Annotated in this window: 100 protein-coding genes and 2 tRNA genes (2 of these 102 only partly in view); 62 read left to right on the top strand and 40 right to left on the bottom strand. The window is 33.1% G+C overall.

The features are described from left to right. The 6 genes from Q0912_RS04705 to Q0912_RS04680 all read left to right on the top strand — a co-directional run. Nucleotides 1-2,548: the 3' portion of a TonB-dependent receptor gene (locus tag Q0912_RS04705; protein ID WP_299112563.1), read on the top strand. 278 nt of this gene lie to the left of the window's left edge; 2,548 of the gene's 2,826 nt are visible here — the last part of the coding sequence; the start codon falls outside the window, past its left edge; it ends in the stop codon at nucleotides 2,546-2,548. An 11-nt stretch (nucleotides 2,549-2,559) separates the two neighbouring features. After that, nucleotides 2,560-4,152 carry a G-D-S-L family lipolytic protein gene (locus tag Q0912_RS04700; RefSeq protein WP_299112560.1) on the top strand — a complete coding sequence of 531 codons (1,593 nt, stop codon included), beginning with the start codon at nucleotides 2,560-2,562 and terminating at the stop codon, nucleotides 4,150-4,152. A 158-nt stretch (nucleotides 4,153-4,310) separates the two neighbouring features. Then, on the top strand, nucleotides 4,311-5,819 hold the full coding sequence (gene atpD, locus Q0912_RS04695) for a F0F1 ATP synthase subunit beta (RefSeq protein WP_299112558.1): 1,509 nt from the start codon (nucleotides 4,311-4,313) through the stop codon (nucleotides 5,817-5,819). Nucleotides 5,820-5,836: 17 nt separating this feature from the next. Beyond that, entirely contained in the window at nucleotides 5,837-6,130 is a 294-nt protein-coding gene (locus tag Q0912_RS04690) for a F0F1 ATP synthase subunit epsilon (RefSeq protein ID WP_218545371.1), read from the top strand. A gap of 102 nt (nucleotides 6,131-6,232) precedes the next feature. After that, nucleotides 6,233-6,314, top strand: a tRNA-Leu gene (locus Q0912_RS04685). Between the two features lie 371 nt (nucleotides 6,315-6,685). Continuing rightward, complete coding sequence (locus Q0912_RS04680; protein ID WP_299112547.1) at nucleotides 6,686-9,124, top strand: FtsX-like permease family protein; 2,439 nt, start codon at nucleotides 6,686-6,688, stop codon at nucleotides 9,122-9,124. 181 nt (nucleotides 9,125-9,305) lie between these two features. Here the strand turns inward: Q0912_RS04680 and Q0912_RS04675 are convergent, their stop codons facing one another. The 4 genes from Q0912_RS04675 to Q0912_RS04660 form a co-directional block, all read right to left on the bottom strand. Beyond that, nucleotides 9,306-9,998: a CPBP family intramembrane glutamic endopeptidase gene (locus tag Q0912_RS04675; protein WP_299112545.1), complete on the bottom strand. Its 693-nt coding sequence runs from the start codon at nucleotides 9,996-9,998 to the stop codon at nucleotides 9,306-9,308. A gap of 71 nt (nucleotides 9,999-10,069) precedes the next feature. Then, nucleotides 10,070-10,909, bottom strand: coding sequence for a hypothetical protein (locus Q0912_RS04670; RefSeq protein WP_299112543.1), 840 nt, complete (start codon nucleotides 10,907-10,909; stop codon nucleotides 10,070-10,072). 115 nt (nucleotides 10,910-11,024) lie between these two features. Further along, nucleotides 11,025-11,681, bottom strand: a complete 657-nt coding sequence (locus Q0912_RS04665) for a hypothetical protein (protein ID WP_299112542.1) — start codon at nucleotides 11,679-11,681, stop codon at nucleotides 11,025-11,027. A gap of 400 nt (nucleotides 11,682-12,081) precedes the next feature. Beyond that, nucleotides 12,082-13,137, bottom strand: coding sequence for an AraC family transcriptional regulator (locus Q0912_RS04660; RefSeq protein ID WP_299112540.1), 1,056 nt, complete (start codon nucleotides 13,135-13,137; stop codon nucleotides 12,082-12,084). A gap of 197 nt (nucleotides 13,138-13,334) precedes the next feature. Here Q0912_RS04660 and Q0912_RS04655 point away from each other — a divergent pair, with 197 nt between their 5' ends. From Q0912_RS04655 to Q0912_RS04645, 3 genes are all read left to right on the top strand, one after another. Further along, entirely contained in the window at nucleotides 13,335-13,925 is a 591-nt protein-coding gene (locus tag Q0912_RS04655) for a HupE/UreJ family protein (protein WP_299112539.1), read from the top strand. Nucleotides 13,926-14,017: 92 nt separating this feature from the next. Continuing rightward, the gene (locus Q0912_RS04650) at nucleotides 14,018-14,449 is read left to right on the top strand and encodes a dCMP deaminase family protein (RefSeq protein ID WP_299112537.1); all 432 of its coding nucleotides are present in this window, start codon (nucleotides 14,018-14,020) and stop codon (nucleotides 14,447-14,449) included. Beyond that, nucleotides 14,449-16,056: a S41 family peptidase gene (locus tag Q0912_RS04645; RefSeq protein WP_299112535.1), complete on the top strand. Its 1,608-nt coding sequence runs from the start codon at nucleotides 14,449-14,451 to the stop codon at nucleotides 16,054-16,056. The genes Q0912_RS04650 and Q0912_RS04645 overlap by 1 nt, the downstream gene beginning before the upstream one ends. On the opposite strand, the gene Q0912_RS04640 is transcribed toward Q0912_RS04645, so the two are convergent. From Q0912_RS04640 to Q0912_RS04630, 3 genes are read right to left on the bottom strand one after another with little or no spacing between them, the layout of a single operon-like run. Beyond that, nucleotides 16,046-16,657 carry an FAD-dependent oxidoreductase gene (locus Q0912_RS04640; RefSeq protein WP_299112532.1) on the bottom strand — a complete coding sequence of 204 codons (612 nt, stop codon included), beginning with the start codon at nucleotides 16,655-16,657 and terminating at the stop codon, nucleotides 16,046-16,048. The genes Q0912_RS04645 and Q0912_RS04640 overlap by 11 nt on opposite strands. Beyond that, on the bottom strand, nucleotides 16,654-16,857 hold the full coding sequence (locus Q0912_RS04635; RefSeq protein ID WP_299112530.1) for a hypothetical protein: 204 nt from the start codon (nucleotides 16,855-16,857) through the stop codon (nucleotides 16,654-16,656). The genes Q0912_RS04640 and Q0912_RS04635 overlap by 4 nt, the downstream gene beginning before the upstream one ends. An 11-nt stretch (nucleotides 16,858-16,868) precedes the next feature. Continuing rightward, nucleotides 16,869-17,450: a MarC family protein gene (locus Q0912_RS04630; protein WP_299112528.1), complete on the bottom strand. Its 582-nt coding sequence runs from the start codon at nucleotides 17,448-17,450 to the stop codon at nucleotides 16,869-16,871. Between the two features lie 90 nt (nucleotides 17,451-17,540). Between Q0912_RS04630 and Q0912_RS04625 the strand changes: the two genes are divergently transcribed. Next, complete coding sequence (locus tag Q0912_RS04625) at nucleotides 17,541-18,113, top strand: DUF3109 family protein (protein WP_299112526.1); 573 nt, start codon at nucleotides 17,541-17,543, stop codon at nucleotides 18,111-18,113. Nucleotides 18,114-18,116: 3 nt separating this feature from the next. Here Q0912_RS04625 and Q0912_RS04620 read toward each other — a convergent pair whose 3' ends face one another. Together Q0912_RS04620 and Q0912_RS04615 are read right to left on the bottom strand one after the other, a co-directional pair. Beyond that, complete coding sequence (locus Q0912_RS04620) at nucleotides 18,117-20,045, bottom strand: tetratricopeptide repeat protein (RefSeq protein ID WP_299112524.1); 1,929 nt, start codon at nucleotides 20,043-20,045, stop codon at nucleotides 18,117-18,119. A 17-nt stretch (nucleotides 20,046-20,062) separates the two neighbouring features. Further along, nucleotides 20,063-20,797 (bottom strand): LytTR family DNA-binding domain-containing protein, encoded by a 735-nt coding sequence (locus Q0912_RS04615; RefSeq protein ID WP_299112522.1) that lies wholly within the window; start codon nucleotides 20,795-20,797, stop codon nucleotides 20,063-20,065. Nucleotides 20,798-21,614: 817 nt separating this feature from the next. On the opposite strand from Q0912_RS04615, the gene Q0912_RS04610 reads away from it, so the two are divergent. Together Q0912_RS04610 and Q0912_RS04605 are read left to right on the top strand one after the other, a co-directional pair. After that, nucleotides 21,615-22,904 carry a ribonucleotide-diphosphate reductase subunit beta gene (locus tag Q0912_RS04610; protein WP_299112520.1) on the top strand — a complete coding sequence of 430 codons (1,290 nt, stop codon included), beginning with the start codon at nucleotides 21,615-21,617 and terminating at the stop codon, nucleotides 22,902-22,904. 3 nt (nucleotides 22,905-22,907) lie between these two features. Further along, nucleotides 22,908-24,707 carry a ribonucleoside-diphosphate reductase subunit alpha gene (locus tag Q0912_RS04605; RefSeq protein WP_299112518.1) on the top strand — a complete coding sequence of 600 codons (1,800 nt, stop codon included), beginning with the start codon at nucleotides 22,908-22,910 and terminating at the stop codon, nucleotides 24,705-24,707. Nucleotides 24,708-24,773: 66 nt separating this feature from the next. Here the strand turns inward: Q0912_RS04605 and Q0912_RS04600 are convergent, their stop codons facing one another. From Q0912_RS04600 to Q0912_RS04585, 4 genes are all read right to left on the bottom strand, one after another. Further along, the gene (locus tag Q0912_RS04600; RefSeq protein WP_299112516.1) at nucleotides 24,774-25,493 is read right to left on the bottom strand and encodes a DUF6503 family protein; all 720 of its coding nucleotides are present in this window, start codon (nucleotides 25,491-25,493) and stop codon (nucleotides 24,774-24,776) included. 112 nt (nucleotides 25,494-25,605) lie between these two features. Continuing rightward, complete coding sequence (locus Q0912_RS04595) at nucleotides 25,606-26,457, bottom strand: OmpA family protein (protein ID WP_299112514.1); 852 nt, start codon at nucleotides 26,455-26,457, stop codon at nucleotides 25,606-25,608. 157 nt (nucleotides 26,458-26,614) lie between these two features. Then, nucleotides 26,615-27,058, bottom strand: coding sequence for a translesion error-prone DNA polymerase V autoproteolytic subunit (gene umuD, locus Q0912_RS04590; protein WP_299112512.1), 444 nt, complete (start codon nucleotides 27,056-27,058; stop codon nucleotides 26,615-26,617). 89 nt (nucleotides 27,059-27,147) lie between these two features. Then, nucleotides 27,148-28,404 (bottom strand): Y-family DNA polymerase, encoded by a 1,257-nt coding sequence (locus Q0912_RS04585; protein WP_299112509.1) that lies wholly within the window; start codon nucleotides 28,402-28,404, stop codon nucleotides 27,148-27,150. A 48-nt stretch (nucleotides 28,405-28,452) separates the two neighbouring features. Here Q0912_RS04585 and Q0912_RS04580 point away from each other — a divergent pair, with 48 nt between their 5' ends. Genes Q0912_RS04580 through bioA form a run of 4 tightly spaced genes read left to right on the top strand, consistent with a single transcriptional unit; the run spans nucleotide 28,453 to nucleotide 31,846 of the window. Continuing rightward, on the top strand, nucleotides 28,453-29,598 hold the full coding sequence (locus tag Q0912_RS04580; protein ID WP_299112506.1) for a pyridoxal phosphate-dependent aminotransferase family protein: 1,146 nt from the start codon (nucleotides 28,453-28,455) through the stop codon (nucleotides 29,596-29,598). Then, nucleotides 29,599-29,979 (top strand): DUF2007 domain-containing protein, encoded by a 381-nt coding sequence (locus tag Q0912_RS04575; protein ID WP_299112503.1) that lies wholly within the window; start codon nucleotides 29,599-29,601, stop codon nucleotides 29,977-29,979. After that, nucleotides 29,976-30,584 (top strand): dethiobiotin synthase, encoded by a 609-nt coding sequence (gene bioD / locus Q0912_RS04570; RefSeq protein ID WP_299112500.1) that lies wholly within the window; start codon nucleotides 29,976-29,978, stop codon nucleotides 30,582-30,584. Before Q0912_RS04575 ends, bioD begins: the two co-directional genes overlap by 4 nt. After that, nucleotides 30,581-31,846, top strand: a complete 1,266-nt coding sequence (gene bioA / locus Q0912_RS04565) for an adenosylmethionine--8-amino-7-oxononanoate transaminase (protein WP_299112498.1) — start codon at nucleotides 30,581-30,583, stop codon at nucleotides 31,844-31,846. Before bioD ends, bioA begins: the two co-directional genes overlap by 4 nt. Here the strand turns inward: bioA and Q0912_RS04560 are convergent. Further along, entirely contained in the window at nucleotides 31,832-32,272 is a 441-nt protein-coding gene (locus Q0912_RS04560) for a cytochrome c oxidase assembly factor Coa1 family protein (RefSeq protein ID WP_299112496.1), read from the bottom strand. The genes bioA and Q0912_RS04560 overlap by 15 nt on opposite strands. Before the next feature lie 126 nt (nucleotides 32,273-32,398). Between Q0912_RS04560 and Q0912_RS04555 the strand changes: the two genes are divergently transcribed. From Q0912_RS04555 to Q0912_RS04525, 7 genes are all read left to right on the top strand, one after another. Next, nucleotides 32,399-33,538 carry a beta-ketoacyl synthase N-terminal-like domain-containing protein gene (locus tag Q0912_RS04555; RefSeq protein WP_299112494.1) on the top strand — a complete coding sequence of 380 codons (1,140 nt, stop codon included), beginning with the start codon at nucleotides 32,399-32,401 and terminating at the stop codon, nucleotides 33,536-33,538. Between the two features lie 57 nt (nucleotides 33,539-33,595). Next, entirely contained in the window at nucleotides 33,596-34,240 is a 645-nt protein-coding gene (locus Q0912_RS04550; protein WP_299112491.1) for a hypothetical protein, read from the top strand. 33 nt (nucleotides 34,241-34,273) lie between these two features. After that, on the top strand, nucleotides 34,274-35,701 hold the full coding sequence (locus tag Q0912_RS04545; RefSeq protein WP_299112488.1) for a flotillin family protein: 1,428 nt from the start codon (nucleotides 34,274-34,276) through the stop codon (nucleotides 35,699-35,701). 62 nt (nucleotides 35,702-35,763) lie between these two features. After that, on the top strand, nucleotides 35,764-36,858 hold the full coding sequence (gene bioB / locus Q0912_RS04540; RefSeq protein ID WP_299112485.1) for a biotin synthase BioB: 1,095 nt from the start codon (nucleotides 35,764-35,766) through the stop codon (nucleotides 36,856-36,858). A 66-nt stretch (nucleotides 36,859-36,924) separates the two neighbouring features. After that, nucleotides 36,925-37,785, top strand: coding sequence for a cupin-like domain-containing protein (locus tag Q0912_RS04535; RefSeq protein WP_299112483.1), 861 nt, complete (start codon nucleotides 36,925-36,927; stop codon nucleotides 37,783-37,785). Between the two features lie 73 nt (nucleotides 37,786-37,858). Beyond that, entirely contained in the window at nucleotides 37,859-38,350 is a 492-nt protein-coding gene (locus Q0912_RS04530; protein WP_299112481.1) for a DUF6646 family protein, read from the top strand. 208 nt (nucleotides 38,351-38,558) lie between these two features. Further along, on the top strand, nucleotides 38,559-40,736 hold the full coding sequence (locus Q0912_RS04525; RefSeq protein WP_299112479.1) for a T9SS type A sorting domain-containing protein: 2,178 nt from the start codon (nucleotides 38,559-38,561) through the stop codon (nucleotides 40,734-40,736). A 57-nt stretch (nucleotides 40,737-40,793) separates the two neighbouring features. On the opposite strand, the gene Q0912_RS04520 is transcribed toward Q0912_RS04525, so the two are convergent. Further along, nucleotides 40,794-41,267: a regulatory protein RecX gene (locus tag Q0912_RS04520; RefSeq protein ID WP_299112476.1), complete on the bottom strand. Its 474-nt coding sequence runs from the start codon at nucleotides 41,265-41,267 to the stop codon at nucleotides 40,794-40,796. Nucleotides 41,268-41,372: 105 nt separating this feature from the next. Between Q0912_RS04520 and Q0912_RS04515 the strand changes: the two genes are divergently transcribed. Next, nucleotides 41,373-45,131 (top strand): hypothetical protein, encoded by a 3,759-nt coding sequence (locus Q0912_RS04515; RefSeq protein WP_299112474.1) that lies wholly within the window; start codon nucleotides 41,373-41,375, stop codon nucleotides 45,129-45,131. A 19-nt stretch (nucleotides 45,132-45,150) separates the two neighbouring features. On the opposite strand, the gene Q0912_RS04510 is transcribed toward Q0912_RS04515, so the two are convergent. The 4 genes from Q0912_RS04510 to gdhA all read right to left on the bottom strand — a co-directional run bounded on the left by Q0912_RS04510 (nucleotide 45,151) and on the right by gdhA (nucleotide 52,177). After that, nucleotides 45,151-47,580: a TonB-dependent receptor gene (locus Q0912_RS04510; RefSeq protein WP_299112472.1), complete on the bottom strand. Its 2,430-nt coding sequence runs from the start codon at nucleotides 47,578-47,580 to the stop codon at nucleotides 45,151-45,153. Nucleotides 47,581-47,613: 33 nt separating this feature from the next. Continuing rightward, nucleotides 47,614-48,333 carry a DNA repair protein RecO gene (gene recO, locus Q0912_RS04505; protein ID WP_299112470.1) on the bottom strand — a complete coding sequence of 240 codons (720 nt, stop codon included), beginning with the start codon at nucleotides 48,331-48,333 and terminating at the stop codon, nucleotides 47,614-47,616. Nucleotides 48,334-48,335: 2 nt separating this feature from the next. Further along, nucleotides 48,336-50,714: an ABC transporter substrate-binding protein gene (locus Q0912_RS04500; protein ID WP_299112467.1), complete on the bottom strand. Its 2,379-nt coding sequence runs from the start codon at nucleotides 50,712-50,714 to the stop codon at nucleotides 48,336-48,338. A 119-nt stretch (nucleotides 50,715-50,833) separates the two neighbouring features. Continuing rightward, nucleotides 50,834-52,177, bottom strand: coding sequence for an NADP-specific glutamate dehydrogenase (gene gdhA / locus Q0912_RS04495; RefSeq protein ID WP_299112466.1), 1,344 nt, complete (start codon nucleotides 52,175-52,177; stop codon nucleotides 50,834-50,836). Between the two features lie 275 nt (nucleotides 52,178-52,452). Here gdhA and Q0912_RS04490 point away from each other — a divergent pair, with 275 nt between their 5' ends. The 8 genes from Q0912_RS04490 (at nucleotide 52,453) to Q0912_RS04455 (ending at nucleotide 62,354) form a co-directional block, all read left to right on the top strand. Beyond that, entirely contained in the window at nucleotides 52,453-53,208 is a 756-nt protein-coding gene (locus Q0912_RS04490) for a glutamate dehydrogenase (protein ID WP_299112465.1), read from the top strand. A 284-nt stretch (nucleotides 53,209-53,492) separates the two neighbouring features. Beyond that, nucleotides 53,493-54,200: a UMP kinase gene (gene pyrH, locus Q0912_RS04485; protein ID WP_299112463.1), complete on the top strand. Its 708-nt coding sequence runs from the start codon at nucleotides 53,493-53,495 to the stop codon at nucleotides 54,198-54,200. 42 nt (nucleotides 54,201-54,242) lie between these two features. Beyond that, nucleotides 54,243-54,797: a ribosome recycling factor gene (gene frr, locus Q0912_RS04480; RefSeq protein WP_299112639.1), complete on the top strand. Its 555-nt coding sequence runs from the start codon at nucleotides 54,243-54,245 to the stop codon at nucleotides 54,795-54,797. A gap of 68 nt (nucleotides 54,798-54,865) precedes the next feature. Next, entirely contained in the window at nucleotides 54,866-56,146 is a 1,281-nt protein-coding gene (locus Q0912_RS04475) for a hypothetical protein (protein WP_299112462.1), read from the top strand. 166 nt (nucleotides 56,147-56,312) lie between these two features. Further along, nucleotides 56,313-58,721, top strand: a complete 2,409-nt coding sequence (locus Q0912_RS04470) for an efflux RND transporter permease subunit (protein WP_299112460.1) — start codon at nucleotides 56,313-56,315, stop codon at nucleotides 58,719-58,721. A gap of 32 nt (nucleotides 58,722-58,753) precedes the next feature. Continuing rightward, nucleotides 58,754-60,187, top strand: coding sequence for an asparagine--tRNA ligase (asnS, locus tag Q0912_RS04465; RefSeq protein WP_299112459.1), 1,434 nt, complete (start codon nucleotides 58,754-58,756; stop codon nucleotides 60,185-60,187). Nucleotides 60,188-60,265: 78 nt separating this feature from the next. Next, entirely contained in the window at nucleotides 60,266-61,729 is a 1,464-nt protein-coding gene (rpoN, locus tag Q0912_RS04460) for an RNA polymerase factor sigma-54 (RefSeq protein WP_299112457.1), read from the top strand. Between the two features lie 16 nt (nucleotides 61,730-61,745). Then, nucleotides 61,746-62,354 carry a hypothetical protein gene (locus tag Q0912_RS04455; RefSeq protein WP_299112456.1) on the top strand — a complete coding sequence of 203 codons (609 nt, stop codon included), beginning with the start codon at nucleotides 61,746-61,748 and terminating at the stop codon, nucleotides 62,352-62,354. Here the strand turns inward: Q0912_RS04455 and Q0912_RS04450 are convergent. The 8 genes from Q0912_RS04450 to Q0912_RS04415 all read right to left on the bottom strand — a co-directional run bounded on the left by Q0912_RS04450 (nucleotide 62,349) and on the right by Q0912_RS04415 (nucleotide 67,518). Continuing rightward, entirely contained in the window at nucleotides 62,349-63,047 is a 699-nt protein-coding gene (locus tag Q0912_RS04450; protein WP_299112454.1) for a porin family protein, read from the bottom strand. The two genes, Q0912_RS04455 and Q0912_RS04450, sit on opposite strands and share 6 nt — an antisense overlap. A gap of 98 nt (nucleotides 63,048-63,145) precedes the next feature. Further along, on the bottom strand, nucleotides 63,146-63,610 hold the full coding sequence (locus Q0912_RS04445) for a biopolymer transporter ExbD (protein WP_299112453.1): 465 nt from the start codon (nucleotides 63,608-63,610) through the stop codon (nucleotides 63,146-63,148). 11 nt (nucleotides 63,611-63,621) lie between these two features. Continuing rightward, on the bottom strand, nucleotides 63,622-64,257 hold the full coding sequence (locus Q0912_RS04440; RefSeq protein ID WP_299112451.1) for a biopolymer transporter ExbD: 636 nt from the start codon (nucleotides 64,255-64,257) through the stop codon (nucleotides 63,622-63,624). Nucleotides 64,258-64,263: 6 nt separating this feature from the next. Further along, entirely contained in the window at nucleotides 64,264-64,710 is a 447-nt protein-coding gene (locus Q0912_RS04435) for a hypothetical protein (protein ID WP_299112449.1), read from the bottom strand. A gap of 9 nt (nucleotides 64,711-64,719) precedes the next feature. Next, nucleotides 64,720-65,484, bottom strand: a complete 765-nt coding sequence (locus Q0912_RS04430) for a MotA/TolQ/ExbB proton channel family protein (protein ID WP_299112447.1) — start codon at nucleotides 65,482-65,484, stop codon at nucleotides 64,720-64,722. A 75-nt stretch (nucleotides 65,485-65,559) separates the two neighbouring features. Beyond that, nucleotides 65,560-65,647 (bottom strand) — tRNA-Ser (locus Q0912_RS04425). A 74-nt stretch (nucleotides 65,648-65,721) separates the two neighbouring features. Next, a complete protein-coding gene (locus Q0912_RS04420; RefSeq protein WP_299112445.1) occupies nucleotides 65,722-66,747 on the bottom strand; it encodes an asparaginase in 1,026 nt (341 codons plus the stop codon). Between the two features lie 3 nt (nucleotides 66,748-66,750). Further along, nucleotides 66,751-67,518, bottom strand: a complete 768-nt coding sequence (locus Q0912_RS04415) for a TatD family hydrolase (protein ID WP_299112444.1) — start codon at nucleotides 67,516-67,518, stop codon at nucleotides 66,751-66,753. 48 nt (nucleotides 67,519-67,566) lie between these two features. Between Q0912_RS04415 and Q0912_RS04410 the strand changes: the two genes are divergently transcribed. Further along, entirely contained in the window at nucleotides 67,567-68,034 is a 468-nt protein-coding gene (locus Q0912_RS04410; protein WP_299112442.1) for a retropepsin-like aspartic protease, read from the top strand. Between the two features lie 31 nt (nucleotides 68,035-68,065). Next, a complete protein-coding gene (locus Q0912_RS04405; RefSeq protein WP_299112440.1) occupies nucleotides 68,066-68,692 on the top strand; it encodes a response regulator transcription factor in 627 nt (208 codons plus the stop codon). A gap of 499 nt (nucleotides 68,693-69,191) precedes the next feature. On the opposite strand, the gene odhB is transcribed toward Q0912_RS04405, so the two are convergent. Both odhB and Q0912_RS04395 read right to left on the bottom strand, forming a co-directional pair. After that, entirely contained in the window at nucleotides 69,192-70,409 is a 1,218-nt protein-coding gene (gene odhB / locus Q0912_RS04400; protein WP_299112439.1) for a 2-oxoglutarate dehydrogenase complex dihydrolipoyllysine-residue succinyltransferase, read from the bottom strand. 43 nt (nucleotides 70,410-70,452) lie between these two features. After that, nucleotides 70,453-73,209: a 2-oxoglutarate dehydrogenase E1 component gene (locus tag Q0912_RS04395; protein ID WP_299112437.1), complete on the bottom strand. Its 2,757-nt coding sequence runs from the start codon at nucleotides 73,207-73,209 to the stop codon at nucleotides 70,453-70,455. Between the two features lie 111 nt (nucleotides 73,210-73,320). On the opposite strand from Q0912_RS04395, the gene Q0912_RS04390 reads away from it, so the two are divergent. After that, nucleotides 73,321-73,866: an alpha-ketoglutarate decarboxylase gene (locus Q0912_RS04390; RefSeq protein ID WP_299112435.1), complete on the top strand. Its 546-nt coding sequence runs from the start codon at nucleotides 73,321-73,323 to the stop codon at nucleotides 73,864-73,866. A gap of 2 nt (nucleotides 73,867-73,868) precedes the next feature. On the opposite strand, the gene Q0912_RS04385 is transcribed toward Q0912_RS04390, so the two are convergent. After that, the gene (locus Q0912_RS04385; RefSeq protein ID WP_299112433.1) at nucleotides 73,869-74,300 is read right to left on the bottom strand and encodes an Rrf2 family transcriptional regulator; all 432 of its coding nucleotides are present in this window, start codon (nucleotides 74,298-74,300) and stop codon (nucleotides 73,869-73,871) included. Nucleotides 74,301-74,419: 119 nt separating this feature from the next. Between Q0912_RS04385 and Q0912_RS04380 the strand changes: the two genes are divergently transcribed. The 12 genes from Q0912_RS04380 to Q0912_RS04325 all read left to right on the top strand — a co-directional run bounded on the left by Q0912_RS04380 (nucleotide 74,420) and on the right by Q0912_RS04325 (nucleotide 85,268). After that, complete coding sequence (locus tag Q0912_RS04380) at nucleotides 74,420-74,899, top strand: cytochrome c (RefSeq protein ID WP_299112431.1); 480 nt, start codon at nucleotides 74,420-74,422, stop codon at nucleotides 74,897-74,899. 25 nt (nucleotides 74,900-74,924) lie between these two features. Further along, complete coding sequence (locus Q0912_RS04375; protein WP_299112429.1) at nucleotides 74,925-75,509, top strand: fasciclin domain-containing protein; 585 nt, start codon at nucleotides 74,925-74,927, stop codon at nucleotides 75,507-75,509. 28 nt (nucleotides 75,510-75,537) lie between these two features. Next, nucleotides 75,538-77,487, top strand: a complete 1,950-nt coding sequence (gene nosZ, locus Q0912_RS04370; protein WP_299112427.1) for a Sec-dependent nitrous-oxide reductase — start codon at nucleotides 75,538-75,540, stop codon at nucleotides 77,485-77,487. A gap of 89 nt (nucleotides 77,488-77,576) precedes the next feature. After that, nucleotides 77,577-78,194: a hypothetical protein gene (locus Q0912_RS04365; RefSeq protein WP_299112425.1), complete on the top strand. Its 618-nt coding sequence runs from the start codon at nucleotides 77,577-77,579 to the stop codon at nucleotides 78,192-78,194. Then, complete coding sequence (locus Q0912_RS04360) at nucleotides 78,191-78,619, top strand: nitrous oxide reductase accessory protein NosL (protein WP_299112423.1); 429 nt, start codon at nucleotides 78,191-78,193, stop codon at nucleotides 78,617-78,619. The genes Q0912_RS04365 and Q0912_RS04360 overlap by 4 nt, the downstream gene beginning before the upstream one ends. A gap of 9 nt (nucleotides 78,620-78,628) precedes the next feature. Continuing rightward, on the top strand, nucleotides 78,629-79,870 hold the full coding sequence (locus tag Q0912_RS04355; protein WP_299112421.1) for a nitrous oxide reductase family maturation protein NosD: 1,242 nt from the start codon (nucleotides 78,629-78,631) through the stop codon (nucleotides 79,868-79,870). Next, nucleotides 79,864-80,571: an ABC transporter ATP-binding protein gene (locus tag Q0912_RS04350; RefSeq protein ID WP_299112419.1), complete on the top strand. Its 708-nt coding sequence runs from the start codon at nucleotides 79,864-79,866 to the stop codon at nucleotides 80,569-80,571. The genes Q0912_RS04355 and Q0912_RS04350 overlap by 7 nt, the downstream gene beginning before the upstream one ends. Next, nucleotides 80,564-81,346 carry an ABC transporter permease gene (locus Q0912_RS04345; RefSeq protein WP_299112417.1) on the top strand — a complete coding sequence of 261 codons (783 nt, stop codon included), beginning with the start codon at nucleotides 80,564-80,566 and terminating at the stop codon, nucleotides 81,344-81,346. The genes Q0912_RS04350 and Q0912_RS04345 overlap by 8 nt, the downstream gene beginning before the upstream one ends. Before the next feature lie 2 nt (nucleotides 81,347-81,348). Beyond that, nucleotides 81,349-81,777, top strand: coding sequence for a hypothetical protein (locus Q0912_RS04340; protein ID WP_299112414.1), 429 nt, complete (start codon nucleotides 81,349-81,351; stop codon nucleotides 81,775-81,777). Nucleotides 81,778-81,831: 54 nt separating this feature from the next. Further along, the gene (locus Q0912_RS04335) at nucleotides 81,832-82,230 is read left to right on the top strand and encodes a hypothetical protein (protein WP_299112413.1); all 399 of its coding nucleotides are present in this window, start codon (nucleotides 81,832-81,834) and stop codon (nucleotides 82,228-82,230) included. Nucleotides 82,231-82,328: 98 nt separating this feature from the next. After that, complete coding sequence (locus tag Q0912_RS04330; RefSeq protein ID WP_299112411.1) at nucleotides 82,329-83,174, top strand: hypothetical protein; 846 nt, start codon at nucleotides 82,329-82,331, stop codon at nucleotides 83,172-83,174. Between the two features lie 105 nt (nucleotides 83,175-83,279). After that, the gene (locus tag Q0912_RS04325) at nucleotides 83,280-85,268 is read left to right on the top strand and encodes a TonB-dependent receptor (protein ID WP_299112409.1); all 1,989 of its coding nucleotides are present in this window, start codon (nucleotides 83,280-83,282) and stop codon (nucleotides 85,266-85,268) included. Nucleotides 85,269-85,270: 2 nt separating this feature from the next. Here Q0912_RS04325 and Q0912_RS04320 read toward each other — a convergent pair whose 3' ends face one another. Then, the gene (locus Q0912_RS04320; RefSeq protein ID WP_299112407.1) at nucleotides 85,271-85,621 is read right to left on the bottom strand and encodes a hypothetical protein; all 351 of its coding nucleotides are present in this window, start codon (nucleotides 85,619-85,621) and stop codon (nucleotides 85,271-85,273) included. Further along, a complete protein-coding gene (locus Q0912_RS04315; RefSeq protein ID WP_299112405.1) occupies nucleotides 85,621-86,595 on the bottom strand; it encodes a polyprenyl synthetase family protein in 975 nt (324 codons plus the stop codon). Before Q0912_RS04315 ends, Q0912_RS04320 begins: the two co-directional genes overlap by 1 nt. 152 nt (nucleotides 86,596-86,747) lie before the next feature. On the opposite strand from Q0912_RS04315, the gene Q0912_RS04310 reads away from it, so the two are divergent. From Q0912_RS04310 to Q0912_RS04275, 8 genes are all read left to right on the top strand, one after another. Continuing rightward, complete coding sequence (locus Q0912_RS04310; RefSeq protein ID WP_299112403.1) at nucleotides 86,748-87,353, top strand: TetR/AcrR family transcriptional regulator; 606 nt, start codon at nucleotides 86,748-86,750, stop codon at nucleotides 87,351-87,353. A gap of 7 nt (nucleotides 87,354-87,360) precedes the next feature. Beyond that, nucleotides 87,361-88,767, top strand: a complete 1,407-nt coding sequence (locus Q0912_RS04305; RefSeq protein WP_299112401.1) for a TolC family protein — start codon at nucleotides 87,361-87,363, stop codon at nucleotides 88,765-88,767. A 10-nt stretch (nucleotides 88,768-88,777) separates the two neighbouring features. Next, nucleotides 88,778-89,947: an efflux RND transporter periplasmic adaptor subunit gene (locus Q0912_RS04300; protein ID WP_299112399.1), complete on the top strand. Its 1,170-nt coding sequence runs from the start codon at nucleotides 88,778-88,780 to the stop codon at nucleotides 89,945-89,947. A 6-nt stretch (nucleotides 89,948-89,953) separates the two neighbouring features. Next, on the top strand, nucleotides 89,954-93,499 hold the full coding sequence (locus tag Q0912_RS04295) for an efflux RND transporter permease subunit (protein WP_299112397.1): 3,546 nt from the start codon (nucleotides 89,954-89,956) through the stop codon (nucleotides 93,497-93,499). Between the two features lie 105 nt (nucleotides 93,500-93,604). Continuing rightward, nucleotides 93,605-95,359 (top strand): aspartate--tRNA ligase, encoded by a 1,755-nt coding sequence (gene aspS, locus Q0912_RS04290; protein ID WP_299112395.1) that lies wholly within the window; start codon nucleotides 93,605-93,607, stop codon nucleotides 95,357-95,359. Nucleotides 95,360-95,404: 45 nt separating this feature from the next. Then, nucleotides 95,405-97,186 (top strand): chloride channel protein, encoded by a 1,782-nt coding sequence (locus Q0912_RS04285; protein WP_299112393.1) that lies wholly within the window; start codon nucleotides 95,405-95,407, stop codon nucleotides 97,184-97,186. 33 nt (nucleotides 97,187-97,219) lie between these two features. Next, nucleotides 97,220-97,465, top strand: a complete 246-nt coding sequence (locus Q0912_RS04280) for a hypothetical protein (RefSeq protein ID WP_299112391.1) — start codon at nucleotides 97,220-97,222, stop codon at nucleotides 97,463-97,465. Nucleotides 97,466-97,566: 101 nt separating this feature from the next. Next, nucleotides 97,567-97,758 (top strand): cold shock domain-containing protein, encoded by a 192-nt coding sequence (locus Q0912_RS04275; protein ID WP_008269621.1) that lies wholly within the window; start codon nucleotides 97,567-97,569, stop codon nucleotides 97,756-97,758. A 47-nt stretch (nucleotides 97,759-97,805) separates the two neighbouring features. Here the strand turns inward: Q0912_RS04275 and Q0912_RS04270 are convergent, their stop codons facing one another. Then, nucleotides 97,806-98,258, bottom strand: a complete 453-nt coding sequence (locus Q0912_RS04270) for a hypothetical protein (protein ID WP_299112389.1) — start codon at nucleotides 98,256-98,258, stop codon at nucleotides 97,806-97,808. Between the two features lie 5 nt (nucleotides 98,259-98,263). Next, nucleotides 98,264-98,713, bottom strand: coding sequence for a nucleoside deaminase (locus Q0912_RS04265; protein WP_299112387.1), 450 nt, complete (start codon nucleotides 98,711-98,713; stop codon nucleotides 98,264-98,266). A 79-nt stretch (nucleotides 98,714-98,792) separates the two neighbouring features. Here Q0912_RS04265 and Q0912_RS04260 point away from each other — a divergent pair, with 79 nt between their 5' ends. Then, nucleotides 98,793-99,779 carry an energy transducer TonB gene (locus Q0912_RS04260; protein WP_299112386.1) on the top strand — a complete coding sequence of 329 codons (987 nt, stop codon included), beginning with the start codon at nucleotides 98,793-98,795 and terminating at the stop codon, nucleotides 99,777-99,779. A 22-nt stretch (nucleotides 99,780-99,801) separates the two neighbouring features. Beyond that, nucleotides 99,802-101,574: a 1-deoxy-D-xylulose-5-phosphate synthase gene (gene dxs / locus Q0912_RS04255; RefSeq protein ID WP_299112638.1), complete on the top strand. Its 1,773-nt coding sequence runs from the start codon at nucleotides 99,802-99,804 to the stop codon at nucleotides 101,572-101,574. Here the strand turns inward: dxs and Q0912_RS04250 are convergent. Both Q0912_RS04250 and Q0912_RS04245 read right to left on the bottom strand, forming a co-directional pair. Continuing rightward, the gene (locus Q0912_RS04250) at nucleotides 101,548-101,718 is read right to left on the bottom strand and encodes a hypothetical protein (RefSeq protein WP_299112384.1); all 171 of its coding nucleotides are present in this window, start codon (nucleotides 101,716-101,718) and stop codon (nucleotides 101,548-101,550) included. The two genes, dxs and Q0912_RS04250, sit on opposite strands and share 27 nt — an antisense overlap. An 86-nt stretch (nucleotides 101,719-101,804) precedes the next feature. After that, nucleotides 101,805-103,145, bottom strand: a complete 1,341-nt coding sequence (locus Q0912_RS04245) for a deoxyguanosinetriphosphate triphosphohydrolase (RefSeq protein ID WP_299112383.1) — start codon at nucleotides 103,143-103,145, stop codon at nucleotides 101,805-101,807. Between the two features lie 227 nt (nucleotides 103,146-103,372). Here Q0912_RS04245 and Q0912_RS04240 point away from each other — a divergent pair, with 227 nt between their 5' ends. Together Q0912_RS04240 and Q0912_RS04235 are read left to right on the top strand one after the other, a co-directional pair. Continuing rightward, the gene (locus tag Q0912_RS04240) at nucleotides 103,373-106,195 is read left to right on the top strand and encodes a TonB-dependent receptor (RefSeq protein ID WP_299112382.1); all 2,823 of its coding nucleotides are present in this window, start codon (nucleotides 103,373-103,375) and stop codon (nucleotides 106,193-106,195) included. Nucleotides 106,196-106,231: 36 nt separating this feature from the next. After that, entirely contained in the window at nucleotides 106,232-107,404 is a 1,173-nt protein-coding gene (locus Q0912_RS04235) for a multidrug transporter (protein ID WP_299112381.1), read from the top strand. Between the two features lie 89 nt (nucleotides 107,405-107,493). Here the strand turns inward: Q0912_RS04235 and Q0912_RS04230 are convergent, their stop codons facing one another. Beyond that, nucleotides 107,494-107,859, bottom strand: coding sequence for a nicotinic acid mononucleotide adenyltransferase (locus Q0912_RS04230; RefSeq protein ID WP_299112380.1), 366 nt, complete (start codon nucleotides 107,857-107,859; stop codon nucleotides 107,494-107,496). 376 nt (nucleotides 107,860-108,235) lie between these two features. On the opposite strand from Q0912_RS04230, the gene Q0912_RS04225 reads away from it, so the two are divergent. Further along, complete coding sequence (locus Q0912_RS04225; protein ID WP_299112378.1) at nucleotides 108,236-109,441, top strand: porin; 1,206 nt, start codon at nucleotides 108,236-108,238, stop codon at nucleotides 109,439-109,441. Between the two features lie 69 nt (nucleotides 109,442-109,510). Next, nucleotides 109,511-111,817 (top strand): inorganic phosphate transporter, encoded by a 2,307-nt coding sequence (locus Q0912_RS04220; RefSeq protein WP_299112377.1) that lies wholly within the window; start codon nucleotides 109,511-109,513, stop codon nucleotides 111,815-111,817. A gap of 58 nt (nucleotides 111,818-111,875) precedes the next feature. On the opposite strand, the gene chrA is transcribed toward Q0912_RS04220, so the two are convergent. Then, nucleotides 111,876-113,003 (bottom strand): chromate efflux transporter, encoded by a 1,128-nt coding sequence (chrA, locus tag Q0912_RS04215; RefSeq protein ID WP_299112637.1) that lies wholly within the window; start codon nucleotides 113,001-113,003, stop codon nucleotides 111,876-111,878. A 74-nt stretch (nucleotides 113,004-113,077) separates the two neighbouring features. Next, a complete protein-coding gene (locus tag Q0912_RS04210; protein ID WP_299112376.1) occupies nucleotides 113,078-114,217 on the bottom strand; it encodes a cystathionine gamma-synthase in 1,140 nt (379 codons plus the stop codon). Between the two features lie 148 nt (nucleotides 114,218-114,365). Here Q0912_RS04210 and Q0912_RS04205 point away from each other — a divergent pair, with 148 nt between their 5' ends. Next, complete coding sequence (locus Q0912_RS04205) at nucleotides 114,366-115,085, top strand: DUF3298 and DUF4163 domain-containing protein (RefSeq protein ID WP_299112375.1); 720 nt, start codon at nucleotides 114,366-114,368, stop codon at nucleotides 115,083-115,085. Here the strand turns inward: Q0912_RS04205 and Q0912_RS04200 are convergent. Beyond that, a protein-coding gene (locus Q0912_RS04200) for a sodium:proton antiporter (protein ID WP_299112374.1) crosses the window boundary here: on the bottom strand, nucleotides 115,082-115,343 show its 3' portion. The gene runs 986 nt beyond the window's last position; the window shows 262 of its 1,248 coding nt (coding positions 987-1,248); its start codon lies beyond the right edge, outside the window; the stop codon is at nucleotides 115,082-115,084. The two genes, Q0912_RS04205 and Q0912_RS04200, sit on opposite strands and share 4 nt — an antisense overlap.

The following is a 115,343-nucleotide window of genomic DNA, read 5'->3' as shown; positions in this document are numbered from 1 at the left end:
GATAGAAGGTAACGAACTTGATGAAGTCGTTATCTCAGCATCGCGTACACCAGAACGTATTTTTGAATCTCCGGTTACGGTAGAGCGATTTGGTCTCAAGTCAATTAAAAATACGGCATCAGCTGATTTTTATGGTGGTCTGGAAAATTTAAAAGGCGTAGATATCAATACCAATAGTTTAACTTTTAAATCTATAAACACCAGAGGTTTTGCCACATTTGCTAATACACGTTTTATGCAATTAGTAGATGGTATGGATAATTCTGCACCTGCCTTAAACTTTCCTCTAGGAAATTTATTAGGTATGGTTGAAACTGATGTACAAAGCGTTGAACTTCTACCTGGCGCGTCTTCTGCACTCTATGGTGCTAATGCATTTAATGGTATATTATTTATGACAAGTAAAAATCCTTTTGATCACCAAGGTATTAGAGGGTATATAAAGCAAGGTATAACATCTCAAGAAGCAGCAGGAAATAATGATTATACTGATATAGGTATAAGTATGGCTCATAAATTCAACGATAAATTTGCTGCCAAAGTTAACTTTGGATATTTAAAAGGAACAGATTGGTTTGCGACAAACTATGACGATAAAGACACCCCAGGCGGCACTCGTGAGTCTAACATAAATTATGATGGTGTTAATGTATATGGAGATAATGTAACCACAAATATTAGAGATGCATCAGGCGGATTGGGTATTATTCCTGATGTTAATGTTAGTAGAACTGGCTACAGAGAGGTAGATTTAACAGATTATGATGCAGAAAGTATTAAAGCAGATTGGGGCTTATATTACCGCCCTTGGGGAGATGATTTTGAAATTCAATATGTTGGTAAAGTAGGCACTGGATCTACTATATACCAAGGCGCCCAACGTTATAGAATTGATGGATTCTCATTACAGCAACATAAAATTGAGGTTAGAAATGACGATTTTTTCGTTAGAGGTTATGTCACTTCAGATAAAGCCGGAGATACTTATGTAATGGATGTTGCTGGTCCAAACTTATTACAGGCTTGGAAATCACACCAAGATTGGTTTGGTGATTATATACAAACTTTTGCGGCCTTAACTTTGTCACAACCAACATTATCTGATGAACAAAAACATGCACAAGCAAGAATAGTTGCAGAGGACGGAAGACCAGAGTTAGGCTCAGATGAATTCAATCGTCTTTTTGATCAAGTTACATCAGATACTAATTTCTTAACAGGCTCTGCTTTTAGAGATAACTCTAAAATATATCATGGAGATGCTAACTATAATTTTAAAGACAAAGTTGATTTTGCAGAAATACAAGTAGGTGGCTCATACAGAACATATAGGTTAAACTCTTTCGGAACTATTTACGCTGATGCAGATGGTGCTATTACCTATTCTGAATTAGGTATATATACGCAACTACAACGATCAATTGACTTAAATGAAAATTTAGAGCTAAAATTAACAGGATCTATTAGATATGATAAATCTGAATTGTTTGATGGATTCTTTTCACCAAGAATTTCAGCTGGTTTAACAGTTAACGAAAATCATAATTTTAGAGCTTCTTTTCAGACTGGTTTTAGAAACCCTGACACGCAATCATTATACATTGGTTTAGAAACTGCCTTAGGTACTCTAATTGGTGGTGCAACCGATATTGGAGACCGATACTCAAGAAACTACGGTGTAAGCCAATTTGCGCAGGATAACCTTGGTCAACCTGCTAGTATTTCTCAAACAGGAGCTGCTGCATATACAAATTCTTTATTTGCTTCTATTTCTGATGACTTAGGGTCACACGATCCTGCATCTAATGGTCGTAATTTTATTGGCAATTCAAGTTTTGCAGACCCAGAACAAGTGAGTTCTTTTGAGGTTGGGTATCGTGGAAAAGTCGCAGATTTTATAATTGATGCTTCTGCATATTATAGTTCATATAGTGATTTCCTAGCTAATGAAACTGTAGTTGCACCACTTTATGGAGATGTCGCTAATTTTGATTTAACAGGCTATGACCCAAATAATCCAGCAACAATTGCTGGTCTGAACGGAGACACACAACAAATCTTAGCAGCTTTAAGCAATGGTGATTTTGTTGGCTACCAAACCTATACAAATACCGAAGAAACTGTTAACTCATACGGAGCAGCTATAGGAGTATCAACAAAAGTGTTTGATGGTTTTGATTTAAGTGCTAATTACACCTGGTCTAGGTTAGATTTTGATGTTGCTGGAAACCCAGATTTTAGAACAAACTTTAATACACCTGAACATAAAGTCAAGTTAGGATTTGGTAAAACAGAATTGTTGAAAAACTTAGGTTTTAATGTAGCATGGCGTTGGAGTGACAATTACTTCTGGGAGGCTTCATTTGGTGATGGAGAAATACCAGCATTTAACGTACTAGATGCTCAGGTTAACTTTAGAATACCAAGTTTAAAATCGACTATTAAAGCCGGAGCTACAAACTTGTTAGCAGATGAATATTTTACAGCTTTCGGAACTGGATTTATAGGCTCTCAATATTATGTGTCGTTAACTATTAACAACCTTTAAAAAATTAAGCAATGAAAAATATAAAGTATATAATTTTATCAATGCTCGCATTAAATTTTTTAGCATGTGAGAACGAAGAATTAGATGAACTAAGAAATAAAGACAATGAGGAGGAAATTTCTCCTTTAGAAGAATTCACAGCTGGTACGGCAGATTTCTCAAATTATGTAGCAGTGGGAGCTTCATTTACTGCTGGTTTTACAGATGGTGCTTTATTTATAGCTGGTCAAGAAAACTCATTCCCAAATATATTATCTCAACAATTTGCTAATGGTAATGGTGGTACTTTTACGCAACCATTAATGAGTGATAATACTGGCGGACTTCTTTTGCCTAGTCCGTTAAGCAATTTGCCTTATCGTTTTATTTTTAATGGAGATGGACCTCAACGTTTAGATGCATTTCTCATGGACTTAGGTGCACCTGTTCCTCCAATAACTACTGACGGGACAGTAAACTTAGGAATGTCATTTAATAATGTTGGTGTTCCTGGAGCAAAAAGCTTCCATGTAGTTACTCCTGGCTACGGAGCATTCAACCCATATTATGGCAGAATGGCAACAGGTGTTGGTTCTTCAATGTTACAGGATGCTGTAAATCAAATACCAACGTTCTTTACACTTTCAGAAATGGGAGGAAATGATGTATTGAGTTATGCAACTTCTGGAGGAATAGGAGTAGATCAGACTGGAAATCCAGACGCATCTAGTTATGGTAGTAATGACATTACAGATCCAGCACTTCTTGCTGGTGTTGTTTCGCAAATGGTAGACGCTTTAACGTTATCTGGTGCTAAAGGAGCCATTACTAATGTACCATACATTACTGATTTAGCACATTTTACTACCATTGGTTTTGACTTTTTAGATCCAGAAGATGAAGATGTAGGTCCGCTACTTATACCTCAAATACCTGCTCTAAATGCACAATTATACGGACCTTTAGATAATATATTTACAGCATTAGGTGAACCTGACAGAGTAAACCTATTATCTGATACTGAAGCAAATCCATTATTAATTCTTGATGAGGATGCAACAGACAGGTCTGCTGAGATTACAACTGCACTGACTCCTGTCTTAGGTGCACCAACAGCAACTGCTTTTGGTGCTATCTTCGGAAAGGCTCGACAAGCTACAAGTGGTGATTTAATTGTTTTAGCTGCGTCAGCAGCTATAGCTCAACCTGTAGCGGGTGCACCTGCGCCTGTTAATGTAAACGGCATAAGTTTCCCTTTGCAAGATCAATGGGTACTTATTCCTTCAGAACAAATGGCTATAAGAAATGCAACAGACGCATACAACATAGCTATAGCTAATATAGCTGACAATAATCCTGATGTCGCTCTTGTAGATTTAAATGCAGTACTAACTCAAGCCTCAACAACTGGAGTTGAGTTTGATAACTATGTGTTAAATACTGATTTAGTAACTGGTGGTTTAATTAGCTTAGATGGTATTCATTTGACATCTAGAGGTTATGCCTTAATGGCCAATAAATTTTTAGAAGCCATTGATACAAATTTTGGTTCTAATTTTGTTGCTTCAGGAAATGTTGCTAAGGCTAATGACTATCCATTTGTTTTTTCGCCAACACTTCAATAGCTTATATAACATTTTATAATAACAAAACACGCTTTTAAAAAGCGTGTTTTTTTTATTTAAAAAAGCATTACTTTTTTTAAATAAAACTCTATCTTTGCAGCGCGAAAAACGAGCTGTTTTTCATATTTAAATTATTGCAAAACAAAAACATATAAGTAATGTCAAAAGTTACAGGTAAAGTTGCACAAATCGTAGGTCCGGTTATCGATGTAGAATTCGCTGCTGGTTCAGAACTTCCAAAGATTTATGATTCATTAGAAATTAACAACCAAGATGGTTCAAAATTAGTATTAGAAGTACAATCTCACATTGGTGAGGGTACTGTACGTACTATTGCTATGGATTCTTCTGATGGTTTAAGTAGAGGGACAGAAGTTCACGCAACTGGTGCTCCAATCCAAATGCCAATTGGAGAAGATGTTTACGGGCGTCTTTTTAATGTAATTGGTGATGCTATTGATGGATTAGGTGATTTACCTAAAGCTGGTGAAGCTGGTTTACCTATTCACAGACAAGCGCCTAAGTTTGAAGAATTATCAACATCTACAGAAGTTTTATTTACAGGTATTAAAGTAATTGACCTTATTGAGCCTTATGCAAAAGGTGGTAAGATTGGATTATTTGGTGGTGCTGGTGTAGGTAAAACAGTACTAATTCAGGAGTTGATTAACAATATTGCAAAAGGACATGGTGGACTTTCTGTATTCGCAGGTGTAGGTGAAAGAACACGTGAAGGAAACGATTTACTTCGTGAGATGTTAGAGTCTGGTATTATCAAATATGGTGATGACTTTATGCACTCTATGGAAGAAGGCGGATGGGATCTTCAAAAAGTAGATAAATCTGCTATGAAAGATTCTAAGGCTACTTTCGTATTCGGGCAAATGAATGAGCCTCCTGGAGCACGTGCGCGTGTAGCACTATCTGGTTTAACTATAGCAGAATATTTCCGTGATGGTGCTGGTGATGGACAAGGTAAAGATGTATTATTCTTCGTAGATAATATCTTCCGTTTTACACAAGCTGGTTCTGAGGTATCTGCATTACTTGGTCGTATGCCATCTGCGGTAGGTTACCAACCTACATTAGCAACAGAAATGGGTGCCATGCAAGAACGTATTACATCAACTAAAAAAGGATCTATTACTTCTGTACAGGCAGTATATGTACCTGCAGATGATTTAACAGATCCTGCACCTGCAACAACCTTTGCCCACTTAGATGCAACAACGGTATTGTCTCGTAAGATTGCAGAGCTTGGTATCTACCCGGCGGTAGATCCATTAGATTCTACATCAAGAATTTTAACTGCTGATATTTTAGGTGACGATCATTATAACTGTGCACAACGTGTAAAAGAGTTATTACAACGCTATAAAGAATTACAAGATATTATTGCCATCCTTGGTATGGAAGAATTATCTGAAGAAGATAAACTGGCAGTTGGACGTGCTCGTCGTGTACAACGTTTCTTATCGCAACCATTCCACGTAGCTGAGCAATTTACAGGTATACCAGGTGTATTAGTAGATATTAAAGAAACTATTAAAGGGTTTAATATGATTATGGATGGTGAATTAGATCATTTACCTGAAGCAGCGTTTAACCTTAAAGGTTCTATTGAAGAAGCTATTGAAGCTGGTGAAAAAATGCTTGCTGAAGCTTAATTTAAAAATTCAGGATTATGTATTTAGAAATTGTATCACCAGAAGCTACTTTATTTAGTTCAGAAGTTGACTCTGTGGTTGTACCTGGAGTAAATGGTGAGTTTGAGATGCTAAAAGATCACGCTCCTATTGTTTCAATTTTAAAAGAAGGTACAATTAGGGTTAATACACATACGCAAAGCCATCTAGTTTTTGACGAGTTACATGCAGCTGTAATTCCTCATAATGATGACAAAAAAGTACTAACTGTAAAGATTAATTCTGGCACCATTGAAATGAAAGATAATAAGCTAATTATTTTAGCTGATTAGCATTTATTTTAAGGAAGATTAAAGACAAAGGAAGTCGTCTGAAAGTAGTTTTTAGACGACTTCTTAGAAAATAATAGTAATAAAACTAATTTAACTATCAGAGCTCAAGTGGCGGAATTGGTAGACGCGCTGGATTCAAAATCCAGTTTCTTCGGAAGTGTGGGTTCGATTCCCACCTTGAGTACTCAAAAAGAGACAAATCAAAAAATATGATTTGTCTCTTTTTTTGTTCCTTCTTCAACTCTCTCTATTGACATTAGCATATCTTAAAGAATATAGGGTTGATACCCTTGGTTAGAACACTGTGATTATAGAATTAGAATTTTTCCTGAAAAAACAAACCCTTCTGTTTTTGACTGTACATTTTCGAACATAATGTGTATCAAAATCGGACACTTTTAATTTAAACGAAAAACACAAATATCTGTTTTTTAGATGTTTACAACTTTGGCATCATCTTAACTATATACTAAGTGTCATAAAAAATAAAAAAGAGCGTAACAATTCAAAAGAGAAAGTATTCAATCAAAAAACAAACAATAATTAATAAAAATTATGCTTAAAAATTATTTGAAAGTAGCGCTTAGAAACCTCTGGAAGCATAAACTTTTTTCTTTTATCAATATAATTAGCCTGGCAATTGGTTTTAGCGCATCCTTTGTCATAGGGCTCATGGTATATTATGATCTTACATTTGATAAGTTTCATACAGATAGTGAGCTTATTTATAGAGTGACTACGACTACTATTTCTAATGATTCTGAAGGAACTAATCGTGGAATTGCAATACCATATATAAACGAAGCAAAAAATAATATTGGCGGTATAGAATTTGCAAGCGGGATACATATTGCCAACCTTCAAAAAGTAGAAGAACCTATAACAACAAAATCTTTTAAAAACCCTGAAGATGCTGTTTTTATTGACCCAGAATACTTTCAAATATTTAAATATGACTGGCTAGCAGGAGCACCTGAAATATCATTAAATGAGCCTAACCAAGTAGTACTAACTAATAAAAGAGCTCAAAAATACTTCCCTAGGTTAAAACCAAGTGAAGTGATTGGTAAAATATTAGTGTATAACGATTCTATACAAACTAAAGTTTCTGGTATTGTAGCAAATTTTGAGGAACGATCTGATTTAATTTTTGAAGAGTTTTTATCCCTTGAAACCTCAAAAAAAACATCAAGTCGCAGTAGTGTTTTTGATCCTCTATGGGGCAATACACGTTCAGGAAATCAATTGTTTATTAAAGTTTCTAGTACTGCTGTTGTTTCTGCTATTAAAGAAAAAATGGATGCACTGGCAATTGAGCACAGATCTGATTTTGACAAAAAGTATAATAGGTATAAGCATTTTAATCTAGAACCTCTAAGTAATATACATTTCAACACAGATGTAGGGATTTTCAACTCTAGTAAAAGAGTAGCAGATAAATCTGTTATGACTGGTCTTGGTCTTACAGCATTATTCTTACTCATATTAGGAGTAATTAATTTTATAAATTTAAATACAGCCCAAGCTAATCAACGTGCTAAAGAGATTGGAATTCGTAAAACACTAGGGAGTTCTAAAAAACAACTCGTATTACAATTTATGGGAGAAACCTTATTACTAACTATAATTTCTGCATTTGTCTCTGTATTGTTAGCATATTGGTTATTTCAAGTATTTTCAGATTTTATACCAAAGGAGTTAGAGTTTTCGCTATTTAAAGATCCGTTAATTATTAGTTTTTCACTTATTTTAATACTAATAGTAACATTCTTTTCAGGAATATATCCTGCTCTGGTTTTAACACGGTATAAACCCATTTCAATTCTTAAAAATCAAGTGATTAGTAAAACAGGTAAACCAGCATTACGTCGTTTTTTAACGGTTTTTCAGTTCTCTATTGCACAAGTTTTTGTCATTTCTACCATTTTAGTTGTTAAGCAAATTAATTTTATGATTAATAAAAACATAGGTTTTAAAACGGATTCTATTGCTAATGTACAGACACCATGGTTTAATAATACAGAGGATAAACAGGTAAGATTTGAACAGGAACTTAGAAAACTTCCTGAAATATCTAAACTCGCCAGAGGAGGAGATACTCCTGCTTCATCTAGTTCGAGTGATAGAGCTGTAAATTATATTAACGATGATGGTACAGAAATTCAAACGAAAATACAGTTACTTAGGGGAACTAAGGATTATATTAACCTTTATGATATTGAACTTTTGGCAGGTAGACATGTATTAAATGATACAATAATTGAATTTGTGATTAATGAAACCTATCTTAAGATATTGGGTCTTAAGCATCCTAATGAAGCTCTTGGGAAGCAAATAAATATGGGTAAATCTTATCCTATAGTAGGTGTCGTAAAAGATTTTAACCAACGTTCTTTAAAATACCCAATTAAGCCACTTGCGCTAGTTGGTAATTGGGGAGAAACAATGTTTGATGTAATGCATTTTTCTTTTACAAATAATGAACAAATTAGTATGCTAAAGACAATTTCAAAAATCGAAACCGTTTTTAAATCAATTTATCCTGATGCCGATTTTAAGATAACTTTTATGTATGATACTGTTGAAAGGTTCTATGACCAAGAAAAGAGCTTATCTAAGTTGCTTAATTGGGCTATGGGTTTATCTGTATTAATTAGCTGTTTAGGCCTATTAGGTTTGGTAATTTATACAACCGAGCGAAGAACTAAGGAAGTAAGCATTCGTAAAGTTCTGGGAGCAACTTTAGTTCAACTTAATGGGTTGCTCTGTAAAGAGTTTATAATACTCGTAGGAATAGCGTTTATCATTGCTGCTCCAATAGCATATTATGGGTTAACAAATTGGTTAAACAACTTTTCATTTAAAACCAATTTAAGCTGGTGGGTTTTTGTTTTGAGTGGTTTCGGAATGGCAATTATCGCTGTTGCAACAATGAGCGTTAGAACAATTTCTACAGCTTTAAAAAACCCTGTTGACTCATTACGTTCAGAATAAAATATCATAAACCTAAATTGAATTCGTCCAAGATTATAATCAAAAAGCTGTGATTGAAAATTATTTCATTTTTGTTTTCAATATTTAGGTGATTCGTATTAAGATATATTTTCTTGTAATGTTCAATTGAGTTATCCCTCATGAAAACCATCTACTTTTTTAGAACACTTTAAAAAAGCTATTAAACACCATTAAAATAAAAAGCAATAAAGAAAACTGTGTTTAATAATCCATGTGAAATTACACAAGGCCATATGTTCTTATAAACACCATATATGGTTCCTGAAATTAGCCCACTTATTGCTGTTGATAATACTCCTCCTGTACCTTGATACCAATGAAACAAGCCAAAAAATATAGCTTGGATTATTATTGCAATGATTAAGCCTACTTTATCATGATTAACAAGTCGCTTAAAACGGTCAATTAAATAGACTCTAAATATTAATTCTTCAAAAAAAGCTCCAATTACCCAAGACATAACAATCCAAAATATCAATGCAGGTAGATTTCCTTGCACATGCTCAAAAAAAGAGTAATCGCCCATGTTGAACCCAAGGCTATTTATGATGGTTCCTGGAAGGAAAATTTGAAGGAAAATTATTAAAATTAAAAACCCTGTAAAGATAAACCAGTTTTTAGGTTTTGAATAACCCAAATCATATAATGTTTGTCCTTGCTTCTTTAAAAAGTAAAGTACAAAAAAACCAACTAAAAGTATCCGCAGCGGAATAGGCGAATCATGAGGTAATCCTAGTTTTGGATATAGCCAATTTTGGACTATAACTGGTACTGTTACTGAAATAATGGTTAGTATAATTATTTCAATAAGTATAGTCTTTATAAATGGCTGAAACTTTTTGTTTCCTATCATAATACTTAGATTAAATTCTACCACAACTTAATTATAGTAATTTAAAGAGCATCTATGAGTACATCTTATTTTTAGTTCTTTAATCCTGTAATTTGTTTAACTTCCTTAGTGTCTAAATTTATAGTGTGCAGGCAAAATTGACCTGAAATGCTCGAGGAGTATGTTATTTCTTTATTATTTGGGCTAATCGTAGGCATTAGATCATTGGCTTGATCAGATGTTATTTTTTTTAGGTCAGATCCATCTAGTTTTATGGTATAAATATTAGAAACATCTTTTTCCTTAGCCTCAAAAGCTATAAACTTATTATCAAACGAAAAGGATATATTGCTACCAATCATATCTGTTATTTTTTGGGGTTCACCATCATCATTAATAACCCATAATCCCTTTTTGTTTTCATCATAAACTGCTAAAACTGTAAACGTTCCATCTCTACTTGATTTCAGGAAATAATCTTTAAACTGTTTGTATTCAATTGGTGTGTTGTTGTGTTCTGTTTTACGATAAAATTTAAATCCATTTTTGCTTTTATTGCCCCACTCAATTCCATTTTTATTCCAAGAAATGACAAACTGAGAACCTTCCATTTTCTCAATGAATTTTACTTCATCCATGTTTAAGTCATGAATAGCCAACTTTAACTTTCCCATATTTTCTCCTGTAGAATAGGTGATGAAATTATCAGTCTCAGACCATCTAGGCTCAATCGCCCAGTTGCCATCAGTCTTTGTTAATTGCTTAACTTTCTTGCCATCTTTATCAATAACAAATATTTCTGGCTCTTTTTCTATCCTGTATGAATAAAATAAAATTTGACTGCCGTCATTAGAATATTGTGGCGAAAAATCACTCTGTGCAATTATAAAATTTGCGATTAGTGACACAATGATTGTTAATACTTTTCTCATGGTTTTTATATTTATTGAGTTACATTGTTAGTGTTTTTAGAATCTAATTATGAACAGCAGATAGATACACTTAATCGTTAGGCTCTACAAAATGCAATGCTATAGTAAACTATTATCACAATTCTATAAAATGTAGTTTTTTAGAATCCGTATGTTCAATTTTTTTAGATTTGACAAGACAGATTTCTAAACTAGGCTTTACAACATCAACTTTTTTAAGCTTGAAGTCACCAACATAAATAATATTGTCTGGCACTACTCTACCACCATTGAGTGATATTCTTTTAACCTTATGAAGCTCATCTTGGATTTTAACCTCCTGGTTATCTTCAAACTTTAATGAAGCATTAGCAACCCTTAGACTTGTTGGCTCTAATACTTTTAACTTTAATGTGTCTTTTTTTAGGTTTACGACTCCATTTATTAAAGCAAATATTTCAGGTCTAACGACATCAAAATCAATAATGGTATCTATTTTTTTAGTTGTTAATTTCCCACCTATGCTTAAAGTATTGCTTCCTTGTAGAGATTTATTAGTGATATTATATTCTATTCGTTGGTAGTTCTCTCCAATTTTAAAATATATATTCACTGATTCGGTTCTGAGTGATTCCTTATCAATTACAAAGAAGGCTTCTTCATAAATAGAGCCATTATCAAATTGAGAAATATCCGAATAATATATTTTTTCTTTCTCAATAAATGTCTTCGTAAGCATCGTTCCAACTTTTTTACCTTCGGGATTATACATATTAAAACTATCACGGCTCATTTCTAAATTTGCTTTATCTATATCATACCAAGAAGTTTTAACAAGTTTAGCTTTTGATCGACAGGATATAAATAGTGATAACATTAAAACAGCTGTAAAAAATAAATTGAAATAGTTTTTTTTTGTTTTTAAAGACATAAGGAGTAATGATTGAGAGTTAATGTTGTGATATATCTATTCTATCGAAAATCTGCTTGTACATAACAACTAATATTTTAATCGATAGTTATTTTGAAATCTTTATCTAGAAATCCTAAAATAAATTGAAGCAGTTTAGAAATTATATACTTACGAATTTATACTTATCAAAAGTTAAAATATGTTAAGCTCGATAAGCTAATAGTAAACCAACCTGTTTGTTTACCAAATTTGTAATACGAAAAGAGTTTGTAGGTAAATGCTACAAATGCATATTAGTTTTTTTACTTCCATCATGTAAACTGTACCTAAACTTTGATGGAGTTAAATTATATTTTTTCTTGAATGCGTTGTTAAAGCTTACCTTATTATTAAAACCAGAGTTATACATAATCTCCTTGATTAATTTCCTGTTTGCTTTATCTTCTTCCATAATCCGAACTGCCTTTTTAAGTCTTAGTTCATTAACGTATCTATGGAAACTTAATCCAAAATTTCTATTAATAACATCTGAAACCAATCGCTTATTTTGATTTAGTTTATTTGCTAAATCATTAAGACTAAGTTCAGAATCCAAAAAAAGTTGTTCATTTTCCATTAATTGGTTAATAGAATTTGCTATTTCTTCAAATAATACTTTGTCTTCGTGAGTTTTTAAGTAACTTTTCTTAACTAACAAATTAGGCGTTTTAAAGAAAAATCTAAAACTGTTGATCAATAAGATCAAGAAAAGAAACGTAAAGGGAATCTTAGCACTTAGGTATGAGGCTACACTACCATTCCTTAATATATAAACACCCAGATACATAATATTTATAAGTCCAAAAATTAAAACTAATTGTTTAAGCCAGGTGCTAACAAGGGGGGATCTAGTAATTACTTTATCCTTATTGAGCTTAAACAATGTGATAACTATGAAAATCAAAATATAGAGATTCCATAAAACAACTTTATTTTCCAGATTAATAAACAGATATATGGCTAGAGATAAGGAATTAATAAGAACCAACCTTTTTACTTTGTTTTTGAAGTTATATCTCAAACCTAATACTTCGCATGTCATTAAATACAAGATTGGACCGTAAGCAGATAAGATTAATATAAGGACAAATAATGTTTCAAAATTGAAGAAGTTTTTAAGGTTGAGAAGCAAGAAGTGTAATCCTAATAAAATAAAAAAGACGCTAGACAATACTAATAGATTATCTCTCTTAGACTTAAGTATTAAAAATAAACCATGTGCAATTGCTAATACACTAATTACAAGCTCAAGCCCGTTCTTAAACGAAAAAAACTGATTTGATAAAGTTGGATCCATTCTGATATTCTAGCGTCTTAATATTCATAAATTACAGATAGAATTATCTTATATATTTGTTAAATTTTCCTCAACTCAATAACGCATGGTCACTAACATGAAGATATTTCTACTTATTCATAAAAAGCTTAAAGATTTTCTTAAGACTTTTTTATGAATTTTAATTGTAAATTTGAGTCATCCCAAATGAATTAATTATGTTAGATAACTTTTGGTTTAATGTACAGTATGGCATTAACCATGTTTTAGATCCTAACGGTTATGACCATGTTCTCTTTTTAATGGTATTAGCCGTTCCTTATGTATTTAAAGATTGGAAACGTGTACTACTTTTGGTCTCCATGTTTACTTTAGGACATACCTTATCCTTAGTTTTGGCAGCTTATGGTGTTGTTAGTGTTAATGGAAAACTTGTTGAGTTTTTAATTCCTGTAACTATATTAATTGCAGCAATCTACAATGTATTTACCTCAGGTAAAAAAGATAAAAGTACTAAAGTTGGGCTTTTATTTTTTACAACTTTATTTTTTGGATTAGTACATGGCTTAGGTTTTGCCAGAGAATTTAAGATGTTTGCTGGTCAATCTGAAAACAAAGTAGAGCTTCTTATTGAGTTTGCTTTAGGCATTGAAATAGCACAAATTATTATTGTTTTTGTGGTTTTATTCCTAGGGTTTTTATGTCAGACTATATTTAGGTTTTCTAGGCGCGATTGGGTTATGGTACTCTCAGCAATTGTTATCGGACTTGTTATCCCTATGATAATTGAAAGCGATTTGCTCAACTAATCTTAAAAGTTTGGTAAAACTTTAACGACAAGTAAATTGCGTATACAATTCTATCCTTTTATATTCGTTACTTACATTGTATTAAATAATTAATGCCAAAGAAAAAACAATTACGATACGACAAGGCGTATTTACGCATTGCACAACAATGGGGAAAACTATCGCATTGTAAACGTAAACAAGTCGGAGCTCTTATTGTAAAAGATCGTATGATAATTTCTGATGGATATAATGGCACACCAACAGGTTTTGAAAATTATTGCGAGGATGAAGAAGGTTACACAAAATGGTATGTATTGCATGCTGAAGCTAATGCTATTTTAAAAGTAGCAGCATCAACACAATCATGTAAAGGCGCAACATTATACATTACGTTGTCACCATGCAAAGAATGTAGTAAATTGATTCATCAGGCAGGAATTGTCAGAGTAGTTTATCATAAAACTTATAAGGATGATTCCGGATTGCAATTTTTAGCAAAAGCTGGTATAGAATTAGAACTTATAGAAGATTTAAAATCCTAATGGCAACAAAAAATAAATACATACCGCTTATTATTGGAATAGCAATTGCTACGGGAGTTGTCATTGGTGGAAAATTGAATTTCACTGATACTTCAGATAATCTTTTTACTACTAACAGTAAAAAAGATAAGCTCAACCGACTTATAGACTATATAGATTATGAATATGTTGATGAAGTTAATACAGATAGTATAGTAGATGTCACCGTAAATGGAATTTTAGACAACTTAGATCCACATTCTACTTATATCCCTAAAGAAGATTTACAACGTATTACCGAAAACATGAAAGGTGATTTTGTTGGTATTGGTATTAATTATTACCCATACAAAGACACTATTGCAGTTATTAAACCTACTGAAGGAGGTCCTAGTGAACGTGCGGGTATAATGGGGGGAGATCGTATTCTATTAGCCGATGGTGAAGCTATCTATGGAAAAGATGTCACTAATGGTTTCATATCCAAAAAACTTAAAGGAGAGAAAAACTCCAGAGTGAAGTTAACGGTCTATAGAAAAGGAGAAGATAAGCTTTTAGAGTTTAAGTTAAGACGCGAAGATATTCCTATTAAAAGTGTTGTAGCATCTTATATGCTCACAGATGAGTTAGGATATATAAAGATGAACCGCTTTGCCGAGTCTAGTTTTAAAGAATTTAAATCTGCATTAGATGAGTTACAAGATCAAGGTGCTATGAAACTCGCTTTAGATTTGCGTGATAATCCTGGTGGGTTTTTAGGTATTGCAGAGCAAATTGCTGATGAGTTTTTAGAAGATGATAAACTCATTTTATTTACAAGAGATAAAAAAGGAAAAGAAGAACGCACATATGCCACTGGTAGAGGTGATTTTGAAGAAGGTGAAATATATATTTTAATAAATGAAAACTCCGCTTCAGCCAGTGAAGTTATTGCAGGAGCACTTCAAGATAATGACAAAGGGATTATAATTGGCAGACGCTCTTATGGTAAAGGTTTAGTACAACGCGAAATGGCTTTAGGTGATGGTAGTGCTGTACGTCTAACGGTTTCAAGATATTATACACCAACTGGCCGTTCTATACAAAGACCCTACACCAATGGTGACAACCACGCTTATTATAATGATTACTATAAACGTTTAAGGACTGGTGAATTGGCTGACGAAGCAAGTATTGAAGTTGATGATTCCTTAAAATTTATTACTCCTAAAGGTAAAGTTGTTTATGGAGGTGGTGGTATTATACCAGATGTTTTTGTCCCTGTAGATCGCTCATTTGATAATGAAACTATTAATTATTTGAGACGAAGAGGCCATTTTGGTTATTTTGTTTTTGAAGAATTAGACAAAGACCGAAGTGCTTACCAAAATGTAACCAAGTACGATTTTATAAATAATTTTGAAGTAAGTGATGATATCGTAATACGTTTTCAAGAATACGTTAATAGAAAAGAAGGAACAAATATCACTTTTGTAGCTTATAATGATGAGATAAGACGACTCATAAAAGCGACTTTAGCACGCCAGTTGTTTGATGATAATGCTTTTGAAGAAATTCTAAACAAAGAAGATATTATGGTACAAGAAATCATTCTTATAAGTACCGAATATCCTAATTTTAAACAGTAACCTTGTCGTGTACTTTGGTATGTTTTCCATTATTCCAAAGCGTTAAAATATCTGTAGCAACATGCGATCCGCTTCCGCTAGCCATAGAAAATTGACTTCGCCAACCCGCTAAAGTACCAGCCACATATAGATTTTCTTCTACTAAATGATTTGAGTTTTTTAGCCAAATTCTATTTTTCTCAGAATTAGCTCTTGGGTGAGGTTCTATATAACTCTCAAGACCTTTTATGGTCATTAAATTAGTATAACCAACAGCTACGACTACAATTTTTGTTTCGTATTCGTTTTTATTCGTTAAAACTTTAAACCCATTAGTGTATTTTTCTATTCGAGTCACCTTCTCTTTCTCAATTTGAACTACATGAGGATATAGGTCTTTGAGTTGCTTCTTTCCATTGTCTAAAATCTCAGCCCCTAAAGCACCAGGTTTTAAGCCTAAAACATTATTAAACAAAGCATTTTGGAGATGTGATGTTTTCTGATGGGTTATAACACCTATGCTTTTATCTTTAGCATAAACTTTATCCTTTGCAGAACCTAGAACCAAAGCACAAGATAAGCCTGCAGCTCCGCCTCCAACTATTAAGGCATCAAAATTCATTTACGTTTTTTACTTAAAATTTCTATTTTTTTTGATATTCTGAGAATTTGAAGCAAAATAATAGCACACAATGCAGCAATAATTGTGATAATCGCTGTATAGCTTTCTCCTTCAAAAAGTGTTTCAAAATTTAACTTTGTAGCGTTAAAAATTATCAAGCCTAATGCAATAATGCTTAAAACTATAGTAAATATCTTCATATTATAAGTGTTTATACCAATAACGCTTTAATGTTATGGGCAAATAATTTAACTGCGATTGCCAACAAAATTACACCAAAAACTTTTCTTATAATGTTAATACCATTAGGTCCAAGTATTTTTTCTATTCGTGCTGATGTTTTTAATACAATATAAATCACTAAGACATTACATATTACGGCTACGATAATATTTTCTATAGCAAACTCTGCACGTAATGATAGTAAAGTGGTTAAGCTTCCCGGGCCAGCAATAAGCGGGAATGCTAAAGGAAATACAGAAGCTGTAATAGCGCTATTTTCGTCGTCTTTGTAGAGCGTTATACCTAATATCATCTCTAGCGCTATAAAAAATAAAATAAACGCACCAGCTACAGCAAATGAATTAACATCAATACCTATAAGCGACAGTAAACTTTGACCTAAAAACAAAAATATAATCATTATCACACCAGCAATAAGCGATGCTTTTTCGCTTTGAATGTGTCCAACTTTTTTACGCAAATCTATAATAATAGGTATGTTTCCAATGATATCTATTACAGCAAAAAGCACCATAAAGGCTGTAAATATTTCTTTAAAATTTAATTCCATGATATCTAATTTTAAATTTCGCGGCAAAGGTGAGGTTTTATTACTGATTTTCAATATTAAATTACAGTAAAGTTTAACTATTTTTGTGGCATGTTTCAGCTAGGAAAAACAATCGTTTCAGAAGATATTATCGAAAAGGATTTTGTCTGTAATTTGTCAGCATGCAAGGGTGCTTGTTGTATTGATGGTGATGCTGGTGCTCCTTTAGATGAAGAGGAAGTGAAAATTCTTAACGACATCTACCCTAAAGTGAAGCCTTTTCTTAGAAAAGAAGGTGTTGAGGTTATAGAAGCTCAGGGAACTTCTGTAAAAACAGTGTTTGGAGATTTAGAAACACCACTCATTAATGGAGCTGAGTGTGCTTATGTCATTTTTGATGAAAAGAACACTGCTTTGTGTGCTATTGAAGAGGCTTATAATCAAGGTGAAATATCTTGGAAAAAACCCGTATCCTGCCATTTGTACCCAATACGAGTAAAAGAGTATTCAGAATTTTCTGGTGTTAACTACGAGAAATGGGAAATCTGCGATGACGCGTGTTCATTAGGAAAAGAATTACAGGTACCTGTTTATAAATTTGTAAAGGAAGCCCTTATTAGAAAATTTGGTGAAGATTGGTATGCTGAATTAGAAAAGATAGCTGAGAAAAACTTCGGAAAGTAATTTTTATACCGGAATATTTAGAGTTACTCTGGTACCTGAAGGGATGTTTCTTTCGTATAAATCATCAATATCTAAAGTATAAGAATGTTCGAAAGCTTTTGAAAAGTTGGCCAAACGAGCTTTGGTAATATCTATACCAACAGATTTTCGTTTTAACTTTTTGTTGTCTTTAATTTTCTTTGAGGCTATTCTACCAATACCATTATCTATAATTTCAACTGTGATATAATCCGAAGAATTTTTAAATACATTTAAGTCTATCTTTTTATCATTTGGTTTAGAGGATAAACCATGCCATAATGCATTTTCTAAAAACGGCTGTAGAATCAATGATGGCACCTTGGTAACTTCTGTATTTATAGATTTATCTACATTTATATTAAAATCTATTTCGTTATCAAAACGAATATTCTCAATATTCATGTAAAGCTTCATAGTATCGAGTTCGTCTTGTAGTGTGGTTTCTTTTTCCTTAGAAGCAATTAAAATTTTACGGATTAATTTCGAAAACTTATTGAGATAATACACCGCATTTTCTTTTTCATTATTAATAATATAGAGCTTTATAGAATTAAGTGAATTAAAAATAAAATGAGGGTTCATTTGGCTTCTCAACATATCCTGCTCTAAGGTTAAAATTTGCTTATCCTGCTTTAATGTTCTGTTTCTATTAATAATAAACATGGCAATGCCAAATAAAAATAGGGCCAACATTGAATACCAAAAAATGTTTTTATTACGCTCTAATCGTAAACGTACAGCTTCGTTCTCCGAAGCCAATGCTTTGATCTGATTATTCTTATTCTCGTTTTCATATTCAATAACAATATCATTAACATACTGAAGATTTTGATCTGTAAGAATAGTATTTTCTATACCAACAGCTTTTTGATAATATTCTAAAGCCGCTTTATAATTTCCTTTTTTTTGATGGACTTCAGATAGTAATTTACTAGACGAAGCAATTGAAGATTTTAAGCTATAAGTATTGGCAACTTCAAGACCTTTTTTTAGGTTTTTTTCTGCTTCCGAAATTTGATCTAATTCAATCTCTAACTGACCTAAATTAATATAGGATGATGCTATGTAGAACTGATCCTTTAAAGCTAAAGCTTTTTTTAAAGCATCTTTAATTATGGGTTCTGCATTCTTATAATTCTCTTTTTTAAGATAGATGCCACCAATACTATTAAAACATATCATTCTACCAATTTCAGAATTGATGGCTTCGTTATAGTATAAAGATTTTTCATAATTGGCTAATGCCACATCTAAATTTCCTTTTTCTTCTTCTGCATAACCGATATTATGATAGTTTATAGCTAAACCTAGCTTATTATCTGCTTTTTCTTCTATTTCTAGTGATTTTTTAAATTGTATAAGAGCAATATCATATTGCTTAAGTGCTAAATAAATATTACCTATACTATTCTGCGAAACCGCAATATTATAGCTTACCGTCGGTGAAGGATCACTAAACTCATAGGCAATCTTTAAAGCTTGGGTATGGTAGTCTAGAGCAGGTTTTATAATATCCAAACGTCTATAAGCTACACCAATCATGTTAAGACTTACAATCCGTAATTCATCATTATTAGCTTTATCTGCAAAAAATTTAGCTTCTTTATGTAGTTCTATGGATTTATCATAATTAGAGATATTTCTATGTATAACTCCTAATGCGTTAAGAGCATAGCTAGCACCTTCATTATAGGTGTTCAATTTAAACCTATCTAGTGCCTGCCTCATCTTTACGCTATCCTTTTCAAAAGGTTTAAGCAAAGAATCAATACCAATGTAAGTTGATGGTTTAGTTTTGTTAATGTTATCTATCGCAGATTCAAAAACTAGGTGTTGAGCATTTCCAGTTAAAGCATAGATACTTAACACTAAGAAAAAGATCACTATTTTATTTGAAACGCTATTATTCAATTCTCACGATTTTTTGATTATAATTTTTCCAGAAAATCAGATTTTCGTTGCCTAGCAACAGGTATTTTATGATTGCTATCCATGATAACGTAACCTTCATTTTTAATAAATGCCTTTATTTTATTTAGGTTAATAATGTACGAATTATGAATTCTAAAGAAATAATGCTCCGGAAGAATAGAATCGACCTCCTTAAGCTTTTTAGTTACCACAATTTTTTTCTGATCTTGGAGAAAAAGTGTACTGTAATTACCATCCGACTCTACATATATAATGTCATCTACGTCTAAAAAAAGCAACTTTCCATCAGCATTTATTGTAATTCGTTTTTTATCGAATTTTGTATTAAAGTTTGATAACATACGTTCAAACTTAGCAGCATTTAGATTGCGGTCGCTATGCTTTCTTATTTTAGCTATAGTTTCTCTTAAGTCATCAGAATCAATTGGTTTTAAGAGATAGTCTATGGCTTCGTGCTTAAGTGCTTTTATAGCGTACTCATCATAAGCCGTAGTAATAACAACGGCAAAATTAATTTGCTCTAACTGTTCTAAAAACTGAAAACCACCAATTGTAGGCATCTGTACATCTAAAAACAAGCAATCTGGGGTATTTAATGCTAAATACTTTAGCGCTTCTTCTGGATCCGTAAAAGACGCTGTAACCTCAATATCTTCTTTAAAGTTATTAAGTTCCCAAATTAGACTTTGAATAGCCTTTGGCTCATCATCAACAATCACTGATTTTAACATAGTTAAATATATAGATTATAAATATATGTATATCCTAAATTACTAAAATGCTTTTATGTATATCGTGTTAGATTTTATGTATAGTATGTTGCTAACAAATAGATAACTTACTCATAACCAATTATACACGTTTTTTTACCATTTACACATTTTGGTTATGAGATGCTTGTATTTATAATAATATTTGTAATGCAAAACTGACCCCTTTTAAGAGTAAATTGAGGGTTTTCTCTTAAGGTTAAATGTAATCATCAAATGAAACCTTAAGTTTTTATTTGAGTGTTAATTTGTTATAGAGCAATTAAAAGTTGCTTTTCATTACTTAGTTAGTTATTAGGGAGAAAAAGAGCGTTTATATAAACGCTCTTTTTCGTTACACATCTTCACAAAATCAAATTACAAACCATCAATAAACACGGCTATTAACCTTGGTTTTAATACGATAAAACCTACAAAAAAAATAATACGTATATATATTTAAGTATTTGATTATCAGTGTATTAAAATAAAATTTAGTAAAACATTAGGTTTTATGGGCAATCCCTTAGTTTGTTAAAAACTTGTTGACAACGTTTACGATATTGTCTTTTAATTTTAATGACAATTATCAATCTTTGTTCAGGGCAAAGTAGAAAATAGATTTTAGTAGCGGTTTTTTAGCCTTTAAAAAAAATCTCTGTTTTTGAAAATTTCACGCCTCTTTTTATTCCCTCTTAATAGGAGAATTTTAACACAATATTACGGCTTTTGCTAATTGAATTCGGAGTAATTAAGCAATTATTCCACAGGTCTTTTAGCCTAAAAATTAAGACAAATTATGGATACCAGACAACTAGAAATCACAGAAATTATAAAGCGAGATTATGAAACAAGCCCATTTGTTTTAAATAAAATTTCTAATGCTGTAGAAAAAGCGATGATGTCTGTTGGTAATGGTACCAAAGAAGATGCAAATGCTATCGCCGTAAAGGTATTGCAAGAATTATTAGACAGAAAAGCTAATGATTATAAATACGTACCGACTGTAGAAGAAGTACAGGATCTTGTTGAAGTTAAATTAATGGACAGTGCATTTCTGGATGTTGCTAAAGCGTATATTTTATACAGAGATGAACAAGCCAGAAATAGAAAGACAAATATTTTTGAAAAACGCATTAACCTAAAACCCTATGAATATCCTGCGCTTAACGAATATGTAGATGCAATTAGACATTCGTATTGGATTCATTCAGAATTTAACTTTACCAGCGATATTCAAGATTTTAAAACCAGACTTACCATTGTTGAGCAAAATGCTATAAAAAATACAATGCTTGCAATTTCGCAAATCGAAGTTGCAGTAAAATCATTTTGGGGAGACATTTACCATAAAATGCCAAAACCAGAAATTGGATCTGTAGGCGCAACATTTGCTGAGAGTGAAGTACGTCATCACGATGCTTATTCTCATTTATTAGAAATTCTTGGGCTTAATAATGAGTTTAAAAGATTAAAGAAGAATCCTGTAATAATGAGACGTGTTCATTATTTAGAAACCGCTTTAAAAAATGCAAAAAGTGATGATAACAAAGAATATGCAGAATCTATTTTATTGTTCTCACTCTTTATAGAACACGTGTCTTTGTTTTCACAATTTTTAATCATAATGGCCTTTAATAAACATAAGAATATGCTTAAAGGTATTTCTAATGTCGTTGAAGCAACTTCTAAAGAAGAGCAAATTCACGGGGATTTTGGTATTGACATTATTAAAATCATTAAAGACGAAAATCCAACATGGTTTGGCGAAGAATACAATACCATTGTTAAGGTAATGTGTGAAGAAGCCTTTGATTCTGAAAGTAGAATCATTGATTGGATTTTTGAAGCAGGTGAATTAGACTTCCTCCCTAAAAATGTAATAAACGAGTTTATAAAAAACAGATTCAATAATTCCCTTGAAAGCATCGGCATTGAAAAAATATTTGACATTGACGAGAGCTTAATAGAGCAGACCGAATGGTTTGATGATGAAATCATTGGCACTAAGCACGGAGATTTCTTTGTAAAACGCTCTATCAACTATAGCAAAAGAACTAAAAGTATAACTAGCGACGACTTATTTTAAACCATGAACGACAAAACTAACTTAGACCTCGAAAACAAAGTAGTAAACCCTCAAACTACAACAACTTCACCTCACGATGAATTAATTAAAGCCCGAAAAGAAGCCATTAAAGAGGCAAAAACAGAGCCCGAAATTAAATGGTTAACAGACCATAGTCGCAAATTTTTATCCTCTGGTTATCTTACAGAAGGTACTACTCCCGAAGCAAGAATTAGAGAAATTGCCAATAATGCAGAACGTATCCTAAAGATTGACGGTTTTGCAGATAAATTCTATGGTTATATGGCTGAAGGCTTTTACTCTTTAGCGTCACCTGTATGGTCTAATTTTGGTAAAAAACGTGGTTTACCAATCAGTTGTTTTGGTTCTCACATTTCTGATGATATGGGAGATATTCTCTACACGCAATCAGAAGTTGGTATGATGTCTAAGCTAGGTGGTGGAACCTCTGGTTATTTTGGTAAGCTTCGTCATAGAGGTGCACCAGTTAAAAATAATGGTGAGTCTTCAGGTGCTGTACATATTATGCAATTGTTTGAAAAAATGGTTGATGTTGTAAGCCAGGGATCTGTAAGACGTGGTCGTTTTTCCCCATACCTACCCATTGAACATAATGATATACACGAATTTTTAGAAATCGGTACTGAAGGTAATCCAATACAGGAGTTAACACATGGGGTTACAGTTGGTAATGAGTGGATGCAAGAAATGATCGATGGTGACACAGACAAAAGAGCGATTTGGGCAAAAGTATTACAACGAAGAGGCGAAATAGGATATCCTTATATCTTCTTTAAGGATAATGCTAATAATGCTGCACCAGAAGTGTACCAAGAAAACAAACACGAAATCTATGCAAGTAATTTGTGCTCAGAGATCATGTTACCAACTAACGACAGATGGTCTTTTGTATGTGTATTGTCTTCTATCAATTTATTACACTACGATAAGTGGAAGAATACAGATGCTGTTGAAACTATGATCTATTTCTTAGATGCCGTTTTAGAAGAATTTGTAACGAAGCTAGAAGTGTATAGAGATTCCCCAGATCGTGATGATCAACAAACATTCTTGTTTATGGAGAAAGCTTATAATTTCGCTAAAGAAAACAGAGCTTTAGGCATGGGAGCTTTAGGATGGCACTCATTATTACAGTCTAAGATGTTACCATTTGATAGTCAGGAAGCGTTTAACCTTAACAGTGAAATCTTTAAGACAATAAAAGAAAAATCCGTTAAAGCATCTGAAGAGTTAGCAGAGAAATTTGGTGAGCCAGAAGTGTTAAAAGGGTACGGAAGACGTAATACTACGTTAAATGCGGTAGCACCTACAACATCATCTGCATTTATTTTAGGGCAAGTATCACAAGGTATTGAGCCAATCTGGTCTAACAGTTATGTTAAGGATATCGCAAAAATAAAAACAACAATTAAAAATCCATTTTTAAAAGCACTTTTGAAAGAAAAAGGCATGGATACGGTTGAAGTTTGGAAGAGCATACGTGATTACGATGGTTCTGTACAGCACTTAGAAGGACTTACTGACCTCGAAAAAGATGTCTTTAAAACCTATTCTGAAATTGATCAAATGACCCTTATTTATCAAGCGGCAAATAGGCAAAATCATATTGATCAGGGACAGTCATTAAATATTATGGTACACCCAGATATGCCTGTTAAGGACATTAATAAAATTTACGTTACGGCTTGGCAATTAGGAGTAAAGTCCTTGTACTACCAACACAGTATGAATGCTGCACAGAAATTTAAGCAGAAAAAGGAATGTACGAGTTGCGAAGGGTAAACAAATACCTTTGAAAAAAGCTTCTCAATAAATTAAAAAAGCATCTCATTTCTGAGATGCTTTTTTTTAATTCTCAACCAAAGTATCCGTACCTAAATACTTATCATCTTTATTATAATACCACACTCTAACCTTAGGCATTTTTATATTATTAATTAAAGCTTCACCTGACAGCAAAATATACTCTCCAGAATCTGGTTTTTCCTTACCATTTTTATCCGTTTTAAAAAACTGATAAACTTCCATAGCATAGGTTTTGGGGTTAAAATAAAAATACCAAACATCGCTACCAACAGCTTCATCATAAGTCACTTTTAACACCAGATATTCTTTGCCTTTAAAAGTTTTATACTCAACCTTATCACTGAGATTTGTACCAGAATCTTTTAGTTTCATTGGTAGACCATAGAGGTAGGTATAATAATTCTTGTATAGTATAGCTCTCTCACAAGACATTTTCTTTTTTTTGGCAGAAGTACTATCTAAGTTTTTACCATTTAAAACCATACTGCACTTCCCTTTTGATATGGTGTAAACTGTTGTGGTTGTGTCTTTAGTAGCTCTAACTGCAAAATGTTCATTCGGTAAATCAATCCTAATGATACTCGTTCGTTTTGGTGAATTGGGTGTAGTCATTTCTACAGTAAATTGCGCTTTAAATTTTGACCAATTATCATTTGGGTCATGATATTCTATAGCTTTTTCAAGTAATTGCTCTGCAGAAATATTCTGGGATATACAAAGAAGCGAGAAGCAGAAAAATAAAATGGCAATAATTGATTTCATAAATGATTTTTGTTTTCTACAAATTACAACATTTATAAAAAGTAAAAAGCACTCAATGCCGAACTATACGGGAGAGTGCTTTTTTTTCACCTCTATAAAAATAATGGATCAATTAATTTGCCTCCATTAAAGCAAAGAATTTATCAATATTTGGCATTAGTATAATGCGCGTTCTTCTGTTTTTAGAACGGTTTTCTCTGGTGTTGTTTTCAACCAAAGGCTGGTAACTACTACGACCAGATGCAATTAGTTTTGCAGGATCTACATTGTATTTGTTCTGTAGTTTTCTAACTACAGATGTTGCTCTTAATACACTCAAATCCCAATTGTCTTTAATCTTTTCTGTATTAATACTTCTAGAGTCTGTATGACCTTCGACCATAACATCTATACTCTCTTCAGAATTAATAACATCTGCCAATTTTTGAAGGATATTATTAGCCTTACTGCTAATTCTATAACTACCCGTATTAAATAACATCTTGTCCGAAATTGAAATCATCACCACAGTCTCGTTAATGTTTACAGCAATATCTTCATCTTCATTTAAATCTGAAGTATCCATAGTTTTTTCAAGATTATACTGAACTGCTATGTTCATAGAATCTTTTAGAGTTTTGGCTTCAGCTAATTTTGCAGGATCCACATTTTCTAAAGTTGCCAACATTTTACGTTTGCTTTCATTAGAAATTACAGTACCATCTGCATTAACATCTAGTTTAATGTCGTTTTCAATTTTAAGACCTTCCACATCTTCATTTAATGAGCTAATCTTATCATTGTATCTATCTACACGTGCCTGAATTTTAGCAAATTTGTTTTCTAAGTCTTCTTTTTCGACTTGGGTTTTGGTTAGTTGACTTTTAATTTCACCATTCTCTTGTTCCAGGGCTAAGTATTTCTTTTTTGAAACACAAGAACTCAAAAGAATTGTTGCCACTAAAAGGATTGAAATTTTTTTCATGTCTAAGTTTTTAGGTTAATTTATTCAATACACTTACATATACGACCAAATACATTTTTTGGATGTTGAAAAGCATGTTTTTATAAAAAAAGTGATCTAAAACGTACGTTTTAGATCACCTCTAACTGAAATTTTCTGGCTAATTAAGGGCGATTTATTAGTATAGTTTTTTAATTACATTAGTAACAATTCCCCAAATCATAAAATTATTATCCTCAGTTATTTTTATAATTGGGTAATCTGGGTTCTCTGGTTGAAGCCAAACTTCTCCATCGGATACTCTAAGGCGTTTTACAGTAAACTCACCATCTAAAAAGCATACCGCAATTTTATTATTTTCTGGTTCTAAACTTCTATCGATAACTAATAAATCATTATCATCTAATCCAGCACCAATCATAGATTGCCCACTTACTCGAGCATAAAATGTAGCTTCTTTATTTTTAACTAACTCATCGTCTAAAGACAAGCGTTGTTCTTTAAAATCATCTGCTGGCGACGGAAAACCTGCCGGAATTCTGGTATCAAAGAAATTCGCTCCAGCGTCTTCAATATATTCTGGAATAAAAAAAGTTAAGTTATTCGATTTATGTACTATCATATTTTTCTGTTTTCTTCTATTAAGAAAAGTTTTTGTAACCAACACTGAATGCCGTCAAAGTACGCCAATTTATTAAATAGTTTCTACATTTATTTTACGACAATGATATCTTTTATATTTGTCGTATATCTGGGCGAAAGGCGCTCTTGTCGCATTTTCCAGGTCCGTTCTAAATCTTGACTCCCTAATTTAATTTTATCGCTTTTGTATTTTTTATTAATGTCATCAATGGCAGACATTAAAGGCTTGTGCTTAGGGTCTTCTTTATAAAACATATCTAACTGATAATTATCTGTAGGCACTAAACCTGCAACGATAACCCCTGCCCTTTTATACTTAACACCTGCTTTGTAAATAGATTTTACAGCATTAACAGCTGCTCTGCTAATTAATAATGATGAGTCTGTAGGATACGGAAAGCTCACTATTTTACTTGCACGATGTTGCTCCTCTTCTTTTTTATGTCTGTTACTACTCAATGTTACAATAACCATATGGCAACTAGAACCTTGTTTTCGTAATTTCTCAGCACAACTTGTTGCAAAAGTAGAAACGCGTTCTTTTATGTAATTGATATCATCATAAGTATAATCGAAACTTCGGGTTGTAGCTATAGCACGTTTTTGAGTGGGTTCGTCTAGTTTAATTTTTGAAACACCTTCTAAATCTTTTTTAAGTTTCCACTCCGTGATTGAAAATGTTTTTCTAACCCATTCATCCGATAACTGTGTAAAATCATAGGCTGTCTTACAACCTCTAGCTTTTAATCGTTTTTGTAAGCCTCGTCCAATGCCCCAAACACTTTCTAGTTTTATCCATTTTAAAGCTTTAATTCTACGTTCTTCAGAGTCTATAACATACGATCCTTTTGTTTCTTCAGGAAATTTCCTTGCAATCTTATTGGCAACTTTACTTAATGCTTTAGTTGGTGCTATGCCAACACAGGTTGGGATACCGGTCCACTTAAGGATACGTTCTCTAATTTGATCTCCGTAGTCTTCAAAATCATACGCATCAAAACCTTTAAACTGAAGAAAAGCTTCATCTATACTATAAACCTCCACATCTGGTGTAAACTGCTCAAGTATTTTCATTACACGACTGCTCATATCACCATATAATGGATAATTTGATGATAGTACTTTAATGTTATTTACTTTGCAAAACCCCTCCCACTTAAAAATGGGAGCACCAAATGGTAGTTCTAAGGCTTTTGCTTCATCGCTCATAGAAATAACGCAGCCATCATTATTACTAAGAATAGCAACTGGCTGGCCTTCTAAATTAGGATTAAAAGCGCGCTCACAAGACGCATAAAAATTATTACAATCTACTAAAGCATACATAAATGTAAAGATACAAAAGACCTCTCAGGTTTTAACTATCTTTGATTAATGCTACCAAAAAAACTAGATAATAAACTCAAAAAACGAAAAGCAAATAACGCTTTTAGACAATTAGGTTCAGAATCAGATCTAATCGATTTCTCGTCAAACGATTATTTAGGGTTTTCTACCCTAGAACCTATTTTTGATAAAGCGCATCAGTACATCTTAAACCATAGCTTAAAACTAAATGGTGCTACTGGTTCTCGGCTACTATCTGGCAATCATTCTCTCTATAGTAAAGTTGAAAATCAAATCGCGCAAACCCATAACTCAGAAGCGGCTTTGATCTTCAATTCGGGGTATGATGCCAATATTGGCTTATTATCATCAATACCTCAACGTGGTGACCTAATTCTGTTTGATGAATTAGTACATGCATCCATAAGAGACGGCATTACTATGAGTAATGCTAAATCTTATAAGTATAAACATAATGATTTAGAGGATTTAGATAAGATACTGAAACGAGTTCAACATAAAAATGAAGAGATTTATATAATAACAGAATCGGCCTTCTCAATGGATGGAGATTCGCCAGACATTCAAAAACTTGTACAGCTATGCAAAAATAATAGCGCACATCTTATTATTGACGAAGCTCATGCTATAGGTGTTTTCAATAAAGGTTTGGTGCAACAATTGAGATTAGAGAATGATGTTTTTGCCAGAATTATAACTTTCGGAAAAGCTTTAGGCTGCCATGGAGCAACAATATTAGGTTCGCAACACTTAAAAGATTATCTCATTAATTTTTCGCGTTCTTTTATATACACCACAGCTCTACCACCACATACATTGGCTACGATTAAAACAGCATACGATGAGCTTATCATTCAAGGCGAATGCGAAGAATCTCAAATGCAAAAACTCAAAGAAAATATTGCTTTTTTTAAATCTGAAACTTCTAATCTACAGCTTCAGGAACTATTCATTAAAAGTGATTCTGCAATCCATTGCTGTATTGTACCTGGAAATGAAGAAGTAAAAACCTTAGCACAACATCTTCAAAACAAAGGCTTTGATGTAAAACCAATTTTGTCACCAACTGTTCCTGTAGGAAAAGAACGATTACGATTTTGTTTACATAGTTATAATTCTAAAGCCGAAATAACAAATGTGTTAGAACATCTTGCTATTTTTGTTAAAAAATAAATGAGGGATAATTACACCATTTTAGCTGTTTTTGAATATTCAACAGAGGCACAACTCATCAAATCCAAGTTAGATTCTGAGGGAGTTCAAACAATGTTAATGGATGAAAAAACTATTGACTCCGACCCTTTAATTAGCCAAGCAATTGGAGGTGTGAAATTACTAGTTCACAACGATGATCTGGACAAAGCAGTAAAGATTTACAACGATGTAAGAACTTATATTAAAGACGATAATGGAAATGAAATGGTCTGTCCTAAATGCTCATCTAATAGAATTCTGATTGCTGATCTTGAAAGAAAAAATTTATTTTTTATGTTGTTTCCGTTCTTTGAAAGCAAAAAGTATATCTGCAATGATTGTAAAACAATCTTTAAATGAAAACATATTTTGTAACCGGAATCTCGACAGACGTTGGCAAAACTATAGCTTCAGCAATTTTAGTTGAAGCTTTAAATGCAGACTACTTTAAGCCAGTACAAGCTGGTGATCTTGATAATAGCGACACACATAAAGTAAAACGCTTAGTTTCAAATTCTACATCTGTTTTTCACCCAAATAGTTATGCTTTAAAAACACCGATGAGTCCTCATGGAGCAGCGGATATCGATGGATTGAAAATTGATATTAACAATATAAAACGTCCAAAAACTGACCATCATTTAGTTATTGAAGGAGCTGGAGGGCTGATGGTACCATTAAACGACTCTATAACCATTTTAGATATCATCCAACCCGATGATAAAGTTATAGTACTGTCTCGCCATTATTTAGGCAGCATTAATCATACCCTTTTAACTATTAATACTTTAAAAGAAAAAGGATTTGATGTTGCATTGATTTATAGTGGTGATGAACACAAATCAACAGAATCTATTATCGAAAAAATGACTGGAGTGAATGTGATAGGTAGAATAAATGACGAACCTTACTTTGATCAAAATGTGGTTAAGGAATATGCCAAAAAGTTTAAAGATAAGTTATGAATTTAAAGCAACGCGATAAAAAACACCTTTGGCACCCACTAAAACAACATCAGTTACAGCCAGAAAGTATTGCAATTGTAAAAGCAAAAGGTTGTATCCTAACTGATGAAGACGGTAACGAATATATCGATGCTATTTCCTCATGGTACACGTGTATGTTTGGTCATTGCAACGATTATATAATTGACAAGGCCTATAAACAAATGCAGCAGCTAGACCAAGTAATGTTTAGTGATTTTACACACGAACCTGCTATTAAACTCTCTGAAGAACTTATAAAAATATTACCTAAAGGACAGAGCAAGGTTTTCTTTAATGATAATGGTTCTACAGCAGTTGAAGCTGGTATCAAAATGGCATTGCAGTACTATTTTAACAAGGGTGAAAAACGATCTACATTTCTTGCTTTTGAGAATGGATTTCACGGAGACACCTTTGGTGCTATGAGTGTATCTGGCCTATCCGTTTATAATGGTCCTTTCGAAAACTTTTTAATTGAGGTAAAACGTATTCCTACACCTAATGGCACAAACCATGAAGATATTCTCAACCAATTGCAAAGCTTTGTTTCTAATTGCGATATCGCAGGATTTATATATGAACCTATAATACAAGGGGCTGCTGGCATGACAATCCATGATGCAGATGGGCTAAATGAAATTCTGAATTTTTGTAAAAAGAATAATATCTTAACCTTAGCAGACGAGGTAATGACAGGTTTTGGAAAAACCGGTAAATATTTTGCTTCAGATTATATAGAAACAAAGCCAGATATTATATGTTTAAGCAAAGCTTTAACAGCAGGATTAGTGCCTATGGCAATAACGTCTTGCACTCAAAATATCTATAACGCATTTTTGAGTAATGAAATGGCAAAAGGTTTTTTTCATTGCCATACCTATTCCGGGAATCCCATAGCCTGTTCTGCCGCAATTGCAGCAATAGAACTATTGCAAACCGAAGACATACAAAATAACATAAAACGAATTATTAAATCTCATCAAGTATTTAATGACCATATAAAAACACATCCTAAAGTAAAATCTACACGACAAATAGGTGTTATTTTTGCCTTAGACTTAAACACTAAAGTGCAACGTTATGGTGATTTACGCGACAAATTGTTAAAATTCTTTATGGATAGAGGCGTCTTTTTAAGACCTCTTGGTAATACCATTTATATCCAAGTTCCTTATGTGATTTCTAAAAAAGAGCTTCAGGTAGTATATCAAGTCATTGAAGAAGCTTTAGAGATTGTCTAATGGCACTTCAATATTTGTATCTAATAAATCAATAGCTTCTGTTTCACCATCAATTTTCACATAAAGTAAATGGTATGCCCATTCATCGTTTATTTTTTCAGCATCGACAATAATACTACCTTCATCTTTAGGTCCTTTTATTGGTATAGTTAATTCTACTGTAGTAGATCCATTTGAATATTTGTAGCTTGTGTTTCCCATACCATTGGTCTCAATTGGCGTACCTAAAAATTCAATAACTTGTTCATTCTTTACAGCCTTATCATAGGCATATGTATAAGGCTCTGACTCCTTTATAGTATCTGAAACTTTATAAATTAAGCCACCAATAACCACAACTGCTACTACTATAAACATTAGGCAGCCACCTCCAAGCAGCCATCCCCAGTTACGACCAAACCAACTCTTCTTTCTATAGTCTTCCATATTGTTCTATTAATTTATTATGTAAGTAAGTCAAAATAAGTTTATGTTACAATTTAATAATAAATAGTGACCGTTGGTTTTTAAAATAGGGTTTAAGTACTACTTTTGCTGTAAACATTATTTCTATTGAATCAGCCCATTTCTATAACTGCGATTTCATCTATTTCTCCTCTAGGTTTCACAAAGGAAACGATCTGGAAAAACTATATCTCTAAATCTCATTTTTTTAGTAAGAAAGATGAAAATTTAGTAGCTAAATTATCTGTTGAAGCAAAACAAGAAATTGAAAATCTAAGACATTCCAATGCCAAGTATAAGCAACTTGATGATTCGGTTTTGTATGGAATTTTTGCAGCCAGAGCAGTAATTAAAAATGCTGGGTGGTCTGCAAACGATAATTTTGGAATCAACATAGGATCCTCAAGAGGAGCAACTACTTTATTCGAAAACTATTTTCAGGGGTTTTTAGATAACAAAAAAGCGGAAACATTAAGTTCTCCAACAACAACCTTAGGTAATATATCCTCATGGATTGCACACGATTTACAAACTAAAGGTCCCGAAATTTCACATTCTATAACATGCTCTACAGCTTTGCACGCTATGCTTAATGGTGTGGCCTGGCTAAACGCTGGCATGTGCGAAAAATTTTTAGTTGGTGGTAGCGAAGCCCCATTAACATCTTTTACCATTGCACAAATGCAAGCATTAAAGATTTATGCAAAACGAGATAATCATTTTCCATGCAAAGCTTTAGACTTTAATAAAACAGAAAATACAATGATTCTAAGTGAAGCAGCTGCACTTGCTTGCTTAGAAAAAGGGAGATCTAAAGATGCATTAGCCTATATAGAAGGTTTTGGTTATGGCACAGAATTATTAGAACATAACGCATCACTTTCAACAAATGCCGATTGTTTTCAACGCTCAATGGCAATGGCATTAAAAGATTCAAATCCAGATGATATTGATATTATAATAACACATACACCAGGTACCATAAAAGGAGATTTAGCAGAATATAATGCGATTAAAAAGATTTTTTGTAACAAAATTCCTGCTCTAACTACTAATAAAATACAAGTTGGTCATAGTCTAGGAGCTTCCGGATTACTCAGTGTAGAAATGGCCATACTTATGCTTAACCATCAAACATTTATTGACATTCCTTACTTGGAGCAATCGCATCCAAAAAAGATTTCAAAAATTATGATAAATGCCGTCGGCTTTGGTGGTAATGCAGTGTCAGTAATACTTTCAAAATAGGTAGAAAACTCTATTCTGAATGTATAAAAATTGTTTAACCTTTAATTCTTTATGATTATGCTAGAGTGGTTTTCAAACTTAGCGTTTCTATCTAAATTATACTGGTCAATAGCCTTAGTTGGTTCTTTGATATTTATTATCATAATGATAATGGCATTTGTTGGTGGTGATGCAGATGACATTGGAGATGTTGATTCTGATATCGACTCGGATGCTGGTGCAGGTTTTCAATTTATTTCCTTCAAAAATTTAGTAGGCTTTTTTACCATTTTTGGATGGAGTGGTATAGCATGTATCGATGCTGGTCTGTCAAAACCCTTAACAATTATCGTGTCTGTAGTTTGCGGATTATTAATGATGGTTATTATGGCTTCATTGTTTTATTTTATCAGTAAGCTCAGCGATAGTGGTACTCTAAATTACAAAAATGCGTTAGATGCCGTAGGCGAGGTCTATCTGACAATTGGTGCAGATCGCTCAAGTATGGGAAAAGTAAGTGTTAATGTTCAAGGTACAGTACGTGAACTCGACGCACTTACAGACGCATTAACCGAACTAAAATCCGGAACCATAATAAAAGTCGTCGATGTGACTTCAAACGGAATTCTTATTGTAGACCGAACACGAAAACCTATTGAACCTTCACAATCAAAACCTGATGAGCTTCAAACGGGTGAAACTCATTTATTAGATAATGAATAAAATTAATTACTAACCATAAAAAATCATAGTCCTATGAACTTACTTATTCAAGAAAACATAAATATGGATGGCTTTGGTGGACCAATGCTACTCATTTTCGTCGCTCTATTTATTGTACTAACACTTGTTCTTTTAATTAAACGTTATAAGCGCTGTCCTTCGGACCGTATACTTGTAGTTTATGGAAAAGTTGGTGGTGGTAAATCCGCTAAATGTATTCATGGCGGTGCAGCTTTTATTATACCTGTTATTCAAGATTATGAATATTTAGATTTAACACCGATTTCAATAGAAGTTAATCTGGTAAATGCATTATCAAAGCAAAATATCCGTGTTAATGTACCTTCGCGTTTTACTATTGGTGTCTCTACCGAACCAGGCGTAATGCAAAATGCAGCAGAACGTTTATTAGGTCTTGGTTTACAAGACATACAAGAATTAGCAAAAGAAATCATCTTCGGACAATTACGTTTAGTAGTAGCCTCAATGGATATTGAAGAGATTAATTCTGATAGAGATAAGTTTTTAAGCAATATTTCACAATCTGTTGAATCTGAATTAAAGAAAGTTGGTCTAAAATTAATCAATGTAAACATTACAGATATTGTTGATGAATCTGGCTATATTGAAGCGCTTGGTAAAGAAGCTGCAGCCCATGCAATTAACGCGGCTCGTAAATCTGTTGCAGAAAAAACCAGAGATGGATCCATTGGAGAAGCTAATGCTGTGCAAGATGAAAGAACTCAAGTTGCTGCCGCAAATGCACAAGCTGTTGAAGGTGAAAACGCAGCAAAAATTTCAGTTGCAAACTCAGATTCATTACGTCGTCAAAGAGAAGCTGAAGCTGAGCGCGTGGCTATAGCTGCTGAAAAAGTACAATCTGCAAAAGCTTTAGAAGAGTCTTATGCTGCTGAGCAACAAGCTGAAGCTGCCAGAGCCGAGCGTGAGCGTTCTTCTCAAATGGCCGATGTTATTGTACCTGCTGAAATTGATAAACGAAAGGTTGAAATTGATGCTGAAGCCGAAGCTGAGCGCATCAGAAGAAAAGCAAAAGGTGAAGCAGACGCTATACTATTTAAAGCTCAAGCTGAAGCAAAAGGACTTTATGAAGTCTTAACAAAACAGGCTGCTGGTTTAGATGAAATTGTAAAGGCTGCTGGTAACAGTTCTAAAGATGCAGTATTATTATTAATTGCAGATAAACTACCAGAACTGGTTAAAACTCAAGCTGAAGCTATTAAGAACATTAAGATCGATAAAGTCACTGTTTGGGAAAATGGAGGTAATAAAGATGGGAAATCTTCAACTTCAAACTTTATCTCTGGAATGTATAAATCGGTCCCGCCTTTACAAGAAATGTTTAATATGGCTGGTATGGATTTGCCAGAGTATTTAAAAGGCAAAGACAAAAAGGAAATTGAAGCAGATGATGCAGAAATTGAAAAGTCTGAAGACAAATAAATAAAATGAAAATTCCACTTTTAAAAGTGGAATTTTCTATTTTTACCACATAATCATTTTCTATGAGCGAAGTAAGACACAACTGGACCAAAGAAGAAATTCTAGACATATATAATAAACCCTTAATGGAACTGCTTTACAAAGCAGCAACAATTCACAGACAGCACCACGATCCTAATACAGTTCAGGTGTCTACCTTATTGTCTATTAAAACAGGTGGATGCCCAGAAGATTGTGGCTACTGCCCTCAAGCGGCTCGTTATCACACAGATATAGAGGGTAATGATCTAATGACTGTTCAGCAGGTAAAAGCTCAAGCCTTACGTGCAAAATCTTCGGGAAGCTCACGAGTATGCATGGGTGCAGCATGGAGAAATGTAAAAGATGGACCAGAATTTGATCAGGTTTTAGAAATGGTACGCACCATCAACAAACTCGATATGGAAGTGTGTTGTACACTTGGTATGGTTACCGAAAATCAAGCAAAACGTCTTGCTGAAGCAGGCTTATATGCTTACAACCATAATTTAGATTCTTCTGAAGAGTATTATAAAGAAGTAATCTCTACACGTGGATTCGAAGACCGTTTAGAAACCATAGATAATGTTCGTAAAACAAATGTAACCGTATGTTCTGGTGGCATTATTGGTATGGGTGAAAAAGAAGAAGACAGAGCAGGAATGTTAGTGGCACTAACCACTTTAAATCCACAGCCAGAATCTGTACCTATTAATGCTTTAGTAGCAGTTGACGGTACACCTTTGGAAGATCAAGAACCTGTGTCTATCTGGGACATGGTACGTATGGTCGCAACAACACGCATTGTGTTGCCAGAAACCCAAGTACGATTGAGCGCAGGAAGAACACAAATGACGCGCGAAGGTCAAGCACTATGCTTCTTTGCAGGAGCTAATTCTATTTTTGCAGGTGACAAACTCTTAACAACTCCAAACCCAGATGTTAATGAGGATATGGAGATGTTTAAGCTTCTGGGATTAAACCCTCAAAAGCCTTTCATTAAAAAAATGCAACCACAAACCGTTGAAGCAGAAAACTCTCAATTTAAACCCTTAGGTGAAAAACCAAAATGGTCACGGCCAGATCATAAAATTGAGCGTAACGAAGAAGCCAAACAAAAAGCTAAAGCTTTAAAGTAATTCTAATTAACAATAAGTAAATTTTAGTAACGTTTTATTAACTTTGACTTACTAAACGTTTGAATATTGCAATTAAATCTTCAAGATATACCTCGTGTTGAATCCATCACGAAAACCGATTTTATAAAGCATTACTTTAAACCACAGAAGCCTGTGGTCATTGAGCGTTTTATAGAAGATTGGCCTGCATACTCTAAATGGAGCTTAGACTACATGAAAGAAGTTGCTGGTGACAAAATGGTTCCGCTTTACGATGATAGGCCAGTAGACTACAAAGATGGTTTTAATGAAGCTCATGCTACGATGAAAATGAGTGATTATGTAGACTTACTAAAACGAGAGCCTACAAAATTCAGGATTTTTCTTTGGAATATTTTAAAAGAAGTACCTCAACTTCAGAAAGATTTCAGTTATCCAGACTTTGGCTTAAAGCTCATGAAAGGCTTACCGATGCTATTTTTTGGAGGAACGGACTCTTATACATTTATGCACTACGACATAGACTTAGCTAATATTTTTCATTTTCATTTCGAAGGTAAAAAACAGTGTATCTTGTTCGATCAAAAGCAGAATAAATATTTATATAAAGTTCCTCATTCTTTAATTACCAGAGAGGATATTGACTTTGCCAATCCAGATTTTGAGAAATGGCCTGCACTCAAACATGCTAAAGGCTGGATTTGCGATTTAAAGCATGGTGAAATATTATATATGCCAGAAGGTTATTGGCATTACATGCGATATATTACCCCTGGGTTCTCTATGAGTTTAAGAGCTATTGCAAGAAATCCCAAAAATCTAAGTAAGGCACTTTATAATGTCTTTTTAATGCGTAATTACGATAATCTTATGCGTCGAATTAAAGGACAAAAGTGGATAGATTGGAAAAACGAAAGAGCCATCAAAAACACAAACCGTTTCGTCTAATCTTCGTTTTCAAATACTGTTAAAACAGGAATCTAAAATTTGTATATTTGCCCACATTTTTAAAAAATTTAATATGAAAAAAATTGTATTAATAGTAGCTATACTAGCTTTTAGTTATAGCCATTCACAAGTTTTTGAAGGTAAAGGAGATCAAAAATTTCAGATAGGTGCAAACTTTCAGGATGAAGCCACAGGTATCAATATCACTTATGATTATGGTTTAGGTGATAATATTTCTGTTGGCGTATCTTCATCATACGCTTTGGGCATTGATGACCGCTTAGATGCAGATTTTGGTGATCGTTTTGATTTAAAAGCAAGATTTAATGCTAATATTGGAAACGTATTAAATATTGATGAAAATTTTGATTTTTACCCTGGTCTTAGCCTAAGTTTAAAGAATTTTGGTGGTCATATTGGTGCACGTTACTTCTTTTCGGATGGATTCGGTATATATACTGAAGCTGCCTTTCCATTAGCAAAGTATAGTGATGATAAATCTGATGTAGGTTATTATCTATATAATCAGTTTACACTTAATATTGGAGCTTCCTTTAATTTATAAATCTAAAAACGATATATTTTCTAAAAGCGTTTTTTATACTTATTCTATTGTTACACTTTTTAAAAAATGTATTTCATCGTGTTTTTTAAACACTTTATGATACCAAAGTGCATTTCATCGAAAAATTCTACCTTTTGTCATTTATTTATTATTACTTGTTATAAGTTTTAGATCCCCTTATAACTAGCCCTATAAAATCAAATCAACTATGAAAACGACCTACAGTTTTCAAATGTTAGTTGCTACATTATTATTAACTGTTATAAGTTCTTATGGATCTAGCAAAAATGCATTTGTTTCAAAAAATGGATCAAGCACATTATTAGCCAACTCATTCCCTAGCTCTTTATCAAATTTCGAATATGAAATTAATTTAGGGCCATCAACTAATCAGACTTTTAGTATTAATGATGGTACATTCCTAAATAGGTCTTACACGGTAACAGCTCCAGTGGGGTATGAAGTCTCTACATCATCTTCGTCTGGGTTTAGCAATTTAATTGTTATTCCAGGCTCGGTTATAGACTTAGGAGCTGTAACCGTTTTTATTCGTTTATCATCAAGTTTATCAATAGGCATATATAATGGTAGCCTTACGATAACAGCTTCAGGAGTTAATGAAATTATAGAACTTTATGGTGAAGTTACAAGGAGGCAAACCACTTGGGATGGTAGCGCATGGAATAATGGAACTCCAGATATTGAGTCTATTGCCATAATAAACAACAATTATTCTACAACTTCTCATGGTAATTTTAGTGCTTGGGCATTGGATATTAGCTCTACTTATCAACTGACAATAAATGACAATACTTATATAGAAGTTGAAAATGATGTCGTAATTGACGGAACCCTACAAGTAGAATCTACAGGTTCTTTTGTTCAAAATAACAACTCTGGTACATTTACCATTAATAATGGTGGTAGTGCTTCTGTCGTTAAAAATACATCGTTATTAAAAAGTTGGCACGACTACACATATTGGAGCTCTCCAGTTAATGGCACAAATGTAAATAGTGCATTTTCTTCTTCTCATCCTAATTATAGGTTTTGGTTTAATGCACAAAATTATCTGGACATACTAAGAGAAACCGAAAATGGAAACTCTTATGTTTCAGGACATGATGATATCGATGACAATGGAGATGATTGGACACTTCTAAATGGTTCAGACAATTTAACACCTGGTGTTGGATATGCTGCATCACATTCTCCTTCTGGTTTTGTAAGTGGTTATAGCTATCAATATACCTTTTCTGGTCCATTCAATACAGGTAATATTACCACACCAATATATTATAATGGTGACAATGGTGATAATGATTGGAATTTTATTGGAAACCCATATCCTTCTGCAATAAGTGTTGATACTTTTTTTACAGAAAATGGATCAGTAGTTGGTGACGCCATTTATTTATGGTCTCATGCCAATCCTCCTAGTAGTTCTAATAATGGTAATGAGGTTTTAAATTACAGTACAAACGACTATGCGATTATCAATGCTGGTAGTGGAGAAATAGCTGGAGGTTCTAGAGTTATTCCGAATAGATATATTCCTTCTTGTCAAGGTTTTTTTATCCAAGGTAAGACTAATGGAAATGTAACATTTAACAATGACATGCGTATGAAAGATAATACCAGTAATAGTCAGTTCTTTAGACAAAATACTAATACATTAGCTAATAAGCTCTGGCTGGATTTAACATCAGACAATGGAGTCTTTAATCAAATTTTAGTGGCTTATGTAGATGGTGCTACAGATAATAATGATGGCTCAGCTTATGATTCTCCACGATTTCTATCTTCAGATACTGCAGCTATAATTTATACAACAATAGGGAATGAAGCTGAAACAAAATACGCTATTCAAGGTAAACATACATCTAGTTTAAATACTGAAGAAGTAATTGGCATTGGGTTTTACACCTCAATAACAGATGCTACAGTTTACACCTTTTCCATTCCTAAAAAACAAGGTGATTTTATGACAAGTCACCCTATTTTTATAAAAGATAATCTATTAAACATTACTCACAATCTTATAGAGTCTGACTATTCTTTTTCCTCTAGTACAGGTATCTTTAACAATCGTTTTGAGATTGTATTTACAACCGAAACATTGAACATTAATGAAGAGTTTTTTTATGACTCCATAGTAATTAAAGAAGTAAGTGATACTAAAATAAAGTTCAGCTCTAAAGTAATTGCATCAAAAATAAAAAACATAGAGTTATATAATATTCAGGGAAAGTCCGTCTATAATATACCTGTTAATAATACCGAAAGTATACTAAACATATACAACCTTAAAATTGGAACCTACATTGCAAAGGTGGAATTGGATAATGGTACAATAATTAATAAAAAAATGGTAAAACGACTTTAAATTAAGTTTTATTTTGGGACGAAAAACCTGTGATTACAATAAGTGTCTCAGGTTTTTCTATTTTATACACTCATTAAGTTTTTGATAAACTAGGTGAGATTCCCAGCCTCTGTATAGCAAATAATCAGCTACTTTTTTCTTTTTCTTTAATACGTTCTTTTCCGTAATCTCCTCTATACGTTTTCTTGCAAGTTCATCTAAAGTTTTGTGATAATCTTCTAGATCAATTTCTTTAAGTGCAACATCAATAGCATACTTTGAAATATCTCTAAACTTCAATTCTCTAATCAATCTGTTTTTCCCCCATTTTTTAATTCTAAACTTTCCTCTTACAAAGGTTTTTGCAAAACGCGCTTCGTTGAGATAATTTTGCTGAATCAAATGCACTATAATTTTATCAACAGCCTCAGGAATCATCTTCATATCCTTAAGTTTGTGCCTTACTTCTTTATGACAACGCTCTTGGTAAATGCAATAATTTTCAAGCTTTTTTTGCGCTTCATCGAACGTATATGTTTTTTGAGGGTTCATAAGGCGAAAATATAACTTTTTGTTAATAATTTCTTACCTTTCAAAACGCTGATTTGCAATGATTTTGATATATCTTTGTTATTTATTAGCTGTTAATTAATCCCTATGAAAAAGCAATACTCCCTTATCTTATTACTATGCCTATGCTTTATTGTGTCTGGTTATGGGCAAACAACGATTATAGATTTCGAGACTGTCAATGATGGTTATACTCCTTCAACAAATATTCCTGGTCCAAATGGCTGGGAGGATATTTTCGACAGAACTAACCACAACATGACCATTATAACAAATGAAGATGGTTATTATTGGGCTATTGAAGACATTAACGGCTCACCCTTCATAGACATTGATCAAATCGATATAACTGGTGCAACAGAATTTGAATTCTCAATAGACTGGATAGCACATCATTTTAATGATTGGGATGCAGACTCTGAATTTTCTATCACTTATTCAATTGATGGTGGTACATATCAAAATTTAATTTGGGTTCGAAACGTATCTGGAGCAACGAATGCGCCAGCTGCTATAGATACAGATTTTGATGGAACAGGAGAATGCGGTCCCACAACTACATTGCCAAGTCGGTCCACTGGTACATCAAGTGGATGTACAGTTGATGCTTCTAGAAATCAATTTGAAACTTATACTACAACACCTATTGCTCTTACTAGCAATTCTACTTTAGACATTAGATTATCATTTGTAAACTTAAATAATGGTGATGAAGGACTATATTTAGATAATATTACCATCGATTTAACCATACCTTCCTGTACACCTGCCCATAGCCTCACTAGTTTTGCACCAACTGAAGGCCCTATAGGCACAGTTGTAACTATAACTGGTGATGATTTTTCAAATTCAACTTCTGTAGATTTTAACGGCACAGCTTCGACCAACATTATCTATTTAGACACTGATGCAGATGGCACAATAGATACTTTATTAGCAGAAGTTCCAACCGGAGCAACAACGGGAAATATTACTATAACAGAGGCTGGTTGTCCTTTAACTTCGGCATCACCTTTTACCGTACTCGACACCTCAGTAAGTGGTTGCAATTCCACCAATCTTTCTGATTTAATTATTACTGAATTATATGATAGGAATGGCGGCACACTTGGTTACATTGAAATATATAATGGTACTGGATCTGCAGTAAACTTAAGTAACTACTCTGTTCGTAGATATGGTAGTATAGCTGATGTAGGAGCTACTCCTGATAATTACACACTATATACTTTTCCTGCTTCCACTTCAACTATCAATAATAATACAGTAATTTTCGGAGAGGTATTTTCACCTGGAAATACTGACTCTGATACTACACCTGACTTTACTTATGATGTAGATTGCTCTTTTACTAGTGGACCGCCAAACCCAAGTTGTGGCGGATTTAATTCTGATGATGTTTTTGAATTATATAACGGTACAACTTTGGTTGATATATATCACGTTCCAAATAGAGATGATACAAATGCTTTAATTTCTGCTGGATATTATGCTCGAAGAGATCCTAATACAGCTGGTCCAAATACAATGAGTAACCCAAGTGATTGGTCTCAATTAAATCAAAATGATAATGGATCCCCTGCAACAGACGATCTAGGTGTATTTGTTTACACAGGAAGCACAACAACTTATCCCTCAGCGACAGCACCATCAGATGTAATAGGTAGTTGTTTAACTTCAGCTTCTTTTACATCTAATGGAACAGCATCAGCTGGTGGAGCTATAACTTATCAATGGTACTTTAATGATGGTACTAGCACTTCCTGGACAATCGTTAATGCTACTAATTTACCATTAACATCCGTTACAGGAGCTACCAATTCCACCTTAACTTTAACTGATGGTCTCTATAACTATGATAACTATCAATTTTATTGTGAGGTTACTGAAAATGGCACCTGTAGCGCAATATCTAATGCCGCACAATTAAGAATAGGTACTGCCACCTGGAATGGTACAAATTGGATATGGAATAACGGTACAGCAATAGACACAGCTCCTTCTTTAGCTTCTAATGTAGTGCTTGATGATGACTTTAATACTTCAATTGGCGGTTTACAGCAAAGTTTTAGTGCTTGTAACTTAACACTCAATGACAATGTCTCATTATTCATTGATGATGATGATTATGTAGAAGTACAAAATGATTTAGTTGTTAATAATATTACAACTGGTGGTATTAACATTGAACCTAGAGGTTCATTTGTACAGATTAATGATAATGGATTAGTAAGTGCAGACGAACCCGAAAATCTCACTGTAAATAAAGTTACTGCTCCTGCAAATAATTGGTATGAATATACCTATTGGAGCTCCCCTGTTGCCAATGAAATTATTGGAGATGCGCTTTTACCTTCAAACGTAAATAGACGGTATTGGTTTAATGCTCAGAACTATTTAGATGAATATGCAGAAGTAGGTAATAATAATGCAACAGGAGCTGGTAATGAAGGACAAGATGATATAGATGATGATAACAATGATTGGCAACAAATTACTGGTTCATCAACAATCAGTACTTCTTCATTTTTAGAACCTGGAATTGGCTACGCCTCTACTCACGACCCTGCTGCTTTTAATTGTACTCCAGGGCCTGGCTGCCCAGATCCGAGACCTGGTGTTAGGTATACGTTTTCTGGGTTGTTTAACAATGGTATTGTAGAACCTAACATCTATAGAAATGATATAGAGAGAAGTGACAATAACTGGAATCTTATTGGAAACCCTTATCCATCGGCAATTGATGTCGATCAATTCTTTGCTGTAAATTTTTACAGCACAACAAATCCAAATGGATCATCTTCGGGAACTATAGAAGGTGTTGTTTATATGTGGTCTCACAATTCACCTCCAGATGCCACAAATAATGGAAATCAGAACCTCAACTTCTTAGCCTCTGATTATGTGGTCATCAATGGCTTAGGAACTGTAACACCTACCGAAGAACAAGGTACAGGTGAAACTTTACCTAATCGTTTTATCCCTTCTGGTCAAGCCTTTTTTGTTGCCATGTCTGATAACGGAGGACCTGCATATAATATGTCTAGTCCGAGTACTGAAACCGATCAAATTGTTTTTAATAATGCTATGCGCGTTAGAACCAATAATGATCAGTTTTTTAGAAATGCATCACAACCAAATCCCGACAACAAATTATGGGTAAATTTAACTTCAGATAATGGGGTTTTTAGTCAAATTTTAGTAGGCTATACAGATGGTGCCACAAATAATTTTGATGGATCTTATTACGATGCCTACAGAAATCTTTCTAATGATTCCTACTCGGGCTTATACTCATTAATTGATAATAACGAAAAACAATTTGCTATACAAGGTAGAAACCCAAACAGTTTAACCTTAGACGAAGTTATTCCTTTAGGGTTTTTTACAGCAATAGAAGATCCTACAATTTATACGTTATCTATACCACAGGTAGAAGGTGACTTTATGAATTCTAATACTATTTATTTAATAGATAGACTAGATAATAGTATTCATCAACTAAGTACATCTGATTACTCCTTCGTATCAGAAACTGGAGAATTCAATGAACGTTTTGAGATTGTTTTTACACCTGAAGCACTTTCTATAGATGATAACATCATTGATTCTAATGCGCTTACAATTATAGAGCTTACCAATGGTGATGTTAAATTTAAAGTAGGTTCTCAGTTTACAATTAATCAAGTAGAAATACTAGATTTACAAGGGAGGCAAATCTATGTTTTACAAGGAAACAGCTCTACAGAGGTATTCAATTTATCTCAGCTTAGTAGTGCCCCTTACGTTGCCAAGGTTACTTTATCTAACGGGCGTGTAATTAGTAAAAAAGCGATTAAACAATAAGTAAGTAGCTTAAGCCTTCTTACAAACTATATTTTAATGCCAAAACTAAATTTCTACCAGCTGCAGAAATACCTGAAGAATATGGTCTATAACGTTGATCGGTAATATTCTCTAAACCTGCCGTTATAGAAAGTTTATTATTCCAATTGTATTGCGTTCTAAAATTTATAGTATACCATGACGGAGTATAAGGATTACCATTTTTGTCTTTTGCATATAAATAATCCTTAGATAATTCTGATGGCGCTAATTGATTAAAGGACAACTCATTATTATACACTAAAAAAGCATCAAAAAGTAATTTGCTGTTTTTCCATATTAAATGAGTTCTACCAAAATTAGGAGCCACATGCCTTACAGGCACTTCTACTCCATTATTATCTTCTGTACCACCTATAACATTATATTGTGAGCGCAACTTTAAACGTTCAGAAAAGCTAACCTCAACACCAACCTCAAAACCATAAATCCATGCTTTGGATGCATTTTGTATGGCTTGTACAGTACTTAATTCGCCATCATATATAATTTCGGTTTCTCCATTAAGCTCAAAATCTCTTCGGATTAAGGCATTGTCTAAGAATGTATAATACGTGGCTAAATCGAAAATTACATTATCATTAAAATTTAGTTTTAAGCCCAGTTCTCCACTATAAGCATACTCAGCCTTAAGGTCCTTGTTAGGAACAACTACCGAGCCAGGTTCTGAATCAAACACCTTACCTATATCATCTATATTTGGTGCTCTAAAAGCGGTTGAGGCATTCAATTTCCATTGAATGGTTTTGCTCGGCGACCATGTGATGCCAGCGGTACCTGTTAAGGCTCCAGTATTAACCTCAGCATCGTCAAAGGGTAAATTTAAAAATGTGTTGTTTTCGGTAAAACTAGCATTAGCAATAACTTGATTGTACCTCAAACCCGATTGAAAAACAAATTTAGAATTAGGTTTATGTTTTAAACTAACATAACCAGCCATAGATTGCCATGTTGATCCATTTGGGTAACGGGTTACATTAGAAACAGTAGTGTTAGCTTCAATATTTTCTTCTTTTGCTTTAGAACCAACGGTGTTATATAGGTATTCTAGTCCATAAAAAACAGATGTCTCTGGGTTTATCTTTTTTTCTAAATCTAAATTAAAAGAAATGGCATCCACATTCTCCTCTCTTACTTCTCTTAATGGCGACTGAAAATCTCTGTCCCTTCTACTTTCTACAAAATTTTGATACGCTGCCGTAGCTTGTATTTTGTCATAAAGATTAGACCCACTAATAGTTTTTGTTACCTGTAAGTTTCCCATAAACCATTGCTGTGGTCCATATTCCCATTCAGCTGAACGCAATGTTTCCCCTCTAGGTCTTATCAATCTATCATACCTTGGATAATCTGAAGTAGTTGTATAATAGAGGCCTAAATCAAAATATATGTTGTCTGAAGGTTCATAATGCACCTTCTGCATTAAACTAACCTGACTATAAGCCGTTGGCTTTTGAATTTTGGGTTCTGAATTGGTAATAATAATATCTTCACCGTTTTGCCTAACTACATATTCTGATCTAAGATAGTCTCTTGGACCATTACTACCCATCCTCAAATCATCAAAGTCCGTATAGCTTACATTAGTTAAAAACGCCCATTTTTTATAACCTAAATTAAGATCAAAATGTCCTGTCTTTTCATTGTTTGCACTTGCGTATCTTATTAGTGCATTACCCCTTAAAAACATTTCGTCTTTGTAAGATAATTGAGGTTTCTTAGTATAAAAACTCATTACACCACCAATTGCATCGCTACCATAAACTACGGAACCAGCACCTAAAGTCACTTCTGTATTCTTTATAGATAGAGGATCTATAGATATAATATTTTGAAGATTCCCGCCTCTAAAAATAGCGTTATTCATACGTACACCATCTACAGTTATAAGTAGTCTATTAGTCGAAAAACCTCTTATCATTGGGCTTCCACCACCTAATTGACTTTTTTGTATATATATGTTTCCGGTATTTTCAAGTAAATCAGCACTTGTTTGTGGATTGGTTAACGCAATTTCTTTAGCATCAAGACTTACAATTGTTTGAGGTATATCTCGCTTATTTTGCTCAAATTTAGATGCCGAGATTACAATTTGGTTTAAGCTTTCTACTTTAAAAGTTAAATAAATAGTGTAGTTTTTTTCAGCAATTTCGAGCTTCCTAAATTGTGTTTTTTCATATAATAAATTCTGAAAATATATAATTTCTCGATCGTTAAAAATATTTAACTGAGCCTTTCCATTTATATCAGTAACTACATATTTGGTTTTCTTTAAATTGTATAACGCTACACCAGAAACAGGTTCATTTGTCCCTACTTCTAATACAGTAATGGTCTGAGAAAACACCATCTGTACAAAAAGAAACAAAATAACACTAAAAATGATATTACATTTCACTTTTAAGCACATACATCTTCATTAAAATCTCTGCATAAATTTTGCTTAATGAAATACATCATTTAGCACTTGTAATGATTTGGGCTTTTTAAAACCACCCAAATGTAATTCAAAATAATACAATAACATATTTAAAAACTCTTGTCTTTGTTTTGCATTAATTTTTATAGTATGCAAACCATCAAAATTTATGCCCAACAGGCATTTTAATAGTGTTAAATTTTCTCCTGAAATTGAGTAAATTCCATTTGTTGATGCTTCAAAAGTTCCTGATTCTAAATTAAAATAAGGATAATCTTTATTAATATTTTCTGGTTGAAACCCTAAATAACGTGTTAATTTTAATAAAAAGAGTAAATGGAAATTTGCATATTGCTCTAGGTTATCTAGGTATTGTAATGCGGTTTCTATATAATCAAATAGACTTTCGTTTTTCTCCTCTTCCTTTAATACATTAGATAAAATTTCGGATAAAAATAATACAATAGCACTTTTATAAATATTAGTATGAAGACTTTTGTAAATATAGTTTGGTTTTACCTCTCTTATTGAATGAAGTGATTGATTAGGCTTATAACTTTCTTCAATCTGAAGTAGAGATAGCGCTTGAAAATATACTGTTTTGGTTTGACTTTTTTTAGATTTTAAAACACCTCTTAAGATATAACTAACTACCCCTCGTTGTTGTGTATAACACTTTACAATAAGATCGTAGTCTCTATATTTTAATTTTGAAAGAACAATGCTATTGTTTTTTGTAAGCATCTTTACCTAACTATAAGCACCTTGAGAACCTTGGTCTCAAACGAATCTAAATCTGAAATCATCACTAAATACACACCTGTTCTTACTACTGAATTGGCAAGGTTTTTGCCATTCCAAACAGCAGTGCCACCATCAATTGCAAAATTATAATTGGCGTTAGAGGATCTTAAATTAACATTAGATTGAGCTTCTGCAACCAAATTGCCTTCAATATCAGTAATTTTAACATTTACATTGTCGGTGAGACCACTAATTTTAACACCTTTATTAACATCGTTAAGGTCATTAAAACCTAGTAGGTTATATTCTGGACGTACTGGGTTTGGGTAGGCAAATGCATTTTCTAAGGTCTCCTCAGGCTTAGAGCCACCAGCTCTAAATGATAATAATCCCTTTATAGTTGCTATATAAACTATACCATTATTAGGGTCTACAGAGATATCATTAATTCGATTAGAAGGTAAAGGCGAATTATCTTTGGTAAAATGATATATAGTTCTTTGCCCATCTGGTGAAAAATAAAACACCCCCGAATCAACTGTACCTACCCATTTATTATTAGATCCATCTGCTTCAATATCTGTTATAGATTGTCCCTCTAATAATTCTTGTGGGATACCATCTTCTAAAACTATAATAGAACTTAGGGTTGGGTTAGGATCATCAAAAAAACCAGACGTATTAAATAGTACACGTAAGCCAGAAAAAGTGCCTATCCAAAGTTGGTTTCTATTATCTACTTCTAATGAAGTAACTCTAGGAAAAGGGAGGTTTTGCTCTTCAGATTCAATGTTTCTTAATGGGTTGTCTGCGATATTCTCATTATAGGCATATAAACCGTTTGAGTATCCGCCAATCCATTTTGTACCATTATTATCTATATCTATATCAAAAAAACCAAACTCATCTAATAGTGAGTCTTCTATGATTGCAGAAAAATCATACCCTACCCAATTACCTGTATTTGGGTCGAATGATTTCAATGGGTTTGGCGCACGGGCAGTTAATGACCATAATAAACCATTATTATCAAAAGTAGAGGCAGAAACCCTTATACTAATAACATTTGGATTACCTGGCACCACTAAGGATTCTAATCCACTATTGTTTTGATTATATAAAATTGTAGGTATAAAATCATTAACTTCTAAAATCCCATCTTGAAACGAACTTATAAAAACTTGACTAGGATTAAACGGGTTAGTTGAAATTTCAGAAAGGTTTCTTGCTCCCAAAACACTATCAAAAGGTATACTCTCCCATGTTTCATCTCTAAAATAGCTCAAACCTCTACGTCTAGCTGGAGCTGGGTTTAAGGACTGGGAATAATCCCCAAAGCTTGCCCACACTGTTTCACTTTCTGCATTTATCCTAAAGACTTCATTAAATAAAGGTCCATTAGGTTTTATTTCTGTATAAGATGTATTATCATTAATTGAGCTTCTTAATACGCCAAAATCTCTTGAACCAATATAAATAAAGTCTCCTAGTCGAGTCGCAGAGGTAAAGCTGGTATCAAATTCTTCGTTTGGTTGAAAATCATTCACTAATTGAATGTTTGCATCATAGACATATACTCTATTAGTAGTCGATATAATTAAGTTAGAATCACTAACCTCAGTATCTACAGGAAGTAAATCTAATGTAAACAACTGTGTAAGGTTTGTATTATCTATTTCAAATAATGCTCTATTGAATCTAACTGCATATATTTTATTGTTAAGTGTATTTGCAGTGGCAAAATTACCAGGTATTAGTGTTTGCCATTGTTGAAAGTCAATTAAGTTGGGATTATTTAAATCGGCTTTTTTAAGTCCATTTCCATTAGAACAAGCTGCATAGATTTCATTATTTAATATAGAAATCTGGTTTACGGTAATTTGAGAACCTCCATTACCTAAAAAATAGGTGTCACCAAATTCTAATCGCTCTAAATCGTATACAGAAATGCCAAAATCTGTAGAAATATATACCAAACCCTCATGCTCATAGAAATGATTAATGCGCTTATTTACAGGAGTAATGTTTTCTTTCTCTAAAATATCAACTACAGTAAGTACAGATTCATCAGTTTCAGAATATACTTCAATTAAACCCGTTTCATAGCCAATAAGCAAATATTGGTAAAGTTCGCTATATAATATTGTCGTTATTTGTTCTCCTGATAAGCCTTGAACTGTTGTAATTGTATTAAGTTCATTTGTTAAAGCATCATATTCAAAAACAGCATTTTGAGCAGCAGCATAAATCTTGTTGTTACCATTAACAACATCAACAATATCAACATAAGAATAATGTGCTTGCCATAGTGTTGAAAAGTCTTGCGTATATGCATTAATGGATAGACACAGAATAAAGATTTTAAAAACAACTCTTTGCATTATAATATTCGTTTGCTCAAATATATTAATACTAACGATAATATATAGGTAATCATATACCAAGTCATAAAAAAAGCTTTCATATGCAATGAAAGCTTTTAAAATTTACTTTTTATATATTATACCACACCTTGTGCCAACATTGCATCTGCTACTTTTACAAAACCAGCAATATTAGCTCCTCTAATATAATCTACGGATCCATCATCATTTTTTCCATATTCAACACATGAGTTATGAATATCTTCCATGATACCTTTTAATTTTTTATCTACCTCTTCTCTAGTCCAACTGAGACGTAATGAATTTTGGCTCATTTCTAAACCAGAAGTTGCTACACCTCCTGCATTTGAAGCTTTTCCAGGTGCAAATAAAATTTTTGCTTTTTGAAACTCATGAATAGCTTCTGGTGTTGAGGGCATATTTGCTCCTTCAGACACACACATACAGCCATTATTTACCAATTGTTTTGCCTCTTCACCATTTAATTCGTTTTGTGTTGCACATGGTAGTGCTATATCGCATTTTACAGACCATGGGCGTTCTCCTTTAACAAATTTAGCATTTGGATACTTTTCAACATATTCGCTAATACGACCTCGTTTTACATTTTTTAGATCCATAACAAATTCTAATTTTTCAGTATCAATACCATCTTCATCTACAATATACCCTCCAGAATCAGATAATGTTAATACTGTTGCACCAAGTTCAATTGCCTTTTCTGCCGCATACTGTGCAACATTACCTGAACCAGAAATAACAACTTTCTTTCCATTAAAAGAATCATTTTTAGTTTTTAACATGTTCTCTGCAAAATACACATTACCATATCCTGTTGCTTCAGGTCTAATTAAAGATCCACCCCAAGATTGACCTTTTCCAGTAAGTACACCTGTAAAAGTATTGTTCAACTTTTTATACATACCAAACATATAGCCTATTTCTCTTGCACCTACACCTATATCTCCTGCTGGCACATCTGTATTATGCCCAATATGCCTAAAGAGTTCGGTCATAAAAGAATGGCAAAAACGCATAATTTCGTTATCTGATTTTCCTTTTGGATCAAAATCAGAACCTCCTTTACCACCACCCATAGGTAGTGTAGTTAAACTATTTTTAAAAACTTGTTCAAACGCCAAAAATTTAAGAATACTAGCATTTACGGTAGGGTGAAAACGCAACCCTCCTTTATAAGGACCAATTGCAGAATTCATTTGTATTCTATACCCTCTGTTAACCTGTATCTCACCTGCATCATCTACCCAACTAACTCTAAAGGAAATCAGTCGTTCTGGCTCTACCATTCTTAATAAAATGTTTTTTCCATTGTAAATATTATGCTTAGCTATGTAAGGAATAACGGTTTCCGCTACTTCTTGGACTGCTTGTAGAAACTCAGGTTCGTGTCCATTACGTTTCTTTACAAGATCTAAAAATGCTTCAATTTTATCTTTCATATAAAAAATTGTTAAGAAATTGTGATTTATTGGGTGCAAAGATAAGTTATCTGTAAAAATAAGCCTTCATTTTTTTTATATTCTCAATAATTTTTTCAATATTTCAGAATTGCAAAAAAATTCTTCTCCCTAATAAGAACTATGCATTTTATCCGTTTTATTTTGTAGTTCGTCGAGTTTTTATATATTTGTTCGATAACTATTTCAATTATATTTGGAATTATATGACAATATCTATTAAAAAGTTGATGCTTTTGTTTGCAATTTTGTTTTCAATGCAAAAGACCTCAGCTCAATTGGGCATTTCTCACGAGATCGGTGCATTTGTTGGTGCAGTTGCATTTCAATCTGATTTTGGAGTAAGAAAAGATTTTGAAACTAATGCAGGTAATACTGGCGTCGCATTAGGTATTGTACACTATATAAACTTCGCATATCGGGCTGATTGTAATTGCTATTCTACAGACACTTATTTTAATGATCACTTTAAAGTAAGAAGTGAAATATCATGGAATAAAACGACATTGAACCACTTTGGGAAATGGGTAGATGATTCCCGGACTAGTGAAAATGCAGAGCGATTAAGACGTCACACAGGCGAAGCACAAAATTGGGATATAGGTATGCAGTTAGAGTATTTCCCAAGAAGTATAAGAGCGTTTTCTGCTGGTGCTTACTCTTTTGCTCCTTTTGCTGCACTGGGCGCACACTATGTATCCTTTAATCCATCCGTTTCAACATCATATGGCCTACCAGGTGGTATTAACAACAATGATAATTTTTATAGTTACTGGGATGATGCTTCTGGTGGTGACCCTTTTATAAGTGATGAGTCTGGTTCTACTTGGTCTGTTGTTGCTAGTCTTGGAACCCGCTATAAGCTTACTATACTCTCTGATCTATTTGTTGAGCTAAGATGGCAGTATTATTTTGATGATTTTATCGATGGTCTAAACCATAAATTATCTTCGAATAAGAGCAATGATTGGAATTTATGGTTAAATTTCGGTTACATCTATTATTTGGATTAAAAAGACTTATCATCGTCATATAAAATCCTCAATTCTTATCAATTAGAGTGATCTATTTATTGTTTTAAGACAAAGTATTTAATTTCCCCTTTTGACTCTTCAAGCTTAAAGAGTTAAAAATCATGCTTAACCTTGTCTCAAAAGAAAAGTTGTTTTTTAAATACTACATTAAAAATGATTACAAAAGTAATACTCACTTTTAGAATATAATGTAGAATTACTTGCCCTAAAAAAATAAAGTATAAAAGAAAAATATGTAGTTTTGCTTAATTTTCAATCAAACCATGAAATACAAAAGAATACTACTTAAATTATCAGGCGAAGCCCTAATGGGAAATAGGCAATACGGTATTGACCCAGAGCGTTTAGCAGAATACGCAAAGGACATTAAAGAGATTACTGATTTAGGTGTGCAGGTTGCCATTGTCATAGGTGGTGGAAATATCTTTAGAGGTGTGGCTGGTGCAATGAATGGAATGGATCGTGTTCAAGGAGACCATATGGGCATGTTGGCAACCGTTATAAATGGTTTAGCTTTACAAAATGCACTTGAAGATGCTAATGTTAAAACACGTTTACAAACGGCGATTAAAATTAATGAGGTCGCTGAGCCTTTTATAAGGCGTAAAGCTATGAGTCATTTAAACAAAGGACGAGTAGTGATTTTTGGAGGAGGAACGGGGAATCCTTATTTTACAACTGATTCTGCAGCAGTTTTACGTGCTATAGAAATTGAAGCCGATGTAATTTTAAAAGGAACTCGCGTAGACGGTATCTACACTGCAGATCCTGAAAAAGATAGTACAGCAGTTAAATTTGATCATATTACTTTTGATGATGTTTTACGTAAAGGGTTAAAGGTTATGGATACAACTGCCTTTACTTTAAGTCAAGAAAATAAATTACCAATCATAGTATTTGACATGAATAGAAAAGGAAATTTACTTAAAGTTGTTTCTGGAGAGAATATAGGCACAGAGGTTAATCTGTAAGACTTGGTATAACCTTTGATAACCTTCAATTAAAGTTTTTAAATTATGGACGAAATTAAATTTATAATAGATACTGCAAAAGAAGCCATGGATGCTGCCATAAAGCATCTTGAAAAACAATTAGTAAACATTAGAGCTGGTAAGGCTAGCCCTGTAATGTTATCAAGTGTAATGGTTGATTATTATGGGTCTCAAACTCCATTAAACCAGGTAGCAAATGTAAATACGCCAGATGGTAGAACCATATCTGTACAGCCTTGGGAAAAAAGCATGCTACAAGAAATTGAACGCGGTATTATGCTTGCCAATTTGGGGTTTAATCCCATGAACAATGGAGAGATGATTATTATTAATGTTCCACCTTTAACAGAAGAGCGTCGTAAAACTTTAGCAAAACAAGCTAAGGCTGAATCTGAAGATGCTAAAATCGGAGTTCGTAATGCACGTAAAGATGCCATGAACGATATTAAAAAATCTGATGTTTCTGAAGATCTACAAAAAAATGCAGAGATAGATGTACAAGAACTCACAGATTCTTACGTTAAACAAATAGACAGTATTTTAGATCATAAGGAAAAAGAGATTATGACCGTTTAGTCAAAAAAAATAAAAAGCATAAACATCCCAAATAAATTTGGGATGTTTTTTTTAAACTTAATGCATATATGCCAAAGCATTTCTTTGTTGTTTTCATTATATTATTTGCAGCAAATGGCTTTGCACAAAACCCTATTACAAAAGAAAAAGACTCTGTTAAAAAAGTACAAGACTCCATCAAAAAAACTAAATTCTTAAAACAATTGGGTAATGGATTCTTTCCTTTCAATTATTTTGATGCTGACTTACGATACCTTATAAAATTTAACCAATACGAAGGTTTTAGAACTGGGTTAGGAGGTGTAACTAACAATCAATTTTCTGAACGTTACAGACTCAATGGTTATGTTGTTTATGGATTTACTGATAAACGTATAAAATATAGTATTGGTGGTGGATTTAGAGTTAATAAACCTCACAATACATGGGTTAATCTTACTTATACAGATGATTTACAAGAAACAGGAAGCTCTACTTTTTTAACCGACAAGCGATTTTTTACCTTTTTTGAACCTAGACTTTTAAATATTGATTTATTTCATCGACATATAACTAAATCCATTGCTTTAGAGCATCGCTTCTCGGACAATTTATTGTCAGAAACCCAATTAGCTGTAAGTAATATTAACCCAACTTATTTTTATAACTTCATCTTAGACGAAAAAAGCTATGATAGTTTTGACATAAGTACAGCAAAAGTAAGTTTACAATGGAGTCCATTTAACAATGTTGAGGTTTCTGAGGATAATACAAAAATAATCAAAGAAGGTTTCCCAAAATTCACTTTGCAATTAACACAAAGTTTTAAATCTATTTTGGGTGGTGATTTTAACTTTTCAAAGTTAGATTTTAGAACCATTCAACAGTTTAATCATAAAAATGATGCCATAACCAACATTACCTTAGCTGCTGGTATAGCTGGTGGTAATGCGCCATTGACTCACTTATACCATGCTTATCCCAATAATATTACTAAAGAAACCATTCTTCAGCGGTTTTCTGTAGCAGGTCTTAACAGTTTTGAAACCATGTACTTTAATGAATTTTTTAGTGATAAGTTTTCGACATTACAATTAAAACACTACTTCAGACCTTTTAATATTTCTGAACGGTTTAAACCCCAATTGGTACTTATATCGAGATATGCTGTTGGTAATATGAAAAGTATAGACCGGCATCAAGGTATAAGTTTTAATACCCTAGACAAGCTCTACTCAGAATCTGGCTTTGAAATCAATAAATTGCTCTTAGGCTTTGGATTAAGTTTTGCATACCGTTATGGCGCATACCACTTACCCGCATTAGAAGATAATATCGCTTTTAAGTTTACCTTTAATATATCATTATAACCACTATTATATTACTGTTAATTCCTTAGCAATTCCTTAGGTTTTTTCTACCTTTGCGCCTCATTTCTCTCTAAACGAGATTTAAGTACAATAATATTTTAGTTAAAACCATTTATTTATTTTAATTATATACCTCAAGAGATAGTTCTGAGGTGGTTGCCATATAATGTTTAAACTATTTACCACAGGATTTTGGGAAGCTATTGCGAGAGTTATTCTTCGTAATAAAATCTTTATACTCATTGCTATTGTTTTGGCAACTGTGTTCTTTAGTATGCAATGGAAACATATGCGCTTTACCTATACCGAAGCTAATATGTTACCTGATGACCATCAAGTTAACATAGTTTATAATGATTTTCTTAACATCTTTGGTGAAGAAGGTAATCTTATAGTCCTTGGTGTAAAAGATTCAACGCTGTTTTCTGTAAAACAACTTAATGCCTGGAATAAACTAGCAGAATCCTTTAAACCATATGATGAAGTTGAAACGGTTTTATCTATAAAAGATCTTCAAAAATTGGTGAAAAACACCAAAAAAGAGCAGTTTGATTTAGAACCTTTTATAAAAGACTCAATCTCTAGTATTGAGCAGATTAATTTACTTCAAAATGAGCTGTTTAAAAAATATCCTTTTTACGATAACTTTTTGTTTAATGCAGAAACAAAAACTATTCGTACAGCTATTTATTTAAAGAAGGATATTGTTAATACGTCTGCTCGTAAAGATTTTATAATTGAAGATTTAGAGCTAAAAATCAACACTTTCGAAATTGAAACTGGATTAGACGTTAGAGTTTCGGGTATGCCCTACATCAGAACTCTAAACTCTCAAAATATTGTAGACGAAATAGGACTTTTTATTGGAGCGGCCCTTTTAGTGACTTCGTTAATTTTCTTTTTGTTTTTTAGATCCTTTAGAGCCACCTTTATTTCTTTAATTGTAGTCTGTATTGGGGTTATGTGGACTTTTGGAATTTTAGGCTTATTGGGCTACGAAATTACAGTACTTACTGCATTGATTCCGCCTTTGATAATTGTAATTGGTATCCCTAATTGTATTTTTCTAATCAATAAATATCAACATGAGGTTAGGTCGCATGGCAACAAAGTAAAATCGCTACAACGTGTTATTACCAAAGTAGGTAATGCCACATTAATGACCAATGTTACTACAGCTTCAGGTTTTGCAACCTTTATCTTAACTGAGAGTAAATTATTAAAAGAATTTGGTATTGTTGCTTCATTGAGTATACTGGCAATTTTCATCCTATGTCTGCTCATTATTCCTATAATGTATACGTTTTTACCATATCCTAAAAAACGTCACTTAGAACATCTCAATAAGCGTTGGATTGGTGGTTTTGTTGATTGGATGGAGCGTATGGTAAAACATAAAAAGATAACTATTTACGTTACAGCTCTTATACTCATTATTGGTAGTATGATTGGTATAAATCAGATTAAAATCTCAGGTAGTCTAATCGAAGATATGCCAAAAGACAAACAGTTTTTTAAGGACATTCGCTTTTTTGAGGATGAGTTTAACGGTATAATGCCATTAGAGATTATGGTAGATACCAAGCGTAAAAAAGGTGTTATGAAATTAGCGACTTTAAAACGCATTAATGAACTAGAAGTGCTAATTGATGAGATACCCGAATTATCTAAACCTATTTCTGTGGTGAGCTTAGTAAAGTATAGTAAGCAAGCTTATTATAACGGTAATCCAAAATACTATCAATTGCCTACGAGTCAAGAAAACAGTTTTATTTTATCATATGCTAAGAATTCCTCATCTGACATTGATCTGTTAAAAAACTTTGTAGACAGTACAGGTCAGTATGCACGTATTACTACCTTTATGAAAGACATAGGTACCGCAAAAATGGAACGTATTCAAGAGAATCTTCAGAATAAGATTGATAAAGTATTTCCAAAAGAGCGTTATGAAGTTACCATGACAGGTAAAGCTTTAGTGTTTCAAAAAGGAACAAAGTACTTGGTAAGAAACCTTGTAATTTCATTAACACTTGCCATATTTCTAATTTCGCTATTTATGGCATACTTGTTCCGTTCGTTTAGAATGATTATTGTATCTCTTATACCTAACCTTTTACCTCTTTTGGTTACAGCAGGTTTAATGGGTTATGTTGGTGTTCCTATAAAACCATCTACAATATTGGTGTTTAGTATAGCTTTTGGTATATCAGTTGATGACACGATTCACTTCTTAGCAAAATACAGGCAAGAATTACAAGCTAACCACTGGAAAATCAGGAAATCCGTTTATGCTGCACTCAGAGAAACTGGTGTGAGTATGTTTTACACATCTATAGTATTGTTCTTTGGGTTTTCGGTATTTACTATATCTAGTTTTGGTGGTACAGTAGCTTTAGGAGCTTTAGTCTCTATAACTTTATTGTTCGCAATGCTATCAAATTTATTATTACTGCCTTCATTGCTGTTATCTTTAGAGCGAAGTATTGCCAATAAAGAAGTATTGCGTAAACCTACAATAGATATTATTCCATCAGAAGATGATACCGATATCGACTTAGAAAACGAAGAATAACAATTATCTTAGCATTTCAAAAAATTTAAAAAATGACAACAAAATCTGTAGCAGAATTATTATTTGAAAACGTAAAACTACAAGATGTTACCGTAAAAGGATGGGTAAGAACATTTAGAGCAAATCGTTTTATAGCCTTAAATGATGGCTCAACCATAAATAATATTCAATGTGTTGTTGACTTTGAAAATTTTGAAGAAGCGCTTTTAAAACGTGTTACAACTGGCGCAGCTATAGAAGTTACAGGAGAACTCGTAGAAAGTCAAGGTAAAGGCCAATCCGTTGAAATACAAGTGAAATCTATAGAGGTACATGGCGACTCAGATCCTGAAGCTTATCCTATACAACCAAAAAAACATTCGTTTGAATTCTTAAGAGAACATGCACATTTACGCACCAGAACCAATACATTTAGTGCGGTAATGCGATTGCGTTCGTCATTATCATTTGCCATTCATAAATATTTTAATGATAATGGGTTCTATTATATGCATACACCAATTATCACAGGTAGTGATGCTGAAGGTGCTGGCGAAATGTTTAGAGTGACAGGTTTAGATCCTAAAAACCCTCCTTTAACTGAAGATGGTGAAGTGGATTATAAAGAAGATTTCTTTGGCAAGGAAACCAACTTAACTGTTTCTGGGCAGTTAGAGGCTGAAACCTATGCTATGTCTTTGGGAAAAGTTTATACTTTTGGCCCAACTTTTAGAGCCGAAAATTCAAACACATCTCGCCATTTAGCAGAATTTTGGATGATTGAGCCAGAAGTAGCTTTTATGGACTTAGCTGGTAATATGGATTTAGCAGAGGACTTTATGAAATCTGTATTAAGCTATGTTTTAGAGCACAACAAAGAAGATCTGGAATTTTTAGATAAACGTTTACAAGACGAAGAAAAGAAATTACCTCAGGCGCAACGCAGTCCTATGAACTTAATTGATAAAATTAAGTTTGTTGTAGATAACAACTTTATGCGTGTAAGTTACACAGAAGCTATTGAAATTCTAAGAAATAGTAAGCCAAACAAGAAAAAGAAATTCAATTATATTATTGAAGAATGGGGAGCAGATTTACAATCTGAGCACGAACGTTTTTTAGTTGAAAAACATTTTAAATGCCCTGTAATATTATTTGATTATCCTGCAAATATTAAAGCTTTTTATATGCGCTTAAATGAAGACGGAAAAACAGTAAGAGCAATGGATATCTTATTCCCAGGCATTGGAGAAATGGTTGGTGGTTCGCAACGTGAGGAACGTTTGGATGTATTAAAAGAAAAAATGGCAGCCTTAGATATACCTGAGGAAGAATTATGGTGGTATTTAGATTTACGTAAATATGGTACTGCTGTACATTCTGGGTTTGGATTAGGCTTTGAGCGATTGGTAATGTTTGCTACAGGAATGAGTAATATTAGAGATGTGATTCCTTATCCACGTACACCTCAGAATGCAGAGTTCTAAACAAAGTATTAAACCTGTATGGTTTTAGAAACCTAACAGGTTTTTTTAGTATTTTTATAGCTATTCAGAATTTAATAAATGGCCCTAAAACAGTATTTACAATTTAAGCTATCACAAAAGCTATCACCACAGCAGATTCAACTGATGAAACTGATTCAGTTACCTACGCAAGCTTTTGAACAACGTTTAAAACAAGAGCTTGAAGAAAACCCTGCATTAGATACAGGTAAAGAGGAAACCCGTGACGATAATTTTGACGAGTTTGATAATACTACTGACGACTTAAATGACAACGACACAATTGATGCGGACGATATTAACATTGATGAGTACCTTAGTGACGACGAAATACCTGAATATAGAACACAAGCCAATAATTATAGTGCGGACGATGAAGAAAAAAGCATACCCTATGCTGCAGGTACGTCATTTACTCAACATTTAATTAATCAATTAAATACATTTAGATTATCTGATCAGGAAGAAGAAATTGCTTATTTCTTAGTTGGTAGTGTGGATGAGAGTGGTTATATACGCCGTTCTTTATCTGATATTACGGATGATTTAGCATTTACACAGAATGTTTATACAACAGAAGAAGAGGTAGAAAAAGTGCTTCAAATTGTACATCAATTAGATCCTGCTGGAGTTGCAGCAAGAAATCTTCAAGAATGTTTGAGCATTCAATTACACAGAAAGGAGCAAAACCCTGATATAGAACTAGCAACGGCTATTATCGATAAAGCTTTTGAGCAGTTTACCAAAAAGCATTATAAAAAGTTGATGCAGAAATTCAACATTAATGAAGAACAACTTAAAGATGCTATTGAAGAAATAGAACGTTTAAATCCCAAACCTGGTGGTTCTTATGCTGGCAATAATAAAATTGTTGAGCATATTGTACCAGACTTTGCTATAAAAATTGTTGATGGAGAATTAGAGTTGACACTTAATGGTAGAAATGCACCAGAGCTTCATGTATCGAGAGAATATAATAATATGCTTAAAGGCTACAAGGATAGTAAAGAAAGGTCTAAAGCCCAAAAAGATGCAGTAATGTTCATTAAACAAAAGCTTGATGCCGCTAAATGGTTTATTGAAGCTGTTAGGCAACGTCAACAGACGCTTTTTGTAACAATGAGTTCTATTATGAACTATCAAAAAGAGTATTTTTTAACAGGCGATGAACGTAAGTTGCGACCAATGATTTTAAAAGATATCGCTGACGAAATTGAGATGGATGTCTCAACTATTTCGCGTGTTGCTAATAGTAAATATGTGGATACACCATATGGTACTAAACTTATAAAAGAGTTTTTCTCTGAATCTATGACTAATGATCAGGGCGAAGAAGTATCAACGAGAGAAATTAAAAAAATTCTTGAAACTGTAATTGAGGAAGAGAATAAAAAGAAACCACTTACCGATGAGGCACTTTCTAAAATATTAAAAGAAAAAGGTTACCCTATTGCCAGACGCACAGTTGCCAAATACAGAGAGCAATTAGATATTCCTGTGGCACGTTTAAGAAAAGAATTATAAGCATATTAAACTTAGGATGAAAGATTTTATTTTAAAAAGTATATCGTTTGTTTTTCATCCTTTAATAATGCCGCTTCTTGGTGTATTATTCTATTTTTCTAAGACACCTCGTTTTATCCCAGAGCCTATAAGAAATGCTAAAATATTTTCTATTATAATCCTTACAATTATTTTACCCATTCTTTTGTTTTTTTTACTAAAAACGGTGAACAAGGTTAAAACCATATATTTAGTAAGCACAAAAGAAAGGCTAATTCCATTATTCATTAACTGCGTTATTATCAGCCTTATTCTTATGCGCGTCTTAACTCCAAATGAAATTGTGGAATTGTACTATTTTTTCTTAGGTATTTTGTGCTCTACTTTAGCTTGTTTTATAATGGCAGTTTTTAAAGTAAAAGCAAGCATACATATGATAGCTGCTTCTGGTTTTTTTATGTTCGCAGTGGCTATTGGGATTCATTATCAAATTAATATAAATGGTACTATTGCTTTAATGATGATGATTCTTGGCGCTATTGCCACATCGCGTTTGCATTTAAAAGCACATACTAATCAAGAATTAATTATTGGTATGTTAGTGGGATTATTTCCTCAACTTGTTTTTTTAAACTACTGGTTATAAGATGTAGAACATTAGCCCTAATTTAAAAGATTTTACATCAATAGATTTACCATCTAATTTCGCATCACCTCCAAAGATTGAATTTAAACCATAATACATATGAAAATTCCAAGTGCCATAACCAGCACTTAATGTTATACCATATTGAATTTTATTGAAATCGTCTATGTTAGATAGTCTTTCATTATCTGCATCACTTTTAAACTTAGCAGAATTATAAAATATATAGCCAAATTTAAATCCTGAGTAGATACGCCAAAAATTATAATCTGAAGCTGTTGATGTTCTCCACCTAAACTCAATAGGCACTTCTACCAAGTAGGTCGTAAACTTGTTTTTTGATACATTAACCTCACTTTCATCAATTACATTATAAACGAGTTGGTCATTTATCTCTACAATCGATACATTTTGATTATATGAGTTAGTGGATAGACCTATTCCCAAACCTAATGAGATGTTTCTTCTTTGATTAACTGGCATATCTCTGATAAAACCAAAATGAAATCCCGATGAAAAACTATTTTGGTTAACGCCGTCAGGTTTATTGGTCAGTAAATTATAGGTTGCTGAAATATAAAATTGGTCTTCTCTATAGTTTTTATATAACTTAGATTTATCGGCATCTTCATCATCTTGAGCAAATCCAAAAAAACTAATACAAATCATTAAAAGTAATATGCAATACTTCATAAGATAAATCTACAAAATCTTTGTTTTAACTGTGTTGATATCTAATAAAAAAACGCCCTGAATTCTCAGGGCGCTTTTTTTATAAAATTAAGATTTTGTTATTCTTCAGCTTTTGCATTGGCAATATACATTACTTTAAGTGTATTTGCTTTACGTAGTTCTTGCTTAATATCTGACACTAAGCCAGCATGGGTGTTTTTATCTACCTTTAATCCAATAACAATTTTACTTTTTAGTTCTTCAACCATATCTGCCTGAGCCTGGAGTACTGAAGATCTTACATCTTCAACCCCAATAAAGGCATCATTAAACTGAATTCTAGGTTCTTCACCTAGGTGCTTATATTGAGTACTTGGTTTACCAGCATAGATGTATGTTGTTCTGTCTTTTTTAAGCTTCTCAACCTGATCTGCACTAGGTAAATTATTTTCAATCATCAATGTGCTATCTCTCATAACGGTTGCTACCATGAAAAAGAAAAGCAACATAAATACAATATCAGGTAAGGATGCCGTCGATATTGCCGGTAAATCCCCTTGTTTTCCTTTTTTAAACTTTGACATATTTGTTACTTTTAATTTTTATCTGGTTCTGCCTCGGACAATTTCATAGGGAATAGTTTCTTAATTTCTTCTATACGTTCATTAAGCACTTCATCCTTACTAAATTGATTCTTTTCTTTCTCCTCTAACATAGCTGTAAATACTTTGTCAGCATTAGGGTAATATTGCTTGTACAATCTTTTAGCTTCTCTTTCTCTCAAAAAGTTATAAGCCGCTACTAACTCATTTTGTACATCCATATATTGCTCATAAGAAGTCTCCCTATCATGTTTCATTGAGATAATAGCTTTATCTGGATGATCCGAAGAGTCATCTAAACGCTTTCCTTGACAATAATCACAACTTTTACCTGCATGATTGGTACCACCACCATTATCTAGAAACTCTATGGCTGCTTGTCTTAAATCCTTTAACTCCATTTGCTCATCTTCAACAAGTAATTGGTTGTTTCGGTTTATAAGTACAGTAAACAAATTTTTCTGTTTAATTTGCGGCGGTTCAGTTTGAGTATCGTCAATAGGAGGCAAACTCCTTAATAATCCTTTATCTTTTTCTATTGTTGTTGTTACCAAGAAAAAGATAAGTAATAAGAAGGCAATGTCAGCCATTGAACCTGCATTTACTTCTGGTGCCGATCGTTTTGCCATACTATGTTATTTATTAATTATTTTTTTTACCCCAGAGAATATCATTGCTAGTGCCGCTACGACAATCAAAATATAGAATGCTGTTAAGCCTGCACCTACCATTTGGGATTGAGAACTTGTTGCAACTCCATCTTGTAATTTATAAATCATCGAATCACCTCCAGCGGTAACATAAGATATAATTAGAACCGCAGCAAAAGCTCCTACACCTATTAACGTATTTTTAAGACCAGCCGTATTTGTAAATAGATTTTTTAAAACAAAACCAATAACAAAAACTAACACTAAACCTAGCATCACATAAGCAGCCCAAGCCATTGGTTCTACTATAGCAGTGTCTCCTTCTTTAGCAGCTGCTTCAATTGCGTCGTTTCCTTTTGATATAATTCTAACTAAAGAAACTATACCTACTAGACCAATTACTGCCGCTATTATTTTTAATAATTTGTGCATAGTTAATTTTTATTTTTTGTGTCTTACTAATAAATCCATTAAGGTAATTGATGCATCTTCCATGTCATTTACAATACTATCGATCTTAGCAATAATGTAGTTGTAAAAAATCTGAAGTATAATCGCAACAATAAGACCAAATACTGTAGTTAAAAGTGCTACTTTAATACCACCAGCTACTAAGGATGGTTGCATATCTCCTGCCGCTTCAATTTTATCAAAAGCTTGAATCATACCAATTACTGTACCCATGAAACCAAGCATTGGTGCCAAGGCTATAAATAAAGATATCCAAGATACATTCTTCTCTAACTGTCCCATTTGTACTCCACCATAAGCAACTACCGCTTTTTCTGCAGCATCTAAATCTTCGTCTGCACGATCTAAACCTTGATAGAAAATTGACGCCACAGGTCCTTTAGTATTTCTACAAACTTCTTTAGCTGCTTCTATTCCACCAGAGTTTAAGGCATCTTCAACGTTTTGGGTTAATTTTTTAGTGTTAGTTGTAGAAAGGTTTAAAAAGATAATTCTTTCTATAGCAATAGCCAGTCCAAGAATTAAACATAATAATACAATTCCCATAAATCCAGGACCACCTTCAATAAAACGCTTTTTTAATTCTTGATGGAAACTCAAATCCTCTGCAGGTGCATCATCTTGAGTTACGCTTGTTACTGTTGCTGTTGTAGTAGCTAATGTTGTTGCATTTGCATTAACAGTTCCGATAGCCATTAAACATGTAATGGCAAGGATAGAAAATAATCTTTTCATTGTTCTTAATCTTAATTTTATTAGTTAAAGTGTTAAAGATAAAAAAATAATGTAACAATTTCCTAAAAATCTATGCAGAGAGGAAGGGATTCGAACCCTCGATACCCTTTTGGAGTATACACACTTTCCAGGCGTGCGCCTTCGACCACTCGGCCACCTCTCTGTAAATCCTAGTAAAAATTACAGAACGCCAAATAACAAAAAAAACTTTAAACGCTGAAATTTATACTGTTATTTTTAGGTCATTTCGCCTCTTAACGGGGTTTCAAAAGTAGTTTTGAAATCTTTTGTTTCAAGATTTTTACTTAATAAATACATGAGTTTTGCTACCGCTGCTTCAGTAGTAATATCTTTACCAGAAATTACACCTATACGTTTTAACTGCGAGCTGGTTTCGTATTGCCCCATTGCAACACTTCCTCCGGCACATTGAGTTACATTAACAATATGTAAACCCTTGTTTATAGCTTCTTCTAGTAAATCAACAAACCAAGACTCTGTTGTTGCATTCCCAGAACCATAAGTTTCAATTATCAATCCTTTTATTAATTGACTTCTAAGTACAGCTTCTACAATAGGCTTGGATATACCTGGAAATAACTTCAAAATTCCAATATTGGTATCCATCGCTGTACGCAATATTAGCTCTTTTCCTAAATTAGGTTTTAACAAATATTCTGTATTAACATTTAGATGCACCCCTGATTCTGCCAAATGAGGATAATTTAGCGAGTCAAAAGCCTCAAAATGTTCTGCATTAATTTTTGTGGTTCTATTTCCTCTATAAAGTTTGTATTCAAAATAAAGACATACCTCCTTAATTACAGGCTCGCCTTTATTTTGCAATGATGCCATTTGAATAGACGTAATAAGGTTTTCTTTAGCGTCAGTGCGTAAATCCCCAATTGGTAGCTGAGACCCTGTAAATATGACCGGTTTTGATAAATTCTCTAACATAAAGCTTAATGCAGAAGCCGAATAACTCATAGTATCACTACCATGTAATACAACAAAGCCATCAAAAGTATTGTACTGATTTGAAATGATTTTAGCTATAACAGCCCAATATTCCGGATTCATGTTAGAAGAATCTATTGGGCTTTTAAAGGATTTGGTTTCTATATTACAATCTAAAAGGCGTAGTTCAGGGATTTTGTCTAATAGGTTATCAAAATCAAATGCTTTAAGCGCACCACTATCTGCATCTTTGATCATTCCTATAGTACCTCCGGTATATATTAATAGTATGTTAGGTTTTTGCATATGTTAAATACCAAATACGTGTTTTGAATTTTCTGTAGTAATATGAGCAATATCTGCTTCGCTGATTTGGTAAAGTTCGGATAATTTTTTTAATACCATGTGTATATAGGAACTTTCATTTCGTTTTCCTCTGTATGGTTTTGGTGCTAAGTAAGGAGAATCTGTTTCTAAAACAATATGTTTTAAATCAATTTGATTTATAAATTGGTCTATTTTTCCATTTTTAAAAGTGACTACTCCTCCAATACCTAATTTCATATTATAAGATATGGCCTGATGTGCTTGCTCTATATTTCCTGTAAAACAATGGAAAATCCCATATAGGTCATTAGATTTTTCAGTTTCTAAAACTTCAAAAATTTCATCAAAAGCATCTCTGCAATGAATTACTATAGGAAGTTTATATTTTTTTGCGAGTTTAATTTGATATCTAAAGGCCTCTATCTGGATACCTAAAGTTGTTTTGTCCCAATATAAATCAATTCCTATCTCGCCAACGGCATAAAATTTTCGTTTACTGAGTTGCTCCTCTACATGTTTTAGTTCTTCTTTAAAATTCTCTTTTACATGTGTGGGATGTAACCCCATCATTAAATAGATATGCTCTGGAAAGTCTTTCTCTAATTGCAACATAGGTTTAGTATATGTAGAATCTATTGCAGGAATAAAAAAACGTTTAACATTTGCGTCTATGGCTCTCTTTATCATTTCTATTCTATCGGCATCAAAAGCTTCACTATATAAATGTGTATGCGTATCTGTTATAATCATTCAGCAAAAATAATCGTTTAGAGTATTATATTTACATAAATTATTAAAATGGAAACTCTACAAAGCTTTCTTATACCTAAAGGCTATTCTAAGATTAAGTTGAAGCTGACCAAAACCAATCATTTTGAAATTAAAGCATCTATTAATGGTGTAAAAGGACGTTTTATATTAGATACAGGAGCATCTAGCAGTTGTGTTGGGTTTGAGGCTATTGAGCGTTTTAATCTTAGGGTCAAAGATTCTGATGTAAAGGCTGTAGGAGCGGGTGCTTCTAATATGTTAACACAAATTTCAAAATCTAACGACTTAAAAATTGGCAAATGGAAAAAACACAAAGTTGCATTAATCTTGTTTAATTTATCTCATGTTAATAACGGTCTTATAAACCATAATGCAGATCCTGTAGACGGTATTATTGGTGCTGATATTTTGAAGAAAGGCAAAGCTATTATTGATTACGAAAAAAAATACCTCTATTTAAAACTAAAAGAAATTTCATTACCTAAAGATTCTTAGTATATTTAAATCTAAGTTGAATAATAGCAAAATGAGCCCAACCATCATAATTGCAGATGACCATCCTTTAGTTCTAAAAGGTCTTGAAGAATTTTTATTTGAAAAAAAATATAACGTTTTAGCTAGTGCTAAAAACGGAAAAGAAGCATTAGCTTTAATAAAAGCTCATGTACCAGATATAGCAATTCTGGATATTAAAATGCCTTTTTACACAGGGCTACAAATTGCTGAGAAATGTAGAAAAGTTAATCTTTCAACCAAAGTTATTCTCATCACCTTTGAAAAAGATGAAAAAATTTATACTAAAGCTAAAGCATTAGGGATTTACGGTTATGTACTAAAAGAGTTTGCTTTAGATGAAATAGAAAATTGTATATCATCAGTTATTAAAGACACCCCATATTTTAGTCCAGAACTTTTAGCTTATATCGAAGTAGATAAAACGCCTGAGAAATTAAATCTTATAACAAAAACAGAATTAAAAATCTTAAAATTAATTACTGAGAATAAGACTGCAAGAGAAATTGCAGAACAATTATTCATCTCACCAAGAACCGTTGAAAAGCACAAAAGCAACATTATCAGGAAATTAGAAATAGAAAAAACCCAAAACAGTCTTCTTATTTGGGCTAAAGAGAATCAACGTCATTTATCTTAAAAATACGTAAGGTTACGTATATTATTGTATGAATATATTTCTGAAATTTACATTGTTATTAATTAAGGGTTAATAACGAGCTATTAATTAGTTCTTAGGGGATTATTTGAGCCTTGAACATATGTTCAGGGCTCTTTTTTGTGAATTACATTAAAAAAATCAAAAAATACGTAGTTCTACGTATAGTATGGCTTTAAAATTATTTGCAATTTTACATCAGCTATTAATCAACGCCTCAAGTTAAGTTCTTGAAAGTTCTGAATTAGCTTATGGTTCAGAGCTTTTTTAAATTACTATATATGGAAACAATGAAAGATAATACTGCAAAAAGGGATAGAATTTTTATGATATTACTCATAGTAAGCTCTATCATTGTAATCTCAGCCAATATCGCTGTTAATTTTTTTAGTTAATTTTAGTTAGTTACTCTTGTTAGTTAGGAGTAAAAAAGCGCAATTTGTTTTCAAATTGCGCTTTTTGCTTATAGATATTTAAAATTTTACATTTCTAAAGCTTTCTTTGGATTGTTATCCATTAATAATTCTACAGGGTTTTCTAGCGCTTCTTTAACTGCCACCAAGAAACCAACAGATTCTTTTCCGTCAATAATTCTATGATCATAAGATAATGCAACAAACATTATTGGGCGAATTTCAACCTTACCATTAATTGCTACAGGTCGTTCAACAATATTATGCATTCCTAAAATTCCGCTTTGTGGTGGGTTTATAATTGGTGTAGATAACATACTACCAAATACACCTCCGTTAGAAATAGTAAATGTGCCTCCCGTCATTTCGTCAACTGTAATTTGACCATCACGAGCCCTGATTGCTAAACGCTTTACCTCTGATTCCACTCCTCTAAATGATAAATTTTCAGCATTTCTGATTACTGGCACCATTAGCCCTTTGGGGCCAGATACTGCTATACTGATGTCGCAAAAATCGTAAGACAGCATTTCTTTACCATCTATCATAGAGTTCACTGCTGGATACATCTTTAGTGCTCTCACTACAGCCAAAGTAAAAAAGCTCATAAACCCAAGGCTTACACCATGTTTTGCTTTAAAGTCTTCTTTATATTGCTTACGTAAATCAAAAATTGGAGACATATCTACTTCGTTAAAAGTAGTCAACATCGCTGTAGTATTTTTAGCTTCTACTAAACGTTCTGCTACTTTGCGACGCAACATAGACATTTTGCTACGTGATGTTCCTCTATTACCACCTGTAGGAGTACCCATAGATGGTGTAGCATTGACAGCGTCTTCTTTTGTAATGCGACCATCTCTACCTGTACCAGAAACTGATTTTGTATCTATACCTTTTTCATCCAATATCTTCTTAGCTGCAGGACTTGGTGTACCAGTAGCATAAGTTTTAGCTTCAGTTGTAGAAGATTTAGGTTCTTCTTTTTTAGGGGTTTCTTCTTTTTTCTGTTCCTTAGCTGGTGATGCTTCTCCTCCTTCTGGTTTAGTTGCGCTTGTATCAATTAGACAGACAACTGCTCCTACCTCAACGGCATCGCCTTCTTCTGCTTTTAACGTAATTGTTCCGCTCGCTTCTGCTGGCAATTCGAGGGTTGCTTTATCACTATCGACTTCTGCAATGGCTTGGTCTTTTTCTACATAATCTCCGTCTTGCACTAACCATTCTGCTATCTCTACTTCAGTAATTGACTCGCCTGGCGAAGGCACTTTCATTTCTAAAATCATGGGCTTTATTTATTTAAGCTCTAATTTGAGTTGTATTAATTTTTTATCTCTGGTTGTTTTTGCTTTTATCAAAAACGTAATCTATAACTTGTTGATGTCTAATTTTTGAACGCACTGAGCTACCTGCTGCTGGAGCACCATAAGGTCTTCTACTTGCTGCTCTCCATTGTCTTGCTTCATCTAAGTGCATTAACATATGGCTATAAGCTCCCATGTTTTTAGGCTCTTCTTGAGCCCAAACTACATCATCTGCATTTTTATACTTCTTAAGAATGTTTCTTATATCTTCAACTGGGAGTGGGAATAATTGTTCTATTCGCACTATAACCACATCATCTCTATTTAACTTTTCTTGCTCTTCTAGTATATCGTAATAGAACTTTCCTGTTACAAAAACTAAAGTTTTTACTTTATCTGCTTTTGCATTTTCATCATCGATTAGCATTTGAAAACTTCCATTAGCAAATTCATCTACTGTAGAAACTACTTTTGGGTGACGTAATAAGCTTTTTGGAGTAAACACAACTAAGGGTTTTCTGTAATTGGCTTTCATTTGTTTACGCAACAAATGAAACATATTGGCAGGAGTTGTACAATCAGCAACAAACATATTGTCCTTAGCACAAACTTGCAAATAACGTTCCATACGACCCGAAGAGTGTTCTGCTCCCTGGCCTTCATAACCATGAGGTAATAGCATCACTAAACCATTTTGTGTTTTCCATTTATCTTCACCAGAAGATATATACTGGTCTATCATTATCTGAGCTCCATTGCTAAAATCCCCAAATTGTGCTTCCCAAATTGTTAATGTATTTGGGCTTGCCATAGCATAACCATAATCAAATCCTACAACACCATACTCTGATAATAAAGAGTTGAATATATTAAACTGACCTTGGTTGTTAGAAACATTCTTCAGTAAGATAATTTCTTCCTCACTATCTTCAACTTTAACTACAGCATGTCTATGTGAAAATGTACCTCTTTCTACATCTTGACCAGAAATTCTAACATTAAAACCTTCTACTAATAATGAGCCATAGGCCAAATGTTCAGCCATTGCCCAATCTAATCGATTTTCATCAAACATTTTTTGACGAGACTCTACTAAACGTTGAATTTTTCTAATAAATTTTTTATCCTCAGGTAAATTAGAGATTACCTTTGTGATATCCTTAAGAAGCGCCTCAGAAACTGTTGTATCTACAGGCTTCATCATTTCATTTTCATCTACACGAACAAAATCCTTCCATTGCTCGTGCATAAAGGGAGAAATAACCGTTTTTTCAATTTTACGAGAGTCTTCAAGTTTTTCTTCAAGTTTGTCTTTGTATTCCTTTTCAATTTTTTTTACATAACCATCATCAATCACTCCTTCAGCAATTAATCGTTCTGCATAAATATCTCTTGGATTCTTATGCTTAGAAATTGCTTTGTATAACAATGGTTGTGTAAACTTAGGTTCATCTCCTTCATTATGACCGTACTTTCTGTAACCCAGCAAGTCAATAAAAACGTCGCGTTTAAATTTCATTCTAAAATGTAAAGCAAATAATGTAGCATGAACTACAGATTCTGCATCATCTGCATTGACATGAAGTACAGGTGAAAGCGTCACTTTACCAACATCTGTACAATACGTACTAGAACGACCATCTAAATAATTGGTTGTAAATCCAATTTGATTATTAACAACGATATGAACCGTTCCGTTTGTTTTATAACCATCTAGCTGCGCCATTTGTACCACCTCATACACTAAGCCCTGCCCTGCAATTGCTGCATCACCATGAACTACTATCGGAAGGACTTGAGAGGCATCTTCAATCTCATTTTTATCTTGCTTTGCTCTAGAAATGCCCTCTACAACTGCACCAACGGTTTCTAAATGTGAAGGGTTTGGTGCAATACTTAAGTTAATTTTTTTACCAGTATCTGTTTCGCGATCACTTGTCCAACCTAGGTGATATTTCACATCACCATCAAAGATCTTTTCTTCATAATCCTTACCATCAAACTCACTAAAAATATCTTTCGCAGATTTACCAAAGATATTTGTTAAAGTACTTAATCGTCCACGGTGTGCCATTCCCATGACAAATTCCTTTACCCCATAACCTGCAGCAGTTTCAATCATAGCATCTAAGGCAGGTATTAAGGATTCGTTCCCTTCTAAAGAGAAGCGCTTTTGGCCAACATATTTAGTGTGCAAAAAAGTTTCGAAAGATACAGCTTCGTTTAACTTTTTTAAGATATTTTTCTTTTCATCTGCAGAAAACTGAGGGTGATTATCATTAACATTCAACTTTTTCTGAATCCAATCAATCTCTTCTGGTTTTCTTATATACATATACTCAACACCTATAGAATCGCAATAAATGCGTTCTAAATGATCAATTATATTTTGGAGCGTTGCTGCACCCAAGTCTATAATTTCACCTGCCGAAAATGTTGAGTTTAAATCGCTTTGTGATAACCCAAAATTTTCAATCTCTAGTGTAGGAGCATATTTGCGTCTTGCTCTAACTGGATTAGTTTTTGTAAATAAATGACCTCGATTTCTATAGCCATCTATGAGTTTTACAACCTGAAATTCTTTTTGAAGCTGCTCTGGTATTTGCGCAGAAACACCTTCAACAATTTCACCATCCATTCCATAGCTTTCAGACCCGAAATCGTAACCTTGAAAAAAGGCACGCCAACTAGGTTCTACAGAATCAGGATTTTTTAGGTATTGGTCGTACAAATCAGCAAAATATGCTGTGTGTGCTGCGTTGAGAAAGGAATATTTATCCATTATTTTTTACGAGACGTTGTCGTTTCAACAAAATTTCTTCAAAAATACAACTTTTACAAAAAATAGATGTGGTTTTATTATATTTATAACAATTAGAAATGCACGTATTTAATGATGATAAAACTCCATACCAAGCTTAGTAATAAGATAATAGTCTGTATCATTTTAACACTAGTATTTAGCAATACCTCATTAGCTCAATATGATTCAAATAAAAGCAGTTTTTGGGAAAATGTACAATTTGGGGGAGGGCTTGGATTAAATTTTGGAGATGGGTTTTTTAGCGGAGCTATAGCGCCAGCTACTTTGTATAGGTATAATGCTTATGTTTCAACAGGAGTTGGTTTAAACTTTCAATACAGTTCTGAACGCGATGTCTTTAAATCTACAGTTATTGGTGGAAGCATCATTGGGCTTTTTAACCCTTACCCTGAATTACAAATTTCTACCGAATTTGAACAATTGTACGTCGATAGAGATTTTGATGAACAATTTGTGGCCAATGTCGACGACAACTATTGGTATCCAGCCTTATTTTTAGGCGCTGGATACCGCAGTGGTAATGTGACTTTTGGAGTTAGATATGATATTTTATATGATGAAGATAAGAGTATTCAAAACCAAGCCTGGATGCCTTTTGTTAGATTTTGGTTTTAATTTTATAAAGGCAAAACAGATTTTCCACTTTTAATATGTTTGGCTAACTCTTCTAAGCTAGTACTTCCTAACCTTTCTATTATTAACTGTTTTTCTTTATATACTAAATGATGTAAAGAACATGGATTACCGCTATCACATTCTTTTAAACTTAACAAACAAGAATTAATACGTGTTTCTCCATCTATTGCATTAACTATCTCAGCAATTTTTACTTGTTTGTTCTCTTCACTTATATAAAACCCTCCTTTTGGGCCTTTAGTAGATGAAATAAGATTTTTTTTTGATAAAGCTTGTAATATTTTAGCAATATAGGCTTTTGGAACATTGATGGGTTTTGCAATATCGCTAATCACTACTTTTTCATTTTCTGAAGAATTTACAGCTAGATAAAGCGTAGCTTTTATCGCGTATTTAGTTGAATTAGAAAACATAAACGTATTAAATTATCTAAGACAAAGATAAAAAAGACTTTTTTATCTTAAATATGATTTTTATCATATTTTATTCACAATCTCGCGTCTATATTTGCTTCATCTAAATATAGATTCTAATGAAAAAAGCACTAAAATTTTTAACGTTAATTATCACACTAATTTTATTTAGTTGTGGCGGAAGTGACAAAAAAGACGAACCTTCTTATGGTAAAAAAGAACCTGAAAAAAAAGAAGTGAAAGAACCCGCTTCAAAACGAGTAGATCTAAACAATAAGGGTATTGGACCTATTACATCTGTAGATTTAGGTCTGGTAGTTGACAAAAATATGGCCGCACATGGTAAAGAAGTTTACGACAAAATGTGTACTGCCTGTCATAAAGCAGAGAAAAAATTTATTGGTCCTTCCCCTAAAGGCATTTTAGAGCGCCGTACTCCAGAGTGGGTAATGAATATGATTCTAAACCCAGAAGAAATGGTGAAAGAAGATCAATTAGCAAAAGACCTTCTTATAGAATTTAATGGTTCCCCAATGGCAAATCAAAACTTAACAAAGGAAGAAGCCAGAGCAGTTCTTGAATATTTCAGAACACTTTAAGCTATTAACATAAAAAATAAAACCAATGAAAACACTAATCAAATTTTTATTATTTGTTGTGCTTTTAGTGTGTTTTGTTGCTTGTAATAACAGTACAAAAACATCTGAAAACACAACTAACGAAAATCCAAAAAATGAAACTTCGACTGAAAAAACAGGACAAGCATTCATTAAAGATGAAGGTGGTACTCCTAATGCATTACAGCTGGCTATTCAATCAGAAGATCATTCAACTTTAGTAGCTGCAGTACAAGCGGCTGGTGTTGAAAATGCCTTGGTTAATGTTGGCCCACTTACTGTGTTTGCACCTAATAATGATGCCTTTGCTAAAATAGATGAAACGACACTTAATAATTTATTAAAACCTGAAAATAAAAGTAAGCTAGCCTTTATACTAACACACCATGTAGCTCCTGCAAATTACCCAGTTGATATGTTAAAAAAGAATGCCAAAAAGAAACGTAAACTTTATATGGCCTCAGGTAAATATTTAGAAGTTACTGAAAAGGATGGCGAATTATTTATAGATGGTGTAAAAATCATAGGAACAGTAAACGTAAGTAATGGCTGGGTACACGTTACTGAGAGTGTCATTTTACCAAAAGACTAAATAAATCAACTCATTAAAACAAAATTATATGGCTAAAATAGGTAAATATATATTGGGTATTGCTACTCTTATCTTTATGACAAATTGTGGCAATAACAATGACAGCAATTCTGGTGCTATGTCTTCGAGTAAGGCTGAAAAAGTATATGTTGCACCAGGTGAACATGACGAGTACTATGCTTTCTTTTCGGGAGGTTATAGTGGTAATATTACTGTTGCTGGTCTTCCAAGTGGCAGAATGCTTAAAGAGATCCCTGTATTTTCTCAATTCCCAACATCTGGTTACGGATACTCTGAAGAAACAAAACCAATGTTAAATACATCATTTGGTTTTGTGCCTTGGGGTGATGCTCACCATCCGGATATTTCGCAAACTAATGGTGAACTTGATGGAAGATGGATTTTTATCAATGAAAACAACACACCACGTATAGCACGTATAAGTCTTACTACATTTGAAACTGAAGAAATTATTGAGTTACCTAACAGTGCTGGTAATCATGCCTCTTCATTTGTAACTGAAAATACAGAATACATTGTCGCAGGTACACGTTTTGCAGTTCCTAATCCACAACGTGATATGCCAATTAATGAAATGAAGGGACAATTTAAAGGCCCGCTTTCATTTGTAAGTATTGCCGATAACGGTAGGATGAATTTAGAATTTCAATTAAACATGCCAGGTTTTAATTACGATTTAGCACATCCTGGACGTAATAAATCCCATGGCTGGTTCTTCTTCACCAGTTATAACACAGAAGAAGCTAATACGCTGATGGAGGTAAATGCTTCGCAAAATGACAAAGACTATATCGCTGCTGTTAATTGGCAAAAAATTGTAGAGTATGTTAAAAATGGTGGTGGCGAAAAAGCCCCAGGAACATACGCCCATAATGTATATGATGAAAAAACGCATACCGCCACATCTACTATGAAAGAAGGTGTTACAATGGTTGACCCAAGAGAAGTGGAAGGAGCTGTATTCTATATCCCAATTCCAAAATCGCCTCATGGTTGTGATGTTGATCCTTCTGGAGAATATATCATTGGTAGTGGTAAATTATCTACAGATTTAAGTGTGTATTCTTTTGAAAAAATTCAAACCGCAATAAAAAACAAGGATTTTGTGGATGATTCTTATGGAATACCTGTATTAAGTTATGAAAACACAATAGCCGGTGTGGTAGCACAGCCTGGCTTAGGCCCGTTACATACTGAGTTTGACGGAAAGGGAAATGCCTACACCACATTCTTTATCTCATCTGAAGTTGTAAAATGGAAGCTAGGGACTTGGGAAGTACTTGATAGACAACCTACATTCTACTCTGTAGGTCATCTTATGATTCCAGGAGGTAACTCTAGAAAACCATTTGGTAAATATATGGTTGCAATGAATAAGATTACTAAAGACCGATACTTACCTACTGGACCTGAGTTAGAACACTCCGCTCAGTTATATGATATTAGTGGTGATAAAATGGAGTTATTATCTGATTTCCCTACTCATGGTGAACCTCATTATGCCGCAGGTATTAGAGCCGATATCATTAAAGATAAGAGCAAAAAATACTACGAACTATCCGAGAATGAGCATCCTTATGCTGCAAAAAGTGAGAGTGAAGCTAAAGTAACGCGTAATGGTAACGAAGTCCATATAAGCATGACAATGATTCGTAGTCACTTTTCGCCAGATAATATAGAAGGTGTTAAGGTTGGAGATAAAGTATATCTGCATATGACTAATTTAGAACAAGACTTTGATGTCCCACATGGTTTCTCAATTATTGGTGCCAATACATCAGAGATTTTAGTAATGCCAGGACAAACCAAAACTATCATATGGGAACCTAAACGTGAAGGTGTTTGGCCATTCTATTGTACGGATTTCTGCTCTGCTTTACATCAAGAAATGCAAGGATATATAAGAGTGTCTGCAGCAAATTCTAATACACCACTTAAATTCACACTAGATGAATAATAAAGTTAGATAGTTTTAGTGTTTTAAATGTTATTTAACTCAAAATGGGCGAGTTATTTCTACTCGCCCATTCTTTTAAATCAAAGTTTATGAAACCCGCAAGTATAATAATGATAATAGGCTCAGCACTATTACTAGGATTATTTGTATATCCTTTATGGAGCATTGAGCTGGAAGCTCCACAATACCCAAACGGTATTGGAATGAACATTCATCTCAATGGTCTAGAGGGTAAAAAAAAACACGACTTGCAAAATATCGATGGACTTAACCACTATATTGGTATGCGTAAGTTACCGAAATCTCATGAAATGTGGGAGTTTAGTGCCTTTCCGAAAATAGTTGGAGGTATGGCTATTTTGGGGATGTTTATTGGTTTATTGGGGTTCTTTAAAGGTATTTCGCCAAAATGGTTTATAGCCTGGCTCATTCTTATGTGTATTTTAGGAATTTTAGGTATGTATGACTTTAATGCATGGATGGTAGATTATGGCACCAATTTAGACCCTAAAGCTATTATGAAAATGACAGATGCCGATGGAAATCCTTTAAGCTATAAACCTCCTTTATTTGGTACAAAAAATATTCTAAATTTCGTTGCACACTCATACCCTCATACTGGAGCTTACATGATGGGATTTGGAATGTTCTTAACCTTGGTAGCTTTTTGGCTTGGCAACAAAAAAATGAAATCTTTAAAAGCATGAAACACCTTGGACTTTTGTTAGCTCTTTCTTTAACCTTAGGATGCAGTAAAACACCAGAATCTATAAACTATGGTACAGATATGTGCAACTATTGCCAAATGACAATCGTTACAAAAACACATGCAGCTCAAATGGTTACGGGTAAAGGCAAACAATTTAAGTTCGATGCAATTGAGTGTATGATTAGATTTTTAGATGATAAACAAGAACTTGTCCCAGAAAGTAATCTTTTAATTACTAACTACAATACACCAGGCATTATGATTAATGCAAAAACAGCTAGTTATGTTGTATGCGAAGAAATTACAAGCCCAATGGGTGCTAATCTTACTGGGTTCATATCTTTATCACAAGCTAAAACAACAATTGATAATAGAGATGCTGAATTCTATGACTGGAGAGGTATATTCAAAAAACTTAACTAACTTGAAGGTATGAAAATACAATTAGGTATACTTCTGCTTTTAATTTCAACCTGCTTTGCGTCAGCACAAACACTTACTGTTTGCAAAGCAGATTGTGATTATAAAACTATACAAGGAGCAATTGATAGCTCTCAAAGTGGCGATCGTATTTTCATAAAAAAAGGACTTTACAAAGAATCTAACTTAATTATTTACAAAAAATCACTCCATATCACTGGAGAAGAAGGTACTATTATAGACACACAACAAAATGGTTATGGGTTTTCTGTTGAAGCAACCGATATTATTATTAAAAACCTCACCATTAAAAACATAGAAGTAAGCTATACTAAAGAATATGCTGCTGTTTTACTTTTTAAATCCTATGACTTCCTAATCGAAAATATTACGGTGGAAAATGCATTTTTTGGGTTTTTAATTCAGAAGTCAAAAGACGGCATTATACATAATAACACCATTTCTGGTGAAGGTTTAGCCGAAGCAGATTCTGGCAATGCTATTCATCTTTGGCACTGTGAGCATATAAAAATCACTAATAATGACGTAAGACGAATGCGTGATGGTATATATCTGGAATTTGGGAGCAACAGTTACATTTCCAACAATTATTCTACTGAAAATATGAGATATGGGCTACATTTTATGTTCTCAAATGACAATACTTATGAGAATAACACATTCAAAGCTAATGGGGCTGGTGTTGCTGTTATGTTTTCAAAGAAGATAAAAATGTATAATAATATCTTCAAGAAAAACTGGGGAACGGCTTCTTATGGAATCTTACTAAAAGAAATAAATGATGCCGAATTAAAGCATAATATTTTTGAGGATAATACTATTGGTATTAATGCCGATGGTACTAACAGAATTACATACATAGAAAACACTTTTAAAAATAACGGCTATGCCATAAAAGTACATGGTGCATGTTACGATAACATCTATTCTAAAAACAATTTCTTGTATAATTCTTTTGACTTGTCTTATTCAGGAAATTTAAACAGTAATAAGTTTGAAAATAATTATTGGAGTAATTACACAGGCTATGACTTAGACAAAGATGGTATTGGAGATATACCTTATAGACCTGTAAAGCTTTTTTCATACTTAGTAAATCGTACACCAGAGAGTATTGTTTTGCTTCGTAGTTTGTTTATAGATATAATTGACTTTTCTGAAAAAGTATCACCCGTTTTTACACCAGAAAACCTAATTGATAACCAACCTTTAATGACCCAGGTAACATGGTAGAAATCATCGATTTATATAAAAAATTCGATAAAAACAATGTGCTTAATGGTATCAATTTATCAATTAAAGAAGGTGGCATTTTTGCTGTACTAGGACCAAATGGATCTGGAAAAACCACTATTATAAAAACCATACTCGGCATGGTAATACCTGATAGAGGAACCCTTAAAGTGTTTAACACTAATATTAAAAACAACTCAGCCTATCGCCATGAAATAGATTACTTGCCCCAAATTGCAAATTTCCCTAGCAATCTAAAAGTCAGTGAACTTATTAAAATGATTAAGGATTTGAGAGGTAAAACAGATGAAGACCAAAACTTAATTTCGAAATTTAAATTAGAGCCTTTTTTAAACAAAAAGCTGGGTACACTGTCTGGCGGAACCAAACAAAAAGTAAATATTGTTTTAACGTTTATGTTTAATAGTCCTATTATAATTTTAGATGAGCCAACTACAGGTTTAGATCCTATCTCATTAATACGGCTTAAAGAACTCATTGAGGTAGAAAAAAATAAAGGAAAAACCATCTTAATTACATCTCATATTATGAGTTTTGTTGAGGAAGTAGCCGACAAAATTGTATTTATCCTCGAAGGCAAAATCTACTTTAAAGGTAGTATTGATGAATTAAAGGCAAAAACTAAACAGCAAGATTTTGAACATGCTATTGCTAACATTTTAACTAAAAACCATGCTTAAAATATTAAAATATAGTTTTTTCGATTTAATGCGTAGTAGTTGGAGTTATGTCTACTTTGCATTTTATCTTCTATTAGGTATTGTGCTCTTGTTCCTTAACAATGACTTATCCAAAGCTGTAATTACACTAATGAATGTAATCATTGTTTTAGTACCACTTATAGGCACTATCTTTGGTGTTATGTATTACTATAACTCAAAAGAGTTTACGGAGTTATTGCTAGCGCAACCTTTAAAGCGGTCTTCAATTTTTTTAGGTCAGTTTTTGGGCGTCGCCATTTCTTTATCCATGAGTTTAATTATAGGATTAGGCATTCCTTTTATGGCTTATGGATTATTTAAATCTAATGCCATTTGGGATTTTTCGCTACTACTTGTTGTAGGTGTATTTTTAACCTTCATATTTAGTGCTCTGGCATTTAATATTGCCCTTTCTAATGAAAATAAAATTAAAGGGTTTGGCTATGCTATACTAATGTGGTTATTCCTAGCTATAATCTATGATGGCTTATTTCTCATGTCTCTAATTTTATTTGAAGATTACCCATTAGATAAAGTTTCCTTAATTGGCACCATGCTAAATCCTATTGATTTATCAAGGACTCTGATCTTATTAAAATTAGATATTTCAGCTTTATTAGGTTACACTGGTGCTGTATTTAAACAATTCTTTGGCACTAGTTTTGGGCTTATTACATCATTTATAATGTTAACTGTTTGGGTAGTTTTACCCATTTTTAGAATCGTCTTTAAATCGAAGAAAAAAGATTTTTAATAATGAAAAGATATTATGCTTTTGTTATAGTTACAATCTTATTTATAGCTTTCTATTCTTGTGAAAATAAAAACGGTGAGGTTAATTCTAAACCCAAAATTAAACTTCAAGGTCTTACCCTAAACAATAACAAAAAATGGATTGCCAATAAAGAAACTCATATTGGTATGATGCGTATAGATTCCATACTCAAAAGCAACACATTATTAAACGGTAAAGTCTTAGGTAATGCCCTTTCTAAAGAAACCAGCTATATTATTAAAAGCTGTAATATGAAAGGTACAGCACATGATCAGTTACATATTGTATTAGTCCCGCTTTTAGAAGAAATCACCCAAATAAAAGAAACTGAAAGTATAGATAAACTAAAGCAAAAAACTACTCACTTAAAGCATCTTGTAGCGATATATTTTCGATACTTTAAAACTTAATTTCAACTGACAAATGTCAGCTTATTTAAGACAAAATAGTCCGAAATTAGCCTCATGATAATTACGGTAATTCATAAGATTACAGCATTGTTTTTAACCTTTGTTCTATTAGCAAACAATATTAACAACATTATTATTGTAACCGATTTTGTCATCAATCAAGATTTCATCGCAAAAACACTCTGTATTCAAAAAGAAGAACAAAAAGGTTGTAATGGTAAATGTCAATTACGTAAGGAATTAGTGAAAAATAATGCAGACACTAACTCAGAGGTGCCTGCACCTAATACAAACAGAATACGTTTAGATGTTTTTCTAATTTCTGATGTAACTTTATATACCAATCAATACGAAATCAACTATCACACTAAACAATTTAATATCGACTCTAGATTATTTCAACCTATATCTAAGTTTTATGATATAGATACACCCCCACCCAATTTAAGTTAATTCTTTTCTGAGTGCATATAGCACAATCCTCTTTTCTATAGTTTAAAAACGTATGGAAAAGACAATTATATCCTAATTTTTAATAAAAAAAGATAGAAATGAAACTTAAATATTTATCACCAATAGTGTTTTTAGCACTTATATTCTCATGCTCTACAGACGACAATAATGATTCAAACCCAGTAAACGAAGTCGAAGGTTTATTACTTATAAAAGAAATTGTTAATGGCAATCAAACTATTGAGCTTTTTAATGAAAAAGGCCTGTTTGAAACTGGTTACAATGAGATAAGCATTCGAATTAAAAACAATACAACAGATACCTATTATGAAAATACCAGTTTATCATGGATACCTATGATGCAAATGCCTACTATGCAACATTCTTGTCCAAAATCAACAATCAACAAAGTGTCGGGTAAAAATACCGTTTATAGTGGTTTTATCATTTATCAAATGGCAGGTATGGACAGTTCGGGTTGGTCATTAACAATAGAATATACAGTTGACGGCTTAGAGTATTCTGTTACAGATACCATAAATGTCTTGCAATACGAAAACCAAAACGTAGCAAGTTTTATGGCTAGTAATAATACGCGTTACATCTTAGCTTTAATAGAGCCCAAAGACCCAAGCATTGCTATAAATACTATGAAAGTTGGTTTGTTTAAAATGGAAAACATGATGACATTTCCTGTGGTCGAAGATTACACAATTACTTTAGACCCTCGTATGCCAGGTATGGGTAACCATAGTTCACCAAATAATACAAACCTTACATTTAATAGCACAGATAATTTCTACTATGGAGACTTATCATTAACCATGACAGGTTATTGGAAATTAAATCTTAAACTGATGAATGCTTCTGACGAAGTTCTAAAAGGTGAAGATGTTACGGAAGAAAACGAAGCCAGTAGCTTATATCTGGAGCTAGAGTTTTAATGCGTATATGATTTTTAATTGAGCGTGGCTGTACTAAATTTTTAAACTCTCAACTGCGCTCAATATAACAAAACAGTTTTTCATTAATTTAATATTCCGTTAGCTATGAAACAGCTAATCACAGTAATACTTTGTGCTCTATTTTCATTCTATGGCACGAGTCAAGAACAAAAAAAAGACACCACAAAGCTCGAGGAAGTCGTTATTATTACTCGACGTAAACTGAATAATAATCGGCAAGAAAAAACATTATCTAGTATTGATGATTACTTAGAAAAATCTAATAATGTAACTATGATAAAACGTGGTAATTATGCCTGGGAACCAACTCTAAACAATATGGTTAGTGATCGTTTGGTTGTAACCATTGACGGTATGCAAATTTTTGGTGCATGTACTGATAAGATGGATCCTATAACATCTTATGTAGATGTATCTAATCTAGAAAAAGTAACTATTGGTTCTGGACAAGAAGGTACAGAAAACGGGCATTGTGTAGGTGGCGGTATTGATTTACAATTACCCACATCAAAATTTAACGATTCTGGCCTAAAATCTAGTATAGATCTAGGATACGAAACTAATGGTGATTTTTTTGCAACAGGTTTAGATTTAGAATACTCAAGACAAAAATTTTTTATCAGTGCAGACGGCATTTTTAGAACATCCGAAAACTATGATGCGGGTAACAATGAAGAAGTATTGTATTCTCAATTTCAGAAATACAACATCTCTTTACAATCTGGTTATGAAATTTCTGAAATACATAGCTTAGATGCTAATATTATTTATGATAGAGCAACGGATGTTGGTTATCCTGCATTACCAATGGACGTCTCGTTAGCTGATGCTTTAATTAGTTCTGTAACACATTATTACAAGCCAACCGATAAACCATTTAAATCCTTAGAAACAAAAGTGTATTTTAACACTATTACACACATAATGGACGATACTAATCGACCAGATGTACCAATACGTATGGATATGCCTGGTTGGAGTGACACATATGGTTTTTATAGTAAAGCTAATATTACTAAAAATAATCATCATTTCACTTTTAATCTAAACGGGTTTTATAATAAGTCTCTTGCAGAAATGACCATGTTTTCTAGCAATCCTAATGAGCCAGACATGTTTATGTACACCTGGCCAGATATTAGAACTTTGTATTCTGGGTTATTCATAAAAGACAATTGGCGTATTAGTGATAGCCAAACATTTTCATCATCTATAAGATTAGGGTTTCACAACAATAGAATAGCAAAAGAAGTTGGCGTAGAGAGCTTGCGAATTTTTCATCCAGATATTGATGATCAACAAAATCGCTTTTTAATGAGTTTAGCATCATCATACAACATAAAGAAAGAAACCTTAAACATGGCTTTGGGGCTAGGTTATGGAGAACGTGCACCTTCTGTAAGTGAAGGTTATGGTTTCTTTTTATTTAACAGCTTTGATAATTACGATTATATAGGCAATCCCAACTTAAAAAATGAAAAAGCTCTCGAGGCAAATTTTAGTTTTTCAAAAACATACAACAAATTTAAAGTCAGTGTAGAGTCTTCATACTTCTATATCATGGACTATATCATTGGTGATATAGAACCTAGCATAAGTTCTATGACTATTGGTGCTAATGGAGTACGCATTTATAGTGCATTAGACAATGTCTCTATTTTCGATGTATATTTAAATAGTAGCTATAATATATCAGACAGTTTTTCTATTAATGGTACGCTTGGATATAATTACGGAAAAGGAAGTAATGGAGAAAATTTGCCATTGATTAGACCTTTTCCATATTTCGCAGAATTAAACTTCAAGAAGCCTAAATTCAATGTAGCTTTGCAACTCGATGGTAATGGAAACCAAAGTAAATATAGTAGCTTCTATGGCGAAGACGAGACCGCTGCTTATGCAATTTTAAATCTTAATTTAGGAAATGCTTTTTATGGTAAAAAAGGAAGAACAATTTTAAAGTATGGAATAGAAAATATTTTAGATTCTAAATATTCTACTTATGCCGATTGGAATAATATTCCAAGACAAGGCCGAAATTTTTATATTAACCTATCTTATCTATTGCCCTAATGTTAAGAGTATTTAGCTTTATACCAAACCTTTTGCCACTCACGTTGTAAAATTAAAAAAGTAACATCTTCAGAGAGTTTTAAAGTATCCCCCCCATTAAGCGAACGAATCTTTGATTCTGAAACATCGACCTGATAAAGTAAATTAAGATAATCCGAAAACTTGTTTTGAATGAGGTGAAAAACGGTGTCTTGCAACACTAACTTTAAACTTGAAGGAATCGTATTTTCATCAAACTCTAAATCTATATTGGCGTACAATAAATCTTTATTCAGCTGAAGAATTAGTTTTTTATAGAGTTGTAGCTGATTAGCTTCTAAAATTAAAGTTTCAAAATTAGAGGGTAAACTCATTAAACACGTCTATTCATTAACTGCTCACCAAACAATCTTAATAATTGCTTTTTATCGCTAGATATATTTAGCTTTTTAAGCACTTCAAAAGCTTTGTTCGTATAATCTTCTACAGCTTTTTGAGTCGCTTTTGATGCTCCTGAATTATCAAAAAGCGTTTTCACAGCATTTACTTTTGTAGCATTAGAAATTGAATTGCTCGACATCATTTTTATTAAACTTAATTTATCCTCTTCAGTACCTAACTCTAAAGTTTTAAGGTATAAATACGTCTTTTTATTTTCGAGTATATCACCACCAACTTGTTTTCCAAAAGTTTCAGGATTTCCAAAAGCATCCAAATAATCATCTTGTAATTGAAATGCTATACCCAAAAAGCGCCCAAAATCATAAATTGAATTTTGATCCTCTTCAGAAGCTTTAGCTACAATAGCTCCCATTTTCATTGCAGCCCCTACCAAAACCGCTGTTTTATACTCAATCATTTTGAGATATTCTGGTATAGCAACATCATCTCTGGTTTCAAAATCAATATCGTACTGCTGTCCTTCACAGACTTCTAAAGCCGTTTTACTAAACAATTGAGCTAATGCCCTAAACGTGTTTGGCTCATAATTTTCAAACAATTGGTAGGCCAATATTAACATGGCATCACCAGAAAGAATACCAGTGTTTAAATCCCACTTTTCATGTACTGTTTCCTTCCCTCGACGTAATGGTGCATCGTCCATTATATCATCGTGTACCAAAGAAAAATTATGAAACACCTCGACCGAAAGTGCTGCATTGATAGCATCTTTGGGGTCTCCATCAAAAATTTCTGATGTCATTAAAGTTAGCACAGGTCTAAGTCGTTTTCCGCCAAGTTTAAGAATATAATTTATAGGCTTGTAAAGACTTCTAGGCTCTCTTTCAACGGCAAAATCCTCTAAATAAGTTATAAAAGATTTTTGATAAGCTTCAATATTTTGCATAAAACAAAAATAAAGCTTTCAACATATTTAAAGCTAATGTTAACTATGTTAAAAATTTATTAAAACTTTGGAAACTTTTTTTGTTTTTAAAGTTTCCATATTTACATTTGCACTTCAAAAAAGGAAAAATCCGTCCTTACGGAGTACTAAAGATGAGAGAAAAAATTATACATAAGTCTTCAGATTTGTTTTTAACACTTGGTTTTAAAAGTGTTACTATGGATGATATTGCTAATGAAATGGGCATTTCTAAAAAGACGATTTATGTACATTTTAGTAATAAAACGAAATTGGTAGAGGCTGTAACCTTTCACTTGTTTGATACGATTTGTGATGGTATAGATGAAATTTGTGAAAGCGCACCTAACCCTATCGAGGAATTGTATTCAATTAAAATGTATGTAATGCAACACTTAAAAAGTGAGAAGGCGTCCCCACAGTTTCAGTTAAAAAAATATTATCCTAAAATTTATGAAGGCCTTAAAAGCAAGCAATTTGAAAAAATGCACGAATCGGTTTCCGAAAGCTTAGAAAATGGTATAGAATCTGGTGTTTTTAGATCTAATATAGATGTCGAATTTATTGCCAGGTTATACTTCAATGGCATGACTGGTATTAAGGACGAAACTATATTCCCAAGAGAACATTTTAATATGGAATATCTTATGGAAAGCTTCCTGGAATACCATTTACGAGCTATCGTAACCGAAAAAGGATTTAAAATATTAAACCAATTTATTACAAAAAATCAATCATAACAACAGAATGAAAAACCTATCAATTTTCTTTTTTCTAATGTGTTTTAGTCTTGGTTTCGCCCAAGACATCCCTGCAAGCTTTACATTACAAGAAGCTATTGATTACGCCTTAGAAAATAATAGACAAGCTAAAAATGCTGCTCGAGATATTAAAGCAGCAGAACAACAAAAATGGGAGACAACAGCAACTGGACTACCTCAGATTAATGCTGGCATCAATTACCAAAACTTTATAAAACAGCAGGTTTCTGTGATACCCAATTCTGCTTTTGATAGTAGACAAGGAACTATAGATACGGTTGAGGAATTTTTTGGTCTAACTGCAAACGGAACTCCCGAGTCACTTGAAGGGTTTTCGGAAGTTATATTTGGTACAAAACAAAATATTAGCGCTAGCGCAACACTTAATCAATTAATCTTCGATGGGTCTTATCTGGTTGGTTTACAATCTGCTAAAGTTTTTTTAGAAATATCTAAAAACGCTAAAGATAAGACCGACTTAGAAGTTAGAAAAGCCGTAATCAATGCTTATGGTAATGCATTACTGTCGGAAGAAAGTGTAAATATCTTTGAAAAAAACATTGCTGTTTTAGAGAAAAACCTTAACGAAACAACCAAGATATACGAAAATGGTCTTGAAGAAGAAGAAAGCGTAGAACAACTTCAAATTACATTATCTAATGTAAAAAGTAACCTAAATAATGCTAAACGATTAAAAGGTATCGCCTATCAAATGTTTAACATAACACTTGGTATTGATTATGCCACTAATGTCACATTAACTGAAGATTTAGAGCAACTTACTGAGAAAAACATATCTCTTGAAGCACTAGAGCTTAAAAATGATGTTACTAGTACAATTGATTATAAAATTGCAGAAAACGATAAAAAATCTAAAGAGCTACTATTAAAATTAGAAAAGACTAGAGCTTTACCATCATTAAGTGCTTACATAGATGGTGGTTATTTAGGCTTCGCAGATGAGTTTACTTTTTTAGATAGAGAACAACGTTGGGCAGGGTTTTCATCATTCGGTTTTAACCTTAATCTACCAATATTTAGTTCCGGAGGCAGAAGCGCTGCTACACAACGCGCAAGAATAAATTTAGAAAAATCTAAAGATGATCTTACTGAAACCGAACAGCGTTTAAAACTAGAAATAGAAACTGCTAAAAGTAACTACAAATTTGCAACGGAAGATTATTATAATAAAAAACAAAATCTATCTCTCGCTGAGCGTATAGAATCAAAAAACCAAACCAAATTCTTTGAAGGTATAGCTTCGAGCTTTGAATTACGACAAGCACAAACACAATTGTATACAGCTCAACAAGAATTATTACAGGCCATGTTAGATGTTATAAATAATAAGGCAGAATTAGAAACCATTACTAATAACACAACCAACTTTTAAAATTATCATCATGAAAAATATATATAGTTTAATCATTTTAACATCACTATTGGTAGCCTGTTCGGGAGAGAAAGGACAATCCATAGAAGAACTTGTAGCATCAGACAACTCTGAAGCTATTCAAAAAAAGAAAGATGAATTGGTTAATGAACAACAAGCATTAGCGCTTCAAATCAAACAATTAGATGAAAAGCTTCAAAACATAAGCCCAGATAGAAATGTACCATTAATTACAACTTTTAATGCTAAAATTGAAGAATTTAAACATTTTCTAGAATTACAAGGAAGTGTTGAAACCAAACAAAACATTGTCTTAACACCAGAAGTTGGTGGAATTATAACACGCGTATATGTAAAAGAAGGTCAGAATGTAACCAAAGGACAGTTATTAGCCTCTATTGATGATGGAGGTCTAAGTCAACAAAAGGCACAATTAGAAGTACAAGCTGATTTGGCAAAAACAACTTTTGAACGTCAAAAACGTCTTTGGGATCAAAAAATAGGTAGCGAGATTCAATACCTTCAAACAAAATCTCAATACGAAGGGCTTCAAAAAAATATCGCTCAAATCAATCAACAACTAGCTAAAAATAATGTTAGAGCACCATTTTCTGGTGTTATCGATGATGTAATCACAGAGCAAGGCAATGTTGCATTACCAGGACAAACTCAGCTAATGCGTTTAGTAAATCTTAAAGACATGTACATTAAAACTGATGTTCCTGAAAGTTACATAACCAGTATTACTAGAGGAAAAAAGGTCGAAGTCCTATTTCCTGTATTAGGTAAAAAATTAACTTCTGAGGTTAGACAAACTGGTAATTTTATCAATCCTGCTAACCGAACATTTGATGTTGAAATTGCTGTACCTAACAAGGACAAAACGATTAAACCAAATCTTACAGCACGACTAAAAATTAATGACTATACTAACGAAAAAGCTATCCTAATCCCACAAAGTATTATTTCAGAAAATGCGCAAGGACAGCAATACATCTATGTCTTAACTGATAAAAAACAAGACAAAGCAATTGCAAAGCAAGTTATAATAGAGACTGGGAAAACTCAAGGTGATGATATTGAAGTATTATCTGGTCTAGAAGAAAACGCAGAGGTCATTAGAGAAGGTGCTCGTAGCGTAAAAGAAGGACAAACTGTAAAGATTATTAATAAAGACTAATAACCAATGGCTAATAAAAAGAAACAAAAAAAGAAAGTCGATAAGGAATTTGGTCTGTCGTCTTGGGCAATAAATAACAAAACCACAATGTATGTGGCCATTGTCCTTATACTATTTTTAGGAGGTTCAGCCTATTTTGGAATGTCTAGAGAAAACTTCCCCGAAATTAGAGAAACGAAAATATACATAAGTTCACTTTTTCCTGGAAACACAGCTGAAGATATAGAAAAACTGATTACTGATCCATTAGAAGATAAACTCAAAAATGTGAGTAATGTTGTAGAGGTAACATCAACATCTCAAGAAGATTATTCAATGGTTATCGTAGAATTTGACGAAGACATTACTGTTGATGCGGCTAAACAAAAGGTGAAAGATGAGATTGACAGTGAAACTTCTGGTGAAGATTGGCCAACCTTTAATGGTGCTAAAGTAGAGCCAAATGTTTTTGAATTAAGTATGTCAGAAGAAATGCCAATTCTTAATATTAATATTTCTGGTGATTATACCGTTGACAGATTAAAAGAGTTTGGTGAATATCTTGAAGATGAAATTGAAGATCTGCCTGAAATAAAGCAAGTGGACATTCGAGGAGCTCAGGAAAAAGAAGTTGAAGTTGCTGTAGATGTTTACAAAATGATGGCATCAAAAGTTAACTTTAATGAGATTACTGATGCTATTGGCAATGGAAACATGACAATGTCTGCTGGCAACCTCATTACAAGTGGACAAAGGCGTACTATACGAATTATTGGTGAAATTGATAAGCCCGAAGAGCTAGAAAATTTTGTTATTAAAGCAGAGAATAACAACCCTATTTATTTAAAAGATATTGCCACTGTTACATTTAGGCCAAAAGACAAAACAACCTATGCCAGAGAATTTAATGCAGTAAGTAATGAAGGTGAAACTGTTGTAATGCTCGATGTGAAAAAGCGTTCGGGTAAAAATATGGTTGCTGCAGCAGAAAAAATCGAAAAAATAGTAGCAGATGCAAAAGCTAATGTATTACCCACAAATTTAAGAATAACAACTACTAACGATCAGTCGTCAAAAACCATCGGACAAGTTGATGATTTAGTAAATAATATCATTTTTGGTATTATTCTCGTTGTTACGGTTTTAATGTTTTTCCTTGGGTTTAAAAATGCTTTGTTTGTAGGGTTTGCCATCCCGATGTCCATGTTTATGTCATTAATGATACTGAATGCATTAGGCTATACTATGAATACCATGATTCTTTTTGGGTTGATTATGGGACTAGGTATGCTGGTTGACAATGGTATTGTGGTTGTCGAAAATGTTTATCGCCTCATGGAGCAAGAAGGCATGTCTCGTATCGAAGCAGCAAAGAAAGGTATTGGTGAGATTGCTTTTCCAATTATTATTTCAACAGCTACGACGGTTGCGGCATTTATTCCTTTAGGCCTATGGCCAGGCTTAATGGGTCAGTTTATGATTTATTTTCCTATAACGCTTTCCGTAGTATTAGGTTCATCCTTATTAGTGGCTATTTTCTTTAATTCTGTTTTAGTATCTCAATTCATGACAACTGAGGATAAAGATATGCCATTAAAAAACATTATTGCCATATCAGGAATTTTAGGAGGTATAGGCTTAATAATTATGATGTTTGGAGGACCATACCGAGGTTTAGGCACTTTAATGATTACAACAGCTGTAATGCTTTGGGTATATCGATTAATCCTTAGAAAGGCGGCTAATAGATTTCAAACAAAAACTCTGGTTCGTTTAGAGAATTTTTACGAACGTATACTTACAAGTTCACTTAAAGGTTGGAAGCCATTTGGTATTAGCTTTGGAAGTTTCTTTTTATTTATTGGATCAATTGCAGCGTTTATAATTTCATGCAATACTCAAAGAACAAAAGTTGAGTTCTTCCCAGATAATAAACCCAACCAAATTATAGTATATATAGAATATCCTGAAGGTACAGATATAGAAAAAACAAATATCATTACTAAAGAAATTGAAAATAAAGTCTATGGAATCTTAAATGATAGTAAGTATATAAAAGATGGTGAAAATTTCTTAGTCGAAAGTGCAGTGTCTCAGGTAGGTGCTGGCGCAGGAAATCCTCAAACAGATGGAGGTTCTGATGCAGAGATGCCACACAAAGGAAAAATTACAGCTTCAATGCGAGAATACAAATATCGTAATGGGAAAGATAGTGAGGAGCTAAGAAAAAAAGTACAAGAAGCATTAACAGGTATTTATCCTGGTGTATTAATTTCTGTGGAAAAAGATGTTAATGGACCTCCTGCAGGACCTCCTGTAAACATTGAACTTGAGGGTAATGATTATGACGAATTAATCGTTGTGGCAGAGCGTATGCGAGAGTTTATAAATTCAAAAAATATCTCAGCGATTGACGAATTAAAAATTGATGTCAATAAAGATAAGCCAGGTATGCAAGTGCTCGTTGATAGAGAGAAAGCTGGTGAATTAGGTGTAAGCACAGGACAAGTAGGGCAGCAATTACGCAACTCGTTATTTGGTGCAAAGGCAGGTATTTACAAAGAAGATGGAGACGATTTTGATATTTATGTGCGTTTTAATGAAGATTTGCGCTACAATACCAGTGCGTTATTTAATCAAAATATAGTCTTTAGAGATATGGCCTCTGGCACAATTATAGAGGTTCCTGTATCTACAGTAGCAAATCAAAACAATAATTCTGGGTTTAGTGCGATAAAGCATAAAGATGCTAAGCGTGTAGTAACCGTTTATTCTGCATTAGCACCTGGTTATGTCGACGCTGGAGCTGTTGTAAGTCAAATTCAAAACGAAATGAAAAATTTTGATGGTTTACCAGCAAATATCAAAATAGATTACACAGGTCAAATTGAGGAACAGAATAAAGAAATGGCCTTTTTAATGGGTGCTTTCTTTACCGGGTTAGGTTTAATCTTCTTCATATTAATTTTTCAGTTTAACTCAGTATCTAAACCTGCAATTATTATGATCGCAATTTTCTTGAGTTTAATTGGTGTATTTGGAGGTATTGTAATTACTGGTGATTCTTTTGTGATTTTAATGACCATGATGGGTATTATATCTCTCGCCGGAATTGTGGTTAACAATGGTGTGGTTCTACTCGATTATGCCCAATTATTAATTGATAGACGAAAAAATCAACTCGATTTAGACGCATCTGAATATCTACCAAAAGACGAATTATTAGCACAAATCATCAAAGCTGGTAAAGCACGTTTAAGGCCTGTATTACTAACAGCAATAACAACTATATTAGGCCTAATTCCTTTAGCTATAGGACTTAACATTAATTTCTTTACTCTCTTTAGTGAATTTAATCCTAATATCTATTTCGGTGGTGACAATGTGATTTTTTGGGGACCGTTGGCTTGGACTGTTATCTATGGTCTTTTCATAGCAACCTTCTTAACTTTAATTGTAGTCCCTGTTTTATTCTATTTATCTACATCATTAAAAATGTGGTTAAAATCTAAATTCAGTTCTACAGTTGAAGAATTTGAAATCTCAGAAAAAGAAACTCTTGTGCTTGATTAAAGCATAAGGATCTTGATTAATAGCGAGAAAAGCCTCAACAATTGTTGAGGCTTTTTATTTAATTATCCTTTAAGTTGATTAAATTTGCACGATTAAAATTTCGATATGTATAGAAGTCATAATTGTGGTGAGTTAAGAGCCGCACATAATAATACAGAAGTAACTCTCGCAGGTTGGGTTCAAGGAGTTAGAGATAAAGGATTTATGGTTTATGTAGATGTGCGAGACCGTTATGGTATTACACAACTTTACTTTGATGAAGAACAAACAGCTAAGTCGATTCTTGAAAATGCTCAAAAGCTTGGGCGTGAATTTGTAATTCAGGTTAAGGGTAAGGTACAAGAGCGTGCTTCTAAAAATCCAAATATTCCAACGGGAGATATAGAAGTTTTAGTTTCAGAATTGACTATTCTAAACGCATCGTTAGTACCACCTTTTACCATTGAAGATGAAACTGATGGCGGAGATGATTTACGTATGAAATATCGTTACTTAGATATTCGTCGTAACCCAGTAAAAGAGAGCCTAATCTTTAGACATAAGGTAGCCCAAGCCGTTAGAAATTATTTATCTAATGAAGACTTTATTGAAGTCGAAACCCCTTATTTAATTAAATCAACACCCGAAGGTGCTCGTGACTTTATTGTGCCTTCTCGTATGAATGAAGGGCAATTTTATGCGCTACCTCAATCACCTCAAACTTTTAAGCAGTTGCTTATGGTTGGTGGTATGGATAAATACTTTCAAATTGTAAAATGTTTTAGAGACGAAGATTTACGTGCAGACAGACAGCCCGAATTCACACAAATAGACTGCGAAATGGCATTTGTAGAGCAAGAAGATATTCTAAATACATTTGAAGGTCTAACACGTCATCTACTTAAAGAAATTAATGGTGTTGAAGTTGATAAATTCCCAAGAATGCTCTACGATGATGCGATGCGTTTATACGGAAATGACAAACCAGATATTCGTTTTGGAATGGAGTTCGGTGAGTTAAATGCCGTAGCGCAACATAAAGATTTTAATGTGTTTAATTCTGCTGAACTAGTTGTTGGTATTGCCGTTCCTGGCGGGAATACTTATACAAGAAAAGAAATCGATAAGTTGATTGATTGGGTAAAGCGTCCTCAAGTTGGTGCTTTAGGCATGGTATACTGTCGTTGTAATGATGATGGTACTTATAAATCTTCTGTTGATAAATTCTACGACCAAGACGATTTAGCCAAATGGGCAGAAGTTACTGGTGCAAAAGCTGGTGATTTAATCTGTGTGCTTTCTGGCGAAACCAATAAAGTAAGAGCACAACTAAGTGCCTTACGTATGGAATTAGCAGAACGTTTAGGCTTACGTAAAGCTGATGAATTTGCACCGCTTTGGGTAATGGATTTTCCATTATTAGAATGGGATGAAGATACTGAGCGTTACCATGCGATGCATCACCCATTCACATCACCTAAACCAGGTCAATTAGAATTATTAGATACTAAACCAGGTGAAGTAAAAGCTAACGCTTACGATTTAGTTTTAAATGGAAACGAAATTGGTGGTGGTTCAATTCGTATTCACGATAAAGCAACACAAGCCATTATGCTAAAACATTTAGGCTTTTCTGAAGAAGAAGCCAGAGCACAATTTGGGTTCTTAATGGATGCCTTTGAGTATGGTGCGCCACCACATGGTGGAATTGCTTTTGGATTAGACAGACTAGTTGCCATTTTAGGCGGTCAGGAAACCATTAGAGATTTTATTGCTTTCCCTAAAAACAACTCAGGAAGAGATGTAATGATTGATGCACCTGCACCAATTGATGAAGAACAGTTAGAAGAGCTCAATTTAAAATTGAATTTAAAATCATAAATATTAAATCCTGCTTCTTGCAGGATTTTTTATTAGATTTAAACTATGCCAACTAAATCCAACTTTTTTAAACGCTTACTCATTTGGAGATATAAACATATCTCAGAAAAGAATTTTGTATTTGTACTAAGCTTAATTATAGGCTTATTAGCTGGTTTAGTTTCTGTTTTTATAAAAAATATCACTTTTGCAATTAATTCAATTTTTGAAAAAGGTATCATTCTTTCAGAGAATAGCATCTATTTTATTTTGCCGATTTTAGGCTTGTTTTTAGTGTATCTATTTGTAAAGTACATTTCAAAAAAACCAAGCGAACATGCTATTCCGTCTATACTATATGCTTTATCAAAACGCGATGGTATTATTAGTAAACGTAAAATCTATCTGCCCTTAATAACAGCTCCCTTAACTGTAGGTTTTGGAGGTTCTGTAGGCTTATTAGGGCCAGCAATTGCGTCAGCTTCAGCCCTGAGTTCTAACCTCAGTAGACTATTACATATTGACAGAAAAACAAGAAGTTTACTAATTGCCTGTGCTGCTGCTGGAGCGATTGCTTCTATTTTTAAATCACCAATTGCGGCTATCATTTTTGCTATTGAAGTCTTTAGTTTAGATCTTACATTTGCTTCGTTATTACCGCTTTTAATTGCTTCAGTTTCATCAGTAATTACTTCTTATTTTTTCTTAGGCGATAGCGTGCTTTTCGATTTTAATGTAACAGATAAATTCGCCATTAAAGATACCCTATTCTACATCCTTCTGGGTATAGGAACAGGAATTGCATCCATTTATTTTTCAAAAATATATTTCGGAATTACGACATTTTTTAACCGATTTAAGTCTGCAAGACATAAATTAATTATTGGAGGTTTAGCGATTGGCATAATGTTATTTTTTATTCCTCCACTATATGGTGAAGGTTTTGGCTTTATAAATAACCTTATGCTGGGCAACGATATTGAAGCCTTAGGCAATACACCTTTTGATGCTCACCTGGATAATATTTGGATTGTTATTGGTTTACTTTTTGGCATTACAATATTTAAAGCTATAGCTATGACCACCACTTTTGCAGCTGGAGGAACTGGTGGAATCATTATTCCTACTTTAGTTATGGGAAGCGCATTAGGAAATGTTGTTGCTAAAGTGATTAATAATTGTGGTTTAGGTTTTAATGTTTCAGAAGCTAACTTTACACTAATCGGTATGGCTGGTCTTATTGCTGGTGTGCTTCATGCTCCATTGACTGCTATTTTTCTGATTGCTGAAATTACTGGTGGCTATGAATTGTTTGTTCCCTTGATGATCACTGCTTCGATGTCTTTCATCATCAATAAAAATGGTTTAGACCATACGATTTATACTAAGGAATTGATAGAAAAGGGAGCTCTTCTTACTCAAAATAAAGATAAAAGCGTCCTAACGCTAATGAAATTAGATTCGGTTATAGAGCAAAATTTTATAGCGTTACATCCTGAAATGACTCTAGGTGAAATGCTTAAAAATGGGGTTTCAAAATCCAATAGAAACCTATTTCCTGTTACAGATGATGATAAAAATTTTATTGGTATTATTCTGCTAGATAATATTCGTTCTGTAATGTTCGATCAAAGTTTATACAACTCCACCACTGTAGAAACCTTTATGCAAAAACCCCCAGAGGTGATTTATTATGAAAATGACTCTATGGAAAAGGTAATGAAGAAATTTCAAACCTCTAAAGCTTGGAATTTACCTGTAATAAAAGACAACAAGTACTATGGTTTTGTTTCAAAATCAAAACTCTTAACAGCTTATAGACGTGAATTGATTAATTTTACATCTTAAATTATGTAGTGTCTGACTGAGAATACAATTAATATGAAAACGATACACATTATAACACTTATCGCTTTTTTAGCATCAATAACCAGTATTATCTGTGGTTTAGTTTTAGGTGTTGAGTACAGCCAAAAGCTTGTTGGTTTTGGAGTATTAGGTCTATTCTTAGTGGTTTTCCCTTTATTTTCCTATTACAGGTGGAAAGACAAAGATGTTAAAGACTACATGCTTACTAAGGAAAATCTTGATAAAATGCGGGAAAATCAACGAGAGAAAAAGATTTAATTTAACTCATTAATTATCAATATTTTAAAATAAAATGATTTATTAACATATCGCATTAGTTAATACACTACCTTTGCACTTTAATTTTTATTTAATTTATAATGACTGGAACAGTTAAATTTTTCAATGATTCAAAAGGATTTGGATTCATTACCAACGAAGAAACAGGAAAAGACATCTTCGTACACGTATCAAACCTTAATGGCGTAGAATTACGCGAAGGTGACAATGTAGAGTACACAGAAGAAGAAGGAAGAAAAGGAATGGTAGCTGCAAACGTACAGGTACTATAAGTATATATCTTACAAGTTTCAACGCTCAACCTTTGGTTGGGCGTTTTTTATTTAAATAGTATTGGTAAGTCGCTTTTAGGAATTTTTACAATATAAAAAGGCTGAGTCATAACGGTTGTTGCTATACCTTCTGGTCCCTTATGGTCTATGTTTACTTCAATATTTTCAGAATTAGTATTTATATCTAATTCTATACTATGTCCTCCTGTTCCTTTTACATCATCAAAAATAGCTATAAGCGTGTACTTTGAAAAATCGACTTTAGTTTCAGAAAAGCTATCAGACACATTATTAACAGAATTCATTTTTTTTAATAATCCATTCCATTGGTCTGAGCCTGTAACAATTAAATTCTGTTTTTCAATACCTTCGGCACCTGATCCAAACAGGTTACCCTTACCAATTAAAACAATATCCTCTTTTGCCATTTTAGTTTGATGTTCTGTTGATTTACAGTTTAAGGCGAATAAGAGAACTAATATTGCAAAAAGTTTGTTCATCTGTATCAATTTAAGTTACGTTTTTCAATAAAAAAACGCTTCATTAGTGCTGAAGCTTCTTCAGCAAGAATTCCACTCACCACTTTTGTTTTAGGGTGTAATTTAGTTCCCATAGTTTCAAAACCTCGTTGGTCATCTGAAGCTGCATAAACTATTTTAGAAATCTGACTCCAATACAAAGCACCAGCACACATTTGGCAAGGTTCTAAAGTTACATATAGTGTGCAACCTGTTAAGTATTTTCCACCTAAAAAATTTGCAGCCGAAGTAATAGCTTGCATTTCGGCATGCGCTGTCACATCGTTAAGAAGTTCTGTAAGATTATGTGTTCTTGCTATGATTCTATCTTTAACAACAATAATGGCACCAACAGGAACCTCACCTTTATCAAAAGCAACCTCAGCTTCCTGAAGTGCTTTTCGCATAAAATAGGTATCGTCAAATGGGTCTATCATGGTTGTAAAAATACGATTTCAAAATAATTAGAACAGATTACGGCAAGAATTTTGATGGCTTTAAACAAAGCTATTATTTATGAAGTCATATTATTCTATCTCCATCCCAAAACCTTGTCACGAAAATTGGTCTCAAATGACGCCAAATGAAAAAGGACGCTTTTGCCAATCTTGTTCTAAAACAGTTGTCGATTTTACTAAAATGGATACTAAAGAGATTCAAGATTATATTCATAATAATAGAAATAAGCGCATTTGTGGTCATATTAAGCAAAGTCAATTAGATACTATTAATTTAAAAATACCTGAAACTGTTTTTAACCAAAATCTAAGTTTTCATCGCCTATTTATTTTGGCACTATTATTTTCTATGGGAATAACCTTATTCAATTGTGAGGATGAAAAAGGAAAGACGAAGAAAATAGAAAGTATTGAAATGGTTAAAACCAATCAAAAGTCAATCGACACTATATTAAATCATAAGGATTCAAAAAAGAATCCATTAGATACTATAAGTAAACCAAATAATAAATCTGAAAAAATAGAAGTGACAGAACAGCTTCTTATGGATGGTATGATGGTTATAGAAACTGGAGATATAGATGTAGAACCAGTAGATGTTAATGATATTGAGCCTATAGATATTGATTCATTAGAAATTGAAGCACCTCCTCTCTGCTCTGGTCCTGAACAAGACGACGTTGTTTTTGGGTTGCTCATTGTAGAGAACCCTCCTGAATTTATGGATACGCCAAAAGGTTTATCTCGTTCTGAAAAGAAAAAACACTTATCTAATCGTGTAACAGAATTAGTAAAAGATAATTTTAATCAGAAAATTGCAGAGCATTTAAACTTAAAAGGAAAACAAAGAATCTTTATCCAATTCAAGATTAATGAAAAAGGATTTGTTGAAGATATTAAAGTAAGGTCATCTACACATCCAGATTTAGAGGAAGAAGCCATTCGTGTTATAAAGCTTTTGCCTCAGTTCAAGCCAGCACGACAGAAAGACATAAGTATAGCATCAATTTATTCTTTACCTATAGTTTTCATGGTTGAAGACTAATAAAATCTCGTATTTTTACGAAGTGAAAACATCACTTTTAGAACATATCAATCTCCCTAAAGACCTTCGCCAACTTAAATCAGAAGATTTACCCTATTTGGCGAGAGAATTACGCGAATTTATCATCAATATTGTGGCGACTAAAGAAGGGCATTTAGGGGCGAGTTTAGGAGTTGTTGAATTAACAATTGTCTTGCATTATGTCTTTAATACACCTGAAGATTTATTGATTTGGGATGTTGGTCATCAAGCCTATGTCCATAAAATATTGACTGGTCGCAAAGCTATTTTCGATACCAATAGACAATTCAATGGTATTAGTGGTTTCCCTAAACGTAGTGAAAGTGAATATGACACCTTTGGTGTTGGGCATTCGTCCACCTCGATTTCTGCGGCATTGGGTATGGCTATTGCTTCAAAACTTAAAGGTGAAAATAGGCATCATATAGCTGTTATTGGTGATGCCTCTATTGCTAGTGGAATGGCTTTTGAAGGTTTAAATCACGCAGGTGTTACTGACACTAATTTATTGGTAATATTAAATGATAATGCCATTGGTATCGACCCAAGTGTTGGTGCATTAAAGCAATATTTAACCAACGTTAAAAAAGGCACCGAAAAGCAAGACAATATTTTTGAGGCTCTAAATTTTGATTACTCTGGTCCTATTGATGGCCATGATTTACCCTTATTAATTTCAGAATTAGAACGTTTAAAATCGGTTAAAGGACCAAAGTTTTTACATGTTATAACTACAAAGGGTAAAGGTTTAAAGCAAGCTGAAGAAAATCAAATTAAATATCATGCACCTGGAAAATTTGATGCCAAAACTGGTGAGCTAATTGCCAAATCTCATTCTAGTGAGCCACCAAAATATCAAGATGTTTTTGGAGAAACTATTGTTGAGCTTGCTTTAAAAAATGAAAAGATTATTGGAATTACACCAGCTATGCCAACAGGTAGCTCTTTAAAATATATGATGGACAAAATTCCAGAACGTGCTTTCGACGTTGGCATTGCGGAACAGCATGCCGTGACTTTAGCGGCTGGTATGGCAACGCAAGGTATGATTCCGTTTTGCAACATCTACTCCACCTTTTTACAACGTGCTTACGATCAAGTTATTCATGATGTGGCTTTACAGAACCTTCCTGTCATTTTTTGTTTAGATAGAGCTGGCTTGGTTGGAGAAGATGGAGCAACGCATCATGGTGTTTTTGATTTGGCATACTTAAACTGTATTCCTAATATGGTGATTTTTGCGCCTAGAGATGCTATTGCCCTCCGTAATATAATGTACACTGCTCAACTCGGAATAGACTTCCCTTTAGCTATTCGTTATCCACGTGGCCGAGGTCATCTTTTAGATTGGAAACAAGATTTTGAAACTATCGAAATAGGAAAAGGTACTTGTTTAAAAAAAGGAAAACAAGTTGCTATTTTATCTATTGGCACTATGGCAAAACAGGCTGAGGCAGCTATTAAAGATTTAGAGGTTTCTCATTATGATTTACAGTTTATAAAACCTCTAGATGAAAATCTGTTACATGAGGTTTTTACCAATCACGGATTAATTGTAACCATTGAAAATGGTACTGTAGTTGGAGGATTTGGTAGTTCAATTTTGGCTTTTGCAAATAATCACAACTACAAACAACCAATAACTACATTAGGCATTAAAGATGAATTTATTGAACATGGCTCAATAAGCCAATTACTTAATATTCAGAAATTGGATGCTATCTCTATAAAAAAGAAAATCGAGGAACTACTCCTCGTTCTCAACAATAGCTAAATCTGTTTGGTTTTCAGCTTGCTCTATTTGCGCAGTGTCTTCAATTGAAGGTTGCTCTTGAGTATTAGAGATGTCGTCTAGCATTAATAGGCAAGTCAATACAACCATAAAAATGACTAAGCCTCCAAGTATATTATTTCTCATAAGTAGGATTTTTGGTTGAGGGCTGATTATGAAGTAAATAAAAACAATATATCGTTAAAAAACAAATTTATTCGTTGAAATGCAGCTTAAGAAATATTACCTTTTAATTTTTGATGCAACAGCATTGCATTGGTATCAGACAATTTAGAAATATATAAACAAACTGCCAATAAATTTTGATAAAGCGAATCATGAGTAAAATTTAATGTTTTTGGCAGCGCATTAAATAATAGCTTATCATAATTAGACATCTGGCCTTTGGTGTAATTGTAAGCCATTTTACCATAAGCCTTAAGTAATTGATTTAAAATTTCATAGCCAGAAATCTCTTTATCGATAACTTCCTTAGAACGGTATATATTCTTTATACTTAAATCTATAATATCTTTAATCTGAGCTTTATACTGGCTAACGTCTAACAAAGCCGTTTCAAAATTACCTGCTAAAATCGCCTCTTCATGCTTCATAAAAAGTGAGGCAGACTCATCTATTAAAGTTCCAATAGCCAACGCTCTCAAATAGCTAATGCGATCTTCAGTAGTTTTTAAAGCGTTGTAATTTTCGGTTTTTATTCTGGCTCTCACCAAATTAATAAGATACTCTAAGGCATATTCTTCTTGGATAAGTCCTAGATTAATACCATCTTCAAAATCAATAATTGTGTAGCATATATCATCAGCTGCCTCAACCAAAAACGCTAAAGGATGCCTTTGAAAACTTAAATCTTTTTCGCTTCGTTTGGTTAAACCTAGCTCTAAAGCTACATCTGCAAACATGTCTTTTTCACTTTGAAAAAAACCATATTTTTTATCAGCGATATGCTGAGTTGGCTTTTTAGGCAACGACTCTTTAGGGTATTTCATAAAAGCACCTAAAGTGGCATAACTTAAACGTAAGCCTCCTTCTCTACCCTCACGACTTTCAGTAAGAATTTTAAACCCATTGGCATTGCCTTCAAAATCGCATAAATCTTGATATTCTTTATTGGATAAATCGCTTTTAAATTCCGCTCCATTGCCATCTTTAAAATAAGCCCCAATAGATTTTTCACCAGAATGCCCAAAAGGTGGGTTACCGATATCGTGGGCTAAAGCTGCTGCTGCAACTATGGCTCCGAAATCATTCATTCTGTAGCCATGAACATTTTCTAAATGCGGATGTTTTTCTAACAACAATCGTCCAACTTTTCTTCCTAAAGATCTACCAACAACACTAACTTCTAAACTATGGGTCAAACGCGTATGTACAAAATCAATTTTAGACAAAGGAACAACTTGAGTTTTGTCTTGAAGTCCTCTAAACTCTGAAGAAAATATAATACGGTCATAATCCACCTCAAAACCCAAACGGCTTTCATCTTGCTCTTTTCTTAATCTTTTATTGGTATCTCCAAAACGTTTTAAGGATAGTAATTGCTCCCAGTTCATAGTTTAAATTTTAGAGTATGCAAGATAGATAATTTGCTATAGAGTTGGCGGTAAAAAGATTAGATACATTCTTAAATTATCAATGTTACTAAATTGTTTCCTTATTGTCAATTCAGTTAATACTAAGCTAACAGTAAACTAACCTTTTCGTTACAAATCTTTAATTTTTGTATAACCTTAATGATGAAATATCACAGTTTCTTTGCAGCAGCAATTTTAAAAGACTGATGAGAAATTTACAAATCATACTCATATTATTAACTTCAGCAATAACCTTTGCTCAAAATACAGGTTCTATTGTTGGCAAGCTTACAGATAAAGAATATAATAACGAACCTTTACCGTTCGCCAATATTCTAATTAAAGGTACCACAACTGGTACAACTTCGGATATTGATGGTTTATATCAATTTACTGAATTAGACCCTGGCTCTTATACTTTAGTGTTTAGCTTCGTGGGTTACGAAACAATAGAGATTAAAGCAGAAGTTGTTCCTGGTAAAGTGACTACAATCAATGTTCCTATGGCTGCGAGTGCAGCAAGCTTAGACGAGGTTGTTATTACAACCACAACCAGAAAAGAAAGTGAAGCAGCATTATTATTAGACCAGAAAAAAGCTGTGGAAATAAAGCAAAGTATTGGTGCTATAGAATTATCTAGAAAAGGGGTTGGTGACGCTGCTGCGGCCGTATCAAAAATCTCTGGTATTTCTAAACAAGAAAGCTCTAGTGATGTTTATGTAAGAGGTTTAGGTGACAGATACCAAAATACAACTATGAATGGACTGTCATTACCTTCTACTGATGTAAATAAAAAGAATATCGACTTAGACTTGTTCTCAACAGATATTATTGAAAACATATCGGTAAGTAAAGCTTATACACCTAATTTTTATGGAGATTTTGCTGCTGGTAATGTTAACATTAATTCTAAAGAATATAACGGTAACGGATTTTTAAATATAGCTATAGGTAGTGGAGTTAATTCTAATGCTGCTGGCGAAACATTTGTTAGAAATGACGGAGCAAGTTTCTTTGGATACTACAACCGTTATAACAATAATCCTTTTGCCGTAGTATTATCTCATACTGTTGACCCTCAACAAGGCGAATCACCAGTTAACCTTAATGGTTCTATATCCGGAGGGTACTCTTTTGACTTTGACGATGATACACGACTAAGCTTCTTTGCAACCTTAGGGTTTTCTAATGGTTTTGAGTACAGAGAAGGTATCGCTAGAGATTTCACCAATGTATTAAAGGTCGATTACCCAAATGTAGAAGAGTACAGCTACAGTACAAATACAACTGGTATGTTGAATTTAGATTTTAAAATTGATGATCAAAATTCATTAAAATACAGCTCCTTATTTATTAATAGTTCTAATGATGAAGTAGGGTATTTTGGTACTAAAGGTCGTGGGTTTAATCGTGATGATATTGCAAGTGTAGATCCTAATGGATTTGGATACTTTACCATTAATGGAAGATTTAACCAGGACATGGTTTTTGTAAACCAATTATTGGGGACACACCGATCATCTGATGAAGATGGTATAAAAATTACTTGGGGTTTTGGTTACAACAAGGTTTTATCTGATGAACCAGACAGAAAACGTTTTTCGTTTGAAAATTATCAGTTTGCCTTAGATAATGATCCTAATACTAATCCTATATTTTATACTAATATTCCTTTTGATAATCAACGCTTTTTTCAAACTATTGAAGATAACGAATACAGTAGTTTCTTGAATTTTAATAAGGAAGTTTCAGAAAACTTCAAATTCAATATTGGTTATAACGGTCGTAGAAAAAAACGTATATTCAATAGTATTAGATATGGTTACGAAATTATTGATAGAGACAATACACCTGTATTGAACGTAAATAATCTCAACTCATTATTAAATGTCAATAACCTAAGTCTTGAACCAGGTCAAGGTCTATTTAATACTATTGTACTTAATCCTATAAGTAATGAAATAGGTAATACCAACGTACCTGGTTTACCAGAAAACACCTATAACGGTTTATTAACCATTAATGCTGGTTATGCCAATGCCGAAATCAATTTAGGTGAAAAGTGGTTATTAGTACCTGGTGTGCGTTTTGAACATTTTGAGCAAGAGATTGAATACGACGTAATTAATATTCCACCTAATGACCCTGGAGTAAGATCGGTTTCCGAAACTTTGATACTACCTAGCTTTAACGTTAAATATGCCTTAAACGAAGATTCTAACTTAAGATTCTCATTTAGTAAAACAGCATCTATACCAGAATTTAAAGAAGTTGCGCCATTTGTATACGAGGATGTAACATTACGTTATGGTGGTAACCCTGATTTATTAGGCGGCCCTGATGGTAACGGCCCAACATATTCTGAAATATATAATTTCGATTTAAAATACGAGTGGTTTGTATCTGCTGATGAGATCTTATCTGTAGCTGCATTTGCAAAACGTATTGAAAATCCTGTTAACAGAGTTGTTGCAGCAGATGCTACTGGTACACAGCGTTATTTTAGAACTGGTGATAATGCCGAAGCGTTTGGATTAGAAGTAGAACTACGTAAAAATCTACTCCAACGTGATGAGGAAAATGCTTTATTGAGCTTTGGATTCAACGGATCTTACCTATTCACAGAACAAGATTTAAAAGATATTTCAGGAACATTTACTACATCTTTTGATCGTAGTACCGAAGAGCTTGAAGGAGCATCAAAATGGGTCTTTAACGCTGATTTATCCTATAAACCTAAATTTGGAAACTATGAGCCAAGGTTAACACTTGTTAGCTCTTATTTCTCAGACAGAATATACTCTATAGGCTCTGGACAGTTAGGGAATATCGTAGAAAAAAGTGTTACTGCTTTAAACTTTGTATGGAATAGCCCAATCTCAGAAAAACTAGACCTAACGGTTTCTGCATCTAACTTATTGAATCCTGATATTTCATTTGTAAGAGAAGATACTGGTAGTGGAGATATTACTATTTCAGAATTCAAAGCTGGTGTAAACATGGGACTTTCTCTAAAATATAAATTTTAATAAAAATAATAACTCAATATTTAAATTCTAAAAACAATGAAACGTAATTTATTAATTCTACTTTCTTTTACATTGACATTTATGGGATGTGAAAGAGATGATACTTCAGATATCGAGATTAACATTACTAATAATCCAAGTACTTCTGATGATGTAATTGAACTTAGTGGTGTATTTACCGAAGATTTAACTCTAAGTAACAGTGAAGAATATTTAATCACTGGTCCATTATTAATGGCAGAAAATACGACGCTTACTGTACCTGCAGGAGCAGAAATAAAAGTTGCTCCAGTTGGTGTTAACGCTTATATCGCTATTTTACCTGGTGCTCAAATTAATGCAGCTGGTACAGCTTCTAACCCAATAGTATTTACATCTAATGCTGGTACTCCAAGCTCTGGAGATTGGGGAGGAATTGTAATTTGCGGAAAAGCGCCTATCAATTCTACTGCAGATGGATCAGACGATACAGCTACAACAGAAGTTGGTGGTTTATCTTACGGAGGTAACATTCCAAATGATGACTCAGGTCGTTTAGAGTATGTACGTTTAGAATATGTTGGTGGTGCTATTGATGGTAATGCTGAGCTTAATGGATTATCACTTTATGCTGTAGGTAATGGTACTACAATCGATTATGTACAAATTTTTAAAGGTTCTGATGATGGTTTCGAATTCTTTGGTGGTACTGTAAATGCAAGTCACTTAGTCGTTACAGATGCAGAAGATGATTCTATTGACTGGACTGAAGGCTACACAGGTTCTCTAACAGATGTATATATTATACAGAATGAAGGTATAGGTCATGATAGTGGTTTCGAAATGGATGGATTTAACACAGACTTCTCTAATGAAGGTGGGTATTTCTCTGCACCAAACGTCACTAATGTTACCGTTATTGGAGATAATGACTCTGGTCGCGCATTTAGATTACGTGCAGGTTCTAGAGGTGTTTTCTCTAATGTTTTGGTTAGCAATTTTGGACGTGGCTTTGTAATACAAGATGATGAGCCAGGTCAGGCGACTAGCCAAGGAGTATTAGATGGCGATACTTCTGTTACTGATATATCATTTACTGATGTAGATTCTCCGGTAGTACTTAGCGATTTAGAAAATGTACTTACAGAAGCTGATGTCATTTTTGGTAATGCAGCAAATGCAACTGGAACTGATTTTGCAACTTGGGGGGCAAACTGGACAGCAAATTAGTACCTTATTTGAGTTTTAGTTAGAACACAAGTTTAATAAAAAAAGCATCCTAAAAATTAGGATGCTTTTTTTATTAATCATCTTTTTTATTAATCTCGAGTAGCAACAGATGTTTTATCATCCCTTTTCCACTCAACCACGCTAACTATAGCGTTATTTGTATAATCTACTTCTTTCAAAGTTTTACCTGACCAGTAAAACCACTTGCCGACCTTTTTCCCATTATCATAAATTGCTGAAACACTTTTATTACCTTCGGCATTAAAACTTAACCACTCACCTTGTAACTTACCATCTAGATTGTAAAATCCTGTTTGACTTACAACTCCATTGTCATGATAATAGGTTACTTCAATTAAATTGGTGTCTTCATTAAATTTTAACTGTCGCTCTTGCTGAGCAAAAGAAACCATACCGATAAATAAAGCGAACAACATTAAAACATTCTTGTTCATAATATGGGTTTTTAAAATTATAATCAAATATAAAGATTTCTTAATATTTAAGCAACAATTACTTAACATTAATTTTACATTAGAATCTTAAATTATTGTTTATCAAGTATTTATAATATTAATAAACATACAATAAGTTTAATAATTAATTAATACTATGGTTACAATCTCGTTATACATCGATATTATATTTGTCTTTGTCTTATAAGACATATTAGTTTCGTATAATCTATTAGTTTTTGTCGACTAATTATCATGAATTCTAATGACTGCCTTTGGCCAAGGCAGTTTTTTTTATGCTAAAACTTAACATTAAGGAAACATTCGTAATTGAAATATGTAAGTTCTTTGCACTCGACAAAAACTAAATCATATAATGAAACTAAAACCTATTATAGCTACTATAGCTATTTTATCGATTTTTTCTTTAAGAGCCCAAGAAATTAGTGATACTTCATTTGGGAAAGGCCTTATTAATTTTGTAGCTAAAGACAGTTCTTTTAGTATAAAATTTGCTCCTCGCTTTCAAGTACGATCAAACTCTTCATGGGATCACGATGGTGATCAATACGTAAGTCCAGAACATAACTTCATAGTTCGTAGAGCGCGATTAAAATTTGATGGTTTTGCTTACAGCCCAAAGCTTAGATATAAAATGGAATTAGGTTTATCAAACCGAGATATTTCTGGAGCCAATGAATTTAACAGAAATACACCTCGTTATATTTTAGATGCTGTTATAATGTGGAGTTTTGCAGAAAACTGGGAGTTATGGGCAGGTCAAACAAAATTGCCCGGTAATGTAGAACGTGTTGTATCTTCTGCGAATATGCAATTGATAGATCGTTCTTTATTAAACAGTCGTTTTAATATTGACCGTGACTTAGGTATTCAATTAAGACATAAGACTAAACTTGGTAAAGATTTTTTAATAAAAGAAAAACTTTCAATTTCTCAAGGTGAAGGTCGAAATGTTACTGAAGGTAATGAAGGAGGGTTACAATATACTGCACGTTTAGAGTTTTTGCCTTTTGGAAAATTTAAGTCTAAAGGAGATTATAGTCAATCTGATTTAAAACGTGAACAAAAACCAAAATTAATGGTTGGTTTTACATACAACTACAATCAAGATGCAGTGAGAGAAAGAGGGTTTGCAGGTGATTATATGATTAGAGCAGATGGGACTTTATATGAGACCGACCAAACCACAATTTTTGCTGATGCAATGTTTAAGTATAAAGGGTTTTCATTTATGGGCGAATATGCTAAGCGTACCGCTGACGATGAAGTTGCAACAGAAGCTGACGGTACAACTCCAACAGGAGATGTGGTTTTAACAGGTAATGCCTTAAACCTACAAGCAGGTTACTTATTTAAAAGTAATTACGAAATAGCAGCGCGTTACACAGGTACTAACTTTGAGTCAATTACAAATCGCGATCCTGAAAGACAATACACTTTAGGTGTTAACAAATTTATAGTAGGACACAAGTTAAAAGTTCAGTCTGATATTAGCTATACAACAGTTGATGGCAACGAAGATAACATTACCTTTAGATTAGGTTTTGACATTCACTTTTAAACAATAAAAAATAACATTAACATAACATATCTAACTTAAACAGTCTAGATATTTGCAAAATCAAAAATTATGGACAATATGTATTTATTCATGTTAATTGCCATCACTGTATTAGCTGTTGCTGATATTATCGTAGGTGTGAGTAATGATGCTATTAATTTCTTAAATTCTGCAATAGGTTCTAAAGCCATTTCTTTAAGAACCATAATGATTGTTGCGAGTTTAGGAATTTTTATTGGAGCCGTATTTTCTAGCGGAATGATGGAAGTAGCAAGAAAAGGAATTTTTGTTCCTGCCCAATTTGAATTTGGAGAAATTATGCTCATTTTCATGGCTGTAATGATTACCGATATTCTATTATTAGACTTCTTTAATACATTAGGCCTACCAACATCTACTACAGTTTCTATTGTATTTAACTTATTAGGTGCAGCCGTTGTAATGTCGTTGATAAAGATTAGTCATTCTGACTCTCAAACCCTCTCGGATTTAGCAACTTATATAAACACAGAAAAAGCTATTGAGATTATCTCTGGTATTTTGCTATCTGTTGTTATCGCATTTTCGGTTGGTGCATTAGTGCAATGGATATCGCGACTTATTTTTACATTTAACTATGAGAAAAAAGTAAAGAATTTTGGAATGATATTCGGAGGTATAGCCTTAACTGCTATTACTTACTTTATCTTTTTAAAAGGACTTAAAGGAACTCCTTACTATAAAGATTTAAAAGGTTTAATTGAAGGTAATGAAATCTATATCATCTTAGGAAGTTTCGTGATATGGACTTTATTTTCTTTCATATTCGAAAAAATCACCAAAAAAACTGTACTACTCGTAGTCATTGCTGTTGGTACTTTTGGATTGGCTCTAGCCTTTTCTGGTAACGACTTAGTAAACTTTATTGGTGTGCCTATGGCTGCTTATCATTCTTATGAAGCTTGGATTGCTAATGGTATGGATATAACCATGTCAATGGATGTTTTAGATAAAAAAGTACCAGCAGAACCTCTACTACTTTTTATAGCTGGTGCAATTATGGTATTAACACTTTGGTTTTCTAAAAAAGCTAAAACTGTAGCTGAAACTGAAATCAGCTTGTCTCGTCAAGGTGATACTCACGAAAAATTTGAGCCTAATCAATTGTCTAGATCAATTGTAAAAGGCACAACGAGATTATCTAATTACTTTGGTGCTATTTTACCAAAATCTATAAAAGGTAAAATTAATAACAGTTTTAATAAGCCAGAGTTTATATTAACTAAAGACCAGAGTATTGATGCGCCCGCTTTTGATATGATTAGAGCATCTGTAAATTTAATGGTAGCTGGTGTATTAATTGCAATTGCAACTTCAATGAAATTACCATTATCAACCACTTACGTAACTTTTATGGTAGCTATGGGTACATCTTTAGCTGATAGAGCTTGGGGAAGAGAAAGTGCTGTATATCGTGTTGCAGGCGTATTAAATGTTATTGGTGGATGGTTTGGTACTGCTCTTGGAGCTTTTATAGCTGCCGGTACAGTAGTGTTCTTAATCAATTGGAACCCTACAGTAATAACACCAATTCTATTATTATTGACAGCTATTTTATTATACAGAAACTACAAATCTCATAAAGATAAATCAACGAAAACTGTAGATGAGGATAGCTTAAAAGCTACTGGTAGTAGATCGGTTCAAGGAGTTATCCAAGAGAGCGCTGGCAATATCTCTAATGTTGTAAAACGTGGAAATAAAATATACACCAACGCTGTTAGTGGGTTAGCAAAACAAGATTTAACCTTACTTAAAAAGAATAAGAAACAAATAGATAAATTATCAACAGAAGTTGATAGCTTACGTGATAATATTTTCTACTTTATTAAAAACTTAGACGAAACCAGTCTAAGAGCAAGTAGCTTCTATATTAATATCTTGGGATATTTAGAAGACATGACACAGTCTCTAGAATATATTTCTAAGGTAAGTCATAAGCATGTGAATAATAATCACAAGAAACTTAAATTTAGCCAGATTAAAGAGCTTAAAGAAGTTGATGATGCTATAGAAATTCTTCTGAACGATACTAAAGTTGCTTTTGATTCTAGATCATTTGAACAGATCGGTTCAATAATAAATCGTAAAAAAGAGGTTCTGGATTTAGTTACAGATAAAATCGTAAAGCAAGTTTCCAGAACTAGAACAGAAGAATCTAGTCCAAAAAACACAACGCTTTATTTCGGGTTATTACTTGAGACTAAAGACTTACTTAACGCTACAATGAATTTATTACAAGAATATCATAATTCTTTTGATAGTTCTATTGAACCTGCTACCATTACTGTTGTGGATGAAATTATTGAAGACAATGATTCTTCAGAACAAGAGTAGTATTTAATTACAATATTTATAATAGTAGTAAAAGCCATCATTGAACAAATGATGGCTTTTACTTTGTAAGTGTTAATAAAAGAAAACCTAAAATTGCACCAATTAAAATTGTCCATATAGTACTTACTTTGGTTTTAAAAGTTAAGAAAATAGCAGCCAATGCAATAACAATACTTTGGCACTCCATTAAAGTTTCTTTTGCCATTACTATTAGTACCGCTAGCATTACTGCTACTGCCGCAATATTTACAGAATCTAAAAAATATCTTAGAATTTTTGATTTCTGCATTTTTGGTATAAAAGGGTTTAATATTAGTACAAATAAGAAAGATGGTAAAAATATACCTGCTGTAGCCATTATGGCACCCGAAAATCCTGAAAGTTGATAACCAATAAATGTAGAAGTCGATAATACAGGCCCTGGAGTAAATTGCCCGATTGCTATAGCATCTATTAATTCAGCTCTGGTAATTAATCCTCGTGTTACTAATTCGGCATCTAAATAAGCAAATAACACATAACCACTCCCATAAAGGATAGCTCCAACCTTTAAAAAAATTAAAAAAAGTTTTAAAGTAGAAACTTTAGCTATAGTTGTATTGACTCCAAGAAAAAGAAAAAATGGCGAAATAGAATTTAAATTTGATTGTGTTTTAGATTTTAAGTAGAAATATAGCATGCCTATAACTCCTGCTGACAACAAGGCAACAACTTCATTAACTCCTAACAAACTAACTACTAAAACTAACACTCCAATTATTATGAGCTCAGTGCTTTTAACAGCTTTTTTACCTAGCTTTAAAATAGCATTTGCAATAATTGCCAAAACTGCAGGCTTAATGCCATAAATAAAAGGCTCTACCTCTGGGAGTTGCCCATACTTTACATATAAATACGCCAAAATTGCCGTTATAATAGTAGCAGGGAAGATGAAAGCTATGCCAGCAACAAACAATCCTGCTTTGCCTGCTCTTTCATAACCACAATGCATGGTCATTTCTGTTGAATTTGGACCAGGAATTAAATTGGTTGTTCCTATTAAATCCAAAAAATAATCTCTTGTCATCCATTTGCGTTTTTCAATAATCTCATCTTCCATCATTGCAATATGTGCTGCAGGACCACCAAAGGCAAAACAACCTAGCTTAAAAAATACCTGAGCGACTTCTTTTAATTTAGAATTCATCATAAAATCAACATTTTGGTCATATAGAAAAACCGTTAAAACTAATTTAACTCAAAATAATGAAATGAATAAAATTATATAATCGCTTGTTTTAAATCTGCTATTAAATCATCTATATCCTCAATACCTACGCTTAGCCTAATTAAAGAATCTACGACGCCTGTTTTTTCGCGCTCTTCTTTTGGAATACTTGCATGCGTCATACTTGCTGGATGACCTGCTAAAGACTCTACTCCGCCAAGAGATTCTGCAAGCGTGAATATTTTAAGGTTCTCTACAATCTTTATAGCTTTATCATAATTGTTGCCTTTAGTTGTAAAAGATACCATGCCGCCAAAATCATCCATTTGAGATACTGCGATGTGGTGGTTGGGGTGATTTTTAAAACCTGGCCAATACACATTTTCAATTTTAGGATGATTGGATAAGTACTCGGCAACCACTCTTCCATTTTCGCAATGGCGTTGCATACGAATATGCAATGTTTTTATACCTCTAAGTACCAGAAATGAATCTTGAGGACCACAAATGGCACCACTTGCATTTTGAATAAAATAAAGGCGCTCAGCTAAATCCTTATTCTCAACTATTAATGCTCCCATAACTACATCACTATGGCCTCCCAGGTATTTAGTTGCCGAATGCATTACAATATCTGCACCCAAATCTAATGGCCGTTGTAAATAAGGTGTAGCAAACGTATTATCAACCGCTAATAGTACATTATGCTTTTTTGCAATTTTAGAAATCGCTACAATATCAATGATATTCATCATCGGATTAGTTGGCGTCTCAACCCAAATTAATTTAGTATCTGGTGTGATGTACGCTTCGATTTTATTCGAATTTTCCATGCCTATAAAATGAAACTTTATTCCAAAATCTTCATAGATTTTTGTAAAGAGTCTATACGTACCACCATATAGATCGTTAGTGGAAACCACCTCGTCTCCGGGCTTTAACAGCTTTAAAACAGCATCTATTGCAGATAAACCCGAACCAAAAGCCAAACCATAGTTTCCATTTTCTATACTAGCTAAAGCACTTTCTAAAGCATTTCTAGTGGGATTGTGGGTTCTCGAGTATTCATAACCTTTATGACCACCAGGTGTCGATTGTGCATAAGTTGATGTTTGATAAATTGGTGGCACCACCGAACCGTAGGCAGGATCGTGCTGTTGCCCTCCATGTATTGTTTTTGTATTGAATTTCATATCCTAATATAGTTAAATCACCTAAAGCCAGATGTTAGAGTAAACCTCAAATTAAAGGTCAATAAGTACAACAAATTTAGTTTATAATTCGTTGTATTCAATTCTAAGCAATACCTTTATAGTGCGTTTAACTAAAAGCTTAAAATCTTTGAAACAATTATTGTCTTTTTTCGTTTTATTATGCATTTTAAATTCCTGTCAATCTGAATTTAAACCTGTAACTTTTAAAACCACTACTATTAATAAAGTATATGAAGCTGATATATCTGTAATTTTTAATGAAGCCGAAGGGAAAAATGAGTTAAGCAAAACCATCAATTTTAAAATTGAAGAAGCTATAATTTCTACGCTAAATGACGCTACAAAAAAAACAAATCTGGAGTTTATTTTAAACGATTTTAACGCTGAGTATATTAACTTTAAAAAAGATTTTCCTGATGCCTATGAGCCCAAATGGGAACTTTATATAGAAACAGAAAAAACTTACCAATCTGAAGCTATCATCACAATAGCTATTAGCACATATGAATTTAAAGGAGGTGCTCATGGCAATGATAAAATAAGGTTTATAAACCTTAATGCTAAAACTGGAGACCTCTTAACTAAAGACGATCTTATTAAAGATATAGGTGCTTTTAAAGCCTTAGCCAAAACACACTTTAAAAAAGCACTAGATAATGAAAACAAAGCACTAGAAATGGAAGATTTTTTCTTCGGAAAACCATTTCAGCTACCCAAAAATATTGGTTTTAGTGATGATGGTTTGGTATTACTTTATAATGTCTACGAAATAGCTTCTTACGATCAAGGCTATACAGAATTTGTTATTCCTTTTGACGAAATTGAGTCTTTACTTATACTTAACTAATTAGCTTTTCTAGTCAATCGTTTTATAATGGGTTCTACAGTTAAACCTTGCCCAACAATAGAAACAATAACTACAATATAAGTAATTACTAAAAACAGTTCTCTGTGCATCTCTCTTGTAAGACTAAGTGCTAATGCGATAGAAATTCCTCCTCGCAGTCCGCCCCATGTCATAATAAGATTTGTTTTTGGCACAAAGTCTAAGCGCTTTGAGAAAAATTTTATTGGCAACCATAGTGATACATAACGACACATTAAT

The organism is uncultured Winogradskyella sp., from assembly GCF_947498345.1.
Lineage (GTDB): Bacteria > Bacteroidota > Bacteroidia > Flavobacteriales > Flavobacteriaceae > Winogradskyella.
The sequence above is the reverse complement of the archived record's forward strand: the minus strand, read 5'-3'. Positions and strand labels throughout refer to the sequence as shown.

Excerpts from the sequence above, each read along its gene's own strand:
- Q0912_RS04475 (WP_299112462.1), top strand. The coding sequence starts at position 54,866 with ATGCCAAAGCATTTCTTTGTTGTTTTCATTATATTATTTGCAGCAAAT.
- odhB (WP_299112439.1), bottom strand. The coding sequence starts at position 70,409 with ATGATTTTAGAAATGAAAGTGCCTTCGCCAGGCGAGTCAATTACTGAA.
- Q0912_RS04665 (WP_299112542.1), bottom strand. The coding sequence starts at position 11,681 with ATGAGCCGTGATAGTTTTAATATGTATAATCCCGAAGGTAAAAAAGTT.
- Q0912_RS04610 (WP_299112520.1), top strand. The coding sequence starts at position 21,615 with ATGGATACCAGACAACTAGAAATCACAGAAATTATAAAGCGAGATTAT.
- Q0912_RS04470 (WP_299112460.1), top strand. The coding sequence starts at position 56,313 with ATGTTTAAACTATTTACCACAGGATTTTGGGAAGCTATTGCGAGAGTT.
- Q0912_RS04675 (WP_299112545.1), bottom strand. The coding sequence starts at position 9,998 with ATGATAGGAAACAAAAAGTTTCAGCCATTTATAAAGACTATACTTATT.
- Q0912_RS04450 (WP_299112454.1), bottom strand. The coding sequence starts at position 63,047 with ATGAAGTATTGCATATTACTTTTAATGATTTGTATTAGTTTTTTTGGA.
- Q0912_RS04430 (WP_299112447.1), bottom strand. The coding sequence starts at position 65,484 with ATGAAAAGATTATTTTCTATCCTTGCCATTACATGTTTAATGGCTATC.
- Q0912_RS04305 (WP_299112401.1), top strand. The coding sequence starts at position 87,361 with ATGAAAAACCTATCAATTTTCTTTTTTCTAATGTGTTTTAGTCTTGGT.
- Q0912_RS04605 (WP_299112518.1), top strand. The coding sequence starts at position 22,908 with ATGAACGACAAAACTAACTTAGACCTCGAAAACAAAGTAGTAAACCCT.
- pyrH (WP_299112463.1), top strand. The coding sequence starts at position 53,493 with ATGAAATACAAAAGAATACTACTTAAATTATCAGGCGAAGCCCTAATG.
- Q0912_RS04375 (WP_299112429.1), top strand. The coding sequence starts at position 74,925 with ATGAAAACACTAATCAAATTTTTATTATTTGTTGTGCTTTTAGTGTGT.
- Q0912_RS04690 (WP_218545371.1), top strand. The coding sequence starts at position 5,837 with ATGTATTTAGAAATTGTATCACCAGAAGCTACTTTATTTAGTTCAGAA.
- Q0912_RS04500 (WP_299112467.1), bottom strand. The coding sequence starts at position 50,714 with ATGCAAAGAGTTGTTTTTAAAATCTTTATTCTGTGTCTATCCATTAAT.
- Q0912_RS04280 (WP_299112391.1), top strand. The coding sequence starts at position 97,220 with ATGAAAACGATACACATTATAACACTTATCGCTTTTTTAGCATCAATA.
- Q0912_RS04575 (WP_299112503.1), top strand. The coding sequence starts at position 29,599 with ATGAGGGATAATTACACCATTTTAGCTGTTTTTGAATATTCAACAGAG.
- Q0912_RS04660 (WP_299112540.1), bottom strand. The coding sequence starts at position 13,137 with ATGGATCCAACTTTATCAAATCAGTTTTTTTCGTTTAAGAACGGGCTT.
- Q0912_RS04515 (WP_299112474.1), top strand. The coding sequence starts at position 41,373 with ATGAAAAAGCAATACTCCCTTATCTTATTACTATGCCTATGCTTTATT.
- Q0912_RS04490 (WP_299112465.1), top strand. The coding sequence starts at position 52,453 with ATGCAAAAGACCTCAGCTCAATTGGGCATTTCTCACGAGATCGGTGCA.
- Q0912_RS04210 (WP_299112376.1), bottom strand. The coding sequence starts at position 114,217 with ATGAAATTCAATACAAAAACAATACATGGAGGGCAACAGCACGATCCT.
- Q0912_RS04245 (WP_299112383.1), bottom strand. The coding sequence starts at position 103,145 with ATGAACTGGGAGCAATTACTATCCTTAAAACGTTTTGGAGATACCAAT.
- Q0912_RS04520 (WP_299112476.1), bottom strand. The coding sequence starts at position 41,267 with ATGAACCCTCAAAAAACATATACGTTCGATGAAGCGCAAAAAAAGCTT.
- Q0912_RS04360 (WP_299112423.1), top strand. The coding sequence starts at position 78,191 with ATGAAACACCTTGGACTTTTGTTAGCTCTTTCTTTAACCTTAGGATGC.
- Q0912_RS04355 (WP_299112421.1), top strand. The coding sequence starts at position 78,629 with ATGAAAATACAATTAGGTATACTTCTGCTTTTAATTTCAACCTGCTTT.
- Q0912_RS04585 (WP_299112509.1), bottom strand. The coding sequence starts at position 28,404 with ATGTATGCTTTAGTAGATTGTAATAATTTTTATGCGTCTTGTGAGCGC.
- Q0912_RS04230 (WP_299112380.1), bottom strand. The coding sequence starts at position 107,859 with ATGAACAAGAATGTTTTAATGTTGTTCGCTTTATTTATCGGTATGGTT.
- Q0912_RS04640 (WP_299112532.1), bottom strand. The coding sequence starts at position 16,657 with ATGAATTTTGATGCCTTAATAGTTGGAGGCGGAGCTGCAGGCTTATCT.
- Q0912_RS04315 (WP_299112405.1), bottom strand. The coding sequence starts at position 86,595 with ATGCAAAATATTGAAGCTTATCAAAAATCTTTTATAACTTATTTAGAG.
- Q0912_RS04420 (WP_299112445.1), bottom strand. The coding sequence starts at position 66,747 with ATGCAAAAACCTAACATACTATTAATATATACCGGAGGTACTATAGGA.
- Q0912_RS04670 (WP_299112543.1), bottom strand. The coding sequence starts at position 10,909 with ATGAGAAAAGTATTAACAATCATTGTGTCACTAATCGCAAATTTTATA.
- Q0912_RS04615 (WP_299112522.1), bottom strand. The coding sequence starts at position 20,797 with ATGTTAAAATCAGTGATTGTTGATGATGAGCCAAAGGCTATTCAAAGT.
- Q0912_RS04325 (WP_299112409.1), top strand. The coding sequence starts at position 83,280 with ATGAAACAGCTAATCACAGTAATACTTTGTGCTCTATTTTCATTCTAT.
- Q0912_RS04240 (WP_299112382.1), top strand. The coding sequence starts at position 103,373 with ATGAGAAATTTACAAATCATACTCATATTATTAACTTCAGCAATAACC.
- Q0912_RS04700 (WP_299112560.1), top strand. The coding sequence starts at position 2,560 with ATGAAAAATATAAAGTATATAATTTTATCAATGCTCGCATTAAATTTT.
- Q0912_RS04260 (WP_299112386.1), top strand. The coding sequence starts at position 98,793 with ATGAAGTCATATTATTCTATCTCCATCCCAAAACCTTGTCACGAAAAT.
- Q0912_RS04635 (WP_299112530.1), bottom strand. The coding sequence starts at position 16,857 with ATGAAGATATTTACTATAGTTTTAAGCATTATTGCATTAGGCTTGATA.
- Q0912_RS04645 (WP_299112535.1), top strand. The coding sequence starts at position 14,449 with ATGGCAACAAAAAATAAATACATACCGCTTATTATTGGAATAGCAATT.
- rpoN (WP_299112457.1), top strand. The coding sequence starts at position 60,266 with ATGGCCCTAAAACAGTATTTACAATTTAAGCTATCACAAAAGCTATCA.
- aspS (WP_299112395.1), top strand. The coding sequence starts at position 93,605 with ATGTATAGAAGTCATAATTGTGGTGAGTTAAGAGCCGCACATAATAAT.
- recO (WP_299112470.1), bottom strand. The coding sequence starts at position 48,333 with ATGCTTACAAAAAACAATAGCATTGTTCTTTCAAAATTAAAATATAGA.
- Q0912_RS04380 (WP_299112431.1), top strand. The coding sequence starts at position 74,420 with ATGAAAAAAGCACTAAAATTTTTAACGTTAATTATCACACTAATTTTA.
- Q0912_RS04650 (WP_299112537.1), top strand. The coding sequence starts at position 14,018 with ATGCCAAAGAAAAAACAATTACGATACGACAAGGCGTATTTACGCATT.
- Q0912_RS04335 (WP_299112413.1), top strand. The coding sequence starts at position 81,832 with ATGATAATTACGGTAATTCATAAGATTACAGCATTGTTTTTAACCTTT.
- umuD (WP_299112512.1), bottom strand. The coding sequence starts at position 27,058 with ATGATAGTACATAAATCGAATAACTTAACTTTTTTTATTCCAGAATAT.
- Q0912_RS04550 (WP_299112491.1), top strand. The coding sequence starts at position 33,596 with ATGCTAGAGTGGTTTTCAAACTTAGCGTTTCTATCTAAATTATACTGG.
- Q0912_RS04680 (WP_299112547.1), top strand. The coding sequence starts at position 6,686 with ATGCTTAAAAATTATTTGAAAGTAGCGCTTAGAAACCTCTGGAAGCAT.
- Q0912_RS04285 (WP_299112393.1), top strand. The coding sequence starts at position 95,405 with ATGCCAACTAAATCCAACTTTTTTAAACGCTTACTCATTTGGAGATAT.
- Q0912_RS04435 (WP_299112449.1), bottom strand. The coding sequence starts at position 64,710 with ATGCACAAATTATTAAAAATAATAGCGGCAGTAATTGGTCTAGTAGGT.
- Q0912_RS04595 (WP_299112514.1), bottom strand. The coding sequence starts at position 26,457 with ATGAAAAAAATTTCAATCCTTTTAGTGGCAACAATTCTTTTGAGTTCT.
- Q0912_RS04455 (WP_299112456.1), top strand. The coding sequence starts at position 61,746 with ATGAAAGATTTTATTTTAAAAAGTATATCGTTTGTTTTTCATCCTTTA.
- Q0912_RS04510 (WP_299112472.1), bottom strand. The coding sequence starts at position 47,580 with ATGTGCTTAAAAGTGAAATGTAATATCATTTTTAGTGTTATTTTGTTT.
- Q0912_RS04445 (WP_299112453.1), bottom strand. The coding sequence starts at position 63,610 with ATGTCAAAGTTTAAAAAAGGAAAACAAGGGGATTTACCGGCAATATCG.
- Q0912_RS04330 (WP_299112411.1), top strand. The coding sequence starts at position 82,329 with ATGAAACTTAAATATTTATCACCAATAGTGTTTTTAGCACTTATATTC.
- Q0912_RS04390 (WP_299112435.1), top strand. The coding sequence starts at position 73,321 with ATGATGATAAAACTCCATACCAAGCTTAGTAATAAGATAATAGTCTGT.
- atpD (WP_299112558.1), top strand. The coding sequence starts at position 4,311 with ATGTCAAAAGTTACAGGTAAAGTTGCACAAATCGTAGGTCCGGTTATC.
- Q0912_RS04295 (WP_299112397.1), top strand. The coding sequence starts at position 89,954 with ATGGCTAATAAAAAGAAACAAAAAAAGAAAGTCGATAAGGAATTTGGT.
- Q0912_RS04250 (WP_299112384.1), bottom strand. The coding sequence starts at position 101,718 with ATGAGAAATAATATACTTGGAGGCTTAGTCATTTTTATGGTTGTATTG.
- Q0912_RS04340 (WP_299112414.1), top strand. The coding sequence starts at position 81,349 with ATGAAAAGATATTATGCTTTTGTTATAGTTACAATCTTATTTATAGCT.
- Q0912_RS04235 (WP_299112381.1), top strand. The coding sequence starts at position 106,232 with ATGAAACGTAATTTATTAATTCTACTTTCTTTTACATTGACATTTATG.
- Q0912_RS04350 (WP_299112419.1), top strand. The coding sequence starts at position 79,864 with ATGGTAGAAATCATCGATTTATATAAAAAATTCGATAAAAACAATGTG.
- Q0912_RS04440 (WP_299112451.1), bottom strand. The coding sequence starts at position 64,257 with ATGGCAAAACGATCGGCACCAGAAGTAAATGCAGGTTCAATGGCTGAC.
- Q0912_RS04600 (WP_299112516.1), bottom strand. The coding sequence starts at position 25,493 with ATGAAATCAATTATTGCCATTTTATTTTTCTGCTTCTCGCTTCTTTGT.
- Q0912_RS04410 (WP_299112442.1), top strand. The coding sequence starts at position 67,567 with ATGGAAACTCTACAAAGCTTTCTTATACCTAAAGGCTATTCTAAGATT.
- nosZ (WP_299112427.1), top strand. The coding sequence starts at position 75,538 with ATGGCTAAAATAGGTAAATATATATTGGGTATTGCTACTCTTATCTTT.
- Q0912_RS04525 (WP_299112479.1), top strand. The coding sequence starts at position 38,559 with ATGAAAACGACCTACAGTTTTCAAATGTTAGTTGCTACATTATTATTA.
- Q0912_RS04560 (WP_299112496.1), bottom strand. The coding sequence starts at position 32,272 with ATGGAAGACTATAGAAAGAAGAGTTGGTTTGGTCGTAACTGGGGATGG.
- Q0912_RS04365 (WP_299112425.1), top strand. The coding sequence starts at position 77,577 with ATGAAACCCGCAAGTATAATAATGATAATAGGCTCAGCACTATTACTA.
- asnS (WP_299112459.1), top strand. The coding sequence starts at position 58,754 with ATGACAACAAAATCTGTAGCAGAATTATTATTTGAAAACGTAAAACTA.
- Q0912_RS04270 (WP_299112389.1), bottom strand. The coding sequence starts at position 98,258 with ATGAACAAACTTTTTGCAATATTAGTTCTCTTATTCGCCTTAAACTGT.
- Q0912_RS04580 (WP_299112506.1), top strand. The coding sequence starts at position 28,453 with ATGCTACCAAAAAAACTAGATAATAAACTCAAAAAACGAAAAGCAAAT.
- Q0912_RS04415 (WP_299112444.1), bottom strand. The coding sequence starts at position 67,518 with ATGATTATAACAGATACGCATACACATTTATATAGTGAAGCTTTTGAT.
- bioB (WP_299112485.1), top strand. The coding sequence starts at position 35,764 with ATGAGCGAAGTAAGACACAACTGGACCAAAGAAGAAATTCTAGACATA.
- Q0912_RS04265 (WP_299112387.1), bottom strand. The coding sequence starts at position 98,713 with ATGATAGACCCATTTGACGATACCTATTTTATGCGAAAAGCACTTCAG.
- Q0912_RS04545 (WP_299112488.1), top strand. The coding sequence starts at position 34,274 with ATGAACTTACTTATTCAAGAAAACATAAATATGGATGGCTTTGGTGGA.
- Q0912_RS04405 (WP_299112440.1), top strand. The coding sequence starts at position 68,066 with ATGAGCCCAACCATCATAATTGCAGATGACCATCCTTTAGTTCTAAAA.
- bioA (WP_299112498.1), top strand. The coding sequence starts at position 30,581 with ATGAATTTAAAGCAACGCGATAAAAAACACCTTTGGCACCCACTAAAA.
- Q0912_RS04300 (WP_299112399.1), top strand. The coding sequence starts at position 88,778 with ATGAAAAATATATATAGTTTAATCATTTTAACATCACTATTGGTAGCC.
- Q0912_RS04655 (WP_299112539.1), top strand. The coding sequence starts at position 13,335 with ATGTTAGATAACTTTTGGTTTAATGTACAGTATGGCATTAACCATGTT.
- gdhA (WP_299112466.1), bottom strand. The coding sequence starts at position 52,177 with ATGAAAGATAAAATTGAAGCATTTTTAGATCTTGTAAAGAAACGTAAT.
- Q0912_RS04320 (WP_299112407.1), bottom strand. The coding sequence starts at position 85,621 with ATGAGTTTACCCTCTAATTTTGAAACTTTAATTTTAGAAGCTAATCAG.
- Q0912_RS04225 (WP_299112378.1), top strand. The coding sequence starts at position 108,236 with ATGAAACTAAAACCTATTATAGCTACTATAGCTATTTTATCGATTTTT.
- bioD (WP_299112500.1), top strand. The coding sequence starts at position 29,976 with ATGAAAACATATTTTGTAACCGGAATCTCGACAGACGTTGGCAAAACT.
- Q0912_RS04345 (WP_299112417.1), top strand. The coding sequence starts at position 80,564 with ATGCTTAAAATATTAAAATATAGTTTTTTCGATTTAATGCGTAGTAGT.
- Q0912_RS04275 (WP_008269621.1), top strand. The coding sequence starts at position 97,567 with ATGACTGGAACAGTTAAATTTTTCAATGATTCAAAAGGATTTGGATTC.
- Q0912_RS04310 (WP_299112403.1), top strand. The coding sequence starts at position 86,748 with ATGAGAGAAAAAATTATACATAAGTCTTCAGATTTGTTTTTAACACTT.
- Q0912_RS04530 (WP_299112481.1), top strand. The coding sequence starts at position 37,859 with ATGAAAAAAATTGTATTAATAGTAGCTATACTAGCTTTTAGTTATAGC.
- Q0912_RS04395 (WP_299112437.1), bottom strand. The coding sequence starts at position 73,209 with ATGGATAAATATTCCTTTCTCAACGCAGCACACACAGCATATTTTGCT.
- chrA (WP_299112637.1), bottom strand. The coding sequence starts at position 113,003 with ATGAATTCTAAATTAAAAGAAGTCGCTCAGGTATTTTTTAAGCTAGGT.
- Q0912_RS04385 (WP_299112433.1), bottom strand. The coding sequence starts at position 74,300 with ATGTTTTCTAATTCAACTAAATACGCGATAAAAGCTACGCTTTATCTA.
- Q0912_RS04630 (WP_299112528.1), bottom strand. The coding sequence starts at position 17,450 with ATGGAATTAAATTTTAAAGAAATATTTACAGCCTTTATGGTGCTTTTT.
- Q0912_RS04220 (WP_299112377.1), top strand. The coding sequence starts at position 109,511 with ATGGACAATATGTATTTATTCATGTTAATTGCCATCACTGTATTAGCT.
- Q0912_RS04625 (WP_299112526.1), top strand. The coding sequence starts at position 17,541 with ATGTTTCAGCTAGGAAAAACAATCGTTTCAGAAGATATTATCGAAAAG.